Consider the following 112,384-nt stretch of genomic DNA (forward strand, 5'->3'; position numbering starts at 1 on the left):
TCGAAGTGGCCGGCCGTGGCGAACTGCACCTGACGATTCTCCTGGAGAACATGCGCCGCGAAGGCTACGAGCTGGCCGTGTCGCGCCCGCGCGTGGTCTACAAGGAGATCGACGGCGTCAAGTGCGAGCCCTACGAACTGCTGACCGTCGATGTCGAGGACGGCCACCAGGGCGCGGTCATGGAAGAGCTGGGCCGCCGCAAGGGCGACCTGCAGGACATGCAGCCGGACGGCCGCGGCCGTACCCGCCTGGAATACCGCATCCCGGCACGCGGGCTCATCGGCTTTCAGGGCGAGTTCCTGACGCTCACGCGCGGCACCGGCCTGATGAGCCACGTGTTCGACGAGTACGCGCCGATGCGCGAGGGCGGCCTGGGCGAGCGCCACAATGGCGTGCTCATCAGCCAGGACGACGGCGCCGCGGTTGCCTATGCGCTGTGGAAGCTCCAGGACCGCGGCCGCATGTTCGTGAGCCCGGGCGAAGCCCTGTACGAAGGCATGATCATCGGCATTCACAGCCGGGACAACGACTTGGTCGTCAACCCGATCAAGGGCAAGCAACTCACCAACGTGCGCGCATCCGGCACCGACGAAGCCGTGCGCCTGGTGCCGCCCATCCAGTTGTCGCTGGAATACGCCGTCGAGTTCATCGACGAGGACGAACTGGTCGAAGTCACGCCCAAGTCGATCCGCCTGCGCAAGCGCTACCTGCAGGAGCACGAGCGCCGTCGCGCCCAGCGCGAATCGGGAGTCTGATAGACAGGCTTCATGCGTTTCTGGAACCGCGGCCTATCGCCGCGGTTTTGCGTTTCGTCGCCAGGTGCCGACCTGGAACTACGACTCAGAAGTTGCCGCGCAAGGTCAGGTAGAAGTTTCGAGGTTCGCCGTAGAAGTTGTTGGCGGCGCTGGTGCCCACGCTCGAGTAATACTTCTTGTCGGACAGGTTGTTCACATTGAGCGCGAGTTCCCATTGTGGCGTGATGCGGTAGTCGATGCGCACGCTCCAGATCGCATAACCGGCTTGCGAGAAGCTGAACGGCACGCTCGGTCCGGTCCAGGTGCCACTGCTGCCGTCATAGCTGGCCGCAGTGCCGCGCACGAAGGTGGCACTCTGCGCCGTCACGCCGCCGCCCAACGACCACGCATTGAGTTGGCCGGGCAGGCGATACGTGCTCCACAGCTTGAACATGTGCTTGGGCGTGATGGTGCTGTACGACCGCTTCTGGTTCTTGTCGGCGTTGTGATTGTAGGTATAGCCGGCGCTCAGCTCCAGACCTGGCAGAACCTCGCCTGAGATCTCGGCCTCGAAGCCCTGGCTCACCACCTTGCCCTGGTTGATGTAGCAGCAGTTGAACGCGCCATATGAGCGCGGATAGGTGGGATCCTCGGCTGCCTCGCCCTCTTGCTCGATGCGATAGATGGCGAAAGTCGTGTTGGCGCGGCCATCGAACAGTTCGCCCTTCAGGCCCAGTTCATAGTTCTTGGCCTCGACAGCGTCCAGCGGTGTACCCGGCTGCGGACCCTTGCGTTGCATATATTGCGGGCGATAGGTTTCTGCGTAGCTGGCATAGGCGGTCCACTCGGGCAGTACATCGTAGGTCAGCCCGAAATACGGCGTGACCACACCGGAGTCGCGCAGATGCCGCAGCCCCTGAACGTACCCCGAGCCGTTGGTTTCCCATGACTCGCTCTTGTACGAATAGTTGGAGTAGCGCGCCCCCACGATGAAGCGAGTAGCCTCGCTCAGGCTCAGGCGCAGCGCCCCATAAATGCCATTTTTCTCGGTGGTGTAGTAGCTGTCCTTGAGCGGCGATTCCGGCAGGTTGGCATCAGGCAGTTGCAGATTGAACACATCAATCGGATAGCCTTGATACCCGGTGCTCTGCCATGACTTTGCTTTGCCGCGTTGATAATCCGCGCCCATCACCAGGGTGTGCTTCAGCCCAAACGCCTCGAGTCCTCCCTTCACGTTCAGGTCCAGCATAACCCGGTCCATATCATTGATCTCGGGAAAGGAGTAAAGGTAGGTTCCCGCGCCGGATATCGGATCCACTGCGCCGAAGCCATAGGCGCCGGTGTGGTCGCGGCGCATGTTGCGATACGACGCGTTGGCATTCACCGACCAATCGTCGTTGAAGCGATGCTCCAGCTTGGCGTATATCTCGCGCGCGCTGTCGCGCGTATGTGCCCAGTCCGGGATCAACGAAGTGTGGCGCGACAAGCCCAGGTCCTTGCCATTGCTATAGCGCGGCAGGCCGGTGAAATCGGGTGAACCATCGGCGTCCTGATAACTACCACCTACGGTAAGCAGCGTGTCCGGCGTCAGGTCGAACTCAAGCGAGCCGTAGGCCAGGCGCGTACGCATGTTGCCTTGCCTGTAGAAATACTTACGGTCCTGGTGGGCGAGGCCCGCGCGGCCACGCACCGAGCTGCTCTCGTTGAGCGCGCCGGTGATATCGCCTTCCATTCGGTAGTTGTCCCAGCTTCCCACGGTGCTGGCGAAGCTGCCTTGCGGTTCTGCACGGGCGCGCTTGCGTACCAGGTTGATGGTGCCGCCCGGATCCCCGGTGCTCGAAAACAGCCCATCGACGCCCCGCAGGAATTCCACATGATCGTATTGCGCCATGTCGATCTGGCTGATCGAGCCGAACCCGTTCATCACCGTATCCGCGGCTGCGCCGCCATCGATCTGGACGTTGGTCACGGCAAAGCCGCGCGAGTAGAAGTTGGTGTCGTTGCCCAGCGATGAGCCCGCGCTATTGCCGGCGCGCTGCAAGGTCAGCCCGGTGGTTTTGTCGAGTACGTCGGCCATGGTGATCAGGTTCTGATCTTCGATGCGCTGACGCGTGATGACGCTGACCGAATGCGGCACCTCGCGCAGTTTCTGGTCTTTGGCCAACGAGACGTGACTGGCGCTGTACGAGCCGGTGCCTTCGGTCGCGCTGTCGGCAAAGCCCAGTACTGTCACGGGCGTGAGTTGCGCCACACCGCCGCCCACGCTGCGCCGCAGACTGTAGCCGGCCCCGTCGGGTGCTGCTTGCAGCCCGGTGCCGGCCAACAATGCCTCCAACGCCGTGGCCGCGTTGAACATACCTTGCGCGCCCGGGCTGCGCACGCCTGCGGTCAGCGCGCCATCGACCACGATCTGCACACCCGACTGTACCCCGTAGCGGCTGAGAGCTTGATCCAGATTGCCGGCCGGAATGTCGTAACGTTGCAGCGTGGTGGAGGCCGGCGCAGCCTGCGCCCGCACGGGCTGGGCCCAGCTCGAAAGCTCGGCCATGGCCAGCACCAGGGCATAGGCCCAAGGCTGAAGACGAGTGCCGCACGCACGGCGAGTGAGAGTTGGAACGGAATGCTTGCGGTGGGCCGTCATGGAAGGAATCCTTTGCCGATGCTCGTGGGAATGAAGCACAGCGCGGGACCTGCCTTGCGCTCGTCGCGGCCTGCTTCGACCTCTAAGCCGGACGAACCTAAAAAAACCGCCCCTTTTTTTGTAACAGTGCTGCGATCAGGCCGCGGTCAACGTGACCCAATAGCGCGTGCTGCGCAGGACGCGCACCGGCAGATGGCGCTCGAGCGAGGCCAGGATCGGGTCAGTGGCGTGGACACCATCCAGTGGCCAGACCCCGGTGATGCGCAGATCCGCAACCTCGGGATCGCAGCGCACCCAACCACTCCGGTAGCGCGCCAGCTCGGCTGCGAAATCGGCCAGGCGCATACCGGTGGCCGTGAGACGGCCGGCTGCCCAGCTCATGCGAGCCTCGTTCAGCGCCTGGACGGCGCCTGACCCGGTGGCGTCGAAGCGAGTTTGCTGACCAGCACGCAAGCGCTGCGTGGCTTTCGATAGCCGGTGGTGCACTTGCACCTCGCCTTCGAGCACGGCCAGGCCGGTGCTGCCATAGTCGCTGCCGGCGGATGGACCGCGCCAGACACCATAGCGGGTGCCGATGGGCATGAGCTCGCCTTCGCGGGTCGCCACCACGAACGGCCGGCCTGCCCGATCAGTTCCGGTGGTCAGCATGATCTCGCCCTCCAGCAGTTCGATACGGCGGGTATCAGCGCCGAACACCACATTGACAGCGGTGGCGGTATTGAGCTGCAGCCGCGTGCCGTCGGGCAGCATGAGTGAGCGCAACTCGCCGGTACCGGTGCGCAGGTCGGCCGTCAGCACCGCTAGTTGCGTGCGCAGCATATCGTGTTCGCGTACACCCAGCGTGAGCAGGCTGCCGCTGCCCGCGGCAAGCAACAGCAGTTTCAGTGCCCCGCGCCGGCGTGCCAGCGCGCTCGCGCGGTTCAGCGTGCCGCGAGCCAATGCCGGATCCAGCGCGGCCGAACCGCCCTGCATCATCGAGCCCATGGCGCGCAGCCGTTGCCAGGCGAGATCATGCTCGGGGCTGGCGCTGCGCCAGCTTTCGAAATCTGCCTGCTCGCGCGCCGAGGGTGTGCCGGCAGCCAGCCGGACATACCAGTCGACTGCCTGGTCGACCACGGCCTCGGCCACCGGTTCCGCGAGGGCCGCGTGGTCAGCCATGCATGGCCCGGTAGCAGTGCTTGACTGCCTGCGTCATGGCCTTCTGCACGCGATTGACGCTGATGGCCAGGCGTTCGGCGATCTGGGGATAGGTGAGGCCATCGAGCTGCGACAGCAGAAATGCTTCGCGCGCGAGGGCCGGCAGACCGTCGATCAGGCGGGCGATTTGGTCGAGTGTTTCCAGAATGACGGCGCGTTCTTCGAGCGAAGGCTCGAACATCTCTGGCCGGGCGGCCAGCTCGTCGAGCCAGGCTTGCTCCAGGGCACGACGGCGCCAGTGATCGTTGACCAGGCCACCCGCGATCACCGTGAGATACGCACGTGGCGATTGGATGGCATCGGCCAGCCCCCGGCGCAGCACTCGCAGGAAGGTATCATGCGCCAAGTCGGCCGCCGTGAACGAATCGCCGAGCTTGCGGCAGAGCCAAGTGTGCAACCAGCCGTGATGATCGGCATAGAGCGCGGCGACAGCGTGCTGTCGGCTTTCGTCGAGGGCAACCATGGTGCGCGCGAGTGAACGGAAAAATCAGCTCATATTACATGTAATAAGAATCGTTATCAACAACGGCGACCGGCTCGCTTCGGTGCAGACGCGCATGGCGCTGCCTGCCAACTTGCGGCTGGTATCGTTGACGGCGCGATTCTTGTCAAGCCGACAGCCGCTTCTGTGCAAGACGCGGAAAAAGGCTATCGTTAGAAGCCCGGCAAACGTGTGGTTTGCGCCGCCGCCGCCCCGGCCGCGGCCAGAGCACCTTCGTGCGCGAGCAGCCAGCGCTTGCGCTCCAGCCCGCCGCCGTAGCCGGTCAGGGTGCGGTTGCTGCCGATGACCCGATGGCAGGGGACGACCAGGCTGACGGGGTTGGCGCCGTTGGCCAGGCCGACCGCCCGCACGGCCGCGGGCCGGCCGATGCGGGCGGCCAGTTGTCCGTAGCTCCAGGTCGTACCCACCGGGATGGTGCGCAGCGTCTGCCAGACCTCACGTTGAAACGCGGTACCGCCGGTGGCGACGTCCAGTCCGTCGAGTGCGGTCATGTCGCCGGCGAAGTAATCGATCAATCTCGGCGCGGCAGCCGATGGGCGTTTGGCATCGTGCAGCGTCACCGCTACGCCGGCATATTGCCTGCGCAGCAAGGTGTGCATGCGCGTCTCGTGGTCTTGCCAGTCGAGCGCGCGCAGTGCCCCCGCGTCATCGGTCAGAACCAGCATGGGCCCGAGCGGGGAGGGGAGAAGTTCACGGTGCAAGGTCAGCATGGGCGTGAGCGGTCAGGCCGCTTCGTAATAGTGTATCGAACCAGCGTAGCAAGCCCCGGCGCTGGCGGCACTCCGATTCTTGCTGTTTCGGCAACGGGCACACGACTCACACGCGCATGTGCCGCCGGGCCCGCCCGACGTGCTGGACGAGCTGTTCGACGAATCGCAGCGCGAGGTCGCGTATTTCACCCGGTGCGTTCCGGTAGTATCGTTCGCGTGCAGCCCAAACGTCTGAACCCGTGTAGCCACCACCGTGTCCTCTACAGCCCGCCTCCCATCACTGCGTCTGAGCGCACTCGACGCCCATCTGCTGCTAGGTCATGAGCGGCCCGGCCTGGCAGGTATCCCCCGCTTCCTGCTGGAGTTCCTCTACTTCGGTGTGAAACAAGCCCGCGCTTGCCTGTTCGTCGGCCTGTTCTTCGCCGCGGTATTCCTGGTTCCCCGCACCGGTCTCTGGGGCATTCCCCGCTACGACGCCCTGCTGATCATCGCGCTCGCGATCCAGGCCTGGATGGTGTGGGCCAAGCTGGAGACCCTGGACGAACTGAAGGCGATCACGATCTTTCACCTCGTCGGCTTCGCGCTGGAGGTATTCAAGACGTCCAGCGGAATCAAGTCCTGGTCATACCCGGACTTCGCCTATACGAAGGTCTTCGGCGTACCGCTCTTTTCCGGTTTCATGTATGCCGCGGTCGGCAGCTACATCATCCAGGCCTGGCGCCTGTTGGAGCTGCGCGTGGTGCACCATCCGCCGTACTGGATGGCCTGGTTGACTGCGCTGCTCATCTACGCGAATTTCTTCACGCATCATTTCATCGGCGACTACCGCTGGTACATCGCAGCCTGCGCGCTGGGCCTGTACGCCAGGGCGACGGTGATCTATCGCCCGCTGGACAGGGATCGGCGCATGCCGCTGTTGCTGGCGTTCGTGCTGATCGGCTTTTTCATCTGGCTGGCCGAGAACATCAGTACCTTCTTCGGTATCTGGGCCTATCCCAACCAGCTCGGCGCCTGGTCGACGGTGCACCTGGGCAAGTGGAGTTCCTGGTCGCTGCTGGTCGTCATGACCTTCACGATCGTGGCGAACCTCAAGCACATCAAGGAGCGCGTCCACGTGCCCGCCTGAGCGCGCACCCTCACCGGGGCCGGCCGTCTGCCTGCGCCGGGCTGCGGCGCTTGATCAAGCGCAATGGCCGGTAGATCAGCAAAATCTGGCCGCCCGCGTTCGTGACCGTGTTCTTCGTTCGCACCAGGCCACGGTCCGGCTTGGAACACTCGCGAGCTTCTATGACTTCGCAGTCCACGCGTATGGTGTCGCCGACGAACGTGGGGCTCCTCACATCGAGTTCCATCTGGAGGAACGCCAGGCCGGCTCGTTCCAGCGAAGGAACCACCAGGCCTTCCGCCATGGTGAAGACCATGCCCGCCGGCACCGGCCGGCCCTGGATGGCATTCTCGCCCGTGTCGTGCTGATTGGTGAAAAGATCCTCGGTGAACCAGGTCAGGTTCACGAACGACACCAGATCGGTCTCCGTCAGGGTCCTGCCCGCCGTGTGCCACGTCGTGCCGAGCACCAGATCTTCGAACCATAGCCCTCGGCTAAGTCGTCCTAGTTGTTTCAATCTCCACTCCTCAATAAGACTTGGGCAGGGCCAGCACTTTCTCGGCGATGTAGCTCATGATGAGCTGGATGCTGATCGGCGCAATGCGCAGCAGCATCGCTTCCCGGAAATAACGCTCGACGTGGTACTCCTTGGCGTAGCCAAAGCCGCCATGCGTCAGCACGGCCGTTTCGCAGGCATGGAATCCGGCCTCGCCGGCAAGATACTTGGCTGCATTCGCCTCGGCCCCGCAGGGCAGGCCCTGGTCGTACTTCCAGGCAGCCTGCATCACCATCAATCGAGCGGCTTCTAGCTCCATCCAGCGCGATGCCAGCGGATGCTGAATGCCCTGGTTCTGGCCGATGGGCCTGTCGAACACGATGCGCTCGTTGGCGTACGTCGCGGCGCGCTGCAAGGCCGCGTGGCCCAGGCCGATGCCGGCGGCGGCGGCGAGGGCACGCTCCGGGTTCATGCTGTGCAGTATGTTGTAGAAGCCCTCGCCTTCGGCGCCGATCCGGTGTTCCACGGGTATGGGCAGGTCATCGATGAACAACTCGTTCGAATCCACCGCCTTGCGGCCCAGCTTCTCGATCTCGCGTACTGTGATATAGCGCCGGTCCAGGTCGGTATAGAACAGCGTCAGTCCGTCGGTGGGTTTCTTCACCTGTTCCAGCGGCGTGGTGCGCGCCAGCAGGAGCATTTTCTCCGTCACCTGCGCGGTCGTGATCCAGACCTTCCTGCCGTTGACGATATAGCGATCGCCTTCGCGGCGGGCGAAGGTCTTGAGCCGCGTGGTGTTCAGGCCGGTATTGGGTTCCGTCACCGCGAAGCAGGCCTTCTCCTCACCTCGGATAAGAGGAGGAAGAAAGCGCTGCTTCTGCTCTTCGGTGCCGAATCGCACCACAGGGTTCAGGCCGAAGATGTTCATGTGAATGGCGGAGACGCCGCTCATCCCCGCGCCGGACTGGGCGATGGCCTGCACCATGATGGCGGCCTCCTGGATGCCGAGGTCCGCCCCGCCATATTCCGCGGGCATGCAGATGCCCAGCCATCCCGCCTCGGCGATCGCCTGGTGGAAATCCAGGGGAAAGCCGCCATGCCGGTCGCGCTCCAGCCAATAATCGGCGTCAAACCGTTCGCAGATGCGCGATATCGCGTCCCGTATCGCCTCTTGCTCGTTCGTCAGCGAAAAATCCATCGCAAGTTCCTTGTGGTTCGGAAGGGCAGGACGGTGCGAGCGATCAGTTCGGCTCGAGGCCGATATCCTGCACCGTCGTCTTGAACAGCTCGATCTGCTGCGCGAGGAACTCTCCGTATTCCTGCGCCGTGCTGGCTATGGAGTAGCCGCCCTGCACCTCGAGGGCCTCGACGATCTTGGGGCTCTTCATGGCCAAGGCGATTTCTTCGCTCAGTTTCGCGATGACGTCGGGTGGTGTCCTGGCCGGCGCCATCACTCCCTGCCAGCCGGACAATTCGATACCCTCTACGCCGCTGGCCTGCAGCGTGCCGACTTCCGGCAACACCTCCGAGCCGTTCTGCGCCGTTATCACGATCGGCTTGAGGCTGCCGGCCTCGATCAGCCCCAGGGCGGAGTTGACCGAGTCGAGCTGGAACTGGACCATGCCCGCGACCACCGCGCTGCGCGCTTCGCTGCTGCCCTTGTAAGGCACGTGGACCGCTTCGAGCCCTCTGTCCTTCAGGATCATCTCCATGCCGATGTGGGCCAGATTGCCGATGCCGGGGCTGCCATAGTTGAACCCGCCGGGCCTTGCCTTCACCTGCGCGACCCATTCCTCGAAATTGCTCGCCGGGAAATCCTTGTTGACCACCATCACCAGGGGCAGGGTGGCGGTGCCGTTCACCGGCGCGAGATCGCGAAGGGGGTCGGCCGGCAGATTGCGATACAGCGCGGGGCTCAGTCCGAGTGACGAGCTGTTGTAGAGCAGCGTGTAGCCGTCCGGGGCGGCGTTCGCGACATAGCCTGCCGCGATGTTGCCGTTTGCCCCCGGCCTGTTGTCGACGATCACGGGCTGTGCGAGCTGGGCCGACAACTGCTCGGCCAGCACCCTGGCCATGATGTCGTTCGGGCCGCCGGGGGCGAAGCCCACGACCAGTTGAAGAGGCCGCTCCGGCCACTTCGCGAAGGCGGCGCCCGGCGCAATCAGCGTCAGGGCAAGCGCGACATGGGTGCAGAGTCGAGTGCGCAGACGCACCAGGGTTTTCGATGCCATGCAGGGTCTCCTCGGTCTCGATTCGATTCGAGTTATGGAAATGGGGAAGCTGTGTCTTGCCTACCTGCCTACATGGCTGCCCCGTCGTGCAGCAGGTGTTCGATCTCCAAGGGGCTCAGGCCGGCTTCCCGCAGCACTTCGATCGTGTGCTGGCCCAGGCGCGGAGGCATCGTGGGCTGCGGCGTTTGCGCATCGAATCGCAGGACAGGCCGGGTCACCTTGACCTCGCCGAGTGCGGGATCGACAAGGCGCATGAAAAATCCCCCGGCCACGAGCTGCGGGTCGGATTCCAGATCCTCCAGCCGATTCATCCGGGCCGCCGGTATGTCGAGCTGCCTGCACACGGCCAGCCATTCCTCTGTCGGGCGTCGGGCAAGGTGTGCGCCCAGGATCGAATAGAGCGCATCGATGTGGCGCGTACGTTGCGCAATGTTCCGAAAACGCGGGTCCTGCAAGGACGCGGTATCGCCGACTTCCTCGAAAAAGCGACGCCAATGCACATCGGTATAGGGCAGGGCGCAAACGTATCCGTCCGCCGTCCGGTAGGGGCGCCTGGCGCGGGTCATCAGCCGGTCGTATCCATACTTGCCGTCGCGTCCGGCGAAATGCGCGCCATAAAGATGTTCGGCAAGGGTGAAGCTGGTCATTGCCTCGAACATGGGCACCTCGACATGCACCCCCTTGCCCGAGCGGGCGCGGCCCACCAGCGCCATCAGGATGGCCTGCGCCGCGAAGAGCGCGCAGGTCTTGTCGGCCGCCACCGTGGGAAAGTAGAGGGGTTCGCCGGTCTGGGCCTCGGTCAGCGCGGCGAATCCGCAAAGCCCCTGGATGATGTCGTCGTACGCAGGCTGGCCGGCATAGGGCCCGCCTTGCGCAAAGCCGTGGACGCTGACGATGATGAGCCGCGGGTTTCTTGCATGCAGCACGCCGGGGTTCAAGCCGAGCGCATCCAGCTTTTGCGGACGGATGCTGCAAATCAGGACGTCGGCCCGCTCGACCAGCGTGAGCAGCGTTTCGCGGGCGGGTGCCTTCTTCAGATCCAGCGCGATACTGCGCTTGCTGCGGTTGACGCCTATGAACGCCGCGCCCATGCCGGGCTCCGGCTGGGGCCCGGTCCTGCGCGTCGTATCCCCCGAGGGCGACTCGATCTTTATCACGTCGGCACCGTAGTCACCCAGCATCTGGGTTGCGTAGGGCCCCAACATGACGGACGTCATGTCCAGGATGCGGATTCCGGCCATCGGCAGGGCGCAGCTCTGCGGCGCGCCGTCCGGTTGTGGGTTCGTGGAGCGCTCCATCATTTCACTGGGGTGCAGTACCGTTCGACCGCGTCCTTCATCAATCGGATGAATTCCGTGGCGTTCGCACGGATGTCCTGGCCGGGCCCGCCGATGCCCAGGGCGAGCCGATGGCCGGCGATGCGCTCCGGCAGATGCATGGCGACCAGGCCTACCCCCGGCAGAAACAAGTCCAGCGAGAGCGCATAGCCCCGTTTCCGGATGGCCTGCAAGTCGCGGTTCACGTCCTCCAGCGACAACGGCGCAACGCCGGCCTCCTGGTTATGGCGGAATATGGCCTGGCGAACCTTTTCTTCGCTGCGGGTGGACAGGAAAAGCCGGCCCGTCCCGGATATGGCGAGCGGCCGCGTCGAACCCACCGACACGTGCATGCGCAGTGTCCTGGTGGCGGGAACGACATGTATATATCGGACGAGCGACTCGGATGCCACGCCCAGCACAATGGTCTGGCCGGTGATGCGTCCGAGTTCGTCCATCATGCGCAGGATATGGCTGTCCTGGGACAACTGCGGCGCCACCCAGGAACCCAGCAGCGTGACGCGCGGTGTAGGTACATAGCAGCGCTGCGCATTCTGTTCCAGATAGCCCAGACCGAGCAGACTGTTCAACAGCATGGACGTGCTCGACACCGGGTAATCCAGCGCATGGGCCACTTCGGTGACGCTGGCCGCACGGCGCACGTCGTCGAAATACTCGAGCACTTCCAGTACCCGAACGGCAGATTTCACACCCATGAGTCACCGTCTCGATCGGTACCTGACTGTTCCAGTCTAGGAAGGCGATAGATTCACGTCAACGATGTGAAATCAGATTTCATGTATGTGAAATCCGTGACGCGGCCGCGCCGTTCCACGCGTCACCACGGGCGCCACGGCGATCCTGCCGGCCGTGTTGGCCTTGGATGCGACCCCGCTGGCCGGGGCGGTCCGTTCAGAAACCCGGCAGCCGCGCCGTGCGCGCGGGCGCATCGCCGGCCTCGGCCAGGGCGCCTTCGTGCGCGAGCAGCCAGCGCTTGCGCTCGAGCCCGCCGCCGTAGCCCGTCAGGGTGCGGTTGCTGCCGATGACCCGGTGGCAGGGGACGACCAGGCTGACCGGGTTGGCGCCGTTGGCGAGGCCAACCGCACGCACGGCGGCCGCGCGGCCGATGCGTGCGGCCAGCTCGCCGTAGCTGAGCGTCGTACCGGCCGGAATCTCGCGCAGGGTCTGCCATACCAGGCGCTGGAATGCCGTGCCGCCCGTGGCGACGCGCAGGCCGTCGAGGGCGCCGATGTCGCCGGCGAAATACGCGGCCAGCCTGGGGCCGGCCGCGCAGGCGGCTCCGCCCTCCACGATCTCGATGGATGCACCGCCGTACTGCCGCCGCAGCAGCAGGTGCATGCGCTGCTCGTGGTCCTGCCAGTCGAGGGCCCGCAGGACGCCGTCCTCGTCGGTGAGGATCAGCATGGGGCCGAGGGGCGAGGGCAGGCGTTCGAGTCGAAGTTTCAGGGACGGCATGGCGGGGTGTTCAGTGCTCAGGTAATCAGGTGCTCAAATACTCGGTCGGACCACACCGCGATGCGGCCGCGTCGTGTGCCGCGGGCGGCATCTCTGGCGTGCCGGCGAACGATTCCAGCGTAGCAAGCACCGGCGCCGTGCGCACTCCGTTTCTTGCGCTGTATTGCACCGTGGGGCCGGGCGAGGCACGCAAGCTGCTGCTTGCACCGCTCTGCACGCCCGGCCGTCCGCGGCTCGCCGGGCCGCCGCGTGGACGGCGCCGTGCCGCGTCCCCAGGAGTCCTGCGCATGAGCCAGAGCAAGCCCACGATGGCCGTCCCCGGTTTCGAGCATCAACCGGACGCCAGCCGCGCCTACTGGCGCCATCGGCCCGACAACACGCTGCCGCCGCCGGACATGGTGGGCGCCTACACGCGCAACCGGCCCTTGCCCGCCGAGGGCATCGCGAATCGCAAGGCCTGGATCATCGGCGGCGGCATCGCGGGGCTGGCCGCGGCCTTCTACCTGATCCGCGACGCGCGCATGCCGGCGGCGAACATCACCATCCTGGAGAACCTCGCCGTCGAGGGCGGCTCGCTGGACGGCTCGGGCAACGCGCAGGAAGGCTACCTGGTGCGCGGCGGCCGCGAGATGAACTGGAACTACGACAACCTCTGGGACATGTTCCAGGACGTGCCGGCGCTCGAGCTGCCCGAAGGCTACAGCGTGCTCGACGAGTATCGGCTGGTCAACGACAGCGATCCGAACTATTCCAAGGCCCGGCTGATGCATCGCCGCGGCCAGATCCAGGATTTCTCCACCCTCGGGTTGAGCCGCTCGCAGCAGTGGGAACTGGTCCGCCTGCTGCTCAAGCGCAAGGAGGAGCTGGACGATCGCACGATCGAGGACTACTTCAGCGAAGGCTTTCTGAAGAGCAACTTCTGGTTCCTCTGGCGCTCGATGTTCGCGTTCCAGAACTGGCAGAGCCTGCTCGAGATGAAGCTCTACATGCACCGCTTCCTGGACGCGCTCGACGGGCTGACCGACATGTCGGCCCTGGTCTTTCCCAAGTACAACCAGTTCGACAGCTTCGTGCGTCCGCTGGCCGGCATGCTGCGCCGCCAAGGCGTGACATTCCAGTTCGACACCCTGGTCGAGGACCTGGACATGGCCGTGTCGGGCGAGTTGCGCACCGTGACCGGCATCCGGGCCCGTGTCGGCGGCGAGCCCGCCACGATCGCGGTGGGCGAGGGCGATCTGGTGTTCGCGCTGACCGGTTCCATGACCGAGGGCACGGCTTACGGCGGCATGGACCATGCGCCGGCGCTCGATCGCGCGCGGCTGGCCTCGCCGGCCTGGAGCGGCTGGACCTTGTGGCGCAACCTGGCGCGCCAATCGCCGGTGTTCGGCCGGCCCGAGAAGTTCTGCGGCGACATCGAGCGCTCGATGTGGGAGTCGGCCACGCTCACCTGCAGGCCTTCGCCGCTGGTCGAGAAGATCAAGGCGCTGGCCGTCAACGATCCCTATTCCGGCAAGACGGTGACGGGCGGCATCGTCACTTTCACCGACTCGAACTGGGTGTTGAGCTTCACCGTCAACCGCCAGCCGCACTTCCCGGACCAGCCCGGGGACGTGCTGGTCGCGTGGGTGTATGCGCTCATCATGGACAAGCCGGGCAACTGCGTGCAAAAGCCCATGCCGGCATGCACCGGCCGCGAGATACTCGCCGAACTGTGCCATCACCTGGGCATCCCGGACCAGATCGACGCCGTGGCGGCCAACACCCAGGTGCGTACCGCGCTCATGCCCTACATCACGGCGCAGTTCATGCCGCGCGCGGCCGGCGACCGGCCCGAAGTCGTGCCGCGCGGCTGCACCAACTTGGCGCTGCTCGGCCAGTTCGTCGAGACGCGCAACGACGTGGTGTTCACCATGGAAAGCTCGGTGCGCACCGCGCGCATCGCCGTCTACAGCCTGCTCGGGCTCGCCAAGCAGGTGCCGGATCTGAGCCCCACCCAGTACGACGTACGCAATCTGCTGCGGGCCGCGCGCGCACTCAACAACGGCAGCCCGTTCCCGGGCGAACGCTTGCTGCATCGGCTGCTCGACAAGACCTACTACGCCCACGTGCTGCCACCCCTGCCGGCCAACGAGCCGGGCACGCGCGAGCGCGTCGAGCAGGAGCTTGCGGGCATCTTCGGCAAGGGGAGCCAACTGCTGCGCGGCGCTTCGAGCTGGCTGGAGGGGCTGCGCGACAGCCTGAACCGCAAGTCGCGCTGAAAAACGTCCGTCGGGCTGCGGCGCGCGGCGTCAGTCCAGGCCGGAGCGGGCCTTGACGGCGTCCTCGTGCAGCGATTCGTTCAACTGGTCGACGATCATCGCCCAGGGCGCATCGGCCTGGATCTGTTCGGCCAGGAACTGGCGCTGCGACTCGTTCCAATAGGACGCATCGGCAATCTTCACGTCCGCGGGCAACTGGTGGGTGCGGATGAACTCGGCGATGGCCGGTTCCCCGGCATCCAGGCCAAGCTGCAGGAAAAGGTTGGTCATGCGTGGTTCGGCAGTGTTCATGCAGAATTCCTTTGAAGAAGAGGGTGACGAACCACTGTCAGAGCACAGTTCATACCGAGATCATCGCGCGCACGCCCCGCGCCTGCATGTCGGCGCCTGCACCGCTCGCCACCACTTCGCCGCGGTCCATCACCGCATAGTGGTCGGCGAGCTTCTCGGCGAACTCGTAGTACTGCTCGACCAGCAGCACGGTCATGCCGAACTCGTCGACCAGCCGGCGCAGGGTGCGCCCGATCTCGCCGATGATGTTCGGCTGTATGCCCTCGGTGGGCTCGTCCAGGATCAGCATGCGGGGCTCGCTCATCAGGGCGCGGCCGATGGCGAGCTGCTGCTGCTGGCCGCCCGAGAGGTCGCCGCCGCGGCGCGATTTCATGTCCTTCAGCACGGGAAACAGTTCGTAGATCTGCGCCGGGATCTCGCGGGGCGCCTTGCGGCTGGCCGCGCCGACGAACAGGTTCTCTTCCACGGTGAGGCGCGGGAAGATCTCGCGCCCCTGCGGCACGTAGGCCAGCCCGGCGGCCACGCGCGCATGCGGACGCAGACCGTCCAGGGGCTGGTCCTGCCAGCGTATGTGGCCCGAGCGCACCGGCACCACGCCCATGATGCACTTGAGCAGCGTGCTCTTGCCCACGCCGTTGCGCCCGAGCAGCACGGAAAGGCGGCCCTCGGGCACCGCCAGGCTCACGTCGCGCAGGATGTGGCTGCCGCTGTAGTACTGGTTGAGTCCTTCGATGTGCAGCATGCGTTAGCGTCCCAGATACGATTCGATCACGCGCTCGTCCGACTGGACCTGCGCGAGCGTGCCCTCGGCGAGCACGCTGCCTTCGGCAAGCACGGTCACGCGGCCGCTCTCGCCCGCCAGGGCCGCCACGAAGGCCATGTCGTGCTCGACCACCAGCATCGAGCAACTGCCGCGCAGGCTGTTGAGCAGCTCGGCGAGCTGCATGGTCTCGTCGTCGCTGATGCCGGCGGCGGGTTCGTCCAGCAGCAGCAGCCGCGGCTCCTGCATGAGCAGCATGCCGATCTCCAGGCGTTGCTTCTGGCCATGCGAAAGCTCGCCGGCCGGCCGCTGCACCACGTCGGTGAGCGCGGTGCGTTCGAGCGTGGCCTCTATCGCGCCGATCGCCTGCGCCGACGGCCTGGCGCGCAGGGACTTGAACCAGCGCTTGTCGGTGGCGCGGGCGAGGTCCAGGTTCTGCCACACCGTGTGGTTCTCGAACACGGTGGGCTTCTGGAACTTGCGGCCGACGCCGGCTTGCGCGATGGCCGCCTCGTCCATGCGGGTGAGATCCATCGTCTGGCCCAGGAAGACCGTGCCGGCGTCGGGGCGCGTCTTGCCGGTGACGACGTCCATCATGGTGGTCTTGCCGGCGCCGTTGGGGCCGATGATGCAGCGCAGTTCGTTGTCCTCGATGGTCAGCGACAGGCCGCGCAGGGCCTTGAAGCCGTCGAAGCTGACCTGCACGTCCTCCAGGTAGAGGATCTGGCCGTGGCTGACGTCGATCTTGCCGCGTTCGTAGAGGTGGCCGAGGCCCGCGTCGCTGTGGATGCCGAGATTGGCGCTCATCGATTACTTCCTCCCGAACAGCCCGATGATGCCGCGCGGCAGCAGCAGGGGGGCGAGCACGAAGATGGCGCCGAGGAAGAACAGCCAGTACTGGGCGAACCAGGTGGTGAAGAGCGTCTTCGCGCCGTTGACGCCGATGGCGCCGATGATGGGGCCGAGCAGTGTGCCGCGCCCGCCCACCGCGACCCAGATGGCCATCTCGATGGAGTTCACCGGCGCCATTTCGCTCGGGTTGATGATGCCGACCTGCGGCACGTAGAGCGCCCCTGCGAGCCCGCACAGCACGGCCGAGAGGGTCCAGGCGAAGAGCTTGTAGCCCAGCGGCCGGTAGCCCAGGAACATGGTGCGGGTCTCGGCGTCCCGGATGGCGGTGAGCACCTGACCGTAGCGCGAGCCGACCAGGGCGCGGCAGGCCAGGAAGGCGATCACGAGCAGGCTGAAGCTTGCCAGCAGCAGGGCGACGCGCGTGGTGCTGGAGGCGATCGGATAGCCCAGAATGGTGGTGAAGCCGGTGAAGCCGTTGTTGCCGCCGAAGCCCGTTTCGTTGCGAAAGAAGAGCAGCATCGCGGCGAAGGTCAGCGCCTGGGTGATGATGGACAGGTACACCCCTTTCACGCGCGAGCGGAAGGTGAAGTAGCCGAACACCAGGGCGAGCAGGCCGGGCACCAGCACAACCAGCACCATCGCCCACAGAAAGCTGCTGGTGCCCCACCAGTACCAGGGCAGCTCGGTCCAGCTCAGGAAGGTCATGAAGGGCGGCAGGCCGTTGCCCGAGGCTTCGCGCATGAGGTACATGCCGAAGGCGTAGCCGCCCAGCGCGAAGAAGAGGGCATGGCCCAGGCTGAGGATGCCGCAATAGCCCCACACCAGGCCGAGCGCGAGCGCGGCCACGGCATAGCACAGGATCTTGCCGGTGAGCGTGAGGGCGTAGTCCGAGAGGTGCAGCGCATGGCCGGCGGGCAACACCAGCGCGCCCACCGGGACCAGCACGAACACCGCGAGGCAGAGCAGGCCCAGGCCGATCGCCCAGTTGCGCTTGAGCAGCGGCTCGTCCGGCGCCTGCGTGCCGGTGGAAGCCAGCGTCTCGTTCATGGGAACAGCAGCCATTACGCCTCCACGCTACGGCCCTTGAGGGCGAACAGACCCTGCGGACGCTTCTGGATGAACAGGATGATGAGCAGCAGCACGGCGATCTTGGCGAGCACCGCGCCCCAGAAGGGTTCGACGATCTTGCTCACGATGCCCAGGCCGAAGGCGCCGACGACCGCGCCCGCGAGCTGGCCCACGCCGCCCAGCACCACGACCATGAAGGAGTCGATGATGTAGGTCTGGCCCAGATCGGGCCCGACGTTGCCGATCTGCGCCAGTGCGCAGCCGCCCAGACCCGCGATGCCCGCGCCGAAGGCGAAGGCCTGGGTGTCGACGCGGTTGGTCGGCACGCCGGCGCAGGCGGCCATGGTGCGGTTCTGCGTGACTGCGCGGATGAACAGGCCGAGCCGGGTGCGCGTGAGCACCAGCCAGGCGCACAGCACCACGGCGATCGCGAAGCCGATGATGACGATGCGGTTCCAGGGCAGCAGCAGGCCGGGCATGACCGAGATGCCGCCGCTCATCCAGGACGGGTTCATGACTTCCACGTTCTGCGCGCCGAAGAGCATGCGCACGCTCTGCATCAGCAGCAGGCTGATCCCGAAAGTGGTGAGCAGGGTCTCGAGCGGACGCCCGTAGAGATGGCGGATGACCAGGCGCTCGAGCACCACGCCGACCAGGGCGGCGGTGACGAAGGCCACCGGCACCGCGGCCAGCAGGTACCAGTCGAAGGCACCGGGCAGGTATTGTCGGAACAGGTTCTGCACGACGAAGGTGGCGTAGGCGCCGATCATCAGGAACTCGCCGTGCGCCATGTTGATGACGCCGATCAGGCCGTAGGTGATGGCCAGGCCGAGCGCGGCCAGCAGCAGCACGCTGCCCAGGCTGATGCCGGCGAAGAGCGTGCCGACCTGCCGCGCCGTGCGTTCGGCCGCATCCAGTCTGGCGAGTGCATCCTGCGCCGCGCTGCGCACCACCGGGTCCACGTCGGGCGCGGCCAGGGGCAGCAGGCGCGGGCGATAGCGCGGATCGGCGGTGGCGCCGATGCGCTCGGCGGCCTGGGCGCGCAGCGCGGGGTCGTCCGCGTCGAGCGCGATCAGGGCCGAGAGCAGGGCCATGCGCTCCTGCAGCGCGCTGTCCTGCTCCTTGGCGACGAGCGCGTCGACCAGGGGAATCATGGTCGGCGGCGGCGGCGAGGCGAGCAGCGCATCGACGGCGCGGGCGCGCTCGGCGCGATTCGGCGATTCCAGCGCGAGCACGGCGGCGGCGGCCGAGATGCGGCTGCGCAGTTGATTGTTCAAGCGGGCGTTCGGCACCTTGTTGGCCGACAGCGCGACGAGCAGCTCGCGGGCTTCGGCATCACCCTGGGCCGTGGCCGCGATGATGTCGGCGACGGCCTGCGAGCGGCGCGAGAAATTGTTGTCGCCGAGCGCCTCGGCGACGCCGGGTTCCAGCGCCATGGCCGGCGTGGCGACCAGGCTCAGCCAGACCAGCAGGGCGCACAGCAGAGTGTGGCATAGCGGCCGCCGCGCAGATGGAGGGCAGGTCTTCATTCGGGCTCCGCACGAACGGGAAAGGGGCGGGCGCCCGGCGAGGCGCCCGCGAGGCAAGGCAGGCTCAGGACACGACGTCCGGCTTCTTCTCGTTGCCCGGGATGTAGGGGCTCCAGGGCTGGGCGCGCACGACTTCCGGCGTGCTCCACACCACGTCGAACTGGCCGTCGTCGCGGATCTCGCCGATCATCACCGGCTTGTGCAGGTGGTGGTTGCCATCCATCGTAAGCTTGAAACCGGACGGGGCGTCCACGCTCTCGCCGACGATCGCCTTGCGCACCTCGTCCACATCCGTGCTCTTGGCCTTCTCCACGGCCTGCTTCCAGAGCTGCATGCCGACCCAGGTGGCTTCCATGGGGTCGTTGGTGACCCGGTCGTCGCCGCCCGGCAGGTTGGCCGACTTGACGTAGTCGGACCAGGACTTCTTGAAGGTGGTGTTGGTGGGGTTGTCCACCGACATGAAGTAGTTCCAGGCGGCGAGGTGGCCGACCAGGGGTTTGGTATCGATGCCGCGCAGCTCTTCTTCGCCCACCGAGAAGGCGACCACCGGCACGTCCTGTGCGCTCAGGCCCTGGTTGCCGAGTTCACGATAGAAGGGCACGTTGGAGTCGCCGTTGATGGTGGACACCACGGCGGTCTTGCCGCCTTGCGAGAACTTGCGGATGTTGGCGACGATGGTCTGGTAGTCGGCGTGGCCGAAGGGCGTGTAGACCTCTTCGATGTCGCTGTCCTGGATGCCCTTGCTGTGCAGGAAGGCGCGCAGGATCTGGTTGGTGGTGCGCGGATACACGTAGTCGGTACCGAGCAGGAAGATGCGCTTGGCGCCGCCGCCTTCTTCCGAGAGCAGGTACTCGACGGCCGGGATGGCCTGCTGGTTGGGTGCGGCGCCCGTGTAGAACACGTTGGGCGACATCTCCTCGCCTTCGTACTGCACCGGATAGAAGAGCAGGCCGTTGAGCTCCTCGAATACCGGCAGCACCGATTTGCGCGAGACCGAGGTCCAGCAGCCGAACACGGCGGCGACCTTGTCCTGGGTGAGCAGTTGGCGGGCGCGTTCGGCGAACAGCGGCCAGTTGGAGGCAGGATCGACCACCACCGCCTCGAGCGGGCGGCCCATCACACCGCCGTTGGCGTTGATTTCGGCGATCGTCATCAGGGCCACGTCCTTCAGCGACGTCTCGGAGATGGCCATGGTCCCCGACAGCGAGTGAAGGATGCCGACTTTGATGGGCGTCTTGTCCTGGGCGAAGGCCAGCGGCACGCGGCCGGCAAGCGCCGCGCCGCCCGCCAGCGTCGCCAGCTTCAGCAGGGTACGTCTTTGCATGATCGATCCTCTGGGAAAGGGAAACGCAAGCGAATGCAAGCGCTTATGTCATTCATGCAAACACCGTGCCATTTGTCCTGCGGTGCCTGACCCCGCGGGCACCAAAAAGCGGCCGCCGCAAGAGCGCAGGCGCCTGTCTGCGCCCGGCCAGGCACCGCCGGGGTGCATCATGACGGCTGGTCACGGTGGTGCGCATCGTCATGGTGCGATGGATTGCGCGTGCACGGTGCGGGTCGCTCCATTTCCGTGCGGCCGGACATGCCGTCCGAACCGCGGAAATCCGGGCGAAAACCCTGCGAGCTACCGGCATCGCCGTTCGCCGCCGCCCTGCATAATCCACGATCGTCCCGTACCGCCCGCAGGGCGGCGTGTCTCTCTTCAGGTTTTTCCGCTCGATGCCGCCTCTGCCCATGCTGCGTTTGCTTTCCCTGCTGTCGGCCGGACTCGTCGTGGCCGGCTGCGCCACCGTCGGCCAGGGCTTCGACCCTGCCGGCGTCGCCGGCCTGGTGCCAGGCGAGAGCACGCTGGGCGAAGCCCGGGTGCTCCTGAAGGCGTCGCCCACGCAAACCTACGCCGCCGCCAATGGCGCCGTGCAGGCGCTGTGGTATGCCGGCCTGCGCGGGCCGGTCGACAGTCATGCCTCGCGCTCGGTGCTGCTCGCCTTCGGCCCGGACGGCCGCTTCCGCCAGGTGCTCGACGCCCGGGGCGTCATCCTGGACGAGGCCGCCACCGATCGCCAGCGGCGGCAGGCGGCCTGCCTGGAGGTAGCGCCCGGCGAGCCGTGCGATGCCTATGGCGGGCCGGCCGCGCCGGCTGCGGTGCAGACGGGCGGCCATGTCCCTGCGGCACCCGCGCCCGCCGGCTGCTACGCCGCCGGCGAGAAGGTCGTCATCTGCCCGGCGTTGTAGGTCGGTCGAGTGGCAATCCTTGCTGGGCGGCGGCTGGACGCCCTATATGCGTCCAGCCCTGATCGCGATTCGGGCAACAGTACCGGGAGTCGGCGCAGCCGTTCTGACATTCACTGAAACGGACACCGTCGTGGATGTCGTCGCGATGACGATGGGGGGATCCAGCTCGTAGTTGACGACGCCGCCTTCACGAAGAATGCTGACAGATACGGTTTCCCGCTCAGGCGTGGTGTCCAGCCCATGACTGATGGAGATCGCCTGAACGCCGACCGCGGTCACCGGGAACTCGTTGCTGACGGCAAATCCTGTGCGCCTGTAACCTTGGTTCCCTGAGAATTCCCACGCTGCGGGAACTACGCCTTGGATGGGCGGAACCCCGACAAATCTGCACTGCGCGACGGAACCCGTGCCGGAGACAGTCCCGGAGAACTGGATGCCTTGTGCCTGCGTCGGGGCTGATTGCGTGTCGCCCAGGGTCGCCCCTATGATCTGCGCATCCTTGTCGGAGTCTTGAAACACCACGCCGCGCCCCAGTTGTGCCTGGCCGTTGTTGATGATCTCCCCGCCGAATACTTTCATATCTGCGCCGAGATTGAGGATGCCATGGCGGGCACACGCCTGGACGAGGACGCCATGAAATTCCGAGTGATACGGGCTCTGGGTGATGCGTATTCCATCCTGCCGGGAGCGCGCTATCCGGGTGCCGAACAGGAGCAGCGATCCGAGGTTGTCTATCATGGGCACCGACCCAGCCGGGATCGCGTTGGAACCGGATGCTTGCACGACCGTACCCACGAGAGAGCCCGTTGCCGTGTCGATCGACTCGACAAACATGCGGATGTGGCTGCCACCACCGGATATCGTCACGTAGTTTCTTGGGCCGCAGTCGATGTGGCGACCATCGGTGATGGCGACGGAGATCGGTCCCGATGCCGGGGTGACATCGGCCGCGGTGGTGCCCACTGTCTGACTGGAAGGGCTTTGAAATACCGTATAGATCGCGGAATCGAGAAAGCTTCCGCCAACGACCACGAGACGGCCCCGAGAATGTTTGAGTGCGCACTCGTCGCGATAGGACAGGCATGCCTGCATAACGTAGGTTCCGGTGTTGGAGCCGATTACGTTATATCCGTAGCTTCCCGCCGGCGCGTTGTAGCTACTGCACCCGATCAGGACGATGTTGTCTCCGGCATTTTCCCGAATCCGGAAGTTTCCCGAACCGTTGGGATGCGTCTTCCCGGCAACGCACCCGAGGATGACCGCATCATCCCCCCGCAGATCGAAGCCCATGCCGCCCCGGTTGGGAATCGGTCCGAAGCCATTGCCTTCTGACCAGCATGAAATCAGCGAATAGTTCTGCAGGCCGCCTTTGATATCGAAACCATCGTAATGGTTATGGATGGCACCGCACCTTTCGATGACGAGTTCGGATCGATGGGGCAGAAAGGTGCCGACCGAAGAAATCCCGTAGCCGTCGCAGTTCCGGACCACACATCCGACGATATGGGCTCGGACCACATCCTCGATTCGGATCCCGGAATTGTCGCCGTCCTGGTTGAGATCCGTGCCCTGCTTTTGGTTTTCGCCGTTGCCGTCGAAGGTCCCGCCTATGATGCCGACATCATGGAGGGTCCCACGCACGAGGGCATCCCCGTAATGGCCGAGGGTAATCAAGGCGCCCTGATTCTCGTTCGGGCTGGGGCGCATCTTCACAATTGCGCCTTCGGCAACCACATACACTCGGGAACCCTTCACCCGGATCACGCCGCCGTTCACCCAATATGTTCGGCCTGCCGGAACGACCACGCGCGCCCCGCCACGGATTTGGGCAACCTCCAAAGCGGCCAGGAACCCAGGAGTGTCGTCATGCCCCTCATCGTTCCCCACGGCGCCAAAATCCGTAACCAGCAATTCCTGGTCGTACAGTGGGGCATCGATAGATCGTGCCTGGGCTCCGGCGTAGGACATGGCGAAGTCAAGCAACCCGGCTCCGCCCATACCGTGCAACGCGTTGAGCCGCTTGGCGATAGCAAGCGCCTGCGCGTTCATCGGTCCGGCTGCACCGCCCAGGGACGGCGCTTCTTCGCTCTGTTGCGGAATATCCGCCCATTCGCCGGGCGGGTCGATGACCCCATCGAAACCCTGGCCCGCGAGGCCTGTCTGGTCGAGATGTCGACTGCCGTCGTGCACCCAGGTGCCGTTGAGGCGGCTTTCCATCGATTCCGCCTGCGCACGCTCCAGCACAGCATGAGGAAAGTCCTTCTCGCAGCACCTCCCCGCTTGGTCCATCCAGATACACCGGACCGATCTGGCCACGGAGTCATCCTGAGCCACCGTCATCGTGGTGCCCCCGCTGCGCAGCCGCACCACGTCGCCAATCGAGAACATGCCACCCCTCCTTGCTGCAAGAGCCTTGAGCGGCGATCTTAGTGCAAGGTCCAGAGCGTCTGCGACGCTTTTAGCCGCAACGTGTGCCAGAAGCCCGGTGCCCGGCGGGCGGTCGATTCCGGGGGGCCGGGCTGCCGGACGTCAACGGTTGCAGGTCATCACGTAGCTTCCATCCTCGGCTCTGGTGAACGTAAACATGATCTCGCGGTCCATGGCGGCGACGATGACGTACGAGCTGCCAGGTTCCGAGCCCTCGTCGGGCTCACCTATCGCCAGACTCTCGGTGTTGGCGATCAGTTCGATCAGCGCGGCGATATCCGGATGGTTCTTTGTCGCGGGCCCATCGCCCACGGTGTCGTGCTCCACGCTCATATGCGATGTCTCCTGTTGCGGGTTAATATGACCCGGGCTTATTTTCGTGATGGGTGGCGCTTGCCGACCCGTGCTGCATGTCCGGCTGGCGCCGCTACGCAGGCCGTGCCTGCAAGCCTGCCAACGCCTCACGCCGGCGAGAGCGAGCCGAGGTTAACCCAGGTCTGCAACGTGCCTCAATTCGTAGTTCCCTGGGTGTCGGCGCGGCGCGGTGACACGATAGCTGGCGCTTTGGCCCGTGGTCAGTCGATCGCGACCATGACGCTGGAGGCCTTGATGACGCCGTAGGCCCGGTTTCCTTCCTGGAGCTGCATCGATTCCGCAGACTTGGTCGTGATGGTGGACGTGATTTCCACGCCGGGGGCGATTTCCAGTGTGACTTCGGTCGTCACCGGGCCACGTGTGATGGCGGTGATCTTGCCTGCCAACATGTTGCGGGCGCTGATTTTCATGATCGATTCCTCGAAGCGTCGTGCGCGCCACCATGGCGGGCACGGGTGTCATATCGTAGCGGGCAGCGTTCGTCGCGCAACTGGAGACCTTTCGACTCAGAGACACTTCTACTCGCGCGGTCCAGGTCGACGACGCTGGTGCTTGACCTGTAATCCCGACTGCTCCGTCGAGTGCGGCCACCGGGCGGCGCGTCGCGGGCAAGCCGCTAAAATGGCGCTTGCCACTTTTCTCCGATCCCATGTCTGCCTTTACTCCCGCTTCGCCGTGGGCGCTCACGGTTGCGCCCATGCTCGACTGGACCGATCGCCACTGCCGCTACCTGCACCGCCTGTATGCGCCGCAGGCGCGGCTCTACACCGAGATGGTGACGACGGGCGCGGTGCTGCGCGGCGATGCGGCGCGCCACCTGGATTTCGATCCGGCCGAGCACCCGGTGGCCCTGCAACTGGGCGGCAGCGAGCCTGCCGACCTCGCCGCGGCCGCGCGCCTGGGTGCGCAATGGGGCTATGACGAGATCAACCTGAACTGCGGCTGCCCATCGGAGCGCGTGCAGCGCGGGGCCTTCGGCGCCTGTCTGATGGCCGAGCCCGGGCTGGTCGCCGATTGCGTCAAGGCCATGCGCGACGTGGTGGACGTTCCCGTGACCGTCAAGCACCGTATCGGCCTGGACCACGGCGATTCCTACGGCTTCGTGCGCGACTTCGTCGGTACGCTGGCCGATGCCGGGTGCGAGGTTTTCATCGTGCACGCGCGCAATGCCGTGCTGAAGGGGTTGTCGCCGAAGGAAAATCGCGAGATCCCGCCGTTGCGCTACGAGGTGGCGCGGCAGCTCAAGGCGGATTTCCCGCAATTGACGCTGGTGCTGAACGGCGGTATCGCGGATGTCGCGACCAGCGTGGCCGCGCTCCAGGGCGAATCTGCCCTGGATGGCGTGATGATCGGCCGTGAAGCCTGGCATCGGCCGCGCGTGCTGGCCGAGGTGGCCGCTGCCTTCTGGCCGGACACCGCCGTGCTGGACGATGGGGAAATCGTCGCGCGGATGGCGCGCTATGCGGAGCGCGAGCTTGCGCGGGGCACGCCGCTGCGCTGCATCGTCAAACCCATGCTGGGCCTGGGCAACGGCCGTGCCGGCGCGCGCGCCTGGCGCCGCCTTTTGTCGGACACCCGCAAGCTGGCCGAAAACGACCCCGGCCTGATCGAAACCGCGTGGCGCGAAGTGCGGCCCGAGCGGCTTGCGGCGTGAATCCGGGCGCTGTACTCAGCCTTGCGCCGCGGTGTCGGTCGGCCAGTCGCGGATGTAGGCCTTGAGCATGTTGTTCTCGAACTCCTGCGCATCGACCACGGCGCGCGCCACGTCATAGAACGAGATCACGCCGAGCAGGGTGGGGCCGTCCATCACCGGCAGGTAGCGCGCGTGCCGCTGCAGCATCAGCCGGCGCACTTCGTCGATGTCGGTGTTGGGCGAGACGCTCACCGGCGCATCGTCCATGATCGAGCGGATCGTGTTGTCCGGCCCGATCATGCACTCACAGCGCTGCATGTGGCGGATGATCTCGCGGAAGGTCACCATGCCGGCCAGTTGGCCGAATTCCATGATGACCAGCGACCCGATGTCGTGGGTGGCCATGGTGTCCACGGCCTGGCGGATCGGCATGTCCGGGCTGGCGGTGTAGAGCGCGTCACCCTTGACGCGAAGGATTTCCTGAACTTTCAACATGGTCGTCTCCCGGCACGGGCAGCGTCCCGTGCACTTTCGTCATTCTATCCCCACGCGGCAAGGCCGGTGGCGCTTCGGCGAAGGCCTCGGCGATGGTCGGCAGCCGGCCGTCGGCCGCGCCCCGCCACGCTTGGTAGGCGATGCGCTGCAGCTCCTCGTCGCCGGCGAAGCCGGGCTGGCCGCGGTCGAGCAGCAGGCGGTCGAACACCGGGCCCAGCGTGGCGGTGGCCGGATCGCACACCAGCGCCCAGCGCTCCTTCGCGCCTTCGCCCAGGCGGGCCACGTAGCCTATGCCCTCCAGAGTCTCGAGCACGCTGGTGAGTTCGTCGTGGTTCAGGTGCAGGCGGTGCACCAGGGTTCGCATCGCCAGGCCCGGCGGCACGTTGCCGCGCGCCTCCGTAAGCTCGTTCAGCACGGCGAGCGCGTCCAGGTAGGCCGCGCCGGGACGGCGGTTGGGCTCGCGCCGGCCCAGGCGCACCAGGGGCATGCTCGCGGCCACCGTGGCGCCGAAGAGCACCACCAGCCACGACAGGTACAGCCACAGCAGGAAGATCGGCAGGATGGCGAATGCGCCATACACCATCGTGTAGGTCGGGAACCGGGTGAGATACCAGGCCATCCCGGTCTTCATGAGTTCGAGCACCACGGCCGTGCCGAAGCCGCCCAGCAGCGCGTCGCGCCAGGCCACGTAGCGGTTGGGCACCACCAGGAAGATGATGGTGATGCAAAAGCCGGTGACCAGCATCGGCACGAAGGTGAGGGCTAGCCCCGCGAGCGCGGAGAGGTCGCCGACCAGCCCGAGGGATTCGCGGGCCAGAAAGGACGTGGTCCAGAGGCTGGCCCCGAGCATGATCGGGCCCAGGCTCAGCACCGCCCAATAGACCAGCATGCGCTGCACGAACGTGCGCTGGCGCCTGACGTGCCAGATGTCGTTGAAGGCCTTGTCGATGGTGAGTATGAGCGAGACCGCCGTGACGAACACGAAGATCCCGCCCAGCGTGGAGAGCCGCGAAGCCTGCTTGGCGAACTGGTTGAGGTAGCCCATGACCGTGTCGGCCACGGTGACGGGCATCAGGCTCTTCACCATGAACTCGTCCAGCGCCAGGCGGAACTGGGCGAACAGCGGGAAGGCCGTGAAGAGCGCGAAGACCACGGCGAGCAGCGGGACCAGCGAGAGCACCGTGGTGAAGGTGAGCGCCGCGGCCACCTGGCCCACGTGCTGTTCGCCCGCCCGCGTGGCGGAAAAGCGCAACAGCCGCGCCACGGCCCGGGGCCGGTACGACCACACCCGACGCGGCAGCCGACGCCAGAATGGCGGCGGCGCACTGCGCAGCGGACATGCTTGGGACGATGAGCGTGCGCCTTCGCGGGCGGGCAGGTCGGCTGGGTTCATTGCATAGGAGCGCCGCGCTGGCGGTGCGCGAGTGCTCTGACGATAATAGCAGCATGAGCACCCCCGCCCCGAGCCCGCCCGCGCCCTGCGCCGGCCTGGACCCCCGCCTACGCCTGGCCGCCTCCGGCTTGCTGGTCGCCCTTATTCTGCTCTGCCTGGCCTGGGAGCTGGTGTTCGCGCCGTTGCGCCCGGGCGGCTCCTGGCTGGTGCTCAAGGCCATACCCTTGCTCGCGCCGCTGCGCGGCGTGCTGCGCGGACGCGTCTACACCTACCAATGGGCCGCGATGCTGGCTCTGCTCTATGTCATGGAAGGCGCCGTGCGTGCCATGAGCGACGCCAGCCCGGTGTCCGCCTCGCTCGCCTGGGGCGAGCTACTGCTGGCGGGCGGCTTCTTCACGTGCGCCGTGCTGTACGTGCGCCCGGCCAAGCAGGCGGCCCGGCGGGCGGCGAAGCCCGCCGGGCGTCGCTGAGGCCCGCACTGCCATGGGCGGTTCCGGGCATCCTGGCTCACAGCGCGCCATAAGCAGCGCGGGGTAGAGGGCACTCATGTCCTTGAGCGCTCCTTGACGGGCTGCGAGGCGAGCAATGCCTCGTTTCCGTTCTGGGAGGTATCGGCGCACTTGTACGTCGCCCCATGGGTGAGGTCACACCTGCTGTGGCAAAACCCGCCCCACAAAGCAAACAAGGCACTGCGTCGCTGGACGCAGTGCCTTGTTTGCTGGGAATTTTGGTGGAGCGGAGGAGGATCGAACTCCCGACCTTCGCATTGCGAACGCGACGCTCTCCCAGCTGAGCTACCGCCCCAAAAACAGAAGAGAAGATTCTAGCACCGAAAATTCCTGTTTGCCTAGCCCACCTGCGCCTCCGCGCGCAGACCGAGCTTGCGCGGCCCGCAATGCCAGACGGGGGCGAGGCTTGATCCAGATCAATCCATCCGTGATACGTCGAGAAAAATATTTATTTATTTTGTGACATTAATCAACGACCGTGTTACAACTTGACGACTGCTTCATCTCGATGGAGATACGAATGCACATAGGCGCCGCTATCAGGCATACCCGCGAGACACTCCGGCTCAAGCTGGAGATGGTGGCTCTGGATGCTGGTTTCGACCCCGGCAACCTGTCCCGCATCGAAACCGGGCGGCAGAATCCTTCGATCCCCCGCCTGGAAGCCATTGCCAAAGCGATGGATGTAACTGTCGCCGATCTCTATGCGCTCGTCGAGCCGCCGCGCACGCTGGTGAGCGCGCCGGGCGGCTCTCCGCTCAATGCGCGCGGGCGCACCCTGGACAACAGCGAGTGGGTGCAATTGCGCTGCGCATTCGAAGGCCTGGATGCACGGCGGCGCCATCTGACGCTCGAGTTCATGCAGATGCTCAATCGTCTCCAAGGCGAGGAGCGCGATGCGGCGGCGGGCGCCGAAGCGGCGTTCACTCAGGCGCCGGCGCGCCGGGCTGCCGCCAAGACGGTCGCGCCGCTCGCAGCCGCAAACGACGCGGCCACCAGCGCGAGCTGACGCATCGCGCCTGGCGCAGGCGCGCCGTCGTGGCGAGGGGCCTCGGCGGCGGGTGAGAACCTGGTTTCCCACCCATCCCTCGACCGACAGGTCCAAACGGCCGACACTCGCAGGCCATCCCGAACTTCCGCGCTAAACTTACAGGTTTTGTGTCGCGTGCCGCTCAGAGGGTCCTTCCGCGGCCCCTCCACACGGGAGTTCTTCCATGTCGTCTGAGTCGAAGCCGGTTACGCTGTCGCTCGTCGCGCCCGTCTACAACGAAGAGGACAGCATCGGCCTGTTCCTCGATCGGCTGGATGCGGTGTTTGCTGCCCACCCCGAGATAAGGCTGGAGGTGGTGTTCGTGAACGACGGCAGCACCGATGCCACGCTGGCGCGCCTGCTCGAGGCGCAGGCTGCCGACGAACGCTTGCGGGTGGTCGATCTCAGCCGCAATTTCGGCAAGGAGGCCGCGCTGACGGCTGGCCTGCACGCCGCCCGCGGGGACGTGGTGGTACCCATCGACGTCGACCTGCAGGACCCACCCGAACTCATCCTGCAGATGCTCGCCAAGTGGCGCGAGGGGTACGAGGTGGTGCTGGGCCACCGCATCGATCGCCGGTCCGACGTGTGGGCCAAGCGCACCAGCGCCAACTGGTTCTACCGGCTGCACAACCGTATCGCCACGCCCAAGCTGCCGGAGAATGTCGGCGACTTCCGCTTGATGGACCGCCAGGTCGTCGAGGCGTTGAAGACGCTGCCCGAGTCCTGCCGCTTCATGAAGGGGGTGTTCGCCTGGGTGGGTTTTCGCACAGCGACGGTCGATTACGTGCGGCCCGAACGCGCGGCCGGCACCACCAAGTTCAATAGCTGGAAGCTCTGGAACTTCGCGCTCGAGGGGGTGACGAGCTTCAGCACCGACCCGCTGCGCATCTGGACCTATCTCGGCTTCATCGTGTCCTGCCTGTCCTTCATCGTGGGGCTCATCATCGCCCTGCGCGTGGTGCTTTTCGGCGCCGACGCGCCGGGCTACGCCTCGATCATGGTGTCCGTCACCTTTCTCGGTGGCCTGCAGCTCATCGGCATCGGCGTGATCGGCGAGTACCTCGGGCGCACCTACCTCGAATCGAAACGGCGGCCGATCTACATCGTGCGCCGCGTGTACGAGGCCGACGCAGCGTTGCAGCGCGGGGAAGGGGCATGAGCGACAGGACGGCCCGGCCATGAACGCGGCGCTTCCTCCGCCGCATGACGAGACGCGCCACGGCGCGCGGCGTGCCCGCCGCTTCGAGCTGCGCCGGCTCTGGCACGAGGCCTGGACGGCTGCGCGATTCGGCGTTGTCGGGCTGTCCGCCACGGCGCTGCATCTGGCGGTGGCCTCGGGCCTGATCACCCTGTTCGCCGTTCCCCCGCTCGCCGCCAACACCTGCGCCTTCCTGGTGGCGTTCTGCCTGTCCTTCTCGGGCAACTACTTCTGGACTTTTCGCATGCCGGGCGACCCGCGGCGGGCGATCAAGCGCTTTCTCACGATTTCGTTCAGCGCCTTCCTGGTCAATACGCTGATCCTAAGTCTGCTGCTCGAAAGCGGCCGGCTGGCGCCGGTGCCTTCGGTGGTGATCTCGGTGGCGGTCATGCCGGCCATCACCTACCTCGCGAGCCGGTTCTGGGGCTTCAAGCCCGCATCCCCAATCCGACCGGCGGCCGACGACGTGCGCGCCGGCCCTGCCGATCCCCGTCCTTGAGCATGCAGAACCCGACTGTGCAGCCTGGCGCCAAGCCACGCGGCGGCTATGCCGTCGTCCTCCCGTGGGGCATCGGCCTCGTCGCCTTCCTCGTGATCATGGGTACGCGCGTGCTCGATCCCGGCAACATCGCCTGGCTCTCGAGCGGCGATTCGAGCCAACATTACCTGGGCTGGTCCTTCTTTCGGCAGACCGAATGGACCTTTCCGATCGGGCTGAATCCCCGCTATGGCCTGGAGCTGTCCAACGCCATCGTGTATTCGGACTCCAATCCGCTGCTCGCTTTCCTGTTCAAGCCGTTCGCGGGCTGGATGGGGCAGGATTTCCAGTACTTCGGCTTCTGGCTGCTCGCCTGCTTCCTGCTGCAGGGCTGGATGGCCTATCGGCTCATCGGCCTGGCCACCGGCGATCCGGCCCTGCGCGCACTCGGCGCGGTGTTCTTCGCGTTCGCGCCGCCGATGCTGATCCGGATGACGGACCATCTGAACCTGAGCGGCCACTTCCTGCTGCTGGGCAGCCTCTATCTGGTGTTCGCCCCGCTCGTGCGCCGGCGCCGCCTGGCCTGGGGCGCCTTGCTCGCACTGGGCGCGCTGGTGCATGCGTATCTCTTCATCATGGTGGCCGCGCTCTGGGGCGTCGACCTGCTGGGGCGGCTTCTGCGGCGCAGCTTGAATTTGCGCGCGGTGCTGCTCGAGGGGGTGCTGCTGATCGGCATCGTCGCCGTTCTCGCCTGGCAGGCTGGCTACTTTTCGGTGGGCGGCGGGGGATCGACAGGCGGCTATGGCTATTACCGCGCCAACCTGATCTCCTTCGTCAACCCGCTGGGCTGGTCGCATGTGCTGCGCGACCAGGCGCAGGGCGGCGGCGACTACGAAGGCGCGGCCTATCTGGGCCTGGGCATGCTGCTGTTGCTGGTGTTCGGCATGGCGCGCGTCGCCGCCGATCCGCGCGGTGCGCTCGCCGGCGCAGGGCGCCACTGGGTCGCCTACCTGGGCCTGGCCGGCTTTTTCGTGTTCGCGCTGTCGAACAACGTGGGCCTGGGCACCCACACCTGGTCCTACCCCATCCCCGGGTTCTTCGACAAGCTGGCGGGCTACTTCCGTTCGTCGGGACGCATGCTGTGGGTGGTGTACTACGCGGTTTTCTTCGCGGCCATCGTGCTGGTGGTGCGTGGCTATCCCAGGCGCGTGGCGCTGGTGCTGCTCGGGCTGGCTCTGGCCGTGCAACTGGCTGATACCAGCGCGGGCTGGCGGCCCTTGCGCGCGCATTGGGGCAAGACGCCGGGGGGCGATTGGAACCTGCCGATGCGCGATCCCTTCTGGGAAGCGGCGGCGACGCGCTACACCCGCCTGCGCTGGGCGCCGCCGGAGAACGCCGGCCCGTACTGGCGGGAGTTGTCGGCCTTCGCCGACAAGCACGGGATGGCCACCGACGCGATCTATCTCGCGCGGGTGAGGTATCGCGCCCTGGAAACGCAGCGCGCCGACATCGCGCGCCGCGTCGAGACCGGCGAGTACGATCCGGACACGCTCTACGTATTGGCCGACGGGGCGTTCGGTGCCGCCGTCATGCTCGGCGACCGCGAGCGCGACCTGTTCGCGCGCATCGACGGCTTGAACGTCATCGCGCCCGGCTGGAAGGGGTGCCGCGACTGCCCGGGCCTCGCGCACGAGGCCGATGCCCAGGGGAGCATGCCGCCTCTTGCCTCGGGCGCAAGCCTGAGCTTCACCGAAGCGGACAACGGCGGGGCGCGCTACCTCGGGCTCGGCTGGAGCCAGCGCGAAGCCTGGGGCACCTGGTCCGACGGCCGGCATGCGTCGCTGCTGCTGCCGCTGGATCGCAGCGCGCCTCGCGAGTTGCTGCTCGACGTGCAACCCTTGCTCGGCGAGAACCTGCCGGCGCAGCGGGTGCAGGTGCGGGTGGACGGTGCGGAAGTGGCCGACTTCACCGTGACAGCCCGGCAGACCGTCTCGCTGGCCGTGCCGGGGGCGCCCCAGGGCGGCGTGCGCATGACCCGTGTCGAGCTGACCCTGCCCGACGCGGCGCGCCCGGTCGACATCGGCGGCGGTGAGGACTTGCGGCGGCTCGGCCTGGGGCTGATCGGGCTGACGGTGCGCTGAGGCGGGGCAGGGGATCTCCGGTACACTTCAGCGTTCTCGCGGGCGACACGAGTATTAGACAAACCCCGTCCGCGAACGCACGCCTCACCCCACCGTCGCTCCCGGCGCAGCATGGATCTCAAGGAAACCGACATTCTTGGCGACGGTATCGCGCGCCATTGGTACTACCGCTCCAAGGCCAGGGCCATGATGCGCCTGCTCGGCAAGGCCGGGACCGGTGCCGTGCTCGATGTGGGGGCCGGCTCGGGCTTCTTTTCGCGCCATCTGCTCGCGCACTCGGATGTGCGCGAAGCCTGGTGCGTGGACATCAGCTACGCCCAAGACAGCGAATCGCAGGAGGCCGGCAAGCCCTTGCATCTGCGCCGCGACATCGCGCGCGTCGACGCGCAGCTCGTGCTGATGATGGACGTGCTCGAACACGTCGACGACGACGTCGGTCTGCTGCGCCACTACGCGGCCAAAGTGCCGGCGCGCAGCCAGGTGCTGATTTCGGTGCCCGCCTTCCAGTTCCTGTGGAGCGGCCATGACGTGTTCCTCGAACATCGGCGCCGGTATCGCCTCGGCCAGATCGAGGCGGTGGTGCGCGAAGCCGGCTTGCAGATCGAGCGCAGCGCCTACTATTTCGGCGGCGTGTTCCCGCTTGCCGTGGCTTCGCGGCTCGCCGAGCGCGCATCTTCCCGTGCGCGGCCGCAGTCGCAGTTGCGCCAGCACGCAGCCTGGGTCAATGGGCTGCTCGGCGGCATCTGCGCACTGGAATTGCCGCTCATGCGCTGGAATCGCCTGGCCGGGCTGACGGCCTTCTGCCTGGCGCGCACGCATTGAGGCGCAGGGCATGAGCACGCCTGCGCGTTCCGCGATCCCGTTGCTGCGCCGCCATGCCGACGCCTGGGTTCCACTGCTGATCGGGCTGGCCAGCTTCTTCGTGCTGGTCGGTCCGCGCGTGCTGCGCTGGGACAACCTTGCCTGGCTCGGCCATGGCGATTCGGCAACCCATTACCTGGGCTGGCTGTTCTTTCGGCAGGGGCCGTGGACGCTGCCGCTCGGCATGAACCCCGACTACGGGCTGGCGCTCGCGAATTCCATCGTGTACTCGGATTCCAATCCGCTGCTCGCCCTGCTGTTCAAGCCGTTCGGGCCGTGGCTACCCACGGTCTTCCAGTATTTCGGCTTCTGGATTCTGGCCTGCTTCCTGTTGCAGGCCTGGATCGCGTACCGGCTGCTCGGGCTCGCCACGCAGCGCGCCAGCGTACGCGCCATGGGCACGGTGTTCTTCGCCTTCGCGCCGATCATGATGATCCGGCTCACGGAGCATCTGAGCCTGGGCGGCCATTTCCTGTTGCTGGCCGCGCTGTACCTGGTGTGTGCGCCGGCCCCGCGCAGGCGCCGGCTGGCGTGGTGGGCCTTGCTCGCGGTGTCGGTGCTCGTGCATGCCTATCTCTTTGCCATGGTGGCCCTGCTGTGGCTGGTCGATCTGGGCGGGCGTAGCTGGCGCCGCGAGGTGCACGTGCGCAGCGCCGTGCTGGAGGCGGCGCTCGGCCTGGGCTTGACCGCGCTGGCCTGCTGGCAGGCAGGCTATTTCGTGCCGGGCGGCGGCGCGGCGCAGGGCGGCTACGGGTTCTATCGCGCCAACGTGCTGGCCTTGTTCAACCCGATGGGCTGGTCCTACCTGCTCGACACGATTGCCCAGGGGCCGGGCGAATACGAGGGCTACGTCTACCTGGGGCTGGGCGTGCTGCTGCTCTATGCCTGCGCATTGCCGCGCCTGCTACAGGCGCCGCGTACCGCATTCGAAGGCTGGCGGCGCCACGCGCTGCTGGGGCTGGCGCTCGTCGGTCTGACGCTGTTCGCCATCTCCAATACCGTCGGGTTCGGGCCGTATGCGTGGTCCTTTCCCTTGCCCGATCGCCTGTACCAGCTCGCCGGGGTGTTCCGGGCGTCCGGACGCATGATGTGGCCGGTCTATTACGCGCTCGTGCTGCTCTCGATCGTGCTGGTGCTGCGCCTGTATCCGCCTCGTGCCGCCGCCGTGCTGCTGGCCATCGGCCTGGCCGTGCAACTGGTAGACACCCATGCCGGCTGGAGCCAGCAGCGCTGGCACTGGATGCGCACGCCCGCGACCGCCTGGGAGACGCCGCTGCGCGATCCGTTCTGGGCGCTGGCGGGGCAGCGCTACGCCAAGCTGCGTCTGGCGCCGCCGCAGAACGCGGCGCCGCGCTGGCAGCCGCTTGCCGACTATGCCGGCCGGCACGGCATGGCCACCGACGCCGTCTACCTGGCACGTGTCGATGCACGCGCGCTCGCCGCCGCGCAGGCCGACATGCGGGCGCGCCTGCAGGAGGGACGGTACGACGCAGACACCTTGTACGTGATCGAGGGCGCGGGCTTCGTCGCGGCGGCGCTGGCCGCGCAGGGCGGCCCCGACCTGTATGCGCAAGTGGACGGGTTTCAGCTCATCGCGCCGGGGTGGAGCGCCTGCGCGGCGTGTCCCGAAGTCGCCGGCGCCGTCAGCCTGCAGGCGCTCGCCGGGCAGATCGTGCCGGGCCGTCGCCTGGGCTTCTCGGAAACGGACGAGCAGGCCGCGGGTTGGCTGGGGAGCGGCTGGAGCCATCGGGAGCCATGGGGAACGTGGTCGGCGGCGCGTGAGGCCGAACTCGTGCTGCCGCTCGACACCGCCCGCGTGCGCGCCCTGGATCTCGAACTGCAGCCGCTGCTCGGCCCGGGGCTGGAGCGCCAGCGCATCGAGGTGCTGGTCGACGGCGTGCCGGCGGCACGGGCGGAGCTGGCCGCAGCCGGGGTCGTGCGGGTTGCGCTGCCCGCGCCGGCGCCGGAAGCCGGCGTACGCCTGGTGCGCATCGGATTCCGGATTCCCGACGCCGCCCGGCCGGCAGACCTCGGAACAGGCGCAGACCACCGTCTGCTGGGGCTGGGAATCATCGCCGCGACCCCGGTTGCCAGCGCCCATGAGTGGCCAGGCCTTGACGACGGGCACTATTTCGAAAGATAATAAAAGGCTTTCTTGCCCGATCCATTCGTTTTCGCCGTTTTGTTGGCCGGCTTCATGAGCCGGCGCCGGCAAAGACCACGGGTGGCGGGCTGCAGGCGGAGTCGCGAGATTCTGCCTTCATCCACAAGTCAGGAGTTTTTATGCGTCACTACGAAGTGGTGTTCATCGTACACCCCGACCAGAGCGAGCAAGTGCCCGCGATGATCGATCGCTACAAGAGCCTCGTCACCAACGAAGGCGGTACCATCCACCGCCTGGAAGACTGGGGCCGTCGCCAACTCGCGTACCCGATCCAGAAGCTCGTCAAGGCGCACTACGTCTGCATGAACATCGAGTGCGGCCAGCCCACGCTGGACGAGCTGGAGCATGCCTTTCGCTACAACGACGCGATCCTGCGCCACCTCATCGTCAAGACGAAGAAGGCCGAGACCGCTGCGTCGCCGATGATGAAGGTCGTCGAGCGCGAAGAGGCCCGCAAGGCCGCGAACGAAGCGGAACAGTCGTCGCAACAGGCCGCTGCCTGATCACGACCGTCGGCGCGCGCGGCGCGCGTGCCTGAACCCGAGTGAACCGCCTGCAGCTCATCGCCTCCGTCCTCGAGTGCCAACCCTTGCGCTACACGCCTGCCGGCGTGCCGGTCCTGGAAATGCAGCTCGAGCATGGCGGTACGGTGACCGAGGCAGGGCATGACCGGCAGGTCGAATTGACCATCACCGCGATTGCGCTGGGGGATCTGGCCAGGATGCTGGCCTCGACCCCGATGGGTACCACGCTCCGGGTGGAAGGCTTTCTCGCCCCGACACGCAAAGGCTCCAGCCGGCTACGCCTGCATCTGCAGCAGGCCGCGGCCCACCATTGAATACATCGATACCGAGAGGCACTCATGGCCACGTTTGGAAGACGCAACAACAAGGACAACAAGAAGAAGTTCGGACAGCAGAACCCGCTGTTCAAGCGCCGCCGCTTCTGCCGCTTCACCGCGGCGGGCGTCGAGCAGATCGACTACAAGGATGTCGACACCCTGCGTGACTTCATCCAGGAAAACGGCAAGGTGATCCCGGCCCGCCTGACCGGCACCAAGGCGCACTACCAGCGCCAGCTCGATACGGCCATCAAGCGTGCGCGCTTTCTCGCGCTGCTGCCGTACACCGACAACCACAACTGATTGCCGGAGAACCCGCCATGCAAATCATCCTCCTGGAAAAAGTCGCCAATGTGGGCGCTCTGGGCGAAGTCGTGCGCGTCAAGGACGGCTACGCTCGCAACTACCTGATCCCGCAGCGCAAGGCCAAGCGTGCCACCGCCGCCGCGCTGAAGGAATTCGAAGCGCGCCGCGCCGAGATCGAGAAGACCCAGGCCGAGCGCCTGGCAGCAGCCCAGGCCGTGGCCGGCAAGCTCGAAGGCCACACCGTTCACATCCGCCAGCGCGCTGGCGTGGACGGCCGCCTGTTCGGCTCGGTCACCAACGCGGACATCGCTGTCGAACTGAAGAAGGCCGGCTTCGAGACCGTTGAAAAGGCGATGGTGCGCCTGCCGGAAGGTCCGTTCAAGACCACCGGCGAATACGCCGTCGAAGTGCACCTGCACACCGACGTCAACGCCAACGTGAACGTCCTGGTCGCCGGCGAAACCGTCTGACCCGGCGTTGACGTCCAAAAAATGGCCCGACATTGTCGGGCCATTTTTTTGCCGCCGGGCCGCTCCCAAGGCAAAAAGCGCCCCCTCGGGGGGCAGCGCCGCCGCGCAGCGGCAAGCGTGGGGGCACGTTTTTGCCGCCGGGCCGCTCCCAAGGCAAAAAGCGCCCCCTCGGGGGCAGCGCCGCCGCGCAGCGGCAAGCGTGGGGGCACGTTTTTGCCGCCGGGCCGCTCCCCAAGGCAAAAAGCGCCCCCTCGGGGGGCAGCGCCGCCGCGCAGCGGCAAGCGTGGGGGCACTTTTTCTTCAGTCCGTCGCCGCGGATCGCTATCGGCCGGCAGGTTCCGGCATGCCGCGCTCCGCCGCGAGCTGTGGGTGGCTGCAGCTCAGGGCGTGGCCATTTCGATGCCTGCCCGCCGCACCACGTCGGCCCACTTCTCCATCTCCCGGGCCTGGTAGGCCGCAAAGTCGGCGGGGCTGGAGCCCACCGGCTGCGCGCCCATGCTGGCGTAGCGTTCCTTCACCTGCGGCAGGGCCAGCGCACGCGCTGCATGCTCGGACAGGGTTTGCACGATCTCCTCGGGCGTGCCTTGCGGCGCCCAGAAGCCATACCAGGTGCTGATGGCAAAGCCAGGGTAGCCGGATTCCGCCACCGTGGGCACGTCGGGCAGGGCGGGCACGCGCTGCGGCGTGGTGACGGCAATGGCGCGCAACTGTCCGGACTGGATGAAGGGCATGGCCGACGGCATGGAGTCGAACATGAAGTCGAGCTGGCCGCCGATCAGGTCGGCCAGGGCCGGGGCGCTGCCCTTGTAGGGTACGTGCAGCATGGGCAGGCCGGTGGCCATGCGGAACGACTCGCCGGCGAGCTGCTGGGACGACGCCGTGCCGGCGGAGCCGAAGCTCAGGCCGCCATCCCTGGCCTTGGCGCTCGCGACGACGTCCTGCACGCTGCGGATGGTGCCGTTTGCCGGCACGACGAGCACCAGCGGCACGTCGGCGAGCTGGGTGATGGGGGCGAAATCCTGCAGCGCGTCATAGCGCATCTCCGGGTAGATCGTCGGGTTGATGACGTGCAGCGACGCATTGGCGAGGAAGGTGTAGCCATCGGGCTTGGCGCGGGCGACGGCTTCCGCGCCGATCATGCCGCTCGCGCCGGGCCGGTTGTCCACCACCACCTGCTGGCCGAGCGATTGCGACATCTCCATGGCCACGACGCGGGCGAGCAGGTCGGTCGGCCCGCCGGGCGGGTAGGGCAGGACGAGCCGGATCGGGCGCTCGGGGTAGTCGGCGGCATGGGCGGGCGCGGCAAGGCCGGCCGCGGCGAGCGTGCACAGGGCGCCGGCCAGCAGGCGGTTCCAGCGGAAAGTCATGGTTGTCTCCTCGGTGTGTTGTCGTTGATTGGCGGAAAGGATCAATCGAGCCCGGCGTCGATCTCCAGGGCGATCTTGCCGATGACCTGGCGGCCGTGCAGGTCCGCCAGAGCCTGGGCGAGTTCGTGCATCGGATACACCCGCGAGAGCTGTGGCGTCAGCCTGCCGCGGGCGGCCCAGTCGAGCAGCGTCGCCATCGCGTGCTGCAGCGCGCGGGCGTGCTCGATGCGTTCGTCGTTGGGTGTCCAGCCGATGTAGCGGCCGAAGAAGAACGCATGCAGCGTGACGTTCTTTACCAGCAGGATGTTGGCGGGAAAGGCCGGCAGCTCGCCGCTGGCGAAGCCGACCGACAGGTAACGGCCGTTGGCAGCCATGGCCCGTACCGCCGCGCCGGCCAGGGTGCCGCCCACCGGGTCGACGACGATGTCGGCGCCCTGGCCGCCCAGAGCCTCCTTGGTGGCCTCGGCCAGCGCCTCGTCCGGCGCGATGGCGGCGACTGCGCCGGCGCGCAGCGCGGCCTCGCGTTTGGCCGGTGTGCTGGCGCAGGCGATCACGCGCGCGCCCAGCAGAGCGCCGAGTTGCACGGCGGCCAGGCCCAGGCCGGCACCGGCGCCCAGCACCAGCACCGACTCGCCCGGTCGCAGGCCGCAGCGCCACAAGAGCCCGGTGTAGGCCGTGCCGTACGAGAGCGGCACGGGCAGGGCCTGGCGCAGCGGCAGGGCGTCGGGTACGGGGTACACCGTGTACTGCGGCACACGCAGCAGTTCGGCGTAGCAGCCCCAGTCCGCGATCAGGGCCACGCGCTGGCCCGGGCGCAGCCGCCGGACGTCGCTGCCGCAGGCGACGACCACGCCGACCGCCTCGGTGCCCGGAGAAAAGGGCAGTGGCGGGCGCCGCTGGTAGCGGCCTTCGATCAGCAGGCCGGTGGCGTGGCTCACGCTGGCGTAGGCGACCCGAACGATCACCTCGTGCGCTGCCGGTGCGCCGGGCGCCGCGATGCTGGCGCTGCGGACCGCGTCGCGGCAGGGACCGAAGCGCTCGCAGAGCAGGGCGCGCATCGTGGCGTCGCCGGCTGGCGCCACGGTCGTCGTGCCGGTGCGGTTCCGCGCGCCATCCGGGCGCGGCGTCCGGGCGTCCGGGCCGGGGGCGCTCATGCCGCGCTCCCGGCAGCCGCCACGCCGCGCTGCCGGATCACACCCGCCGCGAGCAGGCGCTCGATCTCGATGTCGTCCAGGCCTTGCTCGCGCAGCACCGCCACGGTGTGTTCGCCGATGCCGGGTGGCGGCGTGAGCGCCCGCGCGTCGCCCAGAGCCGGCAGGCGGGCGAGCGGAACGGCAGGGCAGCCCTCGGCCTGGACCGGCTCGAACAGGCCGAGGTGGGCGGCCTGGGGATGGGCGGGCAGGTCGGCGAGGGCGCGTACGGGCGCGTGCAGTACGTCGTGCTGGGCGAACAGCGCCGACCAGGCGGCGTTCGAGGCGCTGGCCAACTGGGCACCCAGCGCCTCGTGCAGCACGGCCTTGTGCGCCATGCGGCTGGCGTTGTCGGCGAAGCGGGCGTCGGCCAGCCATTCCGGCCGGTCGAGCGCCCGGCACAGGCGGGCGAAATGCGCGTCGTTCAGGGCGAGCACCGACAGCAGCCCGTCCGCGGTCGCGAAGACCCCGTTGGGGGCGCTCACCGCGCCCTCGCGCGGCCCGCCGGCGAGCAGGGTCTCGATCAGCTCGCCCGTCATCAGCGCCGCGCAGCTTTGCAGCAGGTTGAGCTTGATGTGCTGGCCACGGCCGCTGCGGGCCTGTTTGTACAAGGCCGCCGCCACGGCCTGGGCCGCCTGGGTGGCGCAGGTCAGGTCCGCCAGCAGCAGGCCGATGCGGTGCGGTACGCCGTCCGCCCCCCGGTTGATCGACATCAGGCCGGCGTCGGCCTGCATCACCGAATCCGAGGCCGGCGCCAGTGCGCCGGGCCCCGCATCGCCGTAGCCGCTGATGGAGAGATAGACCAGCTCGGGTCGCCCCGCCGACAGGCGGGCATAGTCCAGCCCCATGCGTTCGACCACGCCGGGCCGAAAGTTCTGCACCACCACGTCGCAGGCGGCGGCCAGGGCGCGCAGCAGGGCCTGGCCGTCGGCCTGGCGGGCATCGACGCATACGCCGCGCTTGCCCGCGTTGTAGGCGATCGACAGCGCGTTGTGCTCGCCATGGCGGGTGCCCACGCCGCGGCCCCAGTCGCCCTGCGGGGGCTCGACCTTGATGACCGTGGCGCCCTGCTGGGCCAGTATCTGCGTGCAATACGGCCCGGCAATGCCCTGGCTCAGATCCAGAATGCGCAGGCCCTCGAAGGGCAGGGCAGCGTCGCTCAATCGTCTCTCCTCGGCTCGTCGCGAAACGTATTGGAGATATGCTAGGGTCTCGCTTCGGAATGGACAATTACCCGGAATGTTCCATGAGTGTTGATTCATGATTGACAATCTGCCGGATCTGAACCTGGTGCGCGTGTTCGTCTACCTGGTCGAATCGCCGAATCTCACGGAAGCCGCGCGGCGGCTGGGCATGACCCGCTCCAACGTGTCGCGCCGCCTGAAGCTCCTGGAGCAGCACCTGGGCACCCAGCTCATGCGGCGCACCACCCGGCACGTCGAGCTGACGCAGGCCGGCGCGCTGCTCTACGACCATGCCTCGCGCATGCTGTCCGAGCTGAGCACCGCCAGGGCCTCCATCGACAGCCTGGCAGGCGCCGTACGCGGCGACGTGCGGGTGCGCCTGCCCACCGGGCTGGGCCACCTGTATCTCGCCCCGGTGCTGCTGGCCTTCGCGCGCCAGCATCCCGACATTGCCCTGCGCGTGCTGATCAACGACTACATCGGCGATCTGGTCTCGGCCGAGGTCGACGTGGCGATCAAGATCACCTCGCAACCGCCGGACGATCACGTGGCGCGCAAGCTGTGCGACGTGGCCTGGTGCCTGTGCGCGGCGCCGGATTTCCTCGTCCGGCAGGGCGCGCCGGCCGACATCGCCGCCCTGGCCGGCTTCGATCTGATCGCGCCGGCCTCGCTCGGGCGCCGCTTCGATCTGCGGTTCGACGCCCGCGAGCAGCCTTTGCTGTTGCGTGTCGCGCCGCGCCTGCAGTCCGGCGACTACACCTTCCTGCTCCAGGCGGTACAGTCGGGCCTGGGCGTCGCGCTGCTGCCGCGCTACGCGGTCTGGCAGCAGTTGCGCGCCGGCACGCTGCACGAGGTGCTGGCGCAGCACGAGCCCGCCGGCGTGGGCGACAGCATGTACCTGCTCACGGCGCCCAACCGCTACCCATCGCTGGCCACACGCACGCTGATCGGATTCGTGAGCGAGAACATCCGCCAACAGCAGGCGGACTGGGCGCGTCCGGCACCCGGCACCCGGGCGCTGTAAACTCGCCTTTTCCTCGCATTGACCGCCATGAGCACTCCCGCCGCCGATCCCCAAATCGAACAACTGCGCGTGCCGCCGCATTCCGTGGAGGCCGAGCAATCGGTCCTCGGCGGGCTGCTGCTCGACAACAGCGCCTGGGATCGCATCGCCGACGTGCTCGGCGAGGGCGATTTCTACCGTTACGACCACCGCCTGATCTGGCAGCACATCTCCCGGCTGATCGGGCTCTCGCGCCCGGCGGACGTCATCACCGTGTTCGAGTCGTTGCAGACGGCCGGCAAGATCGACGACGTGGGCGGGCTCGCCTACCTGAACTCGCTTGCCCAGAACACGCCGTCGGCCGCGAACATCCGCCGCTACGCGGAAATCGTGCGCGACCGCGCGGTGCTGCGCAAGCTGGTGACGGTGTCGGACGAGATTTCCTCGGCCGCCTTCAACCCGCAGGGCAAGGAGACGCGCCAACTGCTCGACGAAGCCGAATCCAAGATCTTCCAGATCGCCGAGGAGGGCTCGCGCGGCGCGGCCGGCTTCCAGGAGATCCAGCCGCTGCTCGGCCAGGTGGTCGATCGCATCGACGAGCTGTATCACCGCGAAGGCGATACGGAAGTCACCGGCGTGCCGACCGGCTTCACCGACCTGGACAAGATGACCTCCGGCCTGCAGGGCGGTGACCTGGTCATCGTGGCCGGCCGCCCCTCCATGGGCAAGACCTCGTTCTCCATGAACATCGGCGAACACGTGGCCATCGAGCAGGGCCTGCCGGTGGCGGTGTTCTCCATGGAAATGGGCGCGGCGCAGCTCGCCATGCGGATGCTGGGCTCGGTCGGCCTGCTCGACCAGCACCGTCTGCGCACCGGCAAGCTCGAGGCGGACGATTGGCCGCGCGTCACGCATGCCATCCAGCGCATGCAGGAGGCCCAGCTCTACATCGACGAGTCGCCGGCGCTGAACTCGATGGAAGTCCGCGCCCGGGCGCGCCGCCTCGCGCGCCAGTGCGGCAAGCTCGGCCTGATCATCATCGACTACCTGCAGCTCATGGGCGCGAACTCGTCCGGCGAGAACCGCGCCACCGAGGTCTCGGAAATCAGCCGCTCGCTCAAGGGCCTGGCCAAGGAGCTGGACTGCCCGCTGATCGCGCTCTCGCAGTTGAACCGCAGTCTCGAGCAGCGGCCCAACAAGCGCCCGGTGATGAGCGACTTGCGCGAATCCGGCGCCATCGAGCAGGATGCCGACCTGATCCTCTTCATCTATCGCGACGAGGTCTACAACCCGGACACGCCGGACAAGGGCACGGCCGAGATCATCATCGCCAAGCAGCGTAACGGCCCCATCGGTACCTGCCGGCTCACGTTCCAGGGCTCGAGCACCCGCTTCCTGAATTTCACCGCCGCGCCCCAGTACTGAGCTTCGGCCTGTTTTTTGCACTTGACCGGGCGGTGGCCGGTCCGGTCCGCGCTGCCCCGATGGAGTCCGTATGCGCAAGTTGTCGATGGAACACAAGGCGTTCGTCCTGATCCTGACCCTGGTCACAATCGCTTTTTTCTGGATACTCTTTCCGTTCTACGGCGCCATACTCTGGGCGGTGATCCTGGCGATCATCTTCAACCCGCTGCAGCGGCGCCTGCGGGCCCGCATGCGCAACCGCAACCTCGCATCACTCATCTCGCTCTTCGTGTGCGTGGTGATCGCGGTGGTGCCGGTCATCATCATCGTCGCCTCGGTGGCGCAGCAGGTGGTCTGGCTGTACCAGCAGATCAGCACGGGCAGGATCGATTTCGGCGCCTACGCCAACCAGATCCAGCAGGCCATCCCCGCGAGCGTGCACAGCGCGTTGAACAGCCTGGGCGTGGGCGATCTCGACTCGCTGCGCCAGCGCCTGTCGCAGGCGGCGCTGGCGGGCAGCCAGTTCATCGCCAATCGCGCGCTGAACATCGGCCAGGTCACGTTCCAGTTCGTGATTCAGTTCTTCGTGATGCTGTATCTGCTGTTCTTCCTGTTTCGCGACGGGCCGATGCTGGTCAACCGCATCCGCGACGCCGTGCCGCTGGAGGATGGGCGCAAGCACCAGCTCGCCGAGAAGTTCACCACCGTGCTGCGCGCCACGGTCAAGGGCAACATCATCGTCGCCATCACGCAAGGCGTGCTGGGCGGCCTCGCGTTCTGGTTCTTCGGCATCCAGGGCGCGCTGCTCTGGGGCGTGCTGATGGCGGTCCTCTCGCTGCTGCCCGCGGTCGGCGCGGGCCTGGTCTGGGGGCCGGTGGCGATCTATTTCCTGGTGTCGGGCGCGACCTGGCAGGGCGTTGCGCTGATAGTCTACGGCGTGCTGGTGATCGGGCTGGTCGACAACGTGCTGCGCCCCATCCTGGTTGGCAAGGACACCAAGTTGCCGGACTACATCGTGCTGATCTCCACCCTGGGCGGCATGGCCTTGATGGGCCTGAACGGCTTCGTGATCGGGCCGCTGGTGGCGGCGCTGTTCATCGCCATCTGGGCGCTGTTCGCCAAGTCGCCGGACGATCAGTCCACGCCGTCGGTGCCCGATGGCGCCTCGACGACGACCAGCGTGGCGCGTCGCGCGGTGAAGGACGGGCGCGAGGAAGTCGTCGTCGTTTCGCAGAAGATCGAATAGGTCGCCACGGCAGGCGCCCCAAGAACGAAGGGCCCGGCGCTTGCGCGCCGGGCCCTTCGTTGCAGACAAGGCTGCGGCTTTGCCGCAGCCTCTGGCTCAGAGGATGTCCGCCGCGTAGTCCGCCAGCCGCGAACGCTCGCCGCGCTGCAGGGTGACGTGGCCCGAATGCGGCCAGCCCTTGAAGCGGTCCACCACGTAGGTCAGGCCCGAGCTGCCTTCGGTGAGATAGGGCGTGTCTATCTGCGCGATGTTGCCCAGGCACACCACCTTGGTGCCGGGGCCGGCGCGGGTGATGAGCGTCTTCATCTGCTTGGGCGTGAGGTTCTGCGCCTCGTCGATGATGAGGAACTTGTTGAGGAAGGTGCGCCCGCGCATGAAGTTCAGCGACTTCACCTTGATGCGCGAGCGGATGAGGTCCATGGTCGCCGCGCGGCCCCATTCGCCGCCATGGTTGCCGCCCGGCTCGCCGTCGCCCATGTTGAGCACGTCGAGGTTGTCTTCGAGCGCGCCCATCCAGGGCAGCATCTTTTCTTCCTCGGTGCCGGGCAGAAAACCGATGTCCTCGCCCACCGGAACCGTGACGCGGGTCATGATGATCTCGGTGTAGCGCTTGGTCTCGAGCACCTGGGTGAGGCCCGCGGCGAGCGCGAGCAGGGTCTTGCCGGTGCCCGCCTGCCCGAGCAGCGAGACGAAGTCGCAGTCGGTGTTCATGAGCAGGTTGAGCGCGAAGTTCTGCTCGCGGTTGCGCGCGGTGATGCCCCACACGTTGTTCTTGCTGTGGGTATAGTCGCGCAGCGTCTGCAGTACGGCGGTGCGGCCGGTGACTTCGCGCACCTGTGCATACAAGGGCATGCTGCCCTCGAAGTACACGAACTGGTTGACGTGGAACTTGGCGCACAGCGGGCCGCTGATCCGGTAGAAGGTGCTGCCGCCCTGCTGCCAGGATTCGACGCCCTTGCCGTGGCGGTTCCAGAAATCTTCCGGCAGTTGCAGGATGCCGGAATAGAGCAGGTCGGCGTCTTCCAGGACCTGATCGTTGTAGTAGTCCTCGGCCGCCATGCCGAGCGCGCGCGCCTTCAGGCGCATGTTGATGTCCTTGGACACCAGCACCACATCGCGGTCGCTGTACCGCTGCTGCAGCGCGTGCACCACGCCCAGGATCTGGTTGTCGGCCTTGCCCACGGGCAGCTCGGCCGGCAGCGCGTTGGCCATGGCCTCGGTCTGCAGGCGCAGGCGTCCACGCGCTTCGCGGTTGCCCAGCCCGGAGAGCGGCACACCTTCGGCGATGGGCGAGTCGTCGGTGATGAGCGTATCGAGCGTGCGGCTCACCTGGCGCGCGTTGCGCGCGACTTCGGACATGCCCTTCTTGTTGTGGTCCAGCTCCTCGAGCGTCATCATCGGCAGGAACACGTCGTGTTCCTCGAAGCGGAACAGCGAGCTGGGATCGTGCAGCAGCACGTTGGTGTCGAGCACGAAGAGACGGGGCCGCTCGGCCGCCCTGGGCTTGGCCGCGATGGCCTTGGCCCTGACCGGCGTCACCGGTGCGGCGGCGGGGATGTCGAATGCGGCCTCGGCCTCGGCCGCAGGTGCAGGTGCAGGCGCAGGTGCGACGGCGGGTTGCAGCAGCACCGGCGTGGCGTTCGCGGTCGTCTTGCGTGCGCCGTTCTTGCGCGGCGCGCGCGCGACGATGGGCACCGACTGCAGGCCCTGGAGTTCGGGTTGGACCTGTTCGTTCGCGGGGGATTCTGGCAGGGTGGCCACGCTGTGCGCGGCAGCCGTCTTGGCGGCACGACGATTCAGCGCGGGGGCCTTGTCGGGCACGGGCAGAATCGTGGCGAGCCGAGTCGGCATCTTGGGAAGCGGCATGAGCCGGATCTCCTGGTGGGTTGTGCTGAGGACGACGATACCGCAGGCCGGGCTTGCGCGCAGAACCGTTGCAGGCTCAGAACGCGCGCACGGCCTCGAGTACCGCCTGGACGTGGCCGGGCACCTTGACACCGCGCCATTCCTGCGCGATGCGTCCGTCGCGCCCGATCAGGAAAGTGCTGCGTTCCACGCCACGTACCTGTTTGCCATACATGTTCTTCATCTTCATGACGCCGAACAGATTGCACAGGGTTTCGTCGGGATCGCTGACCAGGGTGAAGGGCAGGCCTTGCTTCTCGCAGAAGCTCTGGTGCGACTTCAGGCTGTCGCGCGAAACGCCGACGACGGTGGCGCCGGCCGCTGTGAAGTCGGCGTGGGCGTCGCGGAAATTCTGGCTTTGGGTGGTGCAGCCCGGCGTGTTGTCCTTGGGGTAGAAGTAGAGAACGAGCGCGCGGCCCTGCATGTGGGCGAGGTTGAGCGGCCCGGTGGTGGATTGCAGTTCGAGATCGGGTACGGACGAGCCCGTGGTGAGTGCGGTCATTGCGCTGGCGTCAAAGTGGGGTCAGGCGGGAAGCAGGACGACGGCCACGTGGCGGCCTTCCGTCATGAGGATGTTGTAGGTGCGGGCGGCGGCCTGGGTGTCCATGACCTCGACGCCCACGCCGGCGCGCAGCACCGGGCGCAGCACGTCGGGGCGCAGGAAGTGCTGGCGGGCACCCGTGCCGACCAGCAGCACTTCGGTGCCGCCCTGGGCCGGCATGGCGAACGACGGCTCGTCGTCCAGCGCGGCGAAGGGGTCGTCCTCGCCGGGCGCGACGCCGATGGCCTCGAGCAGGTGAGCGGAGGTGAGCTGTGCGATGCTGGCGATCTCCCAGACGGCGACTTCGCCTTCCGGGGAGAATGCCACCGCGCCGTCGTAGCGCTGGCGATTGACTTCGACATACCCGGCGCCGTAGGCCGTCACGGTGTTCAGGCTGAGGTTCGTGTCGGCGTGCAGTTTCAAGAAAATCTCCGAGGTTTCGGGAAAATGATAGCGCAGGGGGCCGGGCGGACGTAACATCGAATCGTCGCGCAGCGCGCTGAACCCGGGAGTGATGATGGCCGATCCGCACAACGTCCCCGCCGCAGGGCGCCCGCCAGGCAGCTCCGAAGCATCGGGCGTCGGGGGCGTCACGCCGGTGGCCGAAACCCTCAGTGCGCTCGGCGCGCGCTGGGGCTGGTTCCTGGCCGTCGGTGTGCTCATGCTGGTGCTCGGCCTGCTGGCCGCGGCCTATGTGTTCGCCGCGACGATCGTCAGCGTACTCTTCGTGGCCGTGCTGATGCTAGTGGGCGGCGTAGCCCAGCTCATCCAGGCCTGGCGCGTGCGCAACTGGCGCGGCTTCCTGCTCTGGACCGTCGCCGGGGGGCTGTACGTCCTGGCGGCGCTGTTCGCGATCGCCAATCCGGTGGCGGGCGCGGCCGCGCTGACGCTGCTGCTGGGGGCCAGCCTGATCGCCGCAGGCGCGCTGCGCCTGTGGGTGTGGTTCCAGCATCGTTCGCAGCCGGGGTGGCCGTGGCTGGCGTTGTCGGGCGCAATCAGCTTGCTGGCCGGGATCCTGGTCGCAGCCGGCTGGCCCGGCAACAGCCTGGTCATCCTCGGCCTGCTGCTCGCCTTCGACCTGTTGTTCCAGGGCGTCACGCTCGTCATGCTCGCCTTCGCGCTGCGGCGCAGCCACCACATCGGCGCGATCTGAACGCCGGCCCGGCGCCGGGCGAGCCCCGGCGAGGCCGGCGCCCCCCGGCTCAGCGGAACAGTTTGTCCACGGCGTCCGCGCCCAGGCCGACCTTCTCGTGGTGGTTCCGACAGAGCGCGATGTAGTCGTGCACGTCGAAGTGGCCGACCGATTCGCCGTTCTCGTCGAGCCAGATCAGCGGGCCCTTGACGATGAAGAACACCCGCATCGGGTCTTCGTGCTCATAGGCGACCAGGGTGTGGCCTTCGCCCGGTGTCTCGTAGACGAAGTCGCCCGCGGTGGCGATTCAGTCGTGTTCCAGGTAGCCCCATTTGCCGGAGATCGTGTAGGCGAACACCTCGTGCGGGTGGTAATGGCGGTTGACCAGGCCGGCGCCCTTGGCCATCAGTACGTCGCACCACTTGTTCTGCTGCGGCGAGATCCACAGCGGACGCGAGGACACGGTCTCGCTGAACGGTACGTAGTAGCGCTCGTCGTCTATCGGCGCATTGGCGAGATAGACCTCGGGTTGGGCATCCGGCTTGAACGAGTTGGCGATGGGCTTGAGGCCGCGCCAGAACTCGGCGCCTTCCAGCTTGGGCATGGCAGTCTCCTGTAAGCGTGTCGAAACGGACGGGGAGGCGCCTGCGTGGGCGGGCCTCCTGGGCGCTAGTTTAGGAAGCGCCGGCGCGCGCGGCTTGTCTGCCGCGGCCATCGGGCTTGTCCGCAGCGGACATCCCGGCTCGCTATACTTGGCGGCGTGTGCATGCATCGCGCTGTCGCCGGCCTTTCGGAGCTGCCATGACCTGGCCCCACCCCGATCTGATCACCACGCAGTCCGTTCCCGCGGCGCAGCGCATCGCCTTCTGGGAGGCGAGCAATGCCAGCACCCTGGTCGGGCTGCGCTGCGCGACCTTCGACGGGCAGGCGCTGGAGGTCAGCAAGCGCACGCGTGCGCTGGGCGACGAGATGCACGTGGTCGAGATCGCCGGCAACGCCCACGTCATCGAGCGCACCGCCGGCCTGGTGCACGCGCATCCGAAGGATGCGGTCTTCGTCTCGCTGGTGCTCGACAGCCACGCTTTCTTCTATCACGCCGACGGCTGCGCCAGCGTGGGCCCGGGCGATCTCATCGTCTATTCGACCAGCCAGCCGTATCTGTTCGGTTTTCCGGGCCGCATGTGGCAGTACCTTTTCGACGTGCCCACGACGCGGGTGCGTGCACTGGGCCTGGCGGTGCCGTGCGCGCCGCGGCGGCTGGCCGCGGACACGTCGGTCGGGCGCACCTTCGGCGCCGCGCTGCGCCGCCTGGCGCGCGAGGCCTTCGCCGGGGCGCCCGCGCGGCCGGCGCAGCGCCAGGCGCTGCTGGCCGCGCTCGAGGGCATGCTGCGCGGCGCGGCGCCGGCCGCTGCCGCCACGCCGGCGCATCTGCTGGCCGCGCGGTCGTACGTGCAGCAGCATTATGTCGATCCCGGGCTGGACGCCGCCCAGGTGGCCGCGCACTGCGGCATCTCGGTGCGGCACCTGGCCCGGCTGTTCGCCGCGCAGGGCGTGTCGTTCTCGCGGTACCTGCTGGACTGCCGCCTCGCGGCCGCGCATGCGCGGCTGGTGTCGGGGGATGCCGGTGCCGTGGCCCAGGCGGCGTATCGCTGTGGCTTCAGCAGTGCAGCTTATTTCACCCGGGTTTTCAAGGCGCGTTATGGCACGACGCCGAGCGCGGCCAAGGCGGCCGCCCGGTGCACGACTTGAGCGGCGCGCGGCTCGGCAGGCTCGCCATTTGCCCATCACCCAGCGTTACGTTAGATTATCGGGTTACCTTGCCCTGCCGGCAGGGCGATCGGCGCCATCGCGCAGCGAACGGGTGTTTCGACAAGATGCATTTCTGACTGAGTAGGACAGTATGACCGAACACATGGAGCCGATCCGCGTCGGCCTGTTGGGCCTGGGTATCGTCGGTGGCGGTACGTTCAAGGTTCTGGAACGCAACGCCGACGAAATCGCACGTCGCGCCGGGCGCCGCATCGTCGTGACCAAGGTCGGCGAGCGTGACGTGGCGCGGGCGCGGGCGCGCGTGGGCGCCGACGTGGCGGTCGAGGCCGACGCCTTTGCCGTCGCGCGCGACCCCGAGATCGACATCGTCGTGGAGCTGATCGGCGGCGTCACCGTGGCGCGCCAGCTCGTGCTCGAGGCCATCGCCAACGGCAAGCACGTGGTCACCGCCAACAAGGCGCTGCTCGCCAACCATGGCAACGAGATCTTCGCCGCCGCACGCGAGCGCGGCGTGATGGTGGCCTTCGAGGCGGCGGTGGCCGGCGGCATCCCCATCATCAAGGCGATCCGCGAAGGCCTCACCGCCAACCGCATCGAGTGGGTGGCCGGCATCATCAACGGCACCACCAACTTCATCCTGTCCGAAATGCGCAGCCGCGGGCTGCCCTTCGAGGAAGTGCTGGCCGAGGCGCAGCGCCTGGGCTACGCCGAGGCCGATCCCACCTTCGACATCGAAGGCATCGACGCCGCGCACAAGCTCACGCTGCTCGCCTCGATGGCCTTCGGCATCCCGGTGCAGTTCTCGCGCGCCTACGTCGAGGGCATCACCAGGCTGTCGTCGGTGGATATCCGCCACGCCGAACGCCTCGGCTACCGGATCAAGCTGCTCGCCATCACCAAGAAGCGCCCCGAGGGCGTGGAACTGCGCGTGCACCCCACCCTGGTGCCGGCCGGGCGTCTGATCGCCAACGTCGAGGGCGCGATGAACGCAGTGCTGGTCAACGGCGATGCCGTCGGCCCCACGCTGTACTATGGCCAGGGCGCCGGCGAAGAGCCGACCGCCTCGGCCGTGGTGGCCGACCTGGTCGACGTCACGCGGCTGGATACGGCCGATCCGGGCCATCGCGTGCCGCACCTGGCCTTCCAGCCCGAGGCACTGGCCGACCTGCCCATCCTCGACATCGGCGACGTGCGCAGCGCCTACTATCTGCGCCTGCGCGTGCGCGACCAGCCCGGCGTCATGGCCGAGCTCGCGCGCATCCTGGCCGACAACCAGATCTCGATCAACTCGATGCTGCAGCAGCAGCCCGAGGACGAGGGCGACGGCGCGGACATCATCTTCCTCACCCATGAGGCCCTGGAGCGCGACGTGGACAACGCGATCGCGCAGATGCAGGCGCTCGATGTCGTCACCTCCGACGTCACCCGTCTGCGCATGGAGCAGCTTGCCTGATGCGCTACGTATCCACCCGCGGCGGCATGGCCCCGCAGCCGTTCACCGACATCCTGCTCGAAGGCCTGGCGCCCGACGGCGGCCTGGCCGTGCCCGAGACGCTGCCGCGCATCGACGCGGCCACGCTGCAAGCCTGGCGCGGCCTGTCGTATGCCGACCTGGCCTGGGAGATCCTGAAGCTGTTCGCGACCGACATCCCGGCCGACGACCTGCGCCGCCTCACGCATGCCGCCTACACCCGCGAGGCCTTCGGCAGCGACGCGATCGTGCCGGTCAAGCCGCTGTCGGGCGGCATGGCGCTGCTCGGCCTGTCCGAAGGGCCCACGCTGGCCTTCAAGGACATGGCCATGCAACTGCTCGGCCAGCTCTTCGAGTACGTGCTCGAGCAGCGCGGCAGCACCATCAACATCCTGGGCGCGACGTCCGGCGACACGGGCTCGGCCGCCGAGTACGCCATGCGCGGCAAGCAGCGCGTCGCCGTCTTCATGCTCTCGCCGCAGGGCCGCATGAGCGCCTTCCAGCGTGCCCAGATGTATTCGCTGGACGAGCCGAACATCCACAACATCGCCGTCGACGGCGTGTTCGACGACTGCCAGGACATCGTCAAGGCGGTCGCGGGCGATCTCGCCTTCAAGCAGGCGCATCGCATCGGTGCGGTGAACTCGATCAACTGGGCACGCATCGCGGCCCAGGTGGTGTACTACTTCCACGGCTGGCGCAGCGTCACGAACTCGAGCACCGACGAAGTCTCGTTCGCCGTGCCCTCGGGCAATTTCGGCAACATCCTGGCGGGCCACATCGCACGCTCCATGGGGCTGCCGATCCGCAGGCTGGTGCTCGCCACCAACGAGAACAACGTGCTGGAAGAGTTCTTCCGCACCGGCATCTACCGGCCGCGTCCGGCCGCCGAGACCTACGCCACCTCCAGCCCGTCCATGGACATCTCGCGCGCTTCGAACTTCGAGCGCTTCGTCTACGACCTGATGGGCAAGGACGGCGCCAAGGTGGCGGCGCTCTGGAAGCAGCTCGGCACGCAAGGGCAGTTCGACCTGTCCGAACTGCGGGCGGCCTTCGCCGAGCACGGTTTCGTCGCCGGCGCGAGCTCGCACGCCGACCGCCTGGCCACCATCCGCGAAGTCTACGAGCGCGATGGCGTGTTCATCGATCCGCACACGGCCGATGGCGTGAAGGTCGCGCGCGCGTACATCGAGCCGGGCGTGCCCATGCTGGTGCTCGAGACGGCGCTGCCGATCAAGTTCGCCGAGACCATCCAGGAAGCACTGGGCAGGCCCGCGCCGCGGCCGGCCCAGTTCGAGGGCCTGGAGCAGTTGCCGCAGCATGTGCACAACCTGCGGTGCGATGCGCAGCAGGTGCGCGAGTTCATCGTGCGCCACGCGGTGTGAGCCGGTATGCCAGGCTGCGCCGCACACGAGCGTAGCCCCGCTACTGGGCGGGCGACCCCGGCAGGGCGCGCCCGCCTGTGTTTTTCGGATCGACGGCCAGTGGCGCGGCCACCGACCGTCGGCCGACGCGGCGCCCGGCGCGCTTGCGACGATGCAGCCCGATCTTGCGCCTCCGGAGCGAGCCATGAATACCGCCGGTTCCCTCTTCGTCATTGCCGTCGGCGCCGTGTTCGGCGCCTGGGCCCGCTGGGGGCTGGCCGTCTGGCTCAACGCGCGCAGCGCCTGGCCCTGGGGCACGTTGACGGCCAATCTCGTCGGCGGCTACCTCGTCGGCGTGGTCCTCGGCCTGCTGCTGGTCCATGCGCACTGGCCGGGCTGGGTGCGCCTCGCGCTGGTCACGGGATTTCTCGGCGCGTTCACCACGTTCTCCTCGTTCTCGGCGGAAGTCGTCGGCATGCTGCAGGCCGGCCGCTGGCTGGCGGGCTTCGGCTATGCCGCGCTCAGCCTGCTGGGCTCGCTGGGGCTGACGCTGCTGGGGCTGGCCACCGCGCAATGGGTGCTGCGCGCCTGAGGCGCGCATGCCGCCCTCGGGGTCCGTACAAAGCCGACTTGTAGGCGGGATGCGCTCTCAGTAGACTACGCCGCGGCGGGCGCACGATCAGAGCAGGCTTTGCCGTTTCCTCCGGAGTCTCTTTCTCCCCATCGATGAAGCCCGATACGTTGCCGGAAGTCTCCGAGGCTGCGCCCGACGGGCTCACCTTCGCGCTGGTCCGTACGCGCGGCCTGTGGCCGCGCCTGCGGCCCTGGCTGATCGCTGCCCTCGTCCTGCTCCTGGGCCTGCTGGTGTTTCGCGGCCTGGGCCGGGTGCTGGTCGAGGTGTCCTATGACGACATCCTCGCTGCCGCGGCCGAGGTGTCCGTCGCGCATCTGGCCATGGCCGTGCTCGCGACAGTGGCGAGCTACGCGGCGCTGACCGGCTACGATTTCTCCGGGCTGCACTACGCCGGGGCGCGCTTGCCCTGGCGTACGGTCTGCCTGACCTCCTTCATTGCCTTCGCGCTGGGCAACAGCGTCGGTCTGGGCGCTTTGACCGGCGGCGGCGTGCGCATGCGCCTGTTCACCGCAGCCGGCGTCGAGCCCGCACGCATCGCCAAGGCGGCGGCCTTCAACGCCGCGGCCTTCGGGGTGGGCATGCTGGTGTTCGGCGCGCTCGGCATTCTCTGGGACGCCGAGCGCGTGGCGAGCCTGTTGCGCATGCCGGCCGGGGTGGTCCAGGCGCTGGCGCTCGCCGGCCTGGCCGCGGTGGCGGTGTTCGTCGCCGTGTGCGCCCGGCGCCGCGAGATTGCCCTCTGGGGGCGCTGGCGGCTGCCGCTGCCCAGCGCTGGGCTGGCGGTGCGCCAGCTCGTCATTTCCGCGCTCGAGCTGGCCGCGGCCGCGGCTTCGCTGTGGTTCCTGCTGCCGCAGGGCGTGGTGCCGCTGCCCGAGTTCATGGCTTTCTACGCCATCGGCATCGCCCTGGGCGTCATCAGCCATGTGCCGGGCGGGCTGGGCGTGTTCGAGGCGGTGATCCTGCTCGCCTTCGCCGGCCGCGCGCCGGCCGGGGAGATCGCCGCGGCGCTCGCGCTGTATCGCTGCGTCTATTTCCTGTTGCCGCTGGCGCTCGCCACCGTGCTGCTGGCCGTGCTGGAAGCGCGCGCCAGCACCTACGCCGCGCCGGTCGCGCGGGCGGCGCGCCGGCTCGCGCCCCGCCTGGTGGCGGCCTGCACGCTGGTGGCCGGGGTGTCGCTGCTGGTATCGGGCGTGACGCCGGCCAGCGAGACGGCCGTGGAAACGCTCGCGGCGCACCTTCCCCTCTACCTCGTCGAGGCCTCGCACCTGATCGGCAGCATCGCCGGCTTCGTCCTGCTGCTGCTTTCGCGCGGGCTGCTGCACCGGCTGGCGGCCGCCTGGTGGGGCACGCTGCTGGTGCTGGGCGCGGCCGCCGTGGTGGCTTTGCCCAAGGGCATGACGGTGCCCGAGCTGGCCTTGCTCTGCGGTCTGCTCGCCTTGCTGCTGCTCACGCGCCGCCAGTTCGACCGGCCCTCGTCGCTGTACACCGGCACGCTCGAGCCGGACTGGCTGATCGCAGTGTCCGCGGTGCTGCTCGCCTGCATCTGGCTTTTCTTCTTCGTCTACCGCGACCTGGACTACAGCGACCGGCTGTGGTGGCAGTTCGCCTTCGACGCCCATGCGCCGCGCGCCCTGCGCGCGCTCATGCTGGCCTCCATCGTGATGATGGGCATCGGTTTGTGGCAACTGTTGCGCCGGCCCGACGTGAGCCTGCAGCCGCCCACGCAGCAAGAGATGGCCGCGGCCCAGGAGATCGTGCGGCGCCAGTCCACGGCGCAGGCCGGCCTTGCCTTGATGGGCGACAAGAGCCTGCTGTTCTCCGCCTCGGGCGAGGCCTTCATCATGTTCGCCAAGCAGGGCCGCTCCTGGGTGGCGCTGTCCGATCCGGTCGGCCGGCGCGCCGACTGGTCCGAGCTGGTCTGGCGCTTCATCGAGATGGCCGACGCGCATGGCGGACGCGCTGTCTTCTACAAGACGCGGCCGCAGACGCTACCGCTGTATCTGGACGCCGGGCTGCGCGCCTTCAAGCTCGGCGAGCAGGCGCAGGTGTCGCTGCCCGACTTCAGCCTCAACGGGCCCGAGCGCGCCAAGCTGCGCCAGGCCCTGGGCCGTGGCAAGCGCGACGGCCTGGTGCTGGACGTGATCGAGCCGCAGGACGTGGCCGGCGTGCTGGACGAGCTGCGCGTGGTGTCTGACGCCTGGCTGGGCATGCACAAGGCACAGGAAAAGGGTTTTTCGCTGGGCACGTTCGATCCGGCCTACCTGCAGCGCCAGCCGGTGGCCGTCGTGCGCTTGCACGCGCCCGGCGAGCCCGGCAAGGTGGTGGCCTTCGCCTCGCTGCTGCGTCCGGACGTCGAGCGCATCGAGGTGGGCATCGACCTCATGCGCCATCTGCCCGAGGTGCCCGCGGCGACCATGGATTTCCTGTTCACCAGCCTGATCCTGCACTTCCAGGCGCTGGGCTACCAGCGCCTGGATCTGGGCATGGCGCCCATGTCCGGCATGTCCGAACACGAGCTCGCCTCGGTCTGGCACCGCACCGCGCGCCTGATGTTCATGCACGGCGGCCGCTTCTACAATTTCCGCGGCCTGCGCGCCTTCAAGGACAAGTTTGGCCCGCAGTGGGAGGCGCGCTACCTGGTGTGCGCCCGCGGGCTGGCGCCATTGTTCGCCATGGCCGACACCACCGCGCTCATCAATGGCGGCCTCAAGGGAGTGGTCGGCAAATGACGTGCACCCGCCTGCTGGCATGGGCCTGCAGCGCGGCCCTGGCCCTGGCCGGTGCCGTGGCGCATGCCGCCGAGCCCGTGCGCTTCTCGCATGGCCTGTTCGAGAACATCCCGGTCTACCCGCCGCAGGGGGACGCCACGGGGGCCGTGATGCTGATCTCGGATGCGGAAGGTTGGGATGCCGCCGCCGATGCGCTGGCGCGCGCGCTGGCCGGCGCCGGCGCGCTGGTGGCCGGGGTCGACGTGCGCACTCTATATCGCGACGCCCGGGCGGTGGACTGCCTGTATCCCTATGGCGACCTGGACAATCTCGCGCGCAACGTGCAGGCCTATCTGCAGGCGCGTACGGTCTACGCGCCCATCGTGGCCGGCCTGGGCGAGGGCGGCGCGCTGGCCTACGCGGTCAGCGCCGGTGCGCCCGCAGGCACTTTCGTCGGCGCGTTGAGTTATGGCTTTCGGCCGCGCCTGAACGCGCCGCTGCTGCTGTGCGAGGGCAGGGACGAGGTGTACACCACCGGGGCGCGGCGCGAACCCATGCGCCTGCTGCCGGTAGGCGCCGATGCGCCGCCTTGGTACGACCTGCAGAACCCGACCGAGCCGGACGCGTCGGCCGCGCGCGCCTTCCTGGCCCACGTGCCGCAGGGACATGCGCTGGCCTATCCCGACGATGCCGAAGCCCGCCACCTGGGGCCGCTCGCGCCTGCGGTGCAGGCGCGCTGGGTCGAGGGCTACCGCGCGCTCGCCGCCCATGCGCAGCGCACCGCCGGCGCGCCGGCGGCGCTGGCCGAGCTGCCGCTCGTACCGGTCGAGGCCAAGGCCGGCGCGCCGGCGAGCGACCTGTTCGCCGTGCTGGTGAGCGGCGACGGGGGGTGGGCGAAGATCGACGAGGTGCTGGCCGAGCACCTGACCGCGGCGGGCGTGCCGGTGGTGGGCGTGGACGCGCTGCGCTACTTCTGGCGCGAACGCACGCCCGAGGGCTGGGCGCGCGACCTCGAGCGCATCGTGGCGTTCTATCGCGCGCAGTGGCACAAGCCCCGCGTGGTGCTGATCGGCTTTTCGCAGGGGGCCGACGTCATGCCCTTCGCCGCCAGCCGCCTGTCGCCGGGCGCCCGCGCGGCCGTCGCCCGCGTGGTGCTGCTCAGCCCCGGCCAGCGCGCGGCATTCGAATTCCACGTCGCCAACTGGCTGTCCTCGCCCAATGACGGGGTGCCGGTGGCGCCCGAGATCCAGCGGTTGCCGGCCGGGCTGGTCGTGTGCGTATATGGCGAGGACGACGACGGCAGCGTCTGTCCGGGCATGAAGGCGACGCCGGGCGTGGAGGTGCGCGCCTTGCCGGGCGACCATCATTTCGACGACGACTACGACGCCGTTGGCCGGGTGATCCGCGACGCCTATGCGGTATCGATCCCGGTCGCAGCCCCGGCATCGGCCCCCGCCACGACCCCGACCCCGGCATCGGCCGAAGCCCTGACCCCAGCTCCCGCCTCAGGCGAGACGGCGACGCCCTGACCTTGGCGCTCGCCCCCCGGGGCCGACGCCCAAGCGCCCCGCGCCGACTTGCCTGCGGCTCAGAACGTCGCCGCGGCGGCCGCCAGCGCCTCGGCCGCCAGGCGGCCGCTGCGCACCGCGCCTTCGAGCACGCCGGGATAGCCGGTGTCGGTCCAGTCGCCCGCGAGCGCCAGGCGCGGCCAGGGCGTGCGCGCGCCGGGCCGCGCCAACCGGGGCGTGGCGGCGAAGGTGGCGCGCTTGTCGATCAGCAACTGGTCGGCGATCACGGGCGGCAGACCGGGCAGCTCGGCATGCAGTTGGGCGAGCAGGGCGGCGCGCGCCTGCTCGCGCGGCAGCGCCGCCAAGGCGCCGGCGTCGCTCGCCACCACGGTGAGTTCCGCACCCGGGCCGGGCAGGCCGAACAGGCGGGAGCGGTCGAACAGCCACTGCCCGTGCCGCTGCGCGTGCGCGTCGTCGTTCAGCATGAGGATCGGCGCATCGAGCGGCACCGGGCCATCCAGCCGGACCGTGAGGGTGGCGATGGGCCGGTAGTCGTAGCCCTCCAAGGCCTGCCGCAGTGCTTGCGCGCCGGGTACGGATTCGAGCAGGCGCGCGGCCGAGTCGGGGGGCACGGCGAGCACCGCGGCGTCGTAGGCTGCGCCTTCGACCTCGATGGCGTCGATGCCGGGCGCAAGCCGGCGCACCGGCGCACCGTAGCGCACCGCCAGGCGGGCCGCCGCGGCGTCCGGCCAGAGGGCGGAGAGGTCGGCGCGCGGCAGCAGCAGGTCGCTGTGCGCACGCGGCGCATCCAGTGCATCGCGCAGCACGGCGCAGAATAGGCCGGCACAGGCCTCGGCGGGCTCGGTATTGAGCGCGGCCAGGCATAGCGGGCGCCACAGGCCCTGCACCAGCGCGGCGGGCTGGCGTTCGCGAGCGAGCAGGTCGGCCACGGTGCGGGCCTGGGCGCGCCAGGCGCGCCGGCGCAGTGCATGGACGAAGCGCACCGCGGCCAGGCGTGCGGGCCAGGTCAATCCGCGCGCACCGAGCAGGGCGAATGCCGCGTGCCAGGGTGCGGGCAGGCGCGGCGCCCGCAGGGCGAAGCTGCGATCCAGGCGTTCCAGACGCAGCGGCAGGCGCAGCAGCCGCTGCGCCGGCGCGACGCCCAGCCCGGCCATGAGCGCGAGCGTCTCCGTGTAGGCGCCCAGCAGGATGTGCTGCCCGTTGTCCAGCGGAGCGGCGAACCCTGCCGCTGCATCGACGCGGCGCGCGCGCCCGCCGGCCAGGCGCGCTGCCTCGTAGACGACGACCTCGGCGCCGCACGCCTGCAGGGCCAGGCCGGCCGACAGCCCGGCCCAGCCCGCGCCGATCACCGCCACGCGGCGGCCGGCGAGCGCAGCAGCGGGGCGCACGGCACTCACGCCGCGCTGGGCGGCAGGGCGATGCGCCCGCCGCGTACCCAGGTCTTCCAGGCGATCCAGAGTTTGCGCACCGGGGTCAGGCTGATCCGGCGATCCAGCACCGGGAATTCGTCGCGCGCGATCTCGTCGAGCAGGGCGTGGTAGATCGCGGCCATGATGAGCCCCGGTCGCTGGGTGCGCCGGTCGGCCTCGGGCAGCGCCGCCAGCGCTTCGCGATAGACCGTCTGGGCGCGTTCGGCCTGAAAGCGCATGAGCGCGACGAATTTGTCGGACTGGCGCGCGTTCAGGATGTCGGCGGCTTTCACGTCGAAGCGCTGCAGCTCGTTGACCGGCAGGTAGATGCGCCCGCGCCGCGCGTCGTCGCCCACGTCGCGGATGATGTTGGTCAACTGCAGCGCGAGGCCGAGCTTGCGGGCGTACTCGAGCGTGTGCGCGTCGGTGTAGCCGAAGATGCTCGCCGAGAGTTCGCCCACCACCCCGGCCACGTGCCAGCAATAGCGTTCCAGGCCCGGGAAATCCAGGTAGCGGGTCTGGGTCAGGTCCATCTCCATGCCCTCGACGATGGCCTGCAGGCGCGCCTCGGTGATGTCGAAGGCGCCCAGGTGCGGCAGCAGCGCGCGCGTGACGGGATGGTCCGGCCTGCCCGCGAACATCTGGCTCACCTGCTGGCGCCACCAGGCGAGCTTGATGCGCGCCACCGAGGGGTCGTTCACTTCGTCGACGACATCGTCCACCTCGCGGCAGAAGGCATACAGCGCCGTGATGGCGCGCCTTCTTTCCGGCGGCAGGAAGAGAAAACTGTAGTAGAAGCTCGAGCCGCTCTGCGCGGCCTTTTCCTGGCAGTACTGGTCCGGGGTCATGGCGTGGCCGGCTGCGCGGGCGCGACGCGGCGATAGGTGAGGGCGCGTCCGCCGATGGCGAGCCAGTCGCGGCGGCCGAGGGTGGGACGGGCGTGGAACACGTCGTAGTCGGCCGCTTCGATACGGTCCAGAATACGCAAACCGCCGCATACTACCAAACGCAGCTCCCATCCGATGCGTCCGGGCAGGCGCGTGGCGAGCGGCGCGCCGCGCAGCAGGTGCTCCCGGGCGCGCTCGAGCTGCCGGGCCATGAGCCGACGCCAGGCGGCGGTGCCGGTCTGGCCGCGCAGCCCGGCGTCGGCCAGGCCGGCGGCGCGCAGCTCGTCCTGCGGTACGTAGACCCGGCCCTTGGCAAGGTCGATCGCCACGTCCTGGCAGAAGTTCACCAACTGCAGGCCGGTGCAGATCGCGTCCGAATCGTGCAGGTTGTGCGCGTCGGCCGCGTCGTACAGGCGCAGCATCAGTTCGCCGACCGGGTCGGCCGAATGCCGGCAGTATTGCAGCAGGGCGGCTTCGTCGGCGTAGCGGTGCTGGGTGACGTCCTGCTCGAAGGCGGTGAGCAGGCGGGCGAAGGGCTCGATGGGCAGGCGAAAGGCGCGGACCACGGTGCGCAGGGGCTCGAAGACCGCCGCCGGTGCGGTCTCGGGCAGCGCGGCGTCGTGCTCGATGGCGGCCAGGCCGGCGCGATAGCCGGCCAGCGCGGCCAGGCGTTCGGCGGGCGGCGCATCGCCCTCGTCGGCGATGTCGTCGGCCGTGCGCGCGTAGCGGTAGATGTGCTGGACCGCCTCGCGCAGCCGACTCGGCAGCAGCAGGGAGGCGACCGGGAAGTTCTCGTAGTGGTCGACGGGCATGCCGTATTTTGGCATGTGGAAACCCCTTCTATCGGTCGCGGCCTGGGCCATGATATACATGCTGTTTTTACACTGTTAAGTTCCAGCGGCGGGCGGAGCCATGGCGTGGAAGCGGGAGACGGCGCGTTGCGCGGGGCGGCGCGTGCGGCGGGGAGTGTGGGCGCTGGCGGCCGTGGCCGTGCTGCTGTCCGGGTGCGAGCGCAATGCGGCCGTCGCGGAAATCCCGCCCAGGCCGGTGCGCACGCTGGTGCTGGCCGAGCAGGCGGTGGACGTGGTCGGCGTCTTCCCCGGCGAGGTGCGCCCGCGCGTGGAGTCGCGCCTCGCCTTCCAGATCGGCGGGCGCCTGGTCGAGCGTCTGGTGCAGGCCGGCGATACGGTTGCCGCCGGCCAGCCGCTCGCGCGCGTCGATCCGCAGGATCTCGAACTCGCCGCGGCCGCCGCGCGAGCCGAACTCGCCGCCGCCGAGGTGGAGAGCCGGCGCACCGGTGCGGACCTCACGCGCTACGGCAAACTGCGCGAATCCGGCTTCATCAGCGCGGCCGAGCTCGATCAGCGCAAGGCCGCGCACGACGCCGCGCAAGCGCGCGTCGCGCAGGCCCGGGCCGGGTTGCGCACGCGTGCCAACCAGGCCGAGTACGCCATCCTGCGTTCCGACGCCGCGGGCGTGGTCACGGGGGTGGACGCCGAGGTCGGGCAGGTGGTCTCGGCCGGGCAGTCGATCGTGCGCGTGGCGCGCGACGAAGGCAAGGAGATCGCCTTCCAGATCCCCGAGGGCCGGCTGGAGCGCGTACGCGGCGCCGGCGCGGGCCGGGTGGAACTCTGGAGCGGCGGCCCCGTCCTGCAGGCGCGTCTGCGCGAGGTGTCGGCCAGCGCCGATCCGGCCACGCGCGCATTTCCGGCGCGCGCCGCCCTGGTCGACGCGCCGCCCAGTGTGCACTACGGCATGACCGCGACGATCCGTTTCAGCAGTCCGCTCGCGCAGTCCCTGGTGCGCGCGCCGCTGTCGGCGCTGATCCGCGACGGTGGGCAGGAGGCGGTATGGCTGCTCGACCCGGCGAGCCTGACCGTGTCGCGCCGGCCGGTCCAGGTGCTGACCATGACCGACGCCGACGTGGTACTGGGCCCGGGCTTGCCGCCTGGCGCCGAGATCGTCACCGCCGGGGTGCACATGCTGCAGGAAGGCCAGCAGGTGCGCCGCCTCGCCGGTGCCGCGCCGGCCGCCGCAGGCCCGGTGCAGGCGACGCTGCCGCTGGCGCCCGCGAACGCCGAACGCGGCGCGCACTGACGGGGGCACCGTGTCGGCGCATCGCTTCAACCTCTCGTACTGGGCGCTCTCGCACCAGCCGCTGATCCGCTATCTGATGGTGGTGCTCCTGCTGGCCGGTGCGTTTTCCTATACCCAGCTTGGGCAGGACGAAGACCCGCCCTTCACCTTTCGCGTCATGGTGGTGCGCGTCTGGTGGCCCGGCGCCACGGCCGAGCAGGTGGCCGAACAGGTGAGCGAGCGCGTCGAGCGCGCGCTGCAGCAGGTGCCCTGGGCCGACAAGATCGTGTCCTACACCAAGCCCGGGCAGAGCGTGACCATCCTCAACCTGGACGAGGCCACGCCGCCGCGTCTGGTCGAGGATCTCTGGTACAAGGCGCGCAAGCACGTCAACGACATCGCCGGCACCTTGCCGCAAGGCGTGGTCGGCCCGCACTTTCTCGACGAGTTCGGCGACACCTACGGCGTGATCTTCGCCTTCGGCGCGGACGGCTTCGGCTACGGCGAGCTGAAGGACTACGTCGAGGACGCCCAGCAGCAGTTGCTGCGCGTGCCCGACGTGGCCAAGGTCGAGATCTTCGGCGCCCAGGACGAAAAACTGTACGTCGAGCTCTCGAGCCAGCGGCTCTCGCAGTTCGGCCTGTCGGTCCAGGACCTGGCCGAGCAGCTACAGGCGCAGAACGCGCTGCAGGCCTCTGGGGTGCTGACCCTGCCGCAGGAGCAGTTGACGGTTCGCATCAGCGGCGAGGTGGGCGGCGTGGACGACCTGCGCCAACTGCCGGTCCGGGTGCCGCAGCGCACGCTGGCCGACGGCACGGTGGTGGGCGGCGCCACGCTGCGCCTGGGCGACGTCGCCAGCATCTCGCGCGGCTACGTCGATCCGCCCTCGAACAAGATGCGCCACGGCACGGCCGCCGGCAGCCGGGAAGTGATCGGGCTGGGCGTGGTCATGCGCAAGGGAGGCAACATCCAGGCCCTGGGCCAGGCGCTCGACGAGGCCCAGCGACGCATCCTGGCCGGCCTGCCGGTGGGCATCGAGATGGTCAAGGTTTCGGACCAGCCGCAAACCGTGAAGGAGTCCATCAGCGAGTTCGTGAAAGTGCTCGCCGAAGCCGTGGTGATCGTGCTCATCGTGAGCTTTCTGAGCCTGGGCCTGCACACGCGGCCGCTGCGCGTGGACGTGCGGCCGGGGCTGGTGGTCGCGCTGACCATCCCGCTGGTGCTGGCGAGCACCTTCCTCTTCATGGAGATCTTCGGCATCAACCTGCACAAGATCTCGCTGGGCGCGCTGATCATCGCGCTCGGGCTCTTGGTCGATGACGCCATCATCGCGGTCGAGATGATGGTGCGCAAGCTGGAAGAGGGGCACGACCGGCTCTCGGCGGCGATCGCGATGTACGAGACCACCGCCTTTCCGATGCTCACGGGAACGCTGATCACGGCGGCCGGCTTCCTGCCGATCGCCATGGCCAAGTCTGCGGCCGGCGAGTACACCTTCTCGATCTTCGCGGTCACCGCGCTTGCCCTGCTGCTGTCCTGGTTCGCCGCGGTCATCTTTACTCCGTTCCTGGGCTACTGGCTGCTGCGCACGCGGGCCGCGGGCAGCGGCGAGGACGGTCATCACGAGGTGTTCGATACGCCGTTCTACCGGCGCCTGCGCCGCCTGATCGAAGCCTGCATGCGCCGGCATTGGCTGGTCATCGGCATCACGGTGCTCGCCCTGGCCGCGGGCGTGCTGAGCTTTCGCTTCATCGAGCAGCAGTTCTTCCCCGAATCCAACCGCCCGGAGCTGATGGTCGACCTGTGGCTGCCGGAAGGCGCGAGCTACGCCGCCACCGAAGCCCAGGCGCGCGAACTGGAGCAATGGCTCTCGGCCCAGCCCGAGGTGGCCAGCTACATCACCTACGTCGGCATCGGCAGCCCGCGCTTCTACCTGCCGCTGGACCAGCAGTTCGACCGTTCCAACCTCGCGCAATTCGTCGTCACGCCGCATGGCATTGCCGAGCGCAACGCGCTGCGCGGCAAGCTCGATGCGCTCTTCGCCGAACACTTCCCGCAGGCACGCGCCCGCGTGCAGCCCTTGTCCAGCGGCCCGCCGGTGGCCTATCCGGTGCAGTTCCGCGTCACCGGGGCCGATCCGCGCGAGGTCCGGCGCATCGCCGACGAGGTGCGCGCCATCGTGTATCGCAACCCGAATACGCGCGGGGTGAACGACAACTGGAACAACGACATGAAGATCCTGCGCCTGGCGCTGGATCAGGACAAGGCGCGGGCGCTGGGCGTGAGCACCTCGACGCTGCAGCAGGCCACGCAGATGCTGCTGGCCGGCGTGCCCATCGGCACCTTGCGCGAGGACGACAAGCTGATCGACATCGTGCTGCGCCAGCCGGCCGACGAACGCACGGCGGTGACCCGGCTGGCCGAGGCGAGCGTGCCGACCGCGCTGGGCCGCTACGTGCCGCTGTCGCAACTGGTCGAGGTGTCGCTGGCATGGGAGCCGGCGATCATCTGGCGCTACAACCGCGACTACGCCATCACCGTGCAGGCCGAGGTGCGCGACGGCATCCAGGGCCAGACGGTCAGCACGCAGATCGACCCGCAGCTCGCCGCGATCCGCGCGGCGCTGCCGCCCGGCTATGCCATCGCGGTCGCCGGCGCGGCCGAGGAAAGCGGCAAGGCCCAGCAGTCCATCGTCGTGAACCTGCCGCTCATGCTGTTCATCGTCATGACCCTGCTCATGCTGCAACTGCACAGCTTCGCCCGCGCGACGATGGTCTATCTGACCGGCCCGCTGGGCATCATCGGCGCGGCGATCGCGCTGCTCGTGTCCGGCCAGCCCTTCGGCTTCGTCGCGCAACTGGGCGTGATCTCGCTGCTCGGCATGATCATCCGCAACTCGGTCATCCTGGTCGATCAGGTCGAGCGCAACAAGGCCGAAGGCCATGCGCCCTGGGAGGCGGTGGTCGAGTCCGCGGTGCGCCGCGCGCGTCCGATCATGCTGACCGCGGCGGCGGCCGTGCTCGCCATGATCCCTCTCACCCGGACCGGCTTCTGGGGCCCGATGGCCGTGTCGATCATGGGTGGCTTGATCGTCGCGACGGTCCTTACCCTGCTGTTCCTGCCGGCGCTGTACGTGGCGGTGTTCCGGGTGCGGGAAGAGGCCGACGCGCCGGGCGTCGCGGTCGCGGATTGAGCCGGCCGCATTTTCGGTAAACTGGCACATGACTGGTGCTCCATGCACCCGATACTGCTTCATGCCGCGCCCCCTCCACGCCCTCGTTTCCCCCGCCGCCATTGCGCACAACCTGGCCCAGGTTCGCGCCCGTCTCGCGCCGCACCAGGCGCAGGCCGGGCCGTCCGCCCGCGTCTGGGCAGTGATCAAGGCCAATGCCTACGGGCATGGTATCGAACGCGTCCTGCCGGGCCTGGCCACGGCCGACGGGCTGGCCATGCTGGATCTGGACGAAGCCGTACGCTGCCGGGAGGCCGGCTGGGGCGGGCCCATCCTTCTGCTCGAAGGCATCTTCGAGCCGGATGACATCGCCCTGTGCCGCGCGCTGGACCTGACCCTGGTGCTGCATTGCGCCGAACAACTGCGCATGCTCGAGACGGCGCCGCAGGGGCGTGCGCTGGACGCCTACCTCAAGCTCAACAGCGGCATGAACCGGCTCGGTTTCGCCGACGGCGCCTATCGCGCCGCCTTCGAGCGCGCGCTCGGCCTGCAGCGAGCGGGCGTGATCGGCACGACCCTGGGCCACATCGCGCATTTCGCCAAGGGCGAGATCGAGGGCCACGTGCAGGAGGCAGTCGCCCGGTTCCGCGCGGCGACACAGGGTCTGCCGGGCCCGGTGAGCCTGTGCAACTCGGCGGCCACCCTGGGCTGCAGCCTGCTCGCCGCGCAGACGGACTGGGTGCGCCCGGGCATCTGCCTGTACGGCGCCACCCCGTTCGAGCACGGCCCGAGCGCGGCCGCTCTCGGGCTGCTGCCTGCCATGGCCCTGCGTTCGACGCTGATCGGGCTGCAGGAAGTGACCTCGGGCGAGGCCGTCGGCTATGGCGGCATCTTCGTCGCCGAAGACACCACCCGGGTCGGCATCGTCGCCTGCGGCTATGCCGACGGCTATCCGCGACATGCGCTCACCGGCACGCCGATCGTGGTCGACGGTGTGCGCACCCGTCTGCTCGGGCGCGTATCCATGGACATGCTTGCCGTCGATCTGGGCCCCGTGCCGCAGGCGCGGGTAGGCCTGCCGGTCACCCTGTGGGGCGCCGACGGCCTTTCCGTGGACGAGGTGGCCACGGCCGCCGGCACCATCGGCTACGAGCTGCTGACCGCGGTCACCGCTCGCGTGAAAACGCGCGTGGCCGAGGAGTAGGTTTGGCGACCAAGCAAAGAACCCGCTACGTCTGCACCGAGTGCGGTGCGACGAGTCCGAAGTGGCAAGGGCAGTGTCCCGGCTGCCATGCCTGGAACACGCTGGAGGAAACCGTGGCGGCGCCGGCCGTGGCCGGAGGGCATCGCTTTGCCCCCCTGGCTTCGAGCACGCCGGTGCAGCGCCTCGCCGACATCGAGACCCGCGAGCAGCCGCGCCTGTCCACCGGCATCCCGGAGTTCGACCGCGTGCTCGGCGGCGGCCTGGTCGCGGGCGCCGTGGTGCTGATCGGCGGCGACCCCGGCATCGGCAAGTCCACGCTGCTGCTGCAGGCCCTGGCCGCGATGTCGCAGCAGCAGCGGGTGCTGTATGTCACCGGCGAGGAGTCCGGCGACCAGGTCGCGCTGCGCGCGCGCCGCCTGGAGCTGCAGACCGCCGAGGTCCGCCTGCTCGCCGAGATCCGCCTGGATGCGATCCAGGCCGCCCTGACGGACATGGCGCCGGGCGAACGGCCCGTGGTGGCCGTGATCGATTCGATCCAGACCCTGTATTCGCAGGAACTCACGTCCGCGCCCGGCTCGGTGGCCCAGGTGCGCGAATGCGCCGCCCAGCTCACCCGGCTCGCCAAGCAGACCGGCGTGGCCATCGTGATGATCGGCCACGTCACGAAGGAGGGCGCGCTCGCGGGCCCGCGCGTGCTCGAGCACATCGTGGACACGGTGCTGTATTTCGAGGGCGATGCGCATTCCTCGTTCCGCCTGGTGCGCGCCTTCAAGAACCGCTTCGGCGCGGTCAACGAACTCGGCGTGTTCGCCATGACCGACCGCGGGCTGCGCGGCGTGCCCAATCCCTCGGCCCTGTTCCTCTCGCAGCAGCAGGAGGAAGTGCCCGGTTCCTGCGTGATGGCCACGCAGGAGGGCACCCGTCCGCTGCTGGTGGAGATCCAGGCCCTGGTCGACGATGCCCACGGCAACAATCCGCGCCGTCTCACGGTGGGCCTGGAGAGCAACCGGCTCGCCATGCTGCTGGCCGTGCTGCACCGGCACGGCGGTATCGCCACGCACGACCAGGATGTCTTCGTCAATGCCGTGGGCGGCGTGCGCATCACGGAGCCCGCCGCCGACCTGCCGGTGCTGCTCGCCATCATGTCCTCGCTGCGCAACCGCAGCCTGCCGCGTGGGCTGATCGCCTTCGGCGAGGTCGGCCTGACCGGCGAGATCCGGCCGGCGCCGCGTGGCCAGGAGCGCCTGCGCGAAGCCGCCAAGCTCGGTTTCGGCACGGCCCTGATCCCCAAGGCGAACGCGCCGCGCCAACCCATCGAAGGGCTGGAAGTCTGGGCCGTCGACCGTCTGGACGCAGCGCTCGAGCGCCTGCGCGCGCTCTGACGATGAAACGACCCCCACGCTCACTGCGTTCGCTGCCCCCCAAGGGGGCGTCAACCTCCTTCGGGCGGCCGGGCGGAAGGGGAGTGCCCCCACGCTCACTGCGTTCGCTGCCCCCCAAGGGGGCGTCAACCTCCTTCGGGCGGCCGGGCGGAGGCTGACATGACGCCCGACGTGCTGTTCGATCTGGCGATCTGGCTGGTGCTCGGCGGCGTGCTCGGGGTGCTGGGCGGGCTGTTCGGCATCGGCGGCGGCCTGATGGCCATCCCTTTGCTCGGCCTGCTGGGCGGCATGCCGCAGCAGCTTGCGCAGGGCACGGCCCTGGTCATGGTGCTGCCCACGGTCCTGCTCGCCGCCCACCGCTATCACCAGCGCGCCCGCATCGACGTGCTCACCGTGGCGGTGATCTCGGTCTGCGCCATCGGCTTCACCTGGGTCGGCGCGCAGGCCGCGCTGGGCATGGACGCGGACGTGCTGCGCCGCAGCTTCGCGGGGTTCCTGGGCCTGATCGCACTGCAGTACGTGTGGCAGGCACGGCGCAAGCCGCTCGCTTCGCCGCGCGCGGACCGTATCGGCACGGGCCCGGCAGCACTGCTGGGCGTGACCGCCGGCCTGATCGGCGGCTTTTTCGGTGTGGGCGGCGGCGTGCTCGCGGCGCCGGTGCTGAGCGGCGTATTCCGCCTGGGCCAGACGGTGGCCCAGGGCATGGCCCTGGCCATGGTGGTGCCCACCGCGGCCATCGGCCTGGCCACCTATGGTGCGGCCGGGCAGGTGGCCTGGCCCGTGGGCGCGGCGCTGGCCGTGGGCGGCCTGCTGTGCGTCGGCCCGGGGGTCAGGCTGGCCCACCGCCTGCCCGAGGTCCAATTGAAGCTCGCGTTCGCCAGCCTGCTGGCCGTCGTGAGCCTGGCGCTGTTCGTCGTCTGAGCGAGCCCGCATGCGCCACGAGACCCTTTCGCCTGCCCACCGACCCATGCGCGTCCTGCATGTGTTCAAGACCTATCTGCCGGATACCCATGGCGGGGTCGAGCAGGTCATCTTCCAGCTTGCCGAGGGCGGCGTGCGCCATGGCGTCGCGTCCCAGGTGTTCGCGCTGAGCGCGGCGGGCACGGTGCGCAACCAGCCGTTCCACCATCACCTCGTGCACCGGGCACGCCAGGATCTGTACATCGCCTCGACGGGTTTCTCGCTGTCGGCCATCGTCGAGTTCCGCCGCGCGCTGCGCGGCGTCGATCTGATCCACTACCATTTTCCCTGGCCATACATGGACGTGCTGCACCTGTTGAGCGGCACACGCCTGCCGACGGTGCTCACCTACCATTCGGACATCGTCAAGCAGCGCCACCTGATGCGCCTGTACCGGCCGCTGATGCACCGCTTCCTGTCGCGCATGGACTGCATCGTGGCGTCCTCGCCGGGGTATGCCGAATCGAGCCCCGTGCTCGCCGCGCTGCGCGACAAGGTGAGCGTGGTGCCATTCGGCCTGGATCGCACCACCTATCCCACGCCCGATGTCGAACGCCTGGCGTCCTGGCGTGCCCGCGTGGGCGAGCAGTTCTTCCTGTTCGTCGGCGCGCTGCGCTACTACAAGGGGCTGGACTATCTGCTCGCGGCCGTCGAGGGCACCGACCTGCCGCTGGTGATCTGCGGCGGCGGCGACCCGCAGGTCGAGGCCCGGCTGCGCCAGGCCGCGGAGGCCAACCCGCGCCTCCATTTCCTGGGCGCGCAGCCGGACGAGGACAAGGTCGCGCTGCTGACGCTGTGTCGCGCCATGGTGCTGCCCTCGCACCTGCGCTCAGAGGCCTTCGGGGTATCGCTGCTGGAGGCCGCGATGCTTGCGCGCCCCATAGTCTGCTGCGAGATCGGCACCGGGACGACCTTCATCAACCGGGACGGCGTGACCGGCCTGGTTGTGCCGCCGGGCGACGCGGGCGCGCTGCGCGCGGCGATGCAGCGCCTGCAGGCCGAGCCGGCCCTCGCGCAGCGCATGGGCGTAGCCGCGCAGGAGCGCTTCGAGACGTGCTTCTCGGCCGAGCGCATGGTCGACGGCTACCTGGCGCTGTACCGCCGGCTCCTGCGGCGCGACTGAGGGCGCGCGCGGCGGGCGCTGGCGTATCCGGTTACTATGGTGGGCTTGCGCGGTATCGTTCCCTGCTGCCGGGGGCGCATGCGGCGCCCCGGAACCTCGAGCCCACCCCATCGATTTGACCGTCCAAGCCTGCTATTCCGTCTATCTGCCGCTGCGTGGCGACGAATCCGCTGCGCAGCTCGGCGCATGCCTGCAGTCGCTGGCCGACCAGAGCTGGCAGCCGGCGCGGGTGGTGGCGGTGTTTCGCGGGGTGCTGCCCGAGGCGCTGGACGCCGTGCTGGCGCAGTCCGAGACGCAGCTTCCCCTGGTGCGCGCCGCCTTGGCCGAGGGCGCCGACTGGGGCAGCGTGCTGGCTGCGGGCGTCGAGCAGGCCGAAGGCGAATACGCCGCCCACGCCGAGGCGAGCAGCGTGTCCCAGCCCTGGCGGTTCGAACGCCAGGTCGGCTTTCTCGCGCAGAATCCCCAATTCGACATCTGCGGCGCCCGCCTGTTCGAGGCGGACGTCAATCTGCAACCCAAGGTGCGCCGCGCAGCGCCCGAGAAGGACACGGCCATCCTGGCCATGCTGCCCTACCGCAATCCGTTCAACCATGCCACGGTCGTGCTGCGGCGCGACAAGGCGCTGGCCGCCGGCAACTACGGCGGGCCGCCGCTCGCCGAGGACTACGACCTCTGGCTGCGCATGCTGGCCCAGGGCAGCGGCTGGAACCTGCAGGATGATCTGGTCCTGCACGATGCGATCGCCCCGGGCCTGGCCGCGCCGCGCTGGCCACAGCAGGTGCGCAGCGAGTACCGCCTGTACCGGACCAAGCGCCGGCTGCGCATCGCCGGCATGCTGAGCGGGCCCTGGGTGTTTCTCGCGCGCAGTCTGGCGCACCTGGTCCACGCGTTGTCCCGGCCGCGCGCGCGCCGTCACTGAATCCACCAAGCCATGCTAGACAATCTCAATCCGCCGCAACGGGCGGCCGTCACGCTCGAGCCGCATCGCCACGCTCTCGTCCTCGCCGGGGCGGGCAGCGGCAAGACCCGGGTGCTCACCACGCGCATGGCCTGGTTGCTGCGCAGCGGCCAGGCCACGCCGCAGTCGCTGCTGGCCGTCACCTTCACCAACAAGGCGGCGCGCGAGATGCTCACTCGCATGTCGGCCATGCTGCCGATCAACGCGCGCGGCATGTGGATCGGCACTTTCCACGGGCTGTGCAACCGGATGCTGCGCGCGCATCATCGCGACGCCGGGCTGCCCGCGACCTTCCAGATCCTCGACGTGGCCGACCAGCTCGCTGCCATCAAGCGGCTCATGAAGGCGGCCAATATCGACGACGAGAAATACCCGCCGCGCCAGGTGCAGTCCTACATCAACAGCGCCAAGGAAGAAGGCCTGCGCGCCGCGGCCATGCAGGCCAACGACGCTTTCCACCGCCGCCTGGCCGAGATCTACGCCATGTACGAGGCGCAGTGCCAGCGCGAGGGCGTGGTCGACTTCGCCGAGCTGCTGCTGCGTTCGTACGAGCTGCTGCAGGGCAACGCCCCGGTGCGCGAGCACTACCAGCGCCGCTTTCGGCACATCCTGGTCGACGAATTCCAGGATACCAACACGCTGCAGTACCGCTGGCTGCGCATGCTCGCCGGCGGCGGCGCGGCGGTCTTCGCGGTGGGCGACGACGACCAGTCGATCTATGCCTTTCGCGGCGCCAACGTGGGCAACATGGCAGACTTCGAGCGCGACTTCGAGCATCCCGAAGTCATCCGCCTGGAGCAGAACTACCGCTCGCACGGCCACATCCTGGATGCGGCCAACGCCCTGATCGCCCACAACGACGGGCGCATGGGCAAGAACCTCTGGACCGACCGCGGCGAGGGCGAGCAGGTGCGGGTGGTCGAATCGCTCTCCGACCAGGCCGAGGCGCAATGGGTGGTGAGCGAGATCCAGTCGCTGATCGCCGAGGGGCGCGCGCGCCGCGAGATCGCGCTGCTCTATCGCAGCAACGCGCAGTCGCGCGTGCTCGAGCACACGCTGTTCTCGGCCGGCATTCCCTACAAGGTGTACGGCGGCCTGCGCTTCTTCGAGCGCCAGGAGATCAAGCACGCGCTCGCCTACCTGCGCCTGATGGAGAATCCGCACGACGACACGGCCTTCATCCGCGTGGTCAACTTCCCGGCACGCGGCATCGGCGCGCGCACCCTGGAGAACCTGACCGACGCGGCGCAGGCCGGCGGCACCAGCCTGTATGGCGCGGTCGGCCGTGTGGCCGGCAAGGGCGGGGCCAACCTCGCCCAGTTCGTCGCGCTGATCGACCGCATGCGCTTCGAGACGCAGAACCTGCCGCTCACCGAGGTGGTCGCGCACGTGACCGCCGAAAGCGGCCTCAGCGCGCACTACAAGGCCGAGAAGGAGGGTGCCGAGCGCCTGGAGAACCTGGACGAACTGGTCAACGCCGCGGCCGCCTTCGATGGCGAGACCGTGATGCCCGAAGACGGCGCGGATGCGCTGCTGGCGCTGGCGGCCTTCCTGTCCCACGCCGCGCTCGAGGCGGGCGACAACCAGGCGGCCGACGGCCAGGACGCGGTCCAGCTCATGACCATCCACGCCGCCAAGGGCCTGGAGTTCGAGGCGGTATTCGTGACCGGGCTCGAGGAGGGCCTGTTCCCGCACGAGAACAGCGTCCTCGAGCAGGCCGGCCTGGAGGAAGAACGCCGCCTCATGTATGTCGCGATCACGCGGGCGCGCGAACGCCTCTACCTGAGTTTCGCCCAGACGCGCATGCTGCACGGGCAGACGCGCTACCCGATGCGCTCGCGCTTTCTGGACGAGCTGCCGGCGCAGACCCTGAAGTGGGTCACCCCCAAGGTGTCGCGTGTGGACGCGGCGAGCTACGACCGGGCCTCGGCCTGGCGCGATTCCGCCTGGCCCGAACGTGCCCGGCCGGCCCCGGTGAGCCAGGGCTATGCGGGCGCCAGCGCCAGTCAGGGCGTGGAGGTCGGCGGCCGGCATTTCCGCATCGGACAGACCGTGTCGCATGCCCGCTTCGGCGAGGGCGTGATCCTTGCCCTGCAGGGCTCGGGCCCACAGGCGCAGGCGCAGATCCGCTTCGCCTCGGCCGGCACCAAGACGCTCGCCCTGGGCGTGGCCAAGCTCGAGACGGCCTGATCCACGGCCCTCGGGCGCGGCGCCCGGCACCGTGCCCGAGGGGGCCTCTGCGCAAAGGCTCAGGTCGCGCCGTTGCCCAGCGTCAGGCCTTCGCGGCGCGGATCGGCGCCGCCCTCCAGCAGCATCGAGCCATCGCGCTCGACGCGCATGATCGTCGAGATGCCGCTCGATTGCGCCGAGGTGGACACGGTGTGCCCCAGTGCCCGCAGGCCCTGCACCAGTTGCGTCAGGTCCAGCGTCGTATTGGCGCCGTCGACGCTGGTGCTCGGGCTGTTGGCCGAACCGAAGTTCACCAGCGACGCGGCCTGCTGGGCATCGAGGTTCCAGTCCAGCGCGCCGACCAGCGTCTTGACCACATACTGGATGATCGTGCCGCCGCCGGGCGAACCGGTGGCCATCACGAACGCGTCGGGGCCGTCGCCGCGAAAGACCAGGGTCGGCGCCATGGTGCTGCGCGGGCGCTTGCCGGGCGCAACCCGGTTGGCGATCGGCGTTCCCCGGGCGTCCACCGGCGTGCTGGAGAAGTCGGTGAGCTGGTTGGTGAGCAGAAAGCCCTCGACCATGTGGAACGAACCCATGCTGGATTCCACGGTGGAGGTCATGGACACCGCGTTGCCGTAGGCATCGACGATGGAGAAGTGCGTGGTGCCGTGCTCGGGTGTGCGGTCGATGCCCAGCGGCACGTCGCCCAGATCGCCCGGCGGTGCCGTGCCCAGGCTGGTGTTCAGGTCGATCATGCCGGCGCGCGACTTCAGGTAGGCCGGGTCGAGCAGGGTGGCGACGCCCTGGCCCGGCAGCGGCACGAAATCGGTGTCGGCGACGTACTTGTCGCGATCGGCATAGGCCAGGCGCTCGGCCTCGGCCACCAGGTGCACGCCGACCACGTTGGGGATGCCGCCCTCGTTGGCGGGGTCGGTCGGCGCATAGCGCGCCAGGTCGAAGTGCGCCAGCATACCCAGCGTCTGTGCCACCGCGATCCCGCCCGAAGAGGGCGGCGCCATGGTGCACACGTAGTACACGCGATACCCGATGCAGACAGGTTCGCGCTTCTTCGGGCGGTAGTCGGCGAGGTCGCGCAGCGTCATCAGGCTGGGCGTGATCGGCGTGCGCGCCGCATCGTCGCCCACCGACTGGCCGGCCTTGGCGACGATGGCCTGGGCGAGCGGGCCGGTGTGCAAGGCGTCGGCGCTGCCCTGGGCAAGGGCGCGCAGGCTGCGTGCGTAGGCCGGGTTGGTCATGGTCTCGCCCGCGGCGCGGGGCGTGCCGTCCGGATGGAAGAAGGTCGCCATGGCCTCGGCGTCCAGCGCGAAGTTGGCGGCGTTGCTCGCGATCGCGCTCGCCATGCGCGAGGGAATCTGAAAGCCATCGTCGGCGAGCCGGACCCCGTCGTCGAACAGCGCGCTCCACGCGAGCCTGCCATGTTCCTCATGGGCCAGCTCGAGCATGCGCATCACGCCCGGCACGCCGATCGAGCGGCCGCTGCGCCGTGCCGAGGGCACGGGCGCGGGCGAGCCGGGGTCGTCCTGCACCTGGCGCGCGAGGTAGTAGCCATTGGCCGCCGCCGGCGCGCTCTCGCGCCCATCGTAGGCGGTCACGGTGCGTTTGGCGGCGTCGTAGTACATCATGAAGGCACTGCCGGCGATGGTGCTCGACTGCGGCTCGACCAGGCCGAGCACGGCCTGCACCGCGACCGCGGCGTCGACCGCGCTGCCGCCTGCGCGCAGCACGTCGCAGCCCGCCTTGCTGGCGAGCGGCGTGGCGCTCACGACCATGTACCGGCTCGCCTGCTTCGCCTGGCTGCCCAGACGATAGCCGGACGCCGGCTCCGGCGCAGCCGGATCACCCTGGACGCCCGAGCCGACCACGACCGAGGCGCCATCCGTCGCGCGTATCGAACAGCTCGCCGGATCGGTGTCGATCGCGAGCTGCGGGCCGGAGGCGCCGGGCGAGCCCAGGCCGCCGGGCCCGTCGGAGCCGCTGCTGCAGCTCGCCAGGAACACCGTCAAGGCAAGGGGTATGAATCGCCAGCTACGCTTGGGTATGGTCATCCTCGGCTCCGGATAGGCCTCGTTCAACGGATGGCGCGCGCCGCACGCGCAAGCCTCGCCCACACCCTGGCGCCACACCGAAGCTGCACTGGCGGCGATCGGGCTCAGGGCTCGCCGAACACCGTGGTGTAGGTGGGGTAGAAGCTGCAGTACAACCCCGCCGCGAGGGCGAAGTTCAGGGGCATCTGCAGAATGCCGACGAACTCGCCCGGCAGCCCGATGCCGCTCAGCAACCGTGCGAAGAGCTCCAGGGCGAGCAGCAGGACGGCCCAGACCAGCCCGTACAGGACGAACGCCCCCTTGTTGCGCCAGCACGCGATGCCCGAGAAGAACATCGCCTTGCGCAGGTCCATGTCGTGCCAGGCGATCAGCACGGGAGCGTGCCAGAACAGGGCGGCGATCAGCAGGTAGAGCACGCCGAAGATCGCGAGCGGCATCTGCAGCGCCGCGAAGAACGGCGCCATGTCGGCGCTCGGGCCCGTGACGTCGACCGCCTGCGCCGCTTCGGCGATGCTGCCGAGAAACGGCACGAAGGCGAGCAGGCCCGCGAGGAGCACACTCGCCACGTACACCGCCCCGGCGACGAGCAGCGGACGCACCTTGCCGCTGTTGCGCCAGGCCTGCACCAGGCCCAGCACCTTGACCGGCGTGCCGTTCTCGATCTGGCGGCAGGCATGCAGGGTCATCATGGTGATGCTGGGCATCAGCACGACGAACATCACCGGGCCGATGGGCACCATCAGGCTGGCGAGCAGCACCACCAGGCCGATCGCGAGGGCCCAGGTGAACATGGCGATCGGCTGGCGGCGGAACAGGCGAAAGCCGTCCCGCACCCAGTACCAGCCCGCGAGCGGGGTCAGCGACTTGGCTTGCATCGGTTCAGGCCTCCGCCACGCCGGGCAGCGCCGGCCCGGCCGCCGCGCGGCGCAGGCGCAGGATGCGCTCGAAGTGTCCAGGGTCGTGCGGCTTGAGGGTCTGCGCGCTGCGCGGCAGATGGAAGTCGTACAGGCGCGACACCCAGAAGCGCAGTGCCGCCGCGCGCAGCATCATCGGCCAGGCGCGGCGTTCGGCGTCCGAGAACGGGCGGGCGGCGTGATAGGCGTCGAGCCAGGCGTGCAGCAGCTCGGGCACGAAAGCCCCCGTCTCGCGCACGATGCACCAGTCGTTCGCCGCTACGGCCACGTCGAACAGCCAGGTGTCGCAGCCGGCGAAATAGAAGTCGATGATGCCGCCCATGATCGGCGTCTCGCTGGTGCCGGCAAAGAGCACGTTGTCGCGGAACAGATCGCAGTGCACCGGGCCGCGCACCAGCGCCGCATAGTCCGCGCTGGCCGCGAAGGCTTCCTGCGCGGCCAGTTCGTCCTGCACCAGCGCGCCTTGCTCGGCCGACAGGAAAGGCAGGACCTGCGGAATGGTCTCGCGCCACCAGGCCAGGCCGCGCAGGTTGGCCTGCTCGAGCGTGAAGTCGCGCGCCGCGAGATGGGCCGCGGCCTGCGTGCGCGCAGCCACACTGCAGTGCGCCGGCCCGGGCGCGGGCTCGTATCCCCCGGCCAGGCGCGTGACGATGGCGCTGGGCTTGCCGTGCAGCGCGCCGATGCGGCTGCCGTCGCGGCGCAGTTGCGGGCTCGGCACAGGCACACCGTGTCCGGCCAGATGCGCCATCAGCTCGATGTAGAACGGCAACTGCGTGAAATCCAGCTTCTCGAAGAGGGTGAGGACGAACTCGCCCCGCGTGGTGTTCAGGAAATAGTTGGTGTTCTCGATGCCGGCGGTGATGCCGCGCAGCGATACCAGCTCGCCCAGCGAATACTCGGCGAGCAGCGCGCTCGCATCGGCGTCGGAAACGGGGGTGAATACGGCCATGGGAAGAGGAAAGGATTACAGCGAGACCAACTGGGTGTCCTGGGCGCTCAGGTCGAAACCGTCGTGCTCGTAGAAGTCGAAGATGGCCTCGACGACGCGCTCGGGCTCGTCGATGACCTGCATCAAGTCGATGTCTTCGGGATTGATCAGGCCGGCCGCCCTCAACTGGGCGCGTATCCAGTCGAGCAGGCCCTGCCAGAATTCGCTGCCGACGAGGATGATCGGCATCTTGCGGCTCTTGCCGGTCTGTATGAGCGTGAGCGCCTCGAAGAGTTCGTCCATGGTGCCGAAGCCGCCCGGCATGACCACGTAGGCCGAGGTGAACTTCATGAACGCCACCTTGCGCGGGAAGAAGTGGCGGAACCACAGGCTGATGTTCTGGTGCGGATTGGAGTGCTGCTCGTGCGGGATCTCGATGTTCAGCCCGATGCTGGGGCTGGGCCCGGCGTGCGCCCCTTTGTTGCAGGCTTCCATGAGTCCCGGGCCGCCGCCCGAGATCACCGAGAAACCCGCTTCGGAGAGCAGGCGGCCGATGCGCTCGGTCTTTTCGTAGTAGGGGGTGCCGGGCTTGATGCGGGCGCTGCCGAACAGGCTGACCGCAGGGCGCACCTGGGCCAGCTTTTCGGACGCCTCATAGAACTCTGACATAATCCCCAGCAGGTGCCACGACTCGCGCGCCTTCATGGCGCTGGCGCGTTCCTCGTCGACGATGTCCCGCAGGCCGGGTACGCGCACCGCGTTCTTGGCTGCGATACGCTCTTGACGCGCCTCGGACTGCCGGGCGTCCTGGAGCGCCGGTCCTTCGTGCACCGCCCCCGATTGCTGACGTGTTTCCATATGAAAAAAACCCTGTTGCTGGTGGATGGTTCCAGCTATTTGTACCGTGCCTACCATGCCATGCCGGACATGCGCAACGCCGCGGGCGAGCCTACCGGCGCGCTCTATGGCGTCATCAACATGATGCGCAAGCTGGCGCAAGATCATAAGGCAGACTGGCTGGCCTGCGTTTTCGACGCGCGCGGCGCCACCTTCAGGGATGAACTGTACCCCGAATACAAGGCCAACCGGGCCGCCATGCCCGAGGATCTCGCGCGCCAGATCGAGCCGATCCACAAGGCCATCCGCGCGCTGGGCTGGCCCGTGCTCGCAGTGGACGGCGTCGAGGCCGACGACGTCATCGGCACGCTTGCGGTGCAGGCCACTGCGCAGGGCGCGCATACCATCGTCTCGACCGGCGACAAGGATCTCGCGCAACTGGTCAACGAGAACGTCACGCTGATCAACACCATGAGCGGCGAGACCCTGGACGTGGCCGGCGTGAACGCCAAGTTCGGCGTGCCGCCCGAGCGCATCATCGACTACCTGATGCTGGTCGGCGACACGGTCGACAACATCCCGGGCGTCAACAAAGTGGGCCCCAAGACCGCCGTCAAGTGGCTCACCCAGTACGGCGACATCGAGGGCCTCGTCGCCCACGCCGACGAAGTGAAGGGCGTGGCGGGCAACAACCTGCGCGAGGCGGTGCCCAACTTCGGGTTGTCGCGCGAGCTCATCACCGTGAAGACCGATTGCGACCTGGCCACCCACGTGCCGAGCCTGGATGCCCTGGCCCCGCGCGAGACCGATCGCGATACGCTGCTCGAACTCTACGAACACTACGGCTTTCGCAGTTGGCTGCGCGAACTCACCGGCGACCCGAACCGCGTACCGGCCGGCGATGCGCGCGTGCGCGTCGCGGCGGTGGCCCGTGACGAGGCGGGCGGCCAGGCGCCGGCGCCTGCGGCGGAATCCGCCGAGTTCGACTATCGCACCATCTCGGACTGGGCCGCCTTCGACGACTGGATGGAGCGCGTCGCCAAGGCCGAACTGGTGGCCCTGGACACCGAGACCGCGGGCGGGCTGCTCGGCATGCAGACGCGCCTGGTCGGCATCTCGATGGCGACCGCGCCCGGCGTGGCCTGCTACATCCCGCTGGCGCATCGCCATCCGGACGTGGACCCGGGCGCGCAACTGCCGATGTCCGAGGTGCTGGCGCGCCTGAAGCCCTGGCTCGAGAACGACAACGCGCCCAAGCTGCTGCATCACGCCAAGTTCGACACCCACGCCTTCGCCAACAGCGGCATCGCGCTGCGTGGCGTCAGGCACGACACCATGCTCCAGGCGTATGTGCTGGAGTCGCACCGCAACGTCTCGCTGCAGGATCTCGCCCAGCGCTGGCTGGGCCGCACCGGCGTCACCTACGAATCCCTGTGCGGCAAGGGCGTCAACCAGATCGGCTTCGACGAAGTCGCGATCGACATCGCCAGCCACTATGCCGCCGAGGACGCCGACTTCACCCTGCAGTTGCACCACGTGCTGTATCCGCAGGTGCAGGAGAACGCAGGGCTCGCCCGCACCTACGACCTGGAGATGCAGGTCTCGCCGGTGCTTTGCACCATCGAGCGCAACGGCGTGGGCATCGACGCCGCGGAGCTCGCCCGGCAGAGCCAGGCGCTGGGCCAGAAGATGCTCGACCTGGAACAGAAGGCCTATGAGATGGCGGGCCAGCCGTTCAACCTGAATTCGCCCAAGCAGCTCGGCGAGATCCTGTTCGCGCGCATGGGCATTCCGGTGGTGCGCAAGACGGCGAGCGGCGCGCCCTCCACCGACGAGGACGTGCTCACCAAGCTCGCGCTGGACTACCCGCTGCCGCAAGTGCTGCTGGAATACCGCGGCGTGTCCAAGCTCAAGTCCACGTACACCGACAAGCTGCCGCGCATGATCCTGCCCGCCACCGGGCGGGTGCACACCTCGTATTCCCAGGCGGCGGTCGTCACCGGGCGGCTTGCCTCGAGCGATCCCAACCTGCAGAACATCCCCGTGCGCACGGCCGAGGGCCGGCGCGTACGCGCCGCCTTCATTGCCGCGCCGGGCCACACCATCGTGTCGGCCGACTACTCGCAGATCGAACTGCGCGTGATGGCGCACATCGCCGACGACGCCAACCTGCAGCGCGCCTTCGCAGCCGGCGACGACGTGCACCGCGCCACCGCCGCCGAGGTCTTCAACGTGGCGCAGGCCGAAGTCACCGCCGACCAGCGCCGCGCCGCCAAGACCATCAACTTCGGCCTGATGTACGGCATGAGCGCCTTCGGCCTGGCCGCCAACCTGGGCATCACCCGCGATGCCGCCCAGGTCTACATCGACCGCTATTTCGCCCGCTATCCGGGCGTGGCCTTGTATATGCAGGAAATCCGCGAGCAGGCGCGCGATCTCGGCTATGTCGAGACCGTGTTCGGTCGCCGCCTCTGGCTGCCGGAGATCCGCGGCGGCAGCGGCCCGCGCCGCGCAGCGGCGGAGCGGGCCGCGATCAACGCCCCGATGCAGGGCACGGCCGCCGACCTCATCAAGCTCGCCATGGTTGCCGTGCAGCGCTGGCTGGAAACCGAGGGCGCGCGCTCGCGCCTGGTCATGCAGGTGCACGACGAATTGGTGCTCGAAGCCGTCGACGACGAACTCGACACCGTGAGACGGCACGTGCCGGACCTGATGTGCACCGTCGCCGAACTCAAGGTACCGCTCGTCGCGGAAGTGGGAGCGGGGAGGAACTGGGAAGAGGCGCATTGAGGCGGGCGCGGAAATCATCATCGCCGGGCGCGGCCGTCCCGTCGTGCGCCTGGTGCCGAAGCCTGCTGCCCGGCGTATTGTGGCGGACGTGCTCGAAGAGGTCCGTGTGCTTGTCGGCATGGAGCCGGACGAAAATTCGGAGCCGGCGAAAGCACCCGACGACGTGACGTTGGATTGAGCCGCCGTCTGCTATCAACTGTGCAGGCAGATCCAGGATGAAGAGATACACGATTGCGCAATTGAAGGCCTTCATCTCCATAGGCGAAACCGGCTCGTTCAGCGCGACAGCGGATGCGCTCAACGTGACTCAGTCCACCATATCGCTCAGGATCTCGGAACTGGAAGCCATCCTGGGGCTCAAGCTGCTCAAGAAGGCCGGCCGTGGAACCGTGCTCACCGAGGCCGGCAAGGTAGCCAAGCAGTATGCCGAGCAGGCCATGGCCTGTTTCGAGAAAATGGAGAGTGCCCTTGGTGCCTCGGCATCGGCCAAGCCGCTGAGGCTGGGGTCGATAGAGGCAGTAGCGCTTAGCGGCCTGCCCAGGATCAAAAAGATATTCGAGCAATACCCTCCGCACTATCAGCAGACCGAGTTCACCGTGGCGACGGGAAGCAATCTGCTGACATTATTGGCGGGACGAAGGATCGACCTTGCGCTGTTGGGCGAGCCGATCGTCGGCGAAGATTATTGGTGCGAGCCGCTCGGAGAACTGGTGACCAGTTGGGTGGCGTCGCCAGCCACGCTAAGAGGGGTCGAGAAGTTGGATCACTCGCACCTGAAGAATCTGAAGATCCTGACCATCCAGCCCCCATCCAGGATGCACGACATCATTCAGGATTGGTACGCGAGAGCGAAACTTCCTGTGCCGCATCTTGACTATTGTACGAGTCTGGCATTCATCGTCCGCTTTCTCGCCGAGAGCGATTCGGTCGGGGTTCTTCCGATTTCGATCATCAAGAACGAGCTGAGTGCGGGTGTTTTGCGAGTCATCGAAGCAAAAGACCATCTGGAAAGACTACCTATTTATATCGCAGGTCATTCAACATGCCATAAGGGCGATATCCGGGAAGCCATTCGTGCGCTCGGAGATGTGATTGATCTGATGCGCACAAGGCACTCGTGAGGCCCTGTCGGTCATTGGAATTTCCGATGGAATACGGCCAGAAATTCTCATAAATAGAGGCATCGGCCTGCCCTACCATTCGTTTGAAAGCCTTCCCATCCCGGCGTCTTCAAACGAGTGTGTATGGATTGCCATCAGATACCACCACATCGATCGACCGCCCGCCATATCCGCAAGCTGCTGGATCGCGGAAGCATCGATGCTGTCGATTTGGTCGAGTGTTTCTTTTCCAGGCTTACGGAAGTCAATCCGTATATCAATGCGGTCGTCGCGGCCGATCGGGATCTGGCGCTACGACAAGCGATCGAGTCGAATCGGCGCCGGCGGGACGGCGCATGCCTGAGCCCTATCGACGGCCTTCCCGTCACCGTCAAGGACAATCTCTATATTGCGGATCTTCCCGCGACGTGGGGAAGCCGTGCATTTGCCGGCTGGTATCCCGGCACCGATGACCTGTCGGTACAGCGGTTGCGCCGCGCCGGCGCGAACATTTTCGCCAAGACGAACACGCCCGAGTTCGCGCTCGCGGCGACCACCCATAACGACTTGTTCGGCACCACCCGGAATCCGTGGGACCTCGATCTCACGCCGGGAGGTTCCAGTGGGGGCGCAGCCGCCGCAGTGGCTGCCGGCCTGGGTGTTCTTGCCATTGGAACCGATGCCGGTGGGTCGATACGCAGGCCCGCGTCCTATACCGGCACAGTCGGGTTCCGGCCTTCGACCGGACGTATTCCCCGTATCGCCGGCTTTCCTGCGCTCGCATTCGACCTGCAGGTTGTGGCGCCTTGCGCCCGTACCGTTGATGACGCCTATGACTTGTTCCGAATCATGGCAGGGCCGGACAGGCGCGATCGGACGTCGATGAGTTTTACCGACTATCCGCTGCCGGAAAGCATACCTGCGCTGAACAGACCATTGAAGATTTTGCACATGACCGGTGTGCCCGGAAAACGGGTCGATGCGCCGATCGTTGCCGAACTCCACGCCGCGGCGGAACGCTTGCGTCGAAACGGGCATCGGGTGGAGTGTGCAGAAGCGCCGTATCGCATCGAGGAGATCGAACGGGTCTGGTCCGTTTTCACCAAGGTCGGAGTCGCGCGCTTCTGGAACGATCACGCGGATCGGCAGAACCTGTTGACGCAGGCAGCCCGGTCCATGGCGATCCAGGGTGGGCAGATCAGCGGCGTGGACTATCTGGATGCCGTCCGGATATGCACGAAGCTGAGAGAGGATTTTTGCCGTTTCTTCGAGCAGTTCGACGCCATTCTGTCGCCCGCGTCGGCCGCCATGCCCTGGCAGGCCGAGGCTGCATACCCGGTAGTCATCGACGGGCAGCCAGCCGGCCCGCGCGATGCCGCGATCTTCGCAACGTTCGTCAACGTGGCGGGTTTGCCGAGCATTTCCGTTCCCGCTCCGGTCGGGTCCGGCGGCTTGCCCATCGGGATTCAACTGACCGCTGCCTATGGCGCAGATGTGCTGCTGCTTCAACTGGCCAGGCAATTGGAATCGCCATTCGCCTTTCCGGAAGATTGCTGGAAAGAAAATCAAGGGAGAAGTAATTGAAGATCGTTGATATCAGAGAGATCGAGGTCCCTCTCAAGTCGCGCCTGCGCAACGCAGTCTATGACTTCAGCGAAATGACGACATCTGTTGTTGGCGTAAAAACCGACGTCATCAGAAATGGGCAGCCTGTGATCGGATATTCGTTCAACTCGACGGGACGATATGCGTGCGGTGCACAGATGAGGCAACGGTTGATCAAGCGCATCCTGTCCGCGGATCCCGAGTCGCTATTGAATGAGCAGGGGAACAATCTGGATCCCGAGAAGATTCTCGGGCGAATGATGCTGCGAGAGAAACCGGGGGGCCATTCCGAACGGTCGATACCCATCGGTACCATCGAAGTGGCTGTCTGGGACGCGGTCGCCAAAATCGAGGATCGTCCACTCTACAGCGTGCTGGCGCAGACGTACGGCGCCGGGCGCGTCGAGTCGGATCGCATCCCCTGCTACGTGGGAGGTGGGTGGTACACCGAGAACAAGGGCGTCGAGGGACTCGAAGCCGAGATCAGATCTCGTCTCGAGGAAGGCTACACCACAATGAAGATCAAGGTCGGGGGCGCGCCGCTAGGCGAGGATATCGCCCGCGTCGAGGCCGCGTTGAGGATTCTCGGTGATGGCCGCCATCTGGCGGTCGATGCCAACGCAGGGCTGTCTCCCGATCGAGCGCGCAACTATGCGGGCGCGCTCTCGCCTTATCGGTTGCGCTGGTTCGAGGAGCCAACCGATCCGCTGGATTTTCAGTTGCTCGGCGAGCTGACTCAGGCCTATGAGGGCGCGATCGGCACCGGCGAGAACCTGTTCTCGACGCAGGACGTCAACAACCTGATCCTCTTCGGCGGGCTGCGTGCCGACCGGGACATCATTCAGGTTGATGTACCCCAGTCGTATGGAATCGTGCAGTTCTCGCGCACGCTGCGGCTGCTCGAGAGCGCAGGCTGGAGCCGTACCAGCATCTATCCCCACGGCGGAAACCAGATGACCAGCGCGATCGTTGCCGGTTTCGGCCTTGGAGGCTGCGAAGCCTATCCCGATGCGTTCGGCGCATTTGCAGGTTTCCATGATGGCGCCAGGGTCGAGAACGGGTTTCTGCACCTCGGCAACCGGCCTGGCATCGGCTTCGAAGCGCAGAACGACCTTTTTGCATTGATGCGCGAGCTGTTCTAGCGGGCGCGGACGCGCTGCCATACGCGGGCTCGATCGGCCCGGCTTTCCCTCTCTATTTGACGCTACCGACGGGGTTGACATGAAGAACCTTTTTTGTTCGCTGTGCGCTCTTGTGATGGTCGTGGCAACCTCGCTTACCCACGCCCAGTCGTTTCCCGCCAAACCTGTGCGCCTGGTCGTCCCGTATCCTCCGGGAGGGACCGCCGATATCGTGGCGCGCCTGGTCACTGACGAGTGGGCACGTCAACTGGGGCAGGCGATAGTCGTGGAGAACCGATCGGGCGCGGGAGGCAATATCGGGGTCGAGGCGGTCATCAGGTCCAGGGCCGATGGCTACACTATCGGTCTGCAAACCGTATCGCTCGCCATCAATCCCGCGTTGTATCCGAAGCTGAATTTCGAGATCCCTCGCGATGTAACCCCGATCGGCATGGTGGCTGCATCCCAGCACGTGCTGGTCGCGCATCCCGATGTCGGCGCTGCGGACGTCCCGCAGTTGATCGAACTGGCCAACAAGAGTCCAGGCACGCTGACCTATGCTTCTGCCGGCGCCGGCAGCACCTCGCACATGGCGGCAGAGCTTTTCAAGGCTCAGGCACGAGTCAATATCCTGCATATCCCTTATCGGGGCAGCGCTCCCGGCCTGGTCGACAACGTGTCCGGAGTGGTCGACCTGAGTTTTCCCGTGCTCTCGACTGCGCTGGGGCAGATCCAGACGGGGAACCTGCGGGCACTGGCGGTCACAGGGGCTAGCCGCTCGCCGCTGCTGCCGTCCGTTCCGACGATTCAGGAGTCCGGGCTGGCGCAGTACGATTTTTCGACTTGGACGATGGTGTTCGCACCGGCTGACGTTCCCGGCGATATCGTCCGGATCCTGAATGAAAGTCTGAACGCAGCATTGCGTTCAACGGAGGTCCAGACCCGATTGCTGGAACAAGGGTTCGAAGCATCGCCGTCGACGCCGAGCGCGGCACTGGAACGTGTCGAGAGCGAAGTCCCTGTCTGGGCGGAGCTGGTGAAAAATTACAATATCAAGCTGGATTAGCCGCTTTCGAACCGCTCCTGCATGCCAGGAGCCGCAGGGGCGTCGGCCGGTGTCGCCTCTGCGGGGATTGAGCTGCTGATGACGTACAGTTCATCCTGAGTGGCGTGCGTGTCGCTGTTCCGCATCGCAGCACACACCTACCCCAACCTCGCGCCCGTAGGCATAATGCAACATCGCCTGCGGGCCGCCTGTGCGGGGCCTGCCGACACCAGGAGAGGATAACGATGGCATTTTCCAAAGCGGCGGGCTCACCCGCCGATACCACCGTACACACCAGCGAGCAGGGCCTGCAGGGCGGCGATATCGGCATTCCGGTGGGCGACGCCGTGCTCCCTGCGTACTATGCGCTGCCCGAAGGCCGGCGTGGGCTGCCCGTCGTGCTCGTGGTGCAGGAGATCTTCGGCGTGCACGAGCACATCAAGGACGTCTGCCGGCGTCTTGCGCACGCGGGTTACTTCGCCATTGCGCCGGAACTCTACTTCAGGCAGGGCGATGCCTCTACCTATGACGACATTCCGACGTTGTTCGGCGAGATCGTCAACAAGGTTCCCGACGCCCAGGTGATGGGCGATCTCGATGCCGCGCTCGCGTGGGCCGGTACGCTGGGTGCCGACACGAGCCGCGCGGCCCTCACCGGCTTCTGCTGGGGCGGGCGCGTGACCTGGCTGTATTGCGCGCACAGCGAGCAGGTGCGCTGCGGCGTGGCCTGGTACGGCCGGCTCGAGGGCGATCGCAACGAACTGCGGCCGCGCCAGCCGCTCGACCTGGCGGGCGCCTTGAAGGCGCCCGTGCTGGCGCTCTACGGCGGCCGGGACGACGGCATCCCGCTCGATCAGGTCGAGCGCATGAAGCGCGCGCTCGCCCAGGGCAGCGCGGCCGCGCGCGCGTCGAGCTTCGTGGTCTACCCGGACGCGCCGCACGCTTTCTACGCCGACTACCGGCCGAGCTACCGCGCCGACGCTGCGGCCGACGGCTGGCAGCGCATGCTGGCGTATTTCCAGGAAAAGCTCGGCGCCTGACCGGCCGACCGGCCGGCGCACCCCGCGCCGGCAGCACCCGTTTCGTTTCAAGAAAAATGCAGGAGACAGCACCGTGTATGAGGAATTCGTCGGCACCCGGCCGGTAACCGAGCGGCACAAGTTCGACCCTGCCATCCTGGATGCCTGGATGCGCGAGCATGTGGATGGCTACGCCGGCCCCCTGGAAGTGGCGCAGTTCAAGGGCGGGCAGTCCAACCCCACCTACATGCTCACCACGCCGGGCCGCAAGTACGTGATGCGCAGCAAGCCGGGGCCGGTCGCCAAGCTGCTGCCCTCGGCCCATGCCATCGAGCGCGAGTACCGCGTGATGAGCGCCCTGGCCGGCACCGACGTGCCCGTTGCGCACATGTACGCCCTGTGCGAGGACGAGAGCGTGATCGGGCGCGCGTTCTACATCATGGAATGCGTCGAGGGGCGGGTACTCTGGGATCAGTCGCTGCCCGGCATGACCCCGCAGCAGCGCGCGCAGATCTACGACGAGATGAACCGCGTGATCGCGGCCCTGCACAACGTGGACTACGCCGCCATCGGCCTGGGCGACTACGGCAAGCCGGGCAGCTACTTCGAGCGCCAGATCTCGCGCTGGACCAAGCAGTACCGCGCCTCCGAGACCGAGAAGATCGAGGCGATGGACAAGCTGATGGACTGGCTGCCGGGCGCCATCCCGCCCGATGACGGCAGCACCAGCATCGTGCATGGCGACTATCGGCTCGACAACGTGATGTTCCATCCGACCGAGCCGCGCATCCTGGCCGTGCTCGACTGGGAACTCTCGACCATCGGTCATCCGCTGGCGGATTTCTCGTACCACCTGATGTCCTGGCACACCACGGGCGACGCCTCGCGCGGCATCGGCGGGTTGGACCTGGCCGAGCTCGGCATTCCCACGGCCGAGGAATACACACGGCGCTACTGCGAGCGCACCGGGCGCAGCGGCATCGAGCACGTGGATTTCTACCTCGCCTACAACATGTTTCGCATCGCCGGCATCCTGCAGGGCATCGTCAAGCGGGCGCAGGACGGCACGGCGTCCAGCGAGAAGGCCGGCAGCACGGGCCAGCGCGCCCGCGCGATGGCCGAGCTGGGCTGGGAGTACGCACTGAAGGCGCAGCGCGGCGGCTGAGCGAAGCCTGCTCGAGAGCGAGGCGCAGGGCGGGCGCTGCAGCGCCCGCCCGCAGCGGGCGTCAGCCGGGCACGCGCATGGTGCGCCACACCGACAGCAAGCCGGCGCCCACGATGAGGGTCATGCCGAGCATGGCCACCCGGTCGGGCGCGTCGCCCCAGAGGAAGAAGCCGAGAAAGCTGGCGAAGATGATGACGGTGTACTGCAGCGCGGCCGAGAGCATCGCCGAGCCGTGCCCGAAGGCGCGCGTCATGGCGAGCTGCCCGGCCAGTCCGGCGGTGCCCAGGCCGAGCAGCGCGGCCCAGCCGCCGGCGGTGGGCTGGCGCCATTCGGTCAGGCCCAGGGCTATGAAGCCGGTGAGGCACACCGCCACCGAGAAATACAGCACGATGCGCCAGGTCGGCTCGCCCAGGTGGCCGAGCGCGCGCACCTGCAACTGGGCGGCCGCGCCGCCCGCGCCGGACAGCAGCCCGAGCAGGGCGGGCAGCAGTTGGTCGTCGCCCAGCGTGGGACGCAGCACGGCCAGCACGCCGAGAAAGCCCAGGATGACCGCGAACATGCGCACGCGGTCGCGGCGCGCGCCGCCCCAGCCGACCATCCAGGCGGCGATGAAGAGCGGGGTGGTGTAGTTCAGCGTGACCGCGGTGGCCAGCGGCAGCATGGAGATGGCGAGAAAGCCGCTCCACATGGACGTGACGCCCGCCACGTTGCGCCCAACGTGCAGGCGCCAGTTGAGCGGCTTGATGGAAAGCCCCGAGGCGCGCGCCCAGATGAGCAGCATGACCACCGAGGGCACGCCGCGCATGACGACGATCTGCGCCATGCTCGCGTTCATTTCGGATGCCAGTTTGACGCCGGTGCCCATGAGCGCAAACATGAAGGTGGCGGCCAGCATCCAGAGGGCTTGCATTACGGCGTGCAGCGTGAGGTGAGGATAAGGCCGTTACTATACTCCTCGCGCAATGACGCGTGCCGGCGCCGCCGGCCGGTACGGCGGCTGCCCGTAACGACAACGAGGAAGACATGGCAGGACATCCGTTCGACGAAGCGATCCGTCTCGAAGCCGACACGGCGCGCCCCGGCGCGGTGTGGCACGGGGCCACGCACGAAGCCTACTGGAACATGGTCGGGCCCTTCGGCGGCACGACCGCCGCGGTGGTCCTGCAAGGTGTCTGGGGCCATCCCGAGCGCAACGGCACGCCGATTTCGCTCACGCTCACGTACGCCGCACCGTTCCAGGAAGGTGCGTTCGAGGTGCATACCCAGCTCGTGAGCGCGACGCGCTCCACCCAGCACTGGTCGGTGCAGTGCGTGCAGCAGGGCAAGGCGATCGTCAACGCCATCGCACTCTTCGCCGTGCGGCGCGAGACCTGGGCAGCCGTGGAGACCTGCATGCCGGTCGTGCCGCCGGCTGCGCAAATCGCGGTGCTGGATGCGACGCGCACGCGGGTGGCCTGGGTGCAGCGCTACGAGTTCCGCCCGCTGCGCGGCGGGTTCGACCGCATGGCCGATCTTGAGCCGCAGGCGGACAGCATCACCGAGCAGTGGGTGCGCGACCAGCCCGCGCGAGCGCTCGACTATCCGGCGCTGGCTTCGCTGTGCGACGTCTTCTTCCCGCGCCTGTACCTGCGCCGCGGCAAGGTCATCCCGGCCGGCACGGTGTCGCTGAACATCTACTTCCATGCGGACGAGCCCGCGCTGGCGGCCACGGGTTCGGAGCCGGTGCTGGGCGTGGCCCGGGCCGGCAACTTCGCCGGCGGATTCTTCGACCAGTTCGCGCAGATCTGGCGCGCCGACGGCGTGCTCCTCGCGAGCACGCAGCAGATGGTCTGGTACAAGGCGTAGGGGCACGACGCGCCGGTAGTCGGCGCGTCATTCGGGCGCCTGGGTGTCACCGGCGTCCGGCACGTCATTCATGCGCTTGATCTGGCGCGTCTCAGGGCTTGGGCGCCTCGTCCAGATACGAGAACTTGCCGTCGCGCACCACGCCCATCACCACGGCGCGTTCGTCGAAGCCCTGGTGATCCTGGGGCGAGAGGTTGAGCACGCCGTTGGGCACGGTCAGGTTCTCGGTCTGTTCGAGCGCGTCGCGCAGCGCCTGGCGGAACGCCGGGGTGCCGGGCTCGACCTTGCCGAACCGCATGGCGCGCCGCACGGCGTTGTCCAGCATGATCCAGGCGCCCCAGGCGTCGCCCGCGAACTGGGTGGAGGTACCCTGGCCGTACTTGGCTTCGTATTGTTCGACGAACTGCACCGCCACCTCGCGCACCGGGTGATCGGCAGGCAGCTCGCGCGCGACGACCACCGGGCCGGTGGGGAACACCGTGCCTTCGACGTCCTTGCCGCCGATCTGCAGGTATTGCGGCGAGGCGATGCCGTGGGTCTGGAAAATCTTGCCGGCGTAGCCGCGTTCGACCAGCGTCTTTTGCGGCAGCACGGCGGGCGCGCCCGAGCCGGCGACCAGGACGGCGTCCGGGCGGGCGGAGATCAGCTTGAGCGCCTGGCCGGTGACGCTGGTGTCGTTGCGCTGGTAGCGCTCGTCGGCGACGATCTGCAGGCCGGCGGCCTGGGCCGCCGCCGAGAATGTGTTCCACCAACTGGCGCCGTAGGCGTCGGCAAAGCCGATGAAGCCCACCGTCTTGATGCCCGTCTGGGCCATGTAGCGCGCCAGCGCGCCGGCCATCAGCGAATCGTTCTGCGGCAGCTTGAACGACCATTGCCGCTTGGGCTCGTCCTGCGGCTCGACGATGGAGGCCGAGGCGGCCAGCGCCAGCATGGGCGTCTGCGCGGCGGCGGCCACCTCCTGCACGGCCAGCGCGTTGGGTGTGATGTTCGGGCCGACGACCACGTCCACTTTCAGCTCGTCCACGAACTTGCGCGCGTTGCGCACCGCGGCCGTCACGTCCGAGGCGTCGTCCAGCAGGACGTAGTGCGCGATCTGGTCGCCGAGCTTGCGCGGCCATAGCAGCACCGTGTCCTTGGTCGGGATGCCGATCGCGGCGCCGGGGCCGGTGGTGCCGAGGTTGATGCCGACGGTAATATCGGCCTGTGCGCCGCCCGCCGCGAAGGCGAGGGCGGCCGCGGCCAGCTTCAGGGTCAGGGTTCTCATGGACGGACTCCGGTTGGACTGGCCGCGATCTTAACGTACGCCCGGGGCTGCGACATGCCCGAGGCTTTCCCCACCATTCCTCAGGAGGACCGGTCATGGCGACCATCGTCAAGTGTCCCACCTGTCGACGCGACGTGCCGTGGCGCGACGACAGCCCGTGCAAGCCATTCTGTTCGGAGCGCTGCAAATCGATCGATCTCGGCGCCTGGGCCAGCAACCGCTATACGATTCCTGGCCCGCCCGTCGATGACGACGCGTTCGACGTTGCCGATCCGCGCGCGCGCGACGCCTAGCGCCTGTCGACGCCGTGCGCCCGCGGGTTCTCCCCCCGGGCTTGAAACCCGCTGGCGGCGCCTCCATCTGGCTCACGCTCGCCCGGCGCTACCCGCGTTTTGCATGTCGCGGCTGCCTGGGAAAGGGTAAAATCAAGGGTTCGTCTTCAATTTCTTTGCGGGAATCGTCCCATGCCTATCTACGCGTACAGGTGCGAAGCGTGCGGTCACGCGCACGATGCGCTGCAGAAAATCTCCGCTGCCCCCCTCGTGGATTGTCCTGCCTGCGGCAAGCCCGCATTGGTCAAGCAGGTGACTGCCGCCGGCTTTCAGCTCAAGGGGTCCGGCTGGTACGTGACGGATTTTCGCAATAGCGGCAACGGCAAGGCCGCCGGCACGCCTGCCTCGTCCTCGACGGCCGACAGCGGTGCGGCTGGCGCCGCGCCGGCGAGCGCGCCCGCTGCGCCGGCCGCCGCGTCCGGCACAGCCTGACCCCAGCGCGGCGCCGCCGCGGGCGGCGCCGGGCCTTCCCCCGATATTCCATTTCCAGGAAGTTCTATGCGTACGTGCTATACCGGCCAGGTGTGCCGAGATCATCTCGGGCAGACCGTCACCTTGTTCGGCTGGGTGCATCGTCGTCGCGACCACGGCGGCATCATCTTCATCGACCTGCGTGACCGCGAAGGCCTCGCGCAAATCGTGTGCGATCCTGACGAGCCGGTATCGTTCGGCGTGGCCGAGCGGCTGCGCAACGAGTTCTGCGTACGCGTGGTCGGCCTCGTGCGCGAGCGCCCGGCCGGTACCATCAACCCCGAGCTGAAGTCGGGCGAGGTGGAGATCCTGGCCCGCGAGATCGAGATCCTCAACGCCTCGGTCACGCCGCCGTTCCAGCTCGACGACGAGAACCTCTCGGAAACCACCCGCCTCACGCACCGGGTGCTGGACCTGCGCCGCCCGCAGATGCAGCGCAACCTGATGCTGCGCTATCGCGTCGCCATCGAGGCGCGCAAGTACCTGGACGAACTCGGCTTCATCGACATCGAGACGCCGATGCTCACCAAGAGCACGCCCGAAGGCGCGCGCGACTATCTCGTGCCCTCGCGCGTGAACGCCGGCCAGTTCTTCGCGCTGCCGCAGTCGCCCCAGCTCTTCAAGCAGATGCTGATGGTCTCGGGTTTCGACCGCTACTATCAGATCACCAAGTGCTTTCGCGACGAAGACCTGCGCGCCGATCGCCAGCCGGAGTTCACCCAGATCGACTGCGAGACCTCCTTTCTCGACGAACAGCAGATCCGTGACATCTTCGAGAGCATGATCCGCACGATCTTCCAGCGCGTGCAGGGCGTGGAGCTGCCCAGCCCGTTCCCGGTCATGAGCTGGAAGGAAGCCATGGCCAAGTACGGCTCGGACAAGCCGGACATGCGCGTGGCGCTGGCGTTCACCGATGTCACCGACGTCATGAAGGACGTCGACTTCAAGGTGTTCGCATCGGCCGCGAACAGCGAGGGCGGCCGCGTGGTGGCCCTGCGCGTGCCCGGCGGTGCGGCGCTCTCGCGCTCCGAGATCGACGCCTACACGCAGTTCGTGGGCATCTACGGCGCGCGCGGCCTGGCGTGGATCAAGGTCAACGAGGTCGAGAAGGGCCGCGAGGGCCTGCAGGCACCCATCGTCAAGAACCTGCACGATGCGGCCATCGCGGCGCTGCTCGAGCGCACCGGCGCGCAGAGCGGAGACATCCTGTTCTTCGGCGCGGACAAGGCCAAGGTCGTCAACGACGCCATCGGCGCGCTGCGCGTGAAGATCGGGCACAGCGAGTTCGGCAAGGCCAACGGCCTCTTCACCGACGCCTGGCGTCCGCTGTGGGTGGTCGACTTCCCGATGTTCGAATACGACGAGGAAGAGCAGCGCTACACCGCCGCTCACCATCCGTTCACCAGCCCCAAGGACGGCCACGAGGACCTGCTCGAGACGCGTCCGCAGGATGCCGTCGCCAAGGCCTACGACATGGTGCTCAATGGCTGGGAGATCGGCGGCGGCTCGGTGCGTATCCACCGCGAGGAAGTGCAGAGCAAGGTGTTCCGTGCCCTCAAGATCGATGCCGACGAAGCCCGCCTGAAGTTCGGCTTCCTGCTCGACGCGCTGCAGTACGGCGCGCCGCCGCACGGCGGGATCGCCTTCGGCCTGGACCGCATCGTCACCATGATGGCCGGTGCCGATTCGATCCGCGACGTGATCGCCTTCCCCAAGACGCAGCGCGCACAGGACCTGCTCACCCACGCCCCGTCGCCGGTGGACGAGAAGCAACTGCGCGAGCTGCACATCCGCCTGCGCAACCCCGAGGCCAAGAAGGCCGATTGAAGTCGCACGCACCGGGCGCTGGCGGCGCCCGGTGTGGCGTCGCCCCCCCCATGTCAGCTCTGCGCATCGTCAGCTACAACATCCACAAGGGCCGCTCCGGCCTCATCAGCCGGGCGCGCCTGAACGAACTGCGCCTGGGGCTGTACGGCCTGAACGCCGACCTGATGTTCCTGCAGGAAGTCCAGGGTCGCAACGATCGGGCGGCTGGCCTCGATGCACAGCACGAGTCGCTGGCCGCGGCCCTGCATTGCGAAGTGGCCTACGGCTGCAACGCGGTGCGCCGCTACACGGACCATGGCAATGCGCTGCTGTCGCGCTTTCCCATCGTCGGCCACGAAAACCAGAACATCTCCGATCACCGCCTCGAGCAGCGCGGTCTGCTGCATGCGCGCGTACAGGTGCAGGCGCACGAGGTGCATTGCTTCGTCGTGCACCTGGGCCTGTTCGGCGTGAGCCGCGGGCGCCAGCTCGAAGCCCTGATCGAGCGCATCGGCGCCAGCGTGCCGGCCGACGCGCCCATGCTGATCGCCGGGGATTTCAACGACTGGACCGGCGAACTCTCAGGAGTGCTGGTTCAACGGCTGCAGTTGCACGAGGTTTTCTCCTCGGCCGAGCATACGCGGGGCGCCGGGCTGCCGCGGCTGCAGGAGACGGTGCGCCTGCTGCGCGAATCGATGGCCCAGGCCGGCCGTCCGCCCGAGCTGCGGCGCAGGCCGGCGCCGCGCCTGGGCGCGGGGTTGCCCGTCCAGGCGCGTCCGCCGCGTACTTTTCCCTCGGCCATGCCGTTCTTCCGTCTGGATCGCATCTACCAGCGCGGCTTCGCGGTCCGCCGTGCAAGCGTGCTGCGCGGCTCGCCCTGGGTGACGATCTCGGACCACGCCCCGCTGCTGGCCGAACTCGAACTGCCCTGAGGGGCGAGGCTACGGTCGCGCCGCTGCGCAAGCCGTGGCCGCCGCTCGAGGCCGCACGTCCATCGGGGTGAGGATTTGTCGGTACATTTCACGTCGTCCGCCGGCTCGGACGAAAAAGCGCTTGGCGTTTGCCTGCCGTGATGCCTATAATTCGCGCCGTCATTGGGGAGTAGCTGCGTTCTTTTCAAAGAGAACGAGCCGGTGCCAACATGCTTGCCCGCCAGGGCATGGTGCCGGTGTCCAGCACCGATCGCATCGCATGCGATCGGGCCGGAATGCAAGACCTTTGATCGCGTCTCATCCGCGAGGGCCGGGGGATGGCGCGATCATTGCGTTCGTGCCGGCCCCTGGAGTCATTTTGGAAGCATTCCTCGTCTCGACCGGAGTGGTCGCGCTGGCCGAGATCGGCGACAAGACCCAACTCCTCGCCTTCATGCTGTCGGCCCGCTATCGCAAGCCTTGGCCGATCATCGTCGGGATACTCGCCGCCACCCTGGTGAACCATGGTCTGGCCGGGATGCTGGCCGAATGGATCACCGAGCAGTTCGACCCGCAGGCCATCGCCTGGGTGCTCGCCGCGAGCTTTCTGCTCATGGCGGGCTGGGTGCTCGTGCCCGACAAGCTCGAAGCCGCCGAAGAGCCGCGCTGGCGGCGCATAGGCGTGCTGGGCACCACCTTCGTCACGTTCTTCCTGGCCGAGATGGGCGACAAGACCCAGTTCGCGACCATCGCCATGGTCGCGCAGTACCAGCATTTCGGCGCCGTCGTGCTGGGTAGCACGCTGGGCATGATGATCGCGAACGTTCCCGCGGTGCTTCTGGGCGATCGTCTGGCTGGGCGCCTGCCGGTGCGTGCGGTGCGCCTGGTGGCCGCGCTGATCTTTCTCGGGCTGGCCGGATTCGCGGCCGTCGCCGCGCTGGGCATCGCGCTTTGAGCCTGGCCAGCGGGCATACCCGCGGCCTGGCGCAGGCTCAGGCCAGACTGTCGGCCAGTTGGCGCACCGCGGAGCTGGCGAGTTCGTCGTCCTCGGCCTCGACCATCAGGCGCAGCTTGGGCTCGGTGCCCGAGGCACGGACGAGCGTGCGTCCGCGACCGTAGAGGCGGGCCTCCACGTCCGCGAGCGCCTGTTGCAGCCCTGCATGGGTCCGCCAGTCCAGGCCGGGCTCCAGCGGAACGTTGATCATTTTCTGCGGATAGAGCCGCAGATCGGCCAGCAGTTCGGGCAGCGCCCGGCCCTGCGCGCGCATGGCGCTCAACACCTGCAGCGCAGCGATGATCCCGTCGCCGGTGGTGTGGCAGTCCAGGCAGATCAGGTGGCCCGAGCTTTCCCCCCCGAACTGCCAGCCTCGCTCGAGCATGGCTTCCATCACGTAGCGATCGCCGACCGCGGCGCGTACGAAGGGCAGCTTCAACGCCTGCATCGCGCGTTCGAACGCATAGTTGGTCATCAGGGTACCCACCACGCCGGCCACCGGGCCACGGGCCAGCCGTTCGCGCACGATCACATACAGCAGTTCGTCGCCGTTGTAGGCGCGGCCTTCGCCGTCGACCATGACGAGGCGGTCGGCGTCGCCATCCAGGGCGATGCCGACATGCGCGCGGTGTTCGCGCACGGCCGCGGCCACGGGGCCGGGGTGCAGCGCGCCCACGTCGTGGTTGATGTTCATGCCGTTGGGTTGCACACCGATGGCATGCACTTCGGCGCCCAGCTCGCGGAACACGTCCGGCGCCACGTGGTAGGCCGCGCCATGGGCCGCGTCCACCACGATGCGCAGCCCGGTCAGGTCGCGCGCATGCGGAAAGCTGCTCTTGCAGAACTCGATGTAGCGCCCGGCGGCGTCGTTCAAGCGGCGCGCGCGTCCCAGCCGCTCCGAGCGTTCACAGCCTACCGGCTCGTGCAGCACGGCCTCGATGCGCGCCTCGAGCTCGTCCGGCAGCTTCATGCCGCGCTCGGAAAAGAACTTGATGCCGTTGTCCTGGTAGGGATTGTGCGAGGCGCTGATGACGATGCCTGCGGACAGGCGCAGGGCGCGGGTGAGATACGCCACGGCGGGGGTCGGCATGGGGCCGGCCAGCAACACGTCCACGCCGGCTGCCGAGAGCCCGGCTTCCAGTGCCGATTCGAGCATGTAGCCGGAGATCCGGGTGTCCTTGCCGATGAGCACCATCGGGCGGCCGTGCGCCGCGGGCTGCTGGGCGAGCACGCGGCCGGCGGCATAGCCCAGGCGCAGGGCGAACTCCGCGTTGATGACGGGGCCACCGACCTCGCCGCGCACGCCATCCGTGCCGAAGTATTTGCGTTGATTCATAGGTGTTCTCGTAGGGCGTGGCATCAGGGCCGCAGCCGGGCCACTTCGGCCCAGACCGCCAGCGCATCCACGGTCTCGGCCACATCGTGCACCCGCACGATGGCAGCACCGCCCGCCACCGCGGCCAGCGCGCCGGCAATGCTGCCGGCCAAGCGTTCACCGACCGGCTTGCCCGTGACGGCCCCGATCATACTCTTGCGCGAGAGCCCGACGAGGACGGGATAGCCGAGCGCGCACAGGGCGTCGAGCCGCGCGAGCAGCCGATAGTTGTGCTCCACCGTCTTGCCGAAGCCCAGGCCCGGGTCGATGGCGATGCGTGCGGCCGCGACGCCCGCCGCACGCAGGGCGGCGCAGCGCCCCGACAGGTAGTGCGCCACCTCGGCCACCACGTCGGCATAGTCGGGCGGCGACTGCTGCATGGTGGTCGGCTCGCCATGCATGTGCATCGCCACCAGCCCGCAGCGGGGATGCGCAGCCGCGGCGGCCAGCGCCTCGGGGTGCGTGAAGCCGCTGATGTCGTTGAGCATGTCGGCGCCGGCAGCCAGCGCGGCGCGCATGACGGCGGGCTTGCGCGTGTCGACCGACAGCGGCACGCCGGCCTCGCGCAGGCCCTCGAGGATGGGCGCGACACGCGCAATCTCGTGCTCATCGGGCACCGTCTGTGCACCCGGGCGCGTGGATTCCCCGCCGATGTCCAGGATGTGCGCACCGGCCGCTGCCAATGCCCGGCCGTGGGCGATCGCCGCGTCCGTCGCGGTATAGCGCCCGCCGTCGGAAAAGGAGTCTGGGGTGACGTTGACGATGCCCATCACCAGCGGGGAACGGGTATCGAGTTCGTAGCGGCCACAAAGCAGCATGGGCGGGCAAAGTCGGAAAGGTGGACAAGCCCGGCGCGGCCGGCGGACGGCGCGGGCCGGGATGAAAAAAGCCGGGATCGCGAGGCGATCCCGGCTTGGGTCAGTCAAGCGCCTGGGCGGTCAGGCCGGCGCCGTGGCGCTGTTGCCCGAGGGCGTGACACCGCCGGCGGGCGGCTGCGCCGTCGAGTCGGAACTGTCCGACGGCGGGCTGGGCGGACGCGGGTCGCGGCCGGCCATGATGTCGTTGATCTGGTCGGCATCGATGGTTTCCCATTCGAGCAGGGCGCGGGTCATGGCCTCGACCTTGTCGCGGTGCGTCTCGAGGATGTCGCGGGCGACGGCGTACTGCTCGTCGATGATGCGACGCACCTCGGCATCGACCTTCTGCATGGTGGCTTCCGACACATGCGTGGTCTTGGTGACGCTGCGGCCCAGGAACACCTCGCCTTCGTTGTCCGCATAGACCATGGGGCCCAGCGAGTCGGTCATGCCATAGCGCATGACGATGTCGCGCGCGATCTGCGTGGCCCGTTCGAAGTCGTTCGAGGCGCCGGTGGTCATCTGGTCCATGAAGATCTCTTCGGCGATGCGGCCACCGAAGAGCACGGCGATGGTGTTGAGCAGGCGGCCCTTGTCCATGCTGTAGCGATCGCCCTCGGGCAACTGCATGGTCACGCCCAGCGCGCGGCCGCGCGGGATGATCGTGACCTTGTGCACGGGGTCGGTCTTGGGCAGCATCTTGGCGACCACCGCGTGGCCCGACTCGTGGTACGCGGTGTTGCGGCGTTCCTCCTCGGGCATCACCATGGAACGGCGCTCCGCGCCCATGATGATCTTGTCCTTGGCCTTCTCGAAGTCGGACATGTCGACCATGCGGCCGCTGCGGCGCGCGGCGAACAGGGCGGCCTCGTTGACCAGGTTGGCGAGATCGGCGCCCGAGAAGCCCGGGGTGCCGCGCGCCAGCACGCTGGCGTCGACGTTCGGCGCCACCGGCACCTTGCGCATGTGCACCTTGAGGATCTGCGCGCGGCCGCGGATGTCCGGCAGCGGCACCACGACCTGGCGGTCGAAACGACCGGGACGCAGCAGGGCAGGGTCGAGCACGTCCGGACGGTTGGTCGCGGCGATCACGATGATGCCCTGGGTGGTTTCGAAACCATCCATCTCGACCAGCATCTGGTTCAGGGTCTGCTCGCGCTCGTCGTTGCCGCCGCCCAGGCCGGCGCCACGCTGGCGGCCGACCGCGTCGATTTCATCGATGAACAGGATGCAGGGCGCGTGCTTCTTGGCGGTCTCGAACATGTCGCGCACACGGGACGCGCCCACGCCGACGAACATTTCCACGAAATCGGAACCCGAGATGCTGAAGAAGGGCACCTTGGCCTCGCCGGCGATCGCCTTGGCGAGCAGCGTCTTGCCGGTACCGGGCGAGCCCACCATCAGCACGCCGCGCGGAATGCGCCCGCCGAGCTTCTGAAACTTGGTCGGATCACGCAGGAAGTCGACCAGCTCCTGCACGTCTTCCTTGGCCTCGTCGCAGCCCGCGACGTCGGCGAAGGTGATCACGTTGGTGCTCTCGTCGAGCAGGCGCGCGCGCGACTTGCCGAAGTTGAAGGCGCCACCGCGCCCGCCTCCCTGCATCTGGCGCATGAAGAAGATCCACACGCCGATCAGCAGCAGCATCGGGAACCAGGACACGAAGATGCTCATCAGCAGCGAGGGTTCCTCGCGCTGCTTGCCCGAGACCTGCACGCCGGACTTCATGAGATCGCTGACCATCCAGAGGTCGCCGGGCGCGGTGAGCGAGTACGGCCGGCCGGTCTGGGGCGTGACGTAGAGCGTGTCGCCCTGAATGTCGACGCTGCGCACGCGCCCGTCCTGGGCGTCCTGCATGAATTGCGTATAGGACACCGAATCGGTGGTCTGGCCGCGGCCTTCGAACTGCTTGAAGACCGTGAAAAGCACCAGTGCGATGACCATCCACACTGCCACTTTGGAGAAGGTATTGTTGTTCAAGCTCGATCTCCTGCTTGATGAACTCGCCGGAAATGCCGGGCAGGCCGGTTCGCGGCAGTGCGGCTGGTACGGTAGGGGAAACTCTGCATGGATCAGATCAGGGCCGCATGGGCAGGCGACTGCAAAAGGGACTTGTATCCCGATTCTAACTCTTAGGCGCTGGCGTCCGCATGCGCGCGGGCAGCAGCTTTAAGACCCTTTGCAACCAGGAAAGTTTCGGCGGACTTGTCGCGCGACGCTTTCGGCTTGCGCTCGACGACGCGCTTGAAATTTTGTTTCATGTGCTGGACGATCTGCGAGAACCCGCTGCCGTGGAACGCCTTGACGATCAGGGCGCCTTCGGGCTTGAGGTGCGCGCATGCGAATTCGATGGCGAGTTCGCACACGTGCTGGATGCGGGCGGCGTCGGCCGCCCCTACGCCAGACAGGTTGGGGGCCATATCGGAAATTACAAGGTCCACCTCGGCGCCGTTCAGGCGTTCGTGCAGTTCGGCCAGCACCGCGTCATCGCGGAAATCGCCCTGGAAGAATTCCACGCCGGCCACCGGCTCCATCGGCAGCAGATCGAGCGCGATGGCGCGCCCGCGCAACACGCCGCCGGGGCCGGCGAGCCGCTCGCGCACCACCTGCGACCAACTGCCGGGCGCCGAGCCCAGGTCGACCACCACGTCGCCCGGCTTGAGCAGCTTCTCGGTGTCGAGGATCTCGGTCAGCTTGAATGCCGCGCGCGCGCGATACCCCTTCTGCTGGGCCAGCTTCACATAGGGGTCGTTCATGTGCTGGCGCAGCCAGTCTTTGGAAAAGCGGTTCTTAGCCACGTCTTGCTCTGTCGTTTTGGCCGTACTCTCGTACAATCCGGCCCATCATGTCCACACTTACCATCGAATCCAAGCTGCGCAGCGCTCTGCGCGCAGCCGCCCACCCCCTGCGCCCGGTCGTCCAGATCGGCGACAAAGGGCTGTCCGACGCCGTCGTCAAGGAGATCGACCGCGCCCTCGCCGCGCATGGCCTGATCAAGGTCAGCGCGACCGGCGAGCGCGGCGAGCGCCAGGCCATGCTCGCGGATATCTGCGAGCGCCTCGGTTGCGCGCCCGTGCATCACCTGGGCAAGGTCCTCATCCTGTGGCGCCCCACCGAGGACGATCCCAGCGCACGCAAGCTGCTGGGCGACAAGCTGCCCATGCCGGCCTCCGCGCTCGGGGTGCAGCCGCGCAAGGCCGACGAGCCCTACGTGCCCAAGAAACTGGCGGCCGAGGGACGCTCCGAGGCGCCGGTACGCCGCAAGCCGGCCAAGCCGGTGCGCGACGAGAGCAGCTTGTCGCCCCGCGAGCGCTACCTGGGCGCGGCGGGCCGCAAGAGCCCGGCGCGCAAGGCGGCAGGCAGCGGCACGGCCACGGCTCGCGGCAGCGCGCTTTCGCTGCGCGCCGGTGCGCGCGGCCCGCGTCCCGGTTCGGCGCCTCGCCCGGCCGCTGCCGGCAAGGCCCCGCGTACCGGGCCGGCCCGCCGCACGGCCAAGAAGGGCTGACCCGCCCCCGCAGCCTGGCCGCCGGGCAAAGAAAAAGGGTGCGCCGGGCGCACCCTTGTGCCACGGCGCGCGCTTGCCGTCAGATGTAGCGGACTTCCAGGATCGCGTATTCGCGCGGGCCCGACGGGGCCTGCACTTCGGCGACGTCGCCGGCGGACTTGCCGATCAGCGCGCGCGCGATCGGGCTGGACACCGAGATCAGGTTGGCGCGGATGTCGGCTTCGGTGTCGCCCACGACCTGGTACGTCACGGTTTCACCGGTTTCGAGATCTTCGAGATCCACCGTGGTGCCGAACACGACGCGGCCATCGGCCTCGAGCTGCGAGGGGTCTATGATCTGCGAGTTCGACAGCTTGGCCTCGAGCTCGCTGATGCGGCCTTCGATGAAGCCCTGCCGCTCCTTGGCAGCGTCGTACTCTGCATTCTCGGAAAGGTCGCCCTGGGCGCGGGCTTCCGAGATGGCGTTGATGACGGCGGGACGCTCCACGGTCTTCAGGCGATGCAGTTCTTCCTTCAAGCGCGCTGCGCCGCGGACGGTAAGAGGAATGGCAGCCATATCGTGTCTCTTCCTGCGAATTCGAAAAAAGCAAAAACAAGCCCCGGCGCACGAAGGGGCCGGGGCTGCGGATCTGGAAGCCCGCATTTTGGGCGAAAGACGGCAAACTTGCAAGGCGCCGCCGCTCGTGCGCGGTGCGTCCGCCGCTGGCCGCGCCTGTGGCACACTGCGGGCTGTTTTCGCCAGGTAAACCCCCCATGTCAGACCCATCCTACGCGCCTACACGTCTCGTCATCGCCACGCGCGAAAGCCGGCTCGCGCTGTGGCAGGCGCAGCACGTGCGCGAACGCCTGCGCGCGCTGTACCCGGACTGCCGCGTCAAACTGCTCGGCATGACCACGCGCGGCGACCGCATCCTCGACCGTACCTTGTCCAAGGTGGGGGGCAAGGGGCTGTTCGTCAAGGAGCTGGAGACTGCGCTGCTGGACGGGCGGGCCGACCTGGCCGTGCATTCGCTCAAGGACGTGCCGATGCAACTGGGCGCCGAGTTCGAGCTTGCCTGCGTGCTGCAGCGCGAGGACCCGCGCGATGCCTTCGTGTCGAACCGCTACCCGGGGCTGTCGGCCCTGCCGCCGGGTGCCGTGGTCGGCACCTCCAGCCTGCGCCGCGAGGCCCAGATCCGCGAGCGCCATCCCCATCTGCGCGTGCGCGCGCTGCGCGGCAATCTCGACACTCGGCTCGCCAAGCTCGACCGTGGCGACTACGACGCCATCGTGCTGGCCGCCTCCGGCCTGATGCGCCTGGGCATGGCCGAGCGCATCCGTGCCTGCCTCGACAGCGATGAGGTGCTGCCGGCGGCAGGGCAGGGCGCGCTGGGCATCGAGATTCGCGCCGGGCGGCCCGAACTCGCTGCCTGGCTCGCACCCCTGGCCGACGCGGACACCACGGCCTGTACGTCGGCCGAGCGCGCCGTTTCACGCACGCTGGGCGGTTCGTGCCAGGTGCCACTGGGCGCCTATGCCCAACGCGAGGGCGATACGCTGCGCCTGCGCGCGCTGGTGGCGAGCCCGGACGGGCAGCGCGTGCTGCGCGAATCCGCCGCGGCGCCGCTGGGCGAGGCGCACGCGCTGGGCGTGCGGGTAGCCCAGGCGTTGCTCGCTGCCGGTGCCGAGGGGCTGCTGCGCGATCTGGAACGCCTGGTGGATTCCGATTCGGTCCAGGCGCCATGACTCGCCCTGGCGACGCGGCGGCCGCGACCGAATGGTCGGCCGTGCTCACCCGCCCGGCCGGTCAGTCCGCCGAACTGGCCGCGCGTCTGCGCGCCCTGGGCTGGCGGGTGCATGACTGGCCGGCGCTGCTGCTGACCGGGCTGCCCGCCATCGACGTGCCGCAGCCGGGGGCGTTCGACCTGGTGATCTTCGTGAGCGGCAATGCCGCACGCTTCTACCTCGAGCAACTGGCCACGGCGCGTGGCACGCTGCGCGTGGGCTGGCCGGCGGACGTGGCGGTTGGCGCGGTCGGGCCATCGAGCGCAGGTGCCGTGCGCCGGCTGCTGGGCGATACCGTCGAACTGCTCGCACCGGCGCCCGACGCCCCGGTGTTCGATTCGGAGGCGCTGTGGGCGGTGCTCAGCCGCGGGCCGCTGCCGCGCGAAGTCCTGATCGTGCGGGGCGGCGAGGGGCGCGAGGGGCATGGCCGGCCCTGGCTGGCCGGGCGGCTGGCCGATGCCGGCGTGCGCGTCACGCTGTACGCCGCGTATCGCCGAGCTCCCGCCAGGTGGCCGGCATACCGATTGCGGCAGTTGCGAGCCTGGCGGGCAGCGGGGCGTCACCCGGTCTGGCACGTGTCGAGCCGCGAGGGTCTGGCGGCGATCCTCCAGCAGGTCGGCCCGGCCGACGCGGTCGCGGGCTGGACAGGCGGGCGGGTGGTCGTCGGCCACCCGCGGATCGCGGACGCGGTGGCTGCCGTGGCTCATAGTTGCGGGGTGGCGACACGCCGCTACGAAGGGCCCGGCGCAGCGCCCGAGTCCAGTGCCGTCGTGATACAAACAACTCTGCCGCACGACGACGCCGTGCTGGCAACCATCGTCAACTAGAATTCGCGCATGAGCTCCTCCGAGAACGATAAAGACGTGCCTTCCGGTGACACGTCCTCCGCAGCCGTCCCGGCTTCCAGCACGGCCCGGGCTTCCCAGGCACATGCCGATGCCGCGGACACCACAGGGCCTCGCCCCGAGGAACGGCGCAGCACCCAGGGCCGCTGGCTCGCGGCCGCGCTGGTCATTGCCATCATCGTCATCGTCGCGCTGGCGGCGACGCTGCGCCACCAGCAGCAACAACTCGACAATTTCGGCCGCGAATCCACGCGGCGCCTGGATTCGGTGGTGGCCGCCGCCGAATCCGCCAAGAGCCAGGCCGCGCAGGCTGCCAGTCAGGCGAGCGTGCATGACGGCAGGCTCGCTGTCCTGGACGGCCGCCTCGCGCGCCTCGAAGAAGAGCAGCGCAACCTGGCGCAGTCGTACCGCGACCTGGTGAGCGGCAATGACGAAGCCATGCTGGTCGAAGTCGAACAAAGCCTGATGCTGGCCGCTGAGCAGTTGCAATGGGCCGGCCGGGTTCCGAGCGCCATCGCCGCGCTGCAAATGGCCGATGCCCGGCTCGCGCGCGCGGCGCGTCCTGCGTTCGTGCCGGCGCGCCAGGCCATCGGCCGCGACCTCGGCCGCCTGCAGGCGCTGCCTTCGGTCAACATGGCTGCGGTGTCGGCGCGCATCGAGCGCCTGATGCGCGAGGTCGACGGCGTGCCGCTGGCGGCCGTCGGCGCAGCCGCGATCGATCCGGTGGCGCAGGCCGCACAGCCTGACGCGCCAGCGCCGGGCGCCGACGAGCGCCTGCCGGCCGACACCCCGTGGTGGGAACGCGCCTGGGTGCCGGTGCGCGACTGGGCGCAGCGCACGCGCGAGGCCACTTACGCGGAGCTGCGCGAACTGGTGCACGTGCGCCGCATCGACAATCCGGAAGCGCTGCTGCTGGCGCCGGAGCAGGCGGCCTGGCTGCGCACGAACGTCAAGCTGCGCCTGGCCGAAGCCCGCATCGCGCTGCTTTCGCGCGAGGGCGATCTCTGGCGGGCCGATCTGCAGGCCGCCGCGGATGCATTGAAGGGCTATGCCGACCAGGATGCCCCGCAGACGCAATCGCTGTCGCGCCAGTTGGCCGAGCTGAGCGAGATCGACCCCGCGCCGCGCCTGCCCGATCTGGGCGAGAGCCTGGCCGCTGTGCGCGCGCTGCTGTCGCAGAGCAGCCAGGAGGCATCCGAGCCGGCCGGCGCGTCGCGCTCGCCCGCCAACGGCGAGCAGCCCGACGGCGACGGGCCCGCCGAGCCTGCCGCGACGCCGCAGGCGCAGCCGCAGACGACTGACCAGGCCAGCGGGGGTTGAACATGCGCACCTGGGTATGGACCCTACTGCTACTGGGCATCGCCGTAGCACTCGCGGTGTTCGCCCGCGAACACGCGGGCAACATGGTCATCGTCGCGCCGCCGTATCGCATCGAGACCAGCCTGGCGTTCGCCGTCACGACGCTGGTCGTGCTGTTCTTCGTCATCTACGCGCTGTTGCGCCTGGCCGGCTGGACGCTGGGCGTCGGCGCGCGCATGCGCGCCTGGCGCGAGCAGCGCGAGCTCGTGCGCGAGCACGAGCGGCTGGAGCTGGGCTGGGTCAATCTGCTGCAAGGGCATTACGTCAAGGCGGAGCAGGGCTTCGATCAGGTGGCCGCGGTGACGCGCGCCACCGAGCGCCGGGTGCTTGCCCGCCTGTCGTCGGCGCGCGCGGCGCATGCCATGAAACAGTACGCACGCGCCGACGCCGCGCTGGCCGCCGCCAACACGGCGGCCAAGGACCAGCCGACGCTGGCCCTGGCGGCAGCCTGCACCAGCGCCGACATCCTGCTTGCCCAGGGGCGCCCGGCAGAAGCGCTGGCCGTGCTCGAGCCGGTACGCCAGGGCGGCGCCCGGCACGTGCACGTGCAGCGACTGCTCCTGCGCATCTATCTCGCCTTGCCCGACTGGTCCGAGGCCCTGCGCCTGGCGCGCGGGCTGGCGCGACACCAGGCGGCCGACATGGATCTGGGCCCGACCATCGAGCTGGCGGCGGCGAGCGGCCTGCGCACGGCGTCCGACGAGGCCGCGCGCCGCACCTTCTGGAAGTCGCTCAAGGCCAGCGAGCGCACCATGCCCGAGGTGGCGCTGGCCGCGGCCGACGTGTTCGCCGACGATGCGCCCATGGTGCGCAAGGTGCTGCAGGAGGCGCTGGATCGCCAACTCGATGCCCGCCTGCTGACCGCCTATTCGCAGTGCAGCGTGGACGAGGCGCGCATACGCCTGGAGCGCGCCGAAGGCTGGCTCAAGCAGCATCCCCAGCATGCGGAGCTGTTGCGCGTATTGGGCAGCCTGTGCCTGCGCCGGCAGCTCTGGGGCCCGGCAACCACTTATCTGCAGCGCAGCCTGCAGTTTCGCGACGACCCGCGCACCCATGCGCTGCTGGGCAGTCTCTACGATCGGTTGGACCAGCCCGAGGCCGCCACCCGGCATTGGCGTCTGGCCACGGCGGCCGTGGTCGGCCTGACCGTGCTCGACCGCGACGGTGCGCTGCCCGCCGCCGACACGCTCGGCGATCCGGCGCGCCTGTCGGCCGAAACCTTCGATCTGGACGAACCGGTCGAGCCCGAGGCCGTGGCGCCCCCGCCGGCGGCGATCGCCGCTCCCGAGGCGCTCGATGACTACGAGGTCGGCGCAGCGGATGCGCCGCCTCGCCTGGGAGATCTGGAGGACGCACCGCTGCCCGGCGGCCCCGCCGGCGGCATGACGGACGAACCTGATGCCCCGGGGCCAGGCCAAGGCGCGCGATAATTCGAGTTTTCTCTCCATTCAAAGCAAGGAATAGCTATGGGCCTGACTTCCGTGCCCGCGGGCGACAAGCTCCCGGATGAATTCAATGTCGTCATCGAAATCCCGATGACCGCCGACCCCGTCAAGTACGAGGTCGACAAGGACACCGGTACGCTGCATGTCGACCGTTTCATGACCACCGCCATGCACTATCCGTGCAACTACGGCTACGTACCGGCCACGCTGTCCGACGATGGCGACCCGGTCGACGTGCTGGTCATGGCGCCGTTCCCCGTCGTGCCGGGCGCCGTCGTGCGCTGCCGCGCGATCGGTGTGCTGGAGATGGAAGACGAGGCGGGCGGCGACGCCAAGGTCCTCGCCGTGCCCGTGGCCAAGCTACTGCCCAACTACGCCCACATCCAGACCATCGAGGACGTGCCCGAGATCGACCGCGCCCGCATCCAGCATTTCTTCGAGCACTACAAGGATCTCGAGAAGGGCAAGTGGGTGAAGGTGAAGGGTTGGGCCGGCCCGCAGGCCGCGCGCGCCGAGATCGTTTCGAGCGCCAAGCGCTACCAGGACGGCGCGAAGTAAGCGTTCTGTCGCCCTGGCGATTTTTCCTTCCCGGGCGGCCTGGCTGTCCGGCTCACTGTGGTGGCGAGCAAGCTCCGCCTTCAGGCGGAAGTGACTCACTTTCGACTCTACCTTTTCGAGGAGCAGGACATGAAGAAAGCTTGGTTGGCAATGATGGTGTGCATGAGCGCGCTTGTCGCGGGCTGCAATACGATGGAAGGTGCTGGCAAGGACATCCAGGCGGGTGGACAGGCGATCGAGAACAGCGCCGAGCGAGCGAAGTAAGCCGGGCACCGCGCCTGGTCCGTCGTGGCCTTCCTTGCCCGGCGCGCAAAAAAAAGGAGGCCGGAAGAATACCGGCCTCCTTTGTGCTGCCCGCTGCGGCGGGGGTTGGGCGTCAGAGCGTCGCGCCGCCCACCGGACGGCCGGCCGGGCAGGGCTCGCCGGTCAACAAGGCGTCGAGCAGACGCAGGGTCTCTTCGGGATTGCGGCCGACCATGCTGTTGGTGGCCGAGATGTGCTGGATCACGTTGTCGTGGTCCACGATCACAGTCACACGCATCGGCGCGCCGCTGGTGCGCTCGCGGATGCCGAGCTGATCGATGAGATCGCCGGCCACGTCGGCGAACTGGTAATGGTTCAGGCGCGAGAGATCGGCGTGCTCCCGGCGCCAGCCCAGCTTGACGTACTCGTTGTCGGCCGAGCCGCCCATGAGGACGGCATCGCGCGCTTCGAACTCGGGCGCGAGCCGGGCGTATCCGATGATCTCGGTGGAGCAGAGGTCGGAAAAGTCCTTCGCGTAGAAATAGATCACTTTCCACTTGCCGGGAAACGAGCTCTCGGTGATCGCCTCGAACGCGCTGATGCCGTTTTCTTCCGGCAAGTTGAATCCCGGCTTCACGCCCAGTACGCGGAAGGGGTCGAGCTTGTCGCCTACGGTTTTCATGCAGTCTCCGTCTGTATGCCAGACCCCATTCTAGCGGCCTTGTAGGCGGGCAGCGTGATGCGCGCGCACAGGCCGGGCAGGCCGTCTTCGCGGCTGAGCAGGTCCAGCCCGCCGCCGGCGGGGGCCAGCAGACGATTGACGATGGCCAGCCCGAGGCCAGCGCCGGAGGCGTCGGTGCGGGCATGTTCGCCCCGCACGAAGGGACGCACCAGCCGTTCGCGCTCCTCGCGCGAGATGCCGGGGCCGTGATCGCAGATCAGGATGACGATATCGTTGCCGCGCGCCTGCAGGTATACGTCGATCTGCGTCGGCAGGCCGGGCAGGTGCCCGTACTTGCGGGCATTCTCGATCAGGTTGACGACCGCGCGAGTCAGGTCGGAGGGGTCGATGCGCGACCACTGGCCGGGCTCCACGTTCGCCTGCAGGGTGCCGCCGCGGTTCTCGCTGACCGCGCGTTCGCGTTCGACCAGGCGCTCGAGCAAGCCCGAGACGTCGATGAGCTCCTCGGTGTGCACCGGCGGGCGCGCATATTCCATGAACTGGCCGATGGTGTGGTCGATCTGCGCCAGATCCTGGTCGATGCCGTCGCGCGCCTCCTCCGACATCGGGCTCATCTCGACCTCGAGACGGATACGCGCGAGCGGGGTACGCAAATCGTGCGAGATGCCGGCCAGCATCAGGGCGCGGTCCGCCTCGGCACGGTCCAGTTCGTTGACCATGCGATTGAAGCTGGCGTTCACGCTGCGGATCTCGTCCGGTCCGGTGTCCTCGGGCAGTGGCGCGGGCGTTTCGCCGCGCGACAGTGCCTGGGCCGCACGCGCCAGGCGCGACAGCGGCCGGTTGACGAAACCGACGATCATGGCCGCGCCGAGCAGCGAGAGCAGCAGCGCGGCCAACCCCCAGCCCAGCCATTGCACGCCGTCATAGCGCTCGGTGCGCGCGCGCTCGAGCACCGCCCAATAGTTGTCGCCTTCGATGCTGAAGCTGACCCACAGGCCGGGCATGTCATTGACCGCCCATTTGATCTGCGTGTTGGGGCCCAACTGGTGCGTGATCCGCGCGGCCACCCACTGCATGAGCGTGGTGTCGGGCAGGGGCTCGGTACGATCGGCCGGATCTCGCGGATAGATCTGGATGCCTTCGTTGGTGGCCAGATCGAGCAGCAGGAAGCGGCGCCGGATCGGCGCGGAATACACCAACGCCGCCCGCGTGATGTTCACGGCCGTGACGATTTGCTGCGCCATCTGATGCGCGCGCGGTTCGATCTCCATGTTGCGAAACGCCTGGAGCCAAGCCGCGAGACTCGCGATCATGAGTAGCGTCAAGAGCAAGAAGGTGCGGCCGAACAGGCCCCACCGGGCGAATTTGCGCATGACGGGAGCGGCGGCGGCCGCGCGCCGGGGGCGGCGGCCGTGGGTGGAAGCGGTATCAGGTGCCGCCGTCGGGAACGAAGACATAACCCATGCCCCAAACCGTCTGGATGAACACGGGCTTGGCCGGGTCCACTTCGATCAGCTTGCGCAGGCGCGAGATCTGAACGTCGAGGCTGCGGTCGAAGGCCTCGTACTCCCGGCCCCGGGCGAGTTCCATCAGCTTGTCGCGCGAGAGCGGGATCTTGGGGTGGCGCGCAAAGACCTTCAGCACCGAAAACTCGCCGGTCGTGATGGGCACCGGCTCGCCATCCTTCAAGAGCGTGCGCGTGGACAGGTTGAGCACCCACGGGCCGAACTTCACCCAGTCGTCTTCTTCCTGGCTGGGCGCGCCCGGATGCTCTTCAGGACCGCGGCGGCGCAGCACGGCATTGATGCGGGCGAGCAGTTCGCGCGGATTGAAGGGTTTGGAGAGATAATCGTCGGCGCCCATCTCCAGGCCGACGATGCGATCGATGTCCTCCGCCTTCGCGGTGAGCATGATGATGGGTGTATTGTTATGTGCACCACGCAAGCGACGGCATACCGAAAGCCCGTCTTCTCCCGGCATCATGAGATCCAGGACCAGAAGATCGAAGTGTTCGCGCTGCCAGGCTTTGTCCATGGCGTTGGCGTCTTCGACGGCGGTGACGTTAAAGCCCTGCTCGGACAGATAGCGACGCAGCAGATCCCGCAGTCGCCCATCGTCGTCGACGACGAGAATCTTCTTGGGCAGGGTGGTCGAATGATTGGTCGGCATGTTGTGCGGTAGAGGGTCCCGTTAAATGTAACTGTAGCGGAGCTACCACGCCCGCACTACGTGAAAACATCGGTTGTTACATAAAAACGCGCCTGGTGACCCGGCGTGTATCCACACGCATCGTATGATCCATGCACAGCGCAGTACCCGAGAATGCGGAGCCATGCTTCATAAGCTTGCCTGTCTGATGTTGTGTGCCGCAGGCCCCCTGGTGGTCTTGCCCTGCGCGCACGCTGCCCCCTTCGGGCATGCCGCGCCGGCCGGTGGGCCCGGTGCGAGCTTTGCGCAGGTGCAGCCCGGAGCCTCCGAGAGCCCGGCCGGCTGGGATGGTCTGCCGCATGCGCTCGGCCTTGCGTCAGCGAGTTCCGAAATGGGCCTGTCCGATTCCGAGCGCCTGCAGTTGCGTGAACAGATCCGCGCGGCTGCCCGGGATCTCTACCCCGACATCTATCAGGGTGGGTCCGACTCGGGCGTGCCGGCCGAATTGCTTCGCGCACCGTCCAAGGCGCTCGCGGGCCCCTGACGCGGCGCCCCGTGCAGCCGCCCTGCCGTACAATGCGGCCCCTATGGCTGCCTGCATCCTCGCCCTCGAAACTTCCACCGACACCTGTGGTGTCGCCCTGTTGCGCCAGGGCGATGCGGCCACCGAGCTTGCCGTGCGCGAGCATGTCGGCGTGGCCGCGCATTCGGCGCGCATCCTGCCCATGATCGACGAGCTTCTCGCCGAGGCCGGTGTGGCGCGTACCGCCATCGACGCGATCGCTTTTGGCCAGGGGCCCGGCGGCTTCACCGGCCTGCGCGTGGCTTGCGGCGTTGCGCAAGGGCTGGGCTTCGCCCTGTCCGTGCCGCTGGTGCCCATCACCTCGCATCGCGCCGTCGAAGCGCAGCTCGATCCGGCGGCGCCGGCGGTACGCGCGGTGCTGATCGACGCCCGTATGCGCGAGGCCTACGTCGCCGCGTATCGCCGCGACGGCGCCGAGGCGCAGCAACTTCAGGCGCCCATGCTGATCGCTTACGACGACGTCCCGGTGTGGGTCGAGCGGTCCTGGCCGGCGTGGTCCGGCGAGGCCGTCTCGGCGCGCACGCTGGTGGTCGCGGGCGACTGGGGCGAGTCCGCCGGCGTGGCGGCTGCGCTGCCCGAAGGGGTGGTGCATGCGCCGGTGCTGCGTGCGCAGGTGGCTGCGGTGGCACGCCTCGGGCTGCACGACTGGTCTGCCGGGCGGGTGATCGCCCCGGACGACGCCCAGCCGCTGTATGTGCGGGACAAGGTAGCCTATACGACGCGGGAGCGCGCGGCCGGTGCCGGCGGCAACCCGCGCGCCACGGGAGTCTCATGACATTGCGCTATGCCAAGATGCGTACCGCCGACCTCGACGAGGTGGCCGCGATCGAGAAGACGATCTACACCCACCCCTGGACACGGGGCAATTTCGCCGATTCGCTGGCTGCCGGCAATCATGCCTGGGTGGTGCGCGAGGAGGGGTGCCTCGTCGGCTATTGCCTGGTCATGGACACTCCCGACGATGCGCACCTGCTGAACATCAGCGTGGCCGACGAGGCGCAGCATCGCGGCATCGGCCGCGGCCTGCTCGAATGGGTGGCCATGCAGGCGCGCGCCGCCGGGCTGCCTTCGGTGCTGCTCGAGGTACGCGTGAGCAACGAGCGAGCGCGCCGCATGTACGAGCGCGCGGGCTACGAGCGCATCGGCCTGCGCCGCGGCTATTACCCGGCGATCGACGGCCGCGAGGACGCCATCGTCATGCGCAAGTCGCTGGCGGCGCCGCATGACGCGGTGTTCGCACCCGAAGCGAGGAGGGCGCGTGGCTGAGTCAGCGGGCGTCGCCATGCCGGGCCTGCGCCGC

103 protein-coding genes, 1 tRNA gene, 1 pseudogene and 1 riboswitch (2 of these 106 cut by a window edge) are annotated in these 112,384 nt (G+C 68.1%); of the genes and pseudogenes, 59 read left to right on the forward strand and 46 right to left on the reverse strand.

What is annotated here, in order from left to right; translation table 11 throughout:
• Positions 1-755 carry the 3' end of a translational GTPase TypA gene (gene typA, locus FOZ76_RS20525; protein ID WP_143950139.1) on the forward strand. It extends 1,069 nt beyond the left edge of the window, so the window shows 755 of its 1,824 coding nt (coding positions 1,070-1,824); its start codon lies beyond the left edge, outside the window; it ends in the stop codon at positions 753-755.
• An 85-nt stretch (positions 756-840) separates the two neighbouring features.
• Here typA and FOZ76_RS20530 read toward each other — a convergent pair whose 3' ends face one another.
• The 3 genes from FOZ76_RS20530 to FOZ76_RS20540 form a co-directional block, all read right to left on the reverse strand.
• A complete protein-coding gene (locus FOZ76_RS20530) occupies positions 841-3,375 on the reverse strand; it encodes a TonB-dependent siderophore receptor (RefSeq protein WP_143950140.1) in 2,535 nt (844 codons plus the stop codon).
• Between the two features lie 135 nt (positions 3,376-3,510).
• Entirely contained in the window at positions 3,511-4,533 is a 1,023-nt protein-coding gene (locus FOZ76_RS20535) for a FecR domain-containing protein (RefSeq protein WP_143950141.1), read from the reverse strand.
• Entirely contained in the window at positions 4,526-4,969 is a 444-nt protein-coding gene (locus tag FOZ76_RS20540) for a sigma-70 family RNA polymerase sigma factor (RefSeq protein ID WP_342781888.1), read from the reverse strand. Before FOZ76_RS20540 ends, FOZ76_RS20535 begins: the two co-directional genes overlap by 8 nt.
• On the opposite strand from FOZ76_RS20540, the gene FOZ76_RS28300 reads away from it, so the two are divergent.
• On the forward strand, positions 4,910-5,050 hold the full coding sequence (locus tag FOZ76_RS28300; protein ID WP_342781889.1) for a hypothetical protein: 141 nt from the start codon (positions 4,910-4,912) through the stop codon (positions 5,048-5,050). The two genes, FOZ76_RS20540 and FOZ76_RS28300, sit on opposite strands and share 60 nt — an antisense overlap.
• A gap of 176 nt (positions 5,051-5,226) precedes the next feature.
• Here FOZ76_RS28300 and ogt (FOZ76_RS20545) read toward each other — a convergent pair whose 3' ends face one another.
• Entirely contained in the window at positions 5,227-5,784 is a 558-nt protein-coding gene (gene ogt, locus FOZ76_RS20545; protein WP_143950143.1) for a methylated-DNA--[protein]-cysteine S-methyltransferase, read from the reverse strand.
• Between the two features lie 286 nt (positions 5,785-6,070).
• Between ogt (FOZ76_RS20545) and FOZ76_RS20550 the strand changes: the two genes are divergently transcribed.
• Positions 6,071-6,910 (forward strand): DUF817 domain-containing protein, encoded by an 840-nt coding sequence (locus FOZ76_RS20550; protein ID WP_425473345.1) that lies wholly within the window; start codon positions 6,071-6,073, stop codon positions 6,908-6,910.
• Positions 6,911-6,920: 10 nt separating this feature from the next.
• Here FOZ76_RS20550 and FOZ76_RS20555 read toward each other — a convergent pair whose 3' ends face one another.
• From FOZ76_RS20555 to ogt (FOZ76_RS20580), 6 genes are all read right to left on the reverse strand, one after another.
• On the reverse strand, positions 6,921-7,406 hold the full coding sequence (locus FOZ76_RS20555; RefSeq protein WP_143950145.1) for a MaoC family dehydratase: 486 nt from the start codon (positions 7,404-7,406) through the stop codon (positions 6,921-6,923).
• A gap of 10 nt (positions 7,407-7,416) precedes the next feature.
• Complete coding sequence (locus tag FOZ76_RS20560) at positions 7,417-8,583, reverse strand: acyl-CoA dehydrogenase family protein (RefSeq protein WP_143950146.1); 1,167 nt, start codon at positions 8,581-8,583, stop codon at positions 7,417-7,419.
• Positions 8,584-8,626: 43 nt separating this feature from the next.
• Positions 8,627-9,616: a Bug family tripartite tricarboxylate transporter substrate binding protein gene (locus FOZ76_RS20565; protein WP_143950147.1), complete on the reverse strand. Its 990-nt coding sequence runs from the start codon at positions 9,614-9,616 to the stop codon at positions 8,627-8,629.
• A gap of 68 nt (positions 9,617-9,684) precedes the next feature.
• Positions 9,685-10,917 carry a CaiB/BaiF CoA transferase family protein gene (locus FOZ76_RS20570; RefSeq protein ID WP_342781882.1) on the reverse strand — a complete coding sequence of 411 codons (1,233 nt, stop codon included), beginning with the start codon at positions 10,915-10,917 and terminating at the stop codon, positions 9,685-9,687.
• Positions 10,914-11,642 (reverse strand): IclR family transcriptional regulator, encoded by a 729-nt coding sequence (locus tag FOZ76_RS20575; protein WP_170235559.1) that lies wholly within the window; start codon positions 11,640-11,642, stop codon positions 10,914-10,916. The genes FOZ76_RS20570 and FOZ76_RS20575 overlap by 4 nt, the downstream gene beginning before the upstream one ends.
• Positions 11,643-11,844: 202 nt before the next feature.
• Complete coding sequence (gene ogt / locus FOZ76_RS20580; protein ID WP_143950149.1) at positions 11,845-12,408, reverse strand: methylated-DNA--[protein]-cysteine S-methyltransferase; 564 nt, start codon at positions 12,406-12,408, stop codon at positions 11,845-11,847.
• A gap of 287 nt (positions 12,409-12,695) precedes the next feature.
• Here ogt (FOZ76_RS20580) and FOZ76_RS20585 point away from each other — a divergent pair, with 287 nt between their 5' ends.
• Positions 12,696-14,666 carry an oleate hydratase gene (locus tag FOZ76_RS20585; protein WP_143950150.1) on the forward strand — a complete coding sequence of 657 codons (1,971 nt, stop codon included), beginning with the start codon at positions 12,696-12,698 and terminating at the stop codon, positions 14,664-14,666.
• Positions 14,667-14,696: 30 nt separating this feature from the next.
• Here FOZ76_RS20585 and FOZ76_RS20590 read toward each other — a convergent pair whose 3' ends face one another.
• The 6 genes from FOZ76_RS20590 to urtA form a co-directional block, all read right to left on the reverse strand.
• Positions 14,697-14,957 carry a DUF2789 domain-containing protein gene (locus tag FOZ76_RS20590; protein ID WP_143950151.1) on the reverse strand — a complete coding sequence of 87 codons (261 nt, stop codon included), beginning with the start codon at positions 14,955-14,957 and terminating at the stop codon, positions 14,697-14,699.
• 49 nt (positions 14,958-15,006) lie between these two features.
• Entirely contained in the window at positions 15,007-15,699 is a 693-nt protein-coding gene (urtE, locus tag FOZ76_RS20595; protein ID WP_143950152.1) for an urea ABC transporter ATP-binding subunit UrtE, read from the reverse strand.
• Positions 15,700-15,702: 3 nt separating this feature from the next.
• The gene (urtD, locus tag FOZ76_RS20600) at positions 15,703-16,524 is read right to left on the reverse strand and encodes an urea ABC transporter ATP-binding protein UrtD (protein ID WP_143950153.1); all 822 of its coding nucleotides are present in this window, start codon (positions 16,522-16,524) and stop codon (positions 15,703-15,705) included.
• 3 nt (positions 16,525-16,527) lie between these two features.
• Complete coding sequence (gene urtC / locus FOZ76_RS20605; protein ID WP_143950154.1) at positions 16,528-17,631, reverse strand: urea ABC transporter permease subunit UrtC; 1,104 nt, start codon at positions 17,629-17,631, stop codon at positions 16,528-16,530.
• The gene (gene urtB / locus FOZ76_RS20610) at positions 17,631-19,166 is read right to left on the reverse strand and encodes an urea ABC transporter permease subunit UrtB (RefSeq protein WP_143950155.1); all 1,536 of its coding nucleotides are present in this window, start codon (positions 19,164-19,166) and stop codon (positions 17,631-17,633) included. The genes urtC and urtB overlap by 1 nt, the downstream gene beginning before the upstream one ends.
• 64 nt (positions 19,167-19,230) lie before the next feature.
• Positions 19,231-20,490, reverse strand: coding sequence for an urea ABC transporter substrate-binding protein (urtA, locus tag FOZ76_RS20615; RefSeq protein ID WP_143950156.1), 1,260 nt, complete (start codon positions 20,488-20,490; stop codon positions 19,231-19,233).
• 395 nt (positions 20,491-20,885) lie between these two features.
• Between urtA and FOZ76_RS20620 the strand changes: the two genes are divergently transcribed.
• On the forward strand, positions 20,886-21,398 hold the full coding sequence (locus FOZ76_RS20620; protein ID WP_143950157.1) for a hypothetical protein: 513 nt from the start codon (positions 20,886-20,888) through the stop codon (positions 21,396-21,398).
• Positions 21,399-21,440: 42 nt separating this feature from the next.
• Here FOZ76_RS20620 and FOZ76_RS20625 read toward each other — a convergent pair whose 3' ends face one another.
• The 3 genes from FOZ76_RS20625 to FOZ76_RS20635 all read right to left on the reverse strand — a co-directional run bounded on the left by FOZ76_RS20625 (position 21,441) and on the right by FOZ76_RS20635 (position 24,610).
• Positions 21,441-23,786, reverse strand: a complete 2,346-nt coding sequence (locus FOZ76_RS20625) for a DUF2158 domain-containing protein (protein ID WP_143950158.1) — start codon at positions 23,784-23,786, stop codon at positions 21,441-21,443.
• Positions 23,787-23,927: 141 nt separating this feature from the next.
• On the reverse strand, positions 23,928-24,158 hold the full coding sequence (locus tag FOZ76_RS20630; RefSeq protein WP_143950159.1) for a hypothetical protein: 231 nt from the start codon (positions 24,156-24,158) through the stop codon (positions 23,928-23,930).
• A 242-nt stretch (positions 24,159-24,400) separates the two neighbouring features.
• Positions 24,401-24,610 carry a TOBE domain-containing protein gene (locus FOZ76_RS20635; protein WP_143950160.1) on the reverse strand — a complete coding sequence of 70 codons (210 nt, stop codon included), beginning with the start codon at positions 24,608-24,610 and terminating at the stop codon, positions 24,401-24,403.
• Between the two features lie 239 nt (positions 24,611-24,849).
• Here FOZ76_RS20635 and dusA point away from each other — a divergent pair, with 239 nt between their 5' ends.
• On the forward strand, positions 24,850-25,854 hold the full coding sequence (gene dusA, locus FOZ76_RS20640) for a tRNA dihydrouridine(20/20a) synthase DusA (RefSeq protein ID WP_143950161.1): 1,005 nt from the start codon (positions 24,850-24,852) through the stop codon (positions 25,852-25,854).
• Positions 25,855-25,869: 15 nt separating this feature from the next.
• Here dusA and FOZ76_RS20645 read toward each other — a convergent pair whose 3' ends face one another.
• Both FOZ76_RS20645 and FOZ76_RS20650 read right to left on the reverse strand, forming a co-directional pair.
• Positions 25,870-26,328, reverse strand: a complete 459-nt coding sequence (locus tag FOZ76_RS20645; protein WP_143950162.1) for a CBS domain-containing protein — start codon at positions 26,326-26,328, stop codon at positions 25,870-25,872.
• Entirely contained in the window at positions 26,291-27,721 is a 1,431-nt protein-coding gene (locus tag FOZ76_RS20650; protein WP_143950163.1) for a YihY family inner membrane protein, read from the reverse strand. The genes FOZ76_RS20645 and FOZ76_RS20650 overlap by 38 nt, the downstream gene beginning before the upstream one ends.
• 53 nt (positions 27,722-27,774) lie before the next feature.
• On the opposite strand from FOZ76_RS20650, the gene FOZ76_RS20655 reads away from it, so the two are divergent.
• The gene (locus FOZ76_RS20655; protein ID WP_143950164.1) at positions 27,775-28,191 is read left to right on the forward strand and encodes a DUF2069 domain-containing protein; all 417 of its coding nucleotides are present in this window, start codon (positions 27,775-27,777) and stop codon (positions 28,189-28,191) included.
• A 258-nt stretch (positions 28,192-28,449) separates the two neighbouring features.
• Here FOZ76_RS20655 and FOZ76_RS20660 read toward each other — a convergent pair.
• Positions 28,450-28,525, reverse strand: a tRNA-Ala gene (locus FOZ76_RS20660).
• A 225-nt stretch (positions 28,526-28,750) separates the two neighbouring features.
• Here FOZ76_RS20660 and FOZ76_RS20665 point away from each other — a divergent pair.
• The 10 genes from FOZ76_RS20665 (at position 28,751) to rplI (ending at position 37,722) form a co-directional block, all read left to right on the forward strand.
• Entirely contained in the window at positions 28,751-29,239 is a 489-nt protein-coding gene (locus tag FOZ76_RS20665) for a helix-turn-helix domain-containing protein (RefSeq protein ID WP_170235560.1), read from the forward strand.
• A 205-nt stretch (positions 29,240-29,444) separates the two neighbouring features.
• A complete protein-coding gene (locus tag FOZ76_RS20670; protein WP_143950166.1) occupies positions 29,445-30,422 on the forward strand; it encodes a glycosyltransferase family 2 protein in 978 nt (325 codons plus the stop codon).
• A 19-nt stretch (positions 30,423-30,441) separates the two neighbouring features.
• Entirely contained in the window at positions 30,442-30,960 is a 519-nt protein-coding gene (locus tag FOZ76_RS20675; RefSeq protein WP_143950167.1) for a GtrA family protein, read from the forward strand.
• A gap of 2 nt (positions 30,961-30,962) precedes the next feature.
• A complete protein-coding gene (locus tag FOZ76_RS20680) occupies positions 30,963-33,080 on the forward strand; it encodes a DUF6311 domain-containing protein (protein ID WP_143950168.1) in 2,118 nt (705 codons plus the stop codon).
• A gap of 111 nt (positions 33,081-33,191) precedes the next feature.
• Complete coding sequence (locus FOZ76_RS20685; protein ID WP_143950169.1) at positions 33,192-33,902, forward strand: methyltransferase domain-containing protein; 711 nt, start codon at positions 33,192-33,194, stop codon at positions 33,900-33,902.
• Between the two features lie 10 nt (positions 33,903-33,912).
• Positions 33,913-36,084: a DUF6311 domain-containing protein gene (locus tag FOZ76_RS20690; RefSeq protein WP_143950170.1), complete on the forward strand. Its 2,172-nt coding sequence runs from the start codon at positions 33,913-33,915 to the stop codon at positions 36,082-36,084.
• A gap of 140 nt (positions 36,085-36,224) precedes the next feature.
• The gene (gene rpsF, locus FOZ76_RS20695; protein ID WP_143950171.1) at positions 36,225-36,608 is read left to right on the forward strand and encodes a 30S ribosomal protein S6; all 384 of its coding nucleotides are present in this window, start codon (positions 36,225-36,227) and stop codon (positions 36,606-36,608) included.
• Between the two features lie 41 nt (positions 36,609-36,649).
• A complete protein-coding gene (gene priB, locus FOZ76_RS20700) occupies positions 36,650-36,943 on the forward strand; it encodes a primosomal replication protein N (RefSeq protein WP_143950172.1) in 294 nt (97 codons plus the stop codon).
• A 24-nt stretch (positions 36,944-36,967) separates the two neighbouring features.
• On the forward strand, positions 36,968-37,249 hold the full coding sequence (gene rpsR / locus FOZ76_RS20705; protein WP_143950173.1) for a 30S ribosomal protein S18: 282 nt from the start codon (positions 36,968-36,970) through the stop codon (positions 37,247-37,249).
• Between the two features lie 17 nt (positions 37,250-37,266).
• Complete coding sequence (gene rplI / locus FOZ76_RS20710) at positions 37,267-37,722, forward strand: 50S ribosomal protein L9 (protein WP_143950174.1); 456 nt, start codon at positions 37,267-37,269, stop codon at positions 37,720-37,722.
• A 380-nt stretch (positions 37,723-38,102) separates the two neighbouring features.
• Here the strand turns inward: rplI and FOZ76_RS20715 are convergent, their stop codons facing one another.
• From FOZ76_RS20715 to FOZ76_RS20725, 3 genes are all read right to left on the reverse strand, one after another.
• Entirely contained in the window at positions 38,103-39,089 is a 987-nt protein-coding gene (locus tag FOZ76_RS20715) for a Bug family tripartite tricarboxylate transporter substrate binding protein (protein ID WP_143950175.1), read from the reverse strand.
• A 41-nt stretch (positions 39,090-39,130) separates the two neighbouring features.
• Positions 39,131-40,147 carry an NADPH:quinone oxidoreductase family protein gene (locus FOZ76_RS20720; RefSeq protein WP_143950680.1) on the reverse strand — a complete coding sequence of 339 codons (1,017 nt, stop codon included), beginning with the start codon at positions 40,145-40,147 and terminating at the stop codon, positions 39,131-39,133.
• Between the two features lie 92 nt (positions 40,148-40,239).
• Positions 40,240-41,442 carry a CaiB/BaiF CoA transferase family protein gene (locus tag FOZ76_RS20725; protein ID WP_246129675.1) on the reverse strand — a complete coding sequence of 401 codons (1,203 nt, stop codon included), beginning with the start codon at positions 41,440-41,442 and terminating at the stop codon, positions 40,240-40,242.
• A 97-nt stretch (positions 41,443-41,539) separates the two neighbouring features.
• On the opposite strand from FOZ76_RS20725, the gene FOZ76_RS20730 reads away from it, so the two are divergent.
• The 3 genes from FOZ76_RS20730 (at position 41,540) to FOZ76_RS20740 (ending at position 45,116) form a co-directional block, all read left to right on the forward strand.
• Positions 41,540-42,487, forward strand: a complete 948-nt coding sequence (locus FOZ76_RS20730; protein ID WP_143950177.1) for a LysR family transcriptional regulator — start codon at positions 41,540-41,542, stop codon at positions 42,485-42,487.
• A gap of 27 nt (positions 42,488-42,514) precedes the next feature.
• Entirely contained in the window at positions 42,515-43,891 is a 1,377-nt protein-coding gene (locus FOZ76_RS20735) for a replicative DNA helicase (RefSeq protein WP_143950178.1), read from the forward strand.
• A gap of 70 nt (positions 43,892-43,961) precedes the next feature.
• Positions 43,962-45,116, forward strand: coding sequence for an AI-2E family transporter (locus FOZ76_RS20740; RefSeq protein ID WP_143950179.1), 1,155 nt, complete (start codon positions 43,962-43,964; stop codon positions 45,114-45,116).
• Positions 45,117-45,212: 96 nt separating this feature from the next.
• Here FOZ76_RS20740 and FOZ76_RS20745 read toward each other — a convergent pair whose 3' ends face one another.
• From FOZ76_RS20745 to FOZ76_RS20755, 3 genes are all read right to left on the reverse strand, one after another.
• A complete protein-coding gene (locus tag FOZ76_RS20745; protein ID WP_143950180.1) occupies positions 45,213-46,982 on the reverse strand; it encodes a PhoH family protein in 1,770 nt (589 codons plus the stop codon).
• A 76-nt stretch (positions 46,983-47,058) separates the two neighbouring features.
• A complete protein-coding gene (locus tag FOZ76_RS20750; RefSeq protein ID WP_143950181.1) occupies positions 47,059-47,523 on the reverse strand; it encodes a peroxiredoxin in 465 nt (154 codons plus the stop codon).
• Between the two features lie 21 nt (positions 47,524-47,544).
• On the reverse strand, positions 47,545-47,985 hold the full coding sequence (locus FOZ76_RS20755) for an Mth938-like domain-containing protein (RefSeq protein ID WP_143950182.1): 441 nt from the start codon (positions 47,983-47,985) through the stop codon (positions 47,545-47,547).
• A gap of 91 nt (positions 47,986-48,076) precedes the next feature.
• Here FOZ76_RS20755 and FOZ76_RS20760 point away from each other — a divergent pair, with 91 nt between their 5' ends.
• Complete coding sequence (locus FOZ76_RS20760; RefSeq protein ID WP_246129677.1) at positions 48,077-48,715, forward strand: HdeD family acid-resistance protein; 639 nt, start codon at positions 48,077-48,079, stop codon at positions 48,713-48,715.
• A 49-nt stretch (positions 48,716-48,764) separates the two neighbouring features.
• Here the strand turns inward: FOZ76_RS20760 and FOZ76_RS28305 are convergent.
• Positions 48,765-49,298, reverse strand: a pseudogene (locus FOZ76_RS28305) (2,4'-dihydroxyacetophenone dioxygenase family protein).
• 197 nt (positions 49,299-49,495) lie between these two features.
• Here FOZ76_RS28305 and FOZ76_RS20770 point away from each other — a divergent pair.
• The 6 genes from FOZ76_RS20770 to FOZ76_RS20795 all read left to right on the forward strand — a co-directional run bounded on the left by FOZ76_RS20770 (position 49,496) and on the right by FOZ76_RS20795 (position 58,167).
• Positions 49,496-50,443 carry a helix-turn-helix domain-containing protein gene (locus FOZ76_RS20770; protein WP_143950183.1) on the forward strand — a complete coding sequence of 316 codons (948 nt, stop codon included), beginning with the start codon at positions 49,496-49,498 and terminating at the stop codon, positions 50,441-50,443.
• A 163-nt stretch (positions 50,444-50,606) separates the two neighbouring features.
• Positions 50,607-51,917, forward strand: a complete 1,311-nt coding sequence (locus tag FOZ76_RS20775; RefSeq protein ID WP_143950682.1) for a homoserine dehydrogenase — start codon at positions 50,607-50,609, stop codon at positions 51,915-51,917.
• Positions 51,917-53,320, forward strand: a complete 1,404-nt coding sequence (gene thrC / locus FOZ76_RS20780; protein WP_143950184.1) for a threonine synthase — start codon at positions 51,917-51,919, stop codon at positions 53,318-53,320. Before FOZ76_RS20775 ends, thrC begins: the two co-directional genes overlap by 1 nt.
• A 184-nt stretch (positions 53,321-53,504) precedes the next feature.
• Positions 53,505-53,891 (forward strand): fluoride efflux transporter FluC, encoded by a 387-nt coding sequence (locus FOZ76_RS20785; protein ID WP_143950185.1) that lies wholly within the window; start codon positions 53,505-53,507, stop codon positions 53,889-53,891.
• Positions 53,892-54,040: 149 nt separating this feature from the next.
• Positions 54,041-56,659: a bifunctional lysylphosphatidylglycerol flippase/synthetase MprF gene (gene mprF / locus FOZ76_RS20790; protein WP_211366356.1), complete on the forward strand. Its 2,619-nt coding sequence runs from the start codon at positions 54,041-54,043 to the stop codon at positions 56,657-56,659.
• Positions 56,656-58,167, forward strand: a complete 1,512-nt coding sequence (locus FOZ76_RS20795) for a virulence factor family protein (RefSeq protein WP_143950187.1) — start codon at positions 56,656-56,658, stop codon at positions 58,165-58,167. Before mprF ends, FOZ76_RS20795 begins: the two co-directional genes overlap by 4 nt.
• 59 nt (positions 58,168-58,226) lie before the next feature.
• Here FOZ76_RS20795 and hpnE read toward each other — a convergent pair whose 3' ends face one another.
• From hpnE to hpnC, 3 genes are read right to left on the reverse strand one after another with little or no spacing between them, the layout of a single operon-like run.
• The gene (hpnE, locus tag FOZ76_RS20800) at positions 58,227-59,555 is read right to left on the reverse strand and encodes a hydroxysqualene dehydroxylase HpnE (protein ID WP_143950188.1); all 1,329 of its coding nucleotides are present in this window, start codon (positions 59,553-59,555) and stop codon (positions 58,227-58,229) included.
• Positions 59,556-59,560: 5 nt separating this feature from the next.
• On the reverse strand, positions 59,561-60,424 hold the full coding sequence (gene hpnD, locus FOZ76_RS20805) for a presqualene diphosphate synthase HpnD (protein WP_143950189.1): 864 nt from the start codon (positions 60,422-60,424) through the stop codon (positions 59,561-59,563).
• A complete protein-coding gene (hpnC, locus tag FOZ76_RS20810) occupies positions 60,421-61,290 on the reverse strand; it encodes a squalene synthase HpnC (RefSeq protein ID WP_342781883.1) in 870 nt (289 codons plus the stop codon). The genes hpnD and hpnC overlap by 4 nt, the downstream gene beginning before the upstream one ends.
• Before the next feature lie 85 nt (positions 61,291-61,375).
• Between hpnC and FOZ76_RS20815 the strand changes: the two genes are divergently transcribed.
• The 8 genes from FOZ76_RS20815 (at position 61,376) to FOZ76_RS20850 (ending at position 73,528) form a co-directional block, all read left to right on the forward strand.
• Positions 61,376-62,560: an efflux RND transporter periplasmic adaptor subunit gene (locus FOZ76_RS20815; RefSeq protein ID WP_143950190.1), complete on the forward strand. Its 1,185-nt coding sequence runs from the start codon at positions 61,376-61,378 to the stop codon at positions 62,558-62,560.
• 10 nt (positions 62,561-62,570) lie between these two features.
• Positions 62,571-65,732: an efflux RND transporter permease subunit gene (locus FOZ76_RS20820; protein ID WP_143950191.1), complete on the forward strand. Its 3,162-nt coding sequence runs from the start codon at positions 62,571-62,573 to the stop codon at positions 65,730-65,732.
• A gap of 61 nt (positions 65,733-65,793) precedes the next feature.
• Positions 65,794-66,915, forward strand: a complete 1,122-nt coding sequence (gene alr, locus FOZ76_RS20825; RefSeq protein ID WP_143950192.1) for an alanine racemase — start codon at positions 65,794-65,796, stop codon at positions 66,913-66,915.
• Between the two features lie 2 nt (positions 66,916-66,917).
• Positions 66,918-68,297, forward strand: a complete 1,380-nt coding sequence (gene radA / locus FOZ76_RS20830) for a DNA repair protein RadA (protein ID WP_143950193.1) — start codon at positions 66,918-66,920, stop codon at positions 68,295-68,297.
• A 159-nt stretch (positions 68,298-68,456) separates the two neighbouring features.
• Positions 68,457-69,218 (forward strand): sulfite exporter TauE/SafE family protein, encoded by a 762-nt coding sequence (locus FOZ76_RS20835; protein ID WP_143950194.1) that lies wholly within the window; start codon positions 68,457-68,459, stop codon positions 69,216-69,218.
• 46 nt (positions 69,219-69,264) lie between these two features.
• On the forward strand, positions 69,265-70,380 hold the full coding sequence (locus FOZ76_RS20840) for a glycosyltransferase (protein ID WP_143950195.1): 1,116 nt from the start codon (positions 69,265-69,267) through the stop codon (positions 70,378-70,380).
• Positions 70,381-70,495: 115 nt separating this feature from the next.
• Entirely contained in the window at positions 70,496-71,299 is an 804-nt protein-coding gene (locus tag FOZ76_RS20845; protein ID WP_143950196.1) for a glycosyltransferase family protein, read from the forward strand.
• 12 nt (positions 71,300-71,311) lie between these two features.
• Positions 71,312-73,528: a UvrD-helicase domain-containing protein gene (locus tag FOZ76_RS20850; protein ID WP_143950197.1), complete on the forward strand. Its 2,217-nt coding sequence runs from the start codon at positions 71,312-71,314 to the stop codon at positions 73,526-73,528.
• A 59-nt stretch (positions 73,529-73,587) separates the two neighbouring features.
• Here FOZ76_RS20850 and FOZ76_RS20855 read toward each other — a convergent pair whose 3' ends face one another.
• From FOZ76_RS20855 to FOZ76_RS20870, 4 genes are all read right to left on the reverse strand, one after another.
• Positions 73,588-75,576, reverse strand: a complete 1,989-nt coding sequence (locus tag FOZ76_RS20855) for a gamma-glutamyltransferase family protein (RefSeq protein ID WP_143950198.1) — start codon at positions 75,574-75,576, stop codon at positions 73,588-73,590.
• A gap of 104 nt (positions 75,577-75,680) precedes the next feature.
• On the reverse strand, positions 75,681-76,451 hold the full coding sequence (locus FOZ76_RS20860) for a BPSS1780 family membrane protein (protein ID WP_143950199.1): 771 nt from the start codon (positions 76,449-76,451) through the stop codon (positions 75,681-75,683).
• Between the two features lie 4 nt (positions 76,452-76,455).
• Positions 76,456-77,439, reverse strand: a complete 984-nt coding sequence (locus FOZ76_RS20865) for a homoserine kinase (RefSeq protein WP_143950200.1) — start codon at positions 77,437-77,439, stop codon at positions 76,456-76,458.
• Positions 77,440-77,454: 15 nt separating this feature from the next.
• A complete protein-coding gene (locus FOZ76_RS20870; RefSeq protein WP_246129729.1) occupies positions 77,455-78,123 on the reverse strand; it encodes an LOG family protein in 669 nt (222 codons plus the stop codon).
• 153 nt (positions 78,124-78,276) lie between these two features.
• On the opposite strand from FOZ76_RS20870, the gene polA reads away from it, so the two are divergent.
• From polA to FOZ76_RS20905, 7 genes are all read left to right on the forward strand, one after another.
• Complete coding sequence (gene polA / locus FOZ76_RS20875; RefSeq protein ID WP_143950202.1) at positions 78,277-81,045, forward strand: DNA polymerase I; 2,769 nt, start codon at positions 78,277-78,279, stop codon at positions 81,043-81,045.
• 215 nt (positions 81,046-81,260) lie between these two features.
• A complete protein-coding gene (locus FOZ76_RS20880; protein WP_143950203.1) occupies positions 81,261-82,166 on the forward strand; it encodes a LysR family transcriptional regulator in 906 nt (301 codons plus the stop codon).
• Between the two features lie 123 nt (positions 82,167-82,289).
• The gene (locus tag FOZ76_RS20885; RefSeq protein WP_143950204.1) at positions 82,290-83,729 is read left to right on the forward strand and encodes an amidase; all 1,440 of its coding nucleotides are present in this window, start codon (positions 82,290-82,292) and stop codon (positions 83,727-83,729) included.
• Positions 83,726-84,892, forward strand: a complete 1,167-nt coding sequence (locus FOZ76_RS20890; RefSeq protein WP_143950205.1) for an enolase C-terminal domain-like protein — start codon at positions 83,726-83,728, stop codon at positions 84,890-84,892. The genes FOZ76_RS20885 and FOZ76_RS20890 overlap by 4 nt, the downstream gene beginning before the upstream one ends.
• A gap of 79 nt (positions 84,893-84,971) precedes the next feature.
• Entirely contained in the window at positions 84,972-85,937 is a 966-nt protein-coding gene (locus tag FOZ76_RS20895) for a Bug family tripartite tricarboxylate transporter substrate binding protein (RefSeq protein ID WP_246129682.1), read from the forward strand.
• A 224-nt stretch (positions 85,938-86,161) separates the two neighbouring features.
• On the forward strand, positions 86,162-86,956 hold the full coding sequence (locus FOZ76_RS20900) for a dienelactone hydrolase family protein (RefSeq protein WP_143950206.1): 795 nt from the start codon (positions 86,162-86,164) through the stop codon (positions 86,954-86,956).
• 73 nt (positions 86,957-87,029) lie between these two features.
• Positions 87,030-88,100: a phosphotransferase family protein gene (locus FOZ76_RS20905; RefSeq protein ID WP_246129684.1), complete on the forward strand. Its 1,071-nt coding sequence runs from the start codon at positions 87,030-87,032 to the stop codon at positions 88,098-88,100.
• A gap of 61 nt (positions 88,101-88,161) precedes the next feature.
• Here FOZ76_RS20905 and FOZ76_RS20910 read toward each other — a convergent pair whose 3' ends face one another.
• Complete coding sequence (locus tag FOZ76_RS20910; protein ID WP_143950207.1) at positions 88,162-89,010, reverse strand: DMT family transporter; 849 nt, start codon at positions 89,008-89,010, stop codon at positions 88,162-88,164.
• A 113-nt stretch (positions 89,011-89,123) separates the two neighbouring features.
• On the opposite strand from FOZ76_RS20910, the gene FOZ76_RS20915 reads away from it, so the two are divergent.
• A complete protein-coding gene (locus FOZ76_RS20915; protein WP_143950208.1) occupies positions 89,124-89,945 on the forward strand; it encodes an acyl-CoA thioesterase in 822 nt (273 codons plus the stop codon).
• A 91-nt stretch (positions 89,946-90,036) separates the two neighbouring features.
• Here the strand turns inward: FOZ76_RS20915 and FOZ76_RS20920 are convergent, their stop codons facing one another.
• Complete coding sequence (locus FOZ76_RS20920) at positions 90,037-91,209, reverse strand: ABC transporter substrate-binding protein (RefSeq protein WP_143950209.1); 1,173 nt, start codon at positions 91,207-91,209, stop codon at positions 90,037-90,039.
• A 95-nt stretch (positions 91,210-91,304) separates the two neighbouring features.
• Between FOZ76_RS20920 and FOZ76_RS20925 the strand changes: the two genes are divergently transcribed.
• The 5 genes from FOZ76_RS20925 to FOZ76_RS20945 all read left to right on the forward strand — a co-directional run bounded on the left by FOZ76_RS20925 (position 91,305) and on the right by FOZ76_RS20945 (position 95,684).
• Complete coding sequence (locus FOZ76_RS20925) at positions 91,305-91,502, forward strand: DNA gyrase inhibitor YacG (protein ID WP_143950210.1); 198 nt, start codon at positions 91,305-91,307, stop codon at positions 91,500-91,502.
• Between the two features lie 171 nt (positions 91,503-91,673).
• Positions 91,674-91,973 (forward strand): FmdB family zinc ribbon protein, encoded by a 300-nt coding sequence (locus FOZ76_RS20930; RefSeq protein WP_143950211.1) that lies wholly within the window; start codon positions 91,674-91,676, stop codon positions 91,971-91,973.
• Positions 91,974-92,039: 66 nt separating this feature from the next.
• Positions 92,040-93,839, forward strand: a complete 1,800-nt coding sequence (gene aspS / locus FOZ76_RS20935) for an aspartate--tRNA ligase (protein ID WP_143950212.1) — start codon at positions 92,040-92,042, stop codon at positions 93,837-93,839.
• 50 nt (positions 93,840-93,889) lie between these two features.
• A complete protein-coding gene (locus tag FOZ76_RS20940; RefSeq protein ID WP_143950213.1) occupies positions 93,890-94,750 on the forward strand; it encodes an endonuclease/exonuclease/phosphatase family protein in 861 nt (286 codons plus the stop codon).
• Between the two features lie 152 nt (positions 94,751-94,902).
• Positions 94,903-95,102, forward strand: a riboswitch (yybP-ykoY riboswitch).
• 6 nt (positions 95,103-95,108) lie between these two features.
• Positions 95,109-95,684 (forward strand): TMEM165/GDT1 family protein, encoded by a 576-nt coding sequence (locus FOZ76_RS20945; protein ID WP_143950214.1) that lies wholly within the window; start codon positions 95,109-95,111, stop codon positions 95,682-95,684.
• Between the two features lie 37 nt (positions 95,685-95,721).
• Here the strand turns inward: FOZ76_RS20945 and glmM are convergent, their stop codons facing one another.
• From glmM to FOZ76_RS20965, 4 genes are all read right to left on the reverse strand, one after another.
• Positions 95,722-97,059 carry a phosphoglucosamine mutase gene (gene glmM / locus FOZ76_RS20950; RefSeq protein WP_143950215.1) on the reverse strand — a complete coding sequence of 446 codons (1,338 nt, stop codon included), beginning with the start codon at positions 97,057-97,059 and terminating at the stop codon, positions 95,722-95,724.
• A 23-nt stretch (positions 97,060-97,082) separates the two neighbouring features.
• On the reverse strand, positions 97,083-97,916 hold the full coding sequence (folP, locus tag FOZ76_RS20955) for a dihydropteroate synthase (protein ID WP_143950216.1): 834 nt from the start codon (positions 97,914-97,916) through the stop codon (positions 97,083-97,085).
• 120 nt (positions 97,917-98,036) lie between these two features.
• Positions 98,037-99,896: an ATP-dependent zinc metalloprotease FtsH gene (ftsH, locus tag FOZ76_RS20960; protein WP_143950686.1), complete on the reverse strand. Its 1,860-nt coding sequence runs from the start codon at positions 99,894-99,896 to the stop codon at positions 98,037-98,039.
• Positions 99,897-100,084: 188 nt separating this feature from the next.
• The gene (locus tag FOZ76_RS20965) at positions 100,085-100,750 is read right to left on the reverse strand and encodes an RlmE family RNA methyltransferase (protein ID WP_143950687.1); all 666 of its coding nucleotides are present in this window, start codon (positions 100,748-100,750) and stop codon (positions 100,085-100,087) included.
• 47 nt (positions 100,751-100,797) lie between these two features.
• Here FOZ76_RS20965 and FOZ76_RS20970 point away from each other — a divergent pair, with 47 nt between their 5' ends.
• A complete protein-coding gene (locus tag FOZ76_RS20970; protein WP_143950217.1) occupies positions 100,798-101,457 on the forward strand; it encodes a YhbY family RNA-binding protein in 660 nt (219 codons plus the stop codon).
• A gap of 79 nt (positions 101,458-101,536) precedes the next feature.
• Here the strand turns inward: FOZ76_RS20970 and greA are convergent, their stop codons facing one another.
• Positions 101,537-102,013, reverse strand: a complete 477-nt coding sequence (greA, locus tag FOZ76_RS20975) for a transcription elongation factor GreA (protein ID WP_143950218.1) — start codon at positions 102,011-102,013, stop codon at positions 101,537-101,539.
• Positions 102,014-102,210: 197 nt separating this feature from the next.
• On the opposite strand from greA, the gene hemC reads away from it, so the two are divergent.
• The 6 genes from hemC to FOZ76_RS21005 all read left to right on the forward strand — a co-directional run bounded on the left by hemC (position 102,211) and on the right by FOZ76_RS21005 (position 107,692).
• Positions 102,211-103,182: a hydroxymethylbilane synthase gene (gene hemC / locus FOZ76_RS20980; protein ID WP_143950219.1), complete on the forward strand. Its 972-nt coding sequence runs from the start codon at positions 102,211-102,213 to the stop codon at positions 103,180-103,182.
• Positions 103,179-104,048, forward strand: coding sequence for a uroporphyrinogen-III synthase (locus FOZ76_RS20985; protein WP_143950220.1), 870 nt, complete (start codon positions 103,179-103,181; stop codon positions 104,046-104,048). Before hemC ends, FOZ76_RS20985 begins: the two co-directional genes overlap by 4 nt.
• 9 nt (positions 104,049-104,057) lie before the next feature.
• Positions 104,058-105,386 carry a uroporphyrinogen-III C-methyltransferase gene (locus FOZ76_RS20990; protein WP_143950221.1) on the forward strand — a complete coding sequence of 443 codons (1,329 nt, stop codon included), beginning with the start codon at positions 104,058-104,060 and terminating at the stop codon, positions 105,384-105,386.
• 2 nt (positions 105,387-105,388) lie between these two features.
• Positions 105,389-106,855, forward strand: a complete 1,467-nt coding sequence (locus FOZ76_RS20995; RefSeq protein ID WP_143950222.1) for a heme biosynthesis HemY N-terminal domain-containing protein — start codon at positions 105,389-105,391, stop codon at positions 106,853-106,855.
• A 36-nt stretch (positions 106,856-106,891) separates the two neighbouring features.
• Positions 106,892-107,428: an inorganic diphosphatase gene (gene ppa / locus FOZ76_RS21000; protein ID WP_143950223.1), complete on the forward strand. Its 537-nt coding sequence runs from the start codon at positions 106,892-106,894 to the stop codon at positions 107,426-107,428.
• Positions 107,429-107,557: 129 nt separating this feature from the next.
• Positions 107,558-107,692, forward strand: a complete 135-nt coding sequence (locus FOZ76_RS21005) for an entericidin A/B family lipoprotein (protein ID WP_143950224.1) — start codon at positions 107,558-107,560, stop codon at positions 107,690-107,692.
• Between the two features lie 112 nt (positions 107,693-107,804).
• Here FOZ76_RS21005 and FOZ76_RS21010 read toward each other — a convergent pair whose 3' ends face one another.
• Genes FOZ76_RS21010 through ompR form a run of 3 tightly spaced genes read right to left on the reverse strand, consistent with a single transcriptional unit; the run spans position 107,805 to position 110,522 of the window.
• Positions 107,805-108,353, reverse strand: coding sequence for a redoxin domain-containing protein (locus FOZ76_RS21010; protein ID WP_143950225.1), 549 nt, complete (start codon positions 108,351-108,353; stop codon positions 107,805-107,807).
• Entirely contained in the window at positions 108,350-109,726 is a 1,377-nt protein-coding gene (locus FOZ76_RS21015) for an ATP-binding protein (protein WP_143950226.1), read from the reverse strand. Before FOZ76_RS21015 ends, FOZ76_RS21010 begins: the two co-directional genes overlap by 4 nt.
• A gap of 55 nt (positions 109,727-109,781) precedes the next feature.
• Positions 109,782-110,522 carry an osmolarity response regulator transcription factor OmpR gene (ompR, locus tag FOZ76_RS21020; RefSeq protein WP_143950227.1) on the reverse strand — a complete coding sequence of 247 codons (741 nt, stop codon included), beginning with the start codon at positions 110,520-110,522 and terminating at the stop codon, positions 109,782-109,784.
• Between the two features lie 163 nt (positions 110,523-110,685).
• Here ompR and FOZ76_RS27595 point away from each other — a divergent pair, with 163 nt between their 5' ends.
• The 4 genes in view from FOZ76_RS27595 to FOZ76_RS21035 are tightly spaced (at most 43 nt apart) and all read left to right on the forward strand, a layout consistent with a single transcriptional unit that may run on beyond the window.
• Positions 110,686-111,045, forward strand: a complete 360-nt coding sequence (locus FOZ76_RS27595; RefSeq protein WP_170235561.1) for a hypothetical protein — start codon at positions 110,686-110,688, stop codon at positions 111,043-111,045.
• A gap of 43 nt (positions 111,046-111,088) precedes the next feature.
• Positions 111,089-111,859 (forward strand): tRNA (adenosine(37)-N6)-threonylcarbamoyltransferase complex dimerization subunit type 1 TsaB, encoded by a 771-nt coding sequence (gene tsaB / locus FOZ76_RS28030; protein ID WP_170235562.1) that lies wholly within the window; start codon positions 111,089-111,091, stop codon positions 111,857-111,859.
• Complete coding sequence (gene rimI / locus FOZ76_RS28035; RefSeq protein WP_143950229.1) at positions 111,856-112,350, forward strand: ribosomal protein S18-alanine N-acetyltransferase; 495 nt, start codon at positions 111,856-111,858, stop codon at positions 112,348-112,350. The genes tsaB and rimI overlap by 4 nt, the downstream gene beginning before the upstream one ends.
• Positions 112,343-112,384, forward strand: partial view of a hypothetical protein gene (locus FOZ76_RS21035; RefSeq protein ID WP_143950230.1) — the 5' end (the start) only. The gene runs 843 nt beyond the window's last position; 42 of the gene's 885 nt are visible here — the first part of the coding sequence; it begins with the start codon at positions 112,343-112,345; its stop codon lies off the right edge, out of view. Before rimI ends, FOZ76_RS21035 begins: the two co-directional genes overlap by 8 nt.

The sequence above is a fragment of the Verticiella sediminum genome (assembly GCF_007558815.1).
Lineage (GTDB): Bacteria > Pseudomonadota > Gammaproteobacteria > Burkholderiales > Burkholderiaceae_B > Verticiella > Verticiella sediminum.

What these genes read in the sequence shown, in the direction of transcription:
- ompR (WP_143950227.1), bottom strand. Translation starts at nt 110,522, where the DNA reads ATGCCGACCAATCATTCGACCACCCTGCCCAAGAAGATTCTCGTCGTC.
- greA (WP_143950218.1), bottom strand. Translation starts at nt 102,013, where the DNA reads ATGGCTGCCATTCCTCTTACCGTCCGCGGCGCAGCGCGCTTGAAGGAA.
- FOZ76_RS20530 (WP_143950140.1), bottom strand. Translation starts at nt 3,375, where the DNA reads ATGACGGCCCACCGCAAGCATTCCGTTCCAACTCTCACTCGCCGTGCG.
- dusA (WP_143950161.1), top strand. Translation starts at nt 24,850, where the DNA reads ATGTCTGCCTTTACTCCCGCTTCGCCGTGGGCGCTCACGGTTGCGCCC.
- urtE (WP_143950152.1), bottom strand. Translation starts at nt 15,699, where the DNA reads ATGCTGCACATCGAAGGACTCAACCAGTACTACAGCGGCAGCCACATC.
- rimI (WP_143950229.1), top strand. Translation starts at nt 111,856, where the DNA reads ATGACATTGCGCTATGCCAAGATGCGTACCGCCGACCTCGACGAGGTG.
- ppa (WP_143950223.1), top strand. Translation starts at nt 106,892, where the DNA reads ATGGGCCTGACTTCCGTGCCCGCGGGCGACAAGCTCCCGGATGAATTC.
- glmM (WP_143950215.1), bottom strand. Translation starts at nt 97,059, where the DNA reads ATGAATCAACGCAAATACTTCGGCACGGATGGCGTGCGCGGCGAGGTC.
- FOZ76_RS27595 (WP_170235561.1), top strand. Translation starts at nt 110,686, where the DNA reads ATGCTTCATAAGCTTGCCTGTCTGATGTTGTGTGCCGCAGGCCCCCTG.
- FOZ76_RS20925 (WP_143950210.1), top strand. Translation starts at nt 91,305, where the DNA reads ATGGCGACCATCGTCAAGTGTCCCACCTGTCGACGCGACGTGCCGTGG.
- FOZ76_RS20535 (WP_143950141.1), bottom strand. Translation starts at nt 4,533, where the DNA reads ATGGCTGACCACGCGGCCCTCGCGGAACCGGTGGCCGAGGCCGTGGTC.
- FOZ76_RS20585 (WP_143950150.1), top strand. Translation starts at nt 12,696, where the DNA reads ATGAGCCAGAGCAAGCCCACGATGGCCGTCCCCGGTTTCGAGCATCAA.
- ogt (WP_143950143.1), bottom strand. Translation starts at nt 5,784, where the DNA reads ATGCTGACCTTGCACCGTGAACTTCTCCCCTCCCCGCTCGGGCCCATG.
- FOZ76_RS20770 (WP_143950183.1), top strand. Translation starts at nt 49,496, where the DNA reads ATGACCTGGCCCCACCCCGATCTGATCACCACGCAGTCCGTTCCCGCG.
- FOZ76_RS20670 (WP_143950166.1), top strand. Translation starts at nt 29,445, where the DNA reads ATGTCGTCTGAGTCGAAGCCGGTTACGCTGTCGCTCGTCGCGCCCGTC.
- FOZ76_RS20680 (WP_143950168.1), top strand. Translation starts at nt 30,963, where the DNA reads ATGCAGAACCCGACTGTGCAGCCTGGCGCCAAGCCACGCGGCGGCTAT.
- FOZ76_RS20775 (WP_143950682.1), top strand. Translation starts at nt 50,607, where the DNA reads ATGGAGCCGATCCGCGTCGGCCTGTTGGGCCTGGGTATCGTCGGTGGC.
- FOZ76_RS20840 (WP_143950195.1), top strand. Translation starts at nt 69,265, where the DNA reads ATGCGCGTCCTGCATGTGTTCAAGACCTATCTGCCGGATACCCATGGC.
- FOZ76_RS20620 (WP_143950157.1), top strand. Translation starts at nt 20,886, where the DNA reads ATGCCGCCTCTGCCCATGCTGCGTTTGCTTTCCCTGCTGTCGGCCGGA.
- tsaB (WP_170235562.1), top strand. Translation starts at nt 111,089, where the DNA reads ATGGCTGCCTGCATCCTCGCCCTCGAAACTTCCACCGACACCTGTGGT.
- FOZ76_RS20910 (WP_143950207.1), bottom strand. Translation starts at nt 89,010, where the DNA reads ATGCAAGCCCTCTGGATGCTGGCCGCCACCTTCATGTTTGCGCTCATG.
- urtA (WP_143950156.1), bottom strand. Translation starts at nt 20,490, where the DNA reads ATGCAAAGACGTACCCTGCTGAAGCTGGCGACGCTGGCGGGCGGCGCG.
- FOZ76_RS20560 (WP_143950146.1), bottom strand. Translation starts at nt 8,583, where the DNA reads ATGGATTTTTCGCTGACGAACGAGCAAGAGGCGATACGGGACGCGATA.
- FOZ76_RS20760 (WP_246129677.1), top strand. Translation starts at nt 48,077, where the DNA reads ATGATGGCCGATCCGCACAACGTCCCCGCCGCAGGGCGCCCGCCAGGC.
- FOZ76_RS20850 (WP_143950197.1), top strand. Translation starts at nt 71,312, where the DNA reads ATGCTAGACAATCTCAATCCGCCGCAACGGGCGGCCGTCACGCTCGAG.
- FOZ76_RS20565 (WP_143950147.1), bottom strand. Translation starts at nt 9,616, where the DNA reads ATGGCATCGAAAACCCTGGTGCGTCTGCGCACTCGACTCTGCACCCAT.
- FOZ76_RS20720 (WP_143950680.1), bottom strand. Translation starts at nt 40,147, where the DNA reads ATGCGCGCCCTGCTCTGCGAGCGCTTCGGTCCCTGCCGCGACGCGGTC.
- urtB (WP_143950155.1), bottom strand. Translation starts at nt 19,166, where the DNA reads ATGAAGACCTGCCCTCCATCTGCGCGGCGGCCGCTATGCCACACTCTG.
- urtC (WP_143950154.1), bottom strand. Translation starts at nt 17,631, where the DNA reads ATGGCTGCTGTTCCCATGAACGAGACGCTGGCTTCCACCGGCACGCAG.
- FOZ76_RS20860 (WP_143950199.1), bottom strand. Translation starts at nt 76,451, where the DNA reads ATGCAAGCCAAGTCGCTGACCCCGCTCGCGGGCTGGTACTGGGTGCGG.
- FOZ76_RS20650 (WP_143950163.1), bottom strand. Translation starts at nt 27,721, where the DNA reads ATGAACCCAGCCGACCTGCCCGCCCGCGAAGGCGCACGCTCATCGTCC.
- FOZ76_RS20715 (WP_143950175.1), bottom strand. Translation starts at nt 39,089, where the DNA reads ATGACTTTCCGCTGGAACCGCCTGCTGGCCGGCGCCCTGTGCACGCTC.
- urtD (WP_143950153.1), bottom strand. Translation starts at nt 16,524, where the DNA reads ATGAGCGCCAATCTCGGCATCCACAGCGACGCGGGCCTCGGCCACCTC.
- FOZ76_RS20930 (WP_143950211.1), top strand. Translation starts at nt 91,674, where the DNA reads ATGCCTATCTACGCGTACAGGTGCGAAGCGTGCGGTCACGCGCACGAT.
- FOZ76_RS20730 (WP_143950177.1), top strand. Translation starts at nt 41,540, where the DNA reads ATGATTGACAATCTGCCGGATCTGAACCTGGTGCGCGTGTTCGTCTAC.
- FOZ76_RS20785 (WP_143950185.1), top strand. Translation starts at nt 53,505, where the DNA reads ATGAATACCGCCGGTTCCCTCTTCGTCATTGCCGTCGGCGCCGTGTTC.
- FOZ76_RS20970 (WP_143950217.1), top strand. Translation starts at nt 100,798, where the DNA reads ATGTCCACACTTACCATCGAATCCAAGCTGCGCAGCGCTCTGCGCGCA.
- hpnD (WP_143950189.1), bottom strand. Translation starts at nt 60,424, where the DNA reads ATGACCCCGGACCAGTACTGCCAGGAAAAGGCCGCGCAGAGCGGCTCG.
- rpsF (WP_143950171.1), top strand. Translation starts at nt 36,225, where the DNA reads ATGCGTCACTACGAAGTGGTGTTCATCGTACACCCCGACCAGAGCGAG.
- FOZ76_RS20915 (WP_143950208.1), top strand. Translation starts at nt 89,124, where the DNA reads ATGGCAGGACATCCGTTCGACGAAGCGATCCGTCTCGAAGCCGACACG.
- FOZ76_RS20990 (WP_143950221.1), top strand. Translation starts at nt 104,058, where the DNA reads ATGAGCTCCTCCGAGAACGATAAAGACGTGCCTTCCGGTGACACGTCC.
- FOZ76_RS20795 (WP_143950187.1), top strand. Translation starts at nt 56,656, where the DNA reads ATGACGTGCACCCGCCTGCTGGCATGGGCCTGCAGCGCGGCCCTGGCC.
- FOZ76_RS20655 (WP_143950164.1), top strand. Translation starts at nt 27,775, where the DNA reads ATGAGCACCCCCGCCCCGAGCCCGCCCGCGCCCTGCGCCGGCCTGGAC.
- hemC (WP_143950219.1), top strand. Translation starts at nt 102,211, where the DNA reads ATGTCAGACCCATCCTACGCGCCTACACGTCTCGTCATCGCCACGCGC.
- FOZ76_RS20835 (WP_143950194.1), top strand. Translation starts at nt 68,457, where the DNA reads ATGACGCCCGACGTGCTGTTCGATCTGGCGATCTGGCTGGTGCTCGGC.
- FOZ76_RS20745 (WP_143950180.1), bottom strand. Translation starts at nt 46,982, where the DNA reads ATGCCGCTTCCCAAGATGCCGACTCGGCTCGCCACGATTCTGCCCGTG.
- FOZ76_RS21015 (WP_143950226.1), bottom strand. Translation starts at nt 109,726, where the DNA reads ATGCGCAAATTCGCCCGGTGGGGCCTGTTCGGCCGCACCTTCTTGCTC.
- polA (WP_143950202.1), top strand. Translation starts at nt 78,277, where the DNA reads ATGAAAAAAACCCTGTTGCTGGTGGATGGTTCCAGCTATTTGTACCGT.
- FOZ76_RS20815 (WP_143950190.1), top strand. Translation starts at nt 61,376, where the DNA reads ATGGCGTGGAAGCGGGAGACGGCGCGTTGCGCGGGGCGGCGCGTGCGG.
- rpsR (WP_143950173.1), top strand. Translation starts at nt 36,968, where the DNA reads ATGGCCACGTTTGGAAGACGCAACAACAAGGACAACAAGAAGAAGTTC.
- aspS (WP_143950212.1), top strand. Translation starts at nt 92,040, where the DNA reads ATGCGTACGTGCTATACCGGCCAGGTGTGCCGAGATCATCTCGGGCAG.
- FOZ76_RS20885 (WP_143950204.1), top strand. Translation starts at nt 82,290, where the DNA reads ATGGATTGCCATCAGATACCACCACATCGATCGACCGCCCGCCATATC.
- FOZ76_RS20740 (WP_143950179.1), top strand. Translation starts at nt 43,962, where the DNA reads ATGCGCAAGTTGTCGATGGAACACAAGGCGTTCGTCCTGATCCTGACC.
- FOZ76_RS20625 (WP_143950158.1), bottom strand. Translation starts at nt 23,786, where the DNA reads ATGTTCTCGATTGGCGACGTGGTGCGGCTGCGCAGCGGGGGCACCACG.
- rplI (WP_143950174.1), top strand. Translation starts at nt 37,267, where the DNA reads ATGCAAATCATCCTCCTGGAAAAAGTCGCCAATGTGGGCGCTCTGGGC.
- FOZ76_RS20665 (WP_170235560.1), top strand. Translation starts at nt 28,751, where the DNA reads ATGCACATAGGCGCCGCTATCAGGCATACCCGCGAGACACTCCGGCTC.
- ogt (WP_143950149.1), bottom strand. Translation starts at nt 12,408, where the DNA reads ATGCCGTCCCTGAAACTTCGACTCGAACGCCTGCCCTCGCCCCTCGGC.
- FOZ76_RS20675 (WP_143950167.1), top strand. Translation starts at nt 30,442, where the DNA reads ATGAACGCGGCGCTTCCTCCGCCGCATGACGAGACGCGCCACGGCGCG.
- FOZ76_RS20645 (WP_143950162.1), bottom strand. Translation starts at nt 26,328, where the DNA reads ATGTTGAAAGTTCAGGAAATCCTTCGCGTCAAGGGTGACGCGCTCTAC.
- alr (WP_143950192.1), top strand. Translation starts at nt 65,794, where the DNA reads ATGCCGCGCCCCCTCCACGCCCTCGTTTCCCCCGCCGCCATTGCGCAC.
- FOZ76_RS20880 (WP_143950203.1), top strand. Translation starts at nt 81,261, where the DNA reads ATGAAGAGATACACGATTGCGCAATTGAAGGCCTTCATCTCCATAGGC.
- FOZ76_RS20690 (WP_143950170.1), top strand. Translation starts at nt 33,913, where the DNA reads ATGAGCACGCCTGCGCGTTCCGCGATCCCGTTGCTGCGCCGCCATGCC.
- FOZ76_RS20750 (WP_143950181.1), bottom strand. Translation starts at nt 47,523, where the DNA reads ATGACCGCACTCACCACGGGCTCGTCCGTACCCGATCTCGAACTGCAA.
- FOZ76_RS20630 (WP_143950159.1), bottom strand. Translation starts at nt 24,158, where the DNA reads ATGAGCGTGGAGCACGACACCGTGGGCGATGGGCCCGCGACAAAGAAC.
- FOZ76_RS28300 (WP_342781889.1), top strand. Translation starts at nt 4,910, where the DNA reads ATGCGCCAAGTCGGCCGCCGTGAACGAATCGCCGAGCTTGCGGCAGAG.
- folP (WP_143950216.1), bottom strand. Translation starts at nt 97,916, where the DNA reads ATGCTGCTTTGTGGCCGCTACGAACTCGATACCCGTTCCCCGCTGGTG.
- FOZ76_RS20900 (WP_143950206.1), top strand. Translation starts at nt 86,162, where the DNA reads ATGGCATTTTCCAAAGCGGCGGGCTCACCCGCCGATACCACCGTACAC.
- FOZ76_RS20735 (WP_143950178.1), top strand. Translation starts at nt 42,515, where the DNA reads ATGAGCACTCCCGCCGCCGATCCCCAAATCGAACAACTGCGCGTGCCG.
- FOZ76_RS20685 (WP_143950169.1), top strand. Translation starts at nt 33,192, where the DNA reads ATGGATCTCAAGGAAACCGACATTCTTGGCGACGGTATCGCGCGCCAT.
- FOZ76_RS20590 (WP_143950151.1), bottom strand. Translation starts at nt 14,957, where the DNA reads ATGAACACTGCCGAACCACGCATGACCAACCTTTTCCTGCAGCTTGGC.
- FOZ76_RS20570 (WP_342781882.1), bottom strand. Translation starts at nt 10,917, where the DNA reads ATGATGGAGCGCTCCACGAACCCACAACCGGACGGCGCGCCGCAGAGC.
- FOZ76_RS20940 (WP_143950213.1), top strand. Translation starts at nt 93,890, where the DNA reads ATGTCAGCTCTGCGCATCGTCAGCTACAACATCCACAAGGGCCGCTCC.
- FOZ76_RS20920 (WP_143950209.1), bottom strand. Translation starts at nt 91,209, where the DNA reads ATGAGAACCCTGACCCTGAAGCTGGCCGCGGCCGCCCTCGCCTTCGCG.
- FOZ76_RS20995 (WP_143950222.1), top strand. Translation starts at nt 105,389, where the DNA reads ATGCGCACCTGGGTATGGACCCTACTGCTACTGGGCATCGCCGTAGCA.
- FOZ76_RS20855 (WP_143950198.1), bottom strand. Translation starts at nt 75,576, where the DNA reads ATGACCATACCCAAGCGTAGCTGGCGATTCATACCCCTTGCCTTGACG.
- FOZ76_RS20895 (WP_246129682.1), top strand. Translation starts at nt 84,972, where the DNA reads ATGAAGAACCTTTTTTGTTCGCTGTGCGCTCTTGTGATGGTCGTGGCA.
- FOZ76_RS21005 (WP_143950224.1), top strand. Translation starts at nt 107,558, where the DNA reads ATGAAGAAAGCTTGGTTGGCAATGATGGTGTGCATGAGCGCGCTTGTC.
- FOZ76_RS20865 (WP_143950200.1), bottom strand. Translation starts at nt 77,439, where the DNA reads ATGGCCGTATTCACCCCCGTTTCCGACGCCGATGCGAGCGCGCTGCTC.
- thrC (WP_143950184.1), top strand. Translation starts at nt 51,917, where the DNA reads ATGCGCTACGTATCCACCCGCGGCGGCATGGCCCCGCAGCCGTTCACC.
- FOZ76_RS20870 (WP_246129729.1), bottom strand. Translation starts at nt 78,123, where the DNA reads ATGAAGGCGCGCGAGTCGTGGCACCTGCTGGGGATTATGTCAGAGTTC.
- hpnC (WP_342781883.1), bottom strand. Translation starts at nt 61,290, where the DNA reads ATGCCAAAATACGGCATGCCCGTCGACCACTACGAGAACTTCCCGGTC.
- FOZ76_RS20985 (WP_143950220.1), top strand. Translation starts at nt 103,179, where the DNA reads ATGACTCGCCCTGGCGACGCGGCGGCCGCGACCGAATGGTCGGCCGTG.
- ftsH (WP_143950686.1), bottom strand. Translation starts at nt 99,896, where the DNA reads ATGGTCATCGCACTGGTGCTTTTCACGGTCTTCAAGCAGTTCGAAGGC.
- FOZ76_RS20635 (WP_143950160.1), bottom strand. Translation starts at nt 24,610, where the DNA reads ATGAAAATCAGCGCCCGCAACATGTTGGCAGGCAAGATCACCGCCATC.
- FOZ76_RS21010 (WP_143950225.1), bottom strand. Translation starts at nt 108,353, where the DNA reads ATGAAAACCGTAGGCGACAAGCTCGACCCCTTCCGCGTACTGGGCGTG.